Source organism: Streptomyces sp. NPDC102279 (assembly GCF_044766365.1).
Taxonomy (GTDB): domain Bacteria; phylum Actinomycetota; class Actinomycetes; order Streptomycetales; family Streptomycetaceae; genus Streptomyces.
In genome coordinates, this window is the sequence record NZ_JBIWLU010000001.1 from 1 (window position 1) to 115,343 (window position 115,343).

General features: G+C 67.4%; 82 protein-coding genes and 17 pseudogenes (1 of these 99 running past the window's edge). 44 read left to right on the top strand and 55 right to left on the bottom strand.

What is annotated here, in order from left to right; genetic code table 11:
- Window positions 1-664: 664 nt before the first annotated feature.
- The 4 genes from ACIRQH_RS00005 to ACIRQH_RS00020 all read right to left on the bottom strand — a co-directional run bounded on the left by ACIRQH_RS00005 (window position 665) and on the right by ACIRQH_RS00020 (window position 6,776).
- Window positions 665-862, bottom strand: coding sequence for a DUF389 domain-containing protein (locus ACIRQH_RS00005; RefSeq protein WP_404223183.1), 198 nt, complete (start codon window positions 860-862; stop codon window positions 665-667).
- A gap of 304 nt (window positions 863-1,166) precedes the next feature.
- Window positions 1,167-2,171: a TrmB family transcriptional regulator gene (locus ACIRQH_RS00010; protein ID WP_404223185.1), complete on the bottom strand. Its 1,005-nt coding sequence runs from the start codon at window positions 2,169-2,171 to the stop codon at window positions 1,167-1,169.
- Between the two features lie 137 nt (window positions 2,172-2,308).
- Window positions 2,309-6,043, bottom strand: coding sequence for a S8 family peptidase (locus tag ACIRQH_RS00015; protein ID WP_404223187.1), 3,735 nt, complete (start codon window positions 6,041-6,043; stop codon window positions 2,309-2,311).
- 280 nt (window positions 6,044-6,323) lie between these two features.
- Window positions 6,324-6,776, bottom strand: a complete 453-nt coding sequence (locus tag ACIRQH_RS00020; RefSeq protein ID WP_404223190.1) for a transposase — start codon at window positions 6,774-6,776, stop codon at window positions 6,324-6,326.
- A 295-nt stretch (window positions 6,777-7,071) separates the two neighbouring features.
- Here ACIRQH_RS00020 and ACIRQH_RS00025 point away from each other — a divergent pair.
- Window positions 7,072-7,458 (top strand): annotated as a pseudogene (locus tag ACIRQH_RS00025) (nuclear transport factor 2 family protein); the annotation flags it as partial.
- A 34-nt stretch (window positions 7,459-7,492) separates the two neighbouring features.
- Here ACIRQH_RS00025 and ACIRQH_RS00030 read toward each other — a convergent pair.
- The 8 genes and pseudogenes from ACIRQH_RS00030 to ACIRQH_RS00065 all read right to left on the bottom strand — a co-directional run bounded on the left by ACIRQH_RS00030 (window position 7,493) and on the right by ACIRQH_RS00065 (window position 15,669).
- Entirely contained in the window at window positions 7,493-8,260 is a 768-nt protein-coding gene (locus ACIRQH_RS00030) for a 2OG-Fe dioxygenase family protein (protein ID WP_404223192.1), read from the bottom strand.
- 107 nt (window positions 8,261-8,367) lie between these two features.
- Window positions 8,368-9,155 (bottom strand): annotated as a pseudogene (locus tag ACIRQH_RS00035) (helix-turn-helix domain-containing protein); the annotation flags it as partial.
- Window positions 9,152-9,678, bottom strand: a pseudogene (locus ACIRQH_RS00040) (DUF6879 family protein). The pseudogenes ACIRQH_RS00035 and ACIRQH_RS00040, both read right to left, overlap by 4 nt.
- A 14-nt stretch (window positions 9,679-9,692) precedes the next feature.
- A complete protein-coding gene (locus ACIRQH_RS00045; protein ID WP_404223194.1) occupies window positions 9,693-9,896 on the bottom strand; it encodes a hypothetical protein in 204 nt (67 codons plus the stop codon).
- Between the two features lie 598 nt (window positions 9,897-10,494).
- Window positions 10,495-10,947, bottom strand: coding sequence for a tautomerase family protein (locus ACIRQH_RS00050; RefSeq protein WP_404223196.1), 453 nt, complete (start codon window positions 10,945-10,947; stop codon window positions 10,495-10,497).
- 804 nt (window positions 10,948-11,751) lie between these two features.
- A complete protein-coding gene (locus ACIRQH_RS00055; RefSeq protein ID WP_404223198.1) occupies window positions 11,752-13,185 on the bottom strand; it encodes an FG-GAP-like repeat-containing protein in 1,434 nt (477 codons plus the stop codon).
- A 311-nt stretch (window positions 13,186-13,496) separates the two neighbouring features.
- Window positions 13,497-14,777, bottom strand: a complete 1,281-nt coding sequence (locus ACIRQH_RS00060) for an MFS transporter (RefSeq protein WP_404223941.1) — start codon at window positions 14,775-14,777, stop codon at window positions 13,497-13,499.
- A 733-nt stretch (window positions 14,778-15,510) separates the two neighbouring features.
- Window positions 15,511-15,669 (bottom strand): DUF6000 family protein, encoded by a 159-nt coding sequence (locus tag ACIRQH_RS00065; RefSeq protein ID WP_404223200.1) that lies wholly within the window; start codon window positions 15,667-15,669, stop codon window positions 15,511-15,513.
- A gap of 110 nt (window positions 15,670-15,779) precedes the next feature.
- Between ACIRQH_RS00065 and ACIRQH_RS00070 the strand changes: the two genes are divergently transcribed.
- Window positions 15,780-16,277: a hypothetical protein gene (locus tag ACIRQH_RS00070; RefSeq protein WP_404223202.1), complete on the top strand. Its 498-nt coding sequence runs from the start codon at window positions 15,780-15,782 to the stop codon at window positions 16,275-16,277.
- On the opposite strand, the gene ACIRQH_RS00075 is transcribed toward ACIRQH_RS00070, so the two are convergent.
- Window positions 16,168-16,851 (bottom strand): hypothetical protein, encoded by a 684-nt coding sequence (locus tag ACIRQH_RS00075; RefSeq protein WP_404223205.1) that lies wholly within the window; start codon window positions 16,849-16,851, stop codon window positions 16,168-16,170. The two genes, ACIRQH_RS00070 and ACIRQH_RS00075, sit on opposite strands and share 110 nt — an antisense overlap.
- Between ACIRQH_RS00075 and ACIRQH_RS00080 the strand changes: the two genes are divergently transcribed.
- Together ACIRQH_RS00080 and ACIRQH_RS00085 are read left to right on the top strand one after the other, a co-directional pair.
- A complete protein-coding gene (locus ACIRQH_RS00080; protein WP_404223207.1) occupies window positions 16,834-17,079 on the top strand; it encodes a helix-turn-helix domain-containing protein in 246 nt (81 codons plus the stop codon). The genes ACIRQH_RS00075 and ACIRQH_RS00080 overlap by 18 nt on opposite strands.
- Window positions 17,080-17,171: 92 nt before the next feature.
- Window positions 17,172-18,089 (top strand): GNAT family N-acetyltransferase, encoded by a 918-nt coding sequence (locus tag ACIRQH_RS00085; RefSeq protein WP_404223209.1) that lies wholly within the window; start codon window positions 17,172-17,174, stop codon window positions 18,087-18,089.
- Window positions 18,090-18,234: 145 nt separating this feature from the next.
- Here ACIRQH_RS00085 and ACIRQH_RS00090 read toward each other — a convergent pair whose 3' ends face one another.
- The gene (locus tag ACIRQH_RS00090) at window positions 18,235-18,888 is read right to left on the bottom strand and encodes an SDR family NAD(P)-dependent oxidoreductase (protein ID WP_404223211.1); all 654 of its coding nucleotides are present in this window, start codon (window positions 18,886-18,888) and stop codon (window positions 18,235-18,237) included.
- Between the two features lie 363 nt (window positions 18,889-19,251).
- Here ACIRQH_RS00090 and ACIRQH_RS00095 point away from each other — a divergent pair, with 363 nt between their 5' ends.
- The 3 genes and pseudogenes from ACIRQH_RS00095 to ACIRQH_RS00105 form a co-directional block, all read left to right on the top strand.
- Window positions 19,252-19,584: a hypothetical protein gene (locus ACIRQH_RS00095; protein WP_404223213.1), complete on the top strand. Its 333-nt coding sequence runs from the start codon at window positions 19,252-19,254 to the stop codon at window positions 19,582-19,584.
- Between the two features lie 421 nt (window positions 19,585-20,005).
- Window positions 20,006-20,623, top strand: coding sequence for a hypothetical protein (locus tag ACIRQH_RS00100; protein WP_404223215.1), 618 nt, complete (start codon window positions 20,006-20,008; stop codon window positions 20,621-20,623).
- Window positions 20,624-20,709: 86 nt separating this feature from the next.
- Window positions 20,710-21,285 (top strand): annotated as a pseudogene (locus ACIRQH_RS00105) (transposase); the annotation flags it as partial.
- Window positions 21,286-21,324: 39 nt separating this feature from the next.
- On the opposite strand, the gene ACIRQH_RS00110 reads toward ACIRQH_RS00105, so the two are convergent.
- Window positions 21,325-21,876 (bottom strand): hypothetical protein, encoded by a 552-nt coding sequence (locus tag ACIRQH_RS00110; RefSeq protein ID WP_404223217.1) that lies wholly within the window; start codon window positions 21,874-21,876, stop codon window positions 21,325-21,327.
- 149 nt (window positions 21,877-22,025) lie between these two features.
- Here ACIRQH_RS00110 and ACIRQH_RS00115 point away from each other — a divergent pair, with 149 nt between their 5' ends.
- Window positions 22,026-22,211, top strand: a complete 186-nt coding sequence (locus tag ACIRQH_RS00115) for a hypothetical protein (protein ID WP_404223219.1) — start codon at window positions 22,026-22,028, stop codon at window positions 22,209-22,211.
- A gap of 455 nt (window positions 22,212-22,666) precedes the next feature.
- Window positions 22,667-22,837: a hypothetical protein gene (locus tag ACIRQH_RS00120; RefSeq protein ID WP_404223221.1), complete on the top strand. Its 171-nt coding sequence runs from the start codon at window positions 22,667-22,669 to the stop codon at window positions 22,835-22,837.
- Between the two features lie 1,582 nt (window positions 22,838-24,419).
- Here the strand turns inward: ACIRQH_RS00120 and ACIRQH_RS00125 are convergent.
- On the bottom strand, window positions 24,420-25,298 hold the full coding sequence (locus ACIRQH_RS00125; protein WP_404223224.1) for an ANTAR domain-containing protein: 879 nt from the start codon (window positions 25,296-25,298) through the stop codon (window positions 24,420-24,422).
- A 263-nt stretch (window positions 25,299-25,561) separates the two neighbouring features.
- On the opposite strand from ACIRQH_RS00125, the gene ACIRQH_RS00130 reads away from it, so the two are divergent.
- From ACIRQH_RS00130 to ACIRQH_RS00140, 3 genes and pseudogenes are all read left to right on the top strand, one after another.
- Window positions 25,562-25,909, top strand: coding sequence for an ANTAR domain-containing protein (locus ACIRQH_RS00130; RefSeq protein WP_404223226.1), 348 nt, complete (start codon window positions 25,562-25,564; stop codon window positions 25,907-25,909).
- A 134-nt stretch (window positions 25,910-26,043) separates the two neighbouring features.
- Window positions 26,044-26,274: pseudogene (locus ACIRQH_RS00135) on the top strand (barstar family protein); the annotation flags it as partial.
- Between the two features lie 302 nt (window positions 26,275-26,576).
- Entirely contained in the window at window positions 26,577-27,386 is an 810-nt protein-coding gene (locus ACIRQH_RS00140) for a hypothetical protein (protein WP_404223228.1), read from the top strand.
- An 863-nt stretch (window positions 27,387-28,249) separates the two neighbouring features.
- On the opposite strand, the gene ACIRQH_RS00145 is transcribed toward ACIRQH_RS00140, so the two are convergent.
- On the bottom strand, window positions 28,250-28,390 hold the full coding sequence (locus ACIRQH_RS00145) for a hypothetical protein (protein WP_404223230.1): 141 nt from the start codon (window positions 28,388-28,390) through the stop codon (window positions 28,250-28,252).
- Between the two features lie 219 nt (window positions 28,391-28,609).
- On the opposite strand from ACIRQH_RS00145, the gene ACIRQH_RS00150 reads away from it, so the two are divergent.
- Complete coding sequence (locus ACIRQH_RS00150) at window positions 28,610-28,951, top strand: hypothetical protein (protein ID WP_404223232.1); 342 nt, start codon at window positions 28,610-28,612, stop codon at window positions 28,949-28,951.
- Window positions 28,952-29,807: 856 nt separating this feature from the next.
- Here ACIRQH_RS00150 and ACIRQH_RS00155 read toward each other — a convergent pair.
- The 3 genes from ACIRQH_RS00155 to ACIRQH_RS00165 all read right to left on the bottom strand — a co-directional run bounded on the left by ACIRQH_RS00155 (window position 29,808) and on the right by ACIRQH_RS00165 (window position 31,805).
- Window positions 29,808-30,155, bottom strand: coding sequence for a hypothetical protein (locus tag ACIRQH_RS00155; RefSeq protein ID WP_404223234.1), 348 nt, complete (start codon window positions 30,153-30,155; stop codon window positions 29,808-29,810).
- Window positions 30,156-30,325: 170 nt separating this feature from the next.
- The gene (locus ACIRQH_RS00160; protein ID WP_404223236.1) at window positions 30,326-31,105 is read right to left on the bottom strand and encodes a hypothetical protein; all 780 of its coding nucleotides are present in this window, start codon (window positions 31,103-31,105) and stop codon (window positions 30,326-30,328) included.
- Between the two features lie 10 nt (window positions 31,106-31,115).
- Window positions 31,116-31,805 (bottom strand): hypothetical protein, encoded by a 690-nt coding sequence (locus ACIRQH_RS00165; protein WP_404223238.1) that lies wholly within the window; start codon window positions 31,803-31,805, stop codon window positions 31,116-31,118.
- A 253-nt stretch (window positions 31,806-32,058) separates the two neighbouring features.
- Here ACIRQH_RS00165 and ACIRQH_RS00170 point away from each other — a divergent pair.
- The 3 genes and pseudogenes from ACIRQH_RS00170 to ACIRQH_RS00180 form a co-directional block, all read left to right on the top strand.
- Window positions 32,059-32,217: pseudogene (locus ACIRQH_RS00170) on the top strand (IS3 family transposase); the annotation flags it as partial.
- 373 nt (window positions 32,218-32,590) lie between these two features.
- On the top strand, window positions 32,591-33,016 hold the full coding sequence (locus ACIRQH_RS00175) for a hypothetical protein (protein WP_404223240.1): 426 nt from the start codon (window positions 32,591-32,593) through the stop codon (window positions 33,014-33,016).
- A gap of 118 nt (window positions 33,017-33,134) precedes the next feature.
- Window positions 33,135-33,812 carry a helix-turn-helix transcriptional regulator gene (locus ACIRQH_RS00180; RefSeq protein ID WP_404223242.1) on the top strand — a complete coding sequence of 226 codons (678 nt, stop codon included), beginning with the start codon at window positions 33,135-33,137 and terminating at the stop codon, window positions 33,810-33,812.
- A gap of 248 nt (window positions 33,813-34,060) precedes the next feature.
- Here ACIRQH_RS00180 and ACIRQH_RS00185 read toward each other — a convergent pair whose 3' ends face one another.
- Window positions 34,061-34,291 (bottom strand): hypothetical protein, encoded by a 231-nt coding sequence (locus tag ACIRQH_RS00185; protein WP_404223244.1) that lies wholly within the window; start codon window positions 34,289-34,291, stop codon window positions 34,061-34,063.
- A gap of 751 nt (window positions 34,292-35,042) precedes the next feature.
- Here ACIRQH_RS00185 and ACIRQH_RS00190 point away from each other — a divergent pair.
- On the top strand, window positions 35,043-35,390 hold the full coding sequence (locus tag ACIRQH_RS00190; RefSeq protein WP_404223246.1) for a hypothetical protein: 348 nt from the start codon (window positions 35,043-35,045) through the stop codon (window positions 35,388-35,390).
- Between the two features lie 206 nt (window positions 35,391-35,596).
- Here ACIRQH_RS00190 and ACIRQH_RS00195 read toward each other — a convergent pair.
- Window positions 35,597-36,781 (bottom strand): annotated as a pseudogene (locus ACIRQH_RS00195) (IS701 family transposase).
- A 62-nt stretch (window positions 36,782-36,843) separates the two neighbouring features.
- On the opposite strand from ACIRQH_RS00195, the gene ACIRQH_RS00200 reads away from it, so the two are divergent.
- Entirely contained in the window at window positions 36,844-37,866 is a 1,023-nt protein-coding gene (locus ACIRQH_RS00200; protein WP_404223248.1) for an IS630 family transposase, read from the top strand.
- Between the two features lie 543 nt (window positions 37,867-38,409).
- Here ACIRQH_RS00200 and ACIRQH_RS00205 read toward each other — a convergent pair.
- Entirely contained in the window at window positions 38,410-38,748 is a 339-nt protein-coding gene (locus ACIRQH_RS00205) for a hypothetical protein (RefSeq protein ID WP_404223250.1), read from the bottom strand.
- 23 nt (window positions 38,749-38,771) lie between these two features.
- Entirely contained in the window at window positions 38,772-45,404 is a 6,633-nt protein-coding gene (locus ACIRQH_RS00210) for an RHS repeat domain-containing protein (protein WP_404223943.1), read from the bottom strand.
- Window positions 45,405-45,891: 487 nt separating this feature from the next.
- Between ACIRQH_RS00210 and ACIRQH_RS00215 the strand changes: the two genes are divergently transcribed.
- From ACIRQH_RS00215 to ACIRQH_RS00240, 6 genes and pseudogenes are all read left to right on the top strand, one after another.
- Complete coding sequence (locus tag ACIRQH_RS00215) at window positions 45,892-52,017, top strand: LamG-like jellyroll fold domain-containing protein (protein ID WP_404223252.1); 6,126 nt, start codon at window positions 45,892-45,894, stop codon at window positions 52,015-52,017.
- Between the two features lie 903 nt (window positions 52,018-52,920).
- Window positions 52,921-53,127: pseudogene (locus tag ACIRQH_RS00220) on the top strand (transposase); the annotation flags it as partial.
- A gap of 1,113 nt (window positions 53,128-54,240) precedes the next feature.
- On the top strand, window positions 54,241-55,164 hold the full coding sequence (locus ACIRQH_RS00225) for an ABC transporter ATP-binding protein (protein ID WP_404223945.1): 924 nt from the start codon (window positions 54,241-54,243) through the stop codon (window positions 55,162-55,164).
- Window positions 55,161-55,880 (top strand): ABC transporter permease, encoded by a 720-nt coding sequence (locus tag ACIRQH_RS00230; RefSeq protein ID WP_404223254.1) that lies wholly within the window; start codon window positions 55,161-55,163, stop codon window positions 55,878-55,880. Before ACIRQH_RS00225 ends, ACIRQH_RS00230 begins: the two co-directional genes overlap by 4 nt.
- Window positions 55,877-57,001 (top strand): sensor histidine kinase, encoded by a 1,125-nt coding sequence (locus ACIRQH_RS00235; protein WP_404223256.1) that lies wholly within the window; start codon window positions 55,877-55,879, stop codon window positions 56,999-57,001. Before ACIRQH_RS00230 ends, ACIRQH_RS00235 begins: the two co-directional genes overlap by 4 nt.
- Window positions 56,998-57,663: a response regulator gene (locus ACIRQH_RS00240; RefSeq protein ID WP_404223258.1), complete on the top strand. Its 666-nt coding sequence runs from the start codon at window positions 56,998-57,000 to the stop codon at window positions 57,661-57,663. Before ACIRQH_RS00235 ends, ACIRQH_RS00240 begins: the two co-directional genes overlap by 4 nt.
- 367 nt (window positions 57,664-58,030) lie before the next feature.
- Here the strand turns inward: ACIRQH_RS00240 and ACIRQH_RS00245 are convergent.
- Window positions 58,031-58,586, bottom strand: a pseudogene (locus ACIRQH_RS00245) (isocitrate lyase/phosphoenolpyruvate mutase family protein); the annotation flags it as partial.
- A 674-nt stretch (window positions 58,587-59,260) separates the two neighbouring features.
- Between ACIRQH_RS00245 and ACIRQH_RS00250 the strand changes: the two are divergent.
- From ACIRQH_RS00250 to ACIRQH_RS00265, 4 genes and pseudogenes are all read left to right on the top strand, one after another.
- Window positions 59,261-60,271 carry an aldo/keto reductase gene (locus tag ACIRQH_RS00250; protein ID WP_404223260.1) on the top strand — a complete coding sequence of 337 codons (1,011 nt, stop codon included), beginning with the start codon at window positions 59,261-59,263 and terminating at the stop codon, window positions 60,269-60,271.
- Window positions 60,272-60,585: 314 nt separating this feature from the next.
- A pseudogene (locus ACIRQH_RS00255) lies at window positions 60,586-60,976 on the top strand (IS5/IS1182 family transposase); the annotation flags it as partial.
- Window positions 60,977-61,383: 407 nt separating this feature from the next.
- Entirely contained in the window at window positions 61,384-62,214 is an 831-nt protein-coding gene (locus ACIRQH_RS00260) for a hypothetical protein (protein ID WP_404223262.1), read from the top strand.
- Between the two features lie 144 nt (window positions 62,215-62,358).
- Window positions 62,359-62,676: an ankyrin repeat domain-containing protein gene (locus ACIRQH_RS00265; protein WP_404223264.1), complete on the top strand. Its 318-nt coding sequence runs from the start codon at window positions 62,359-62,361 to the stop codon at window positions 62,674-62,676.
- 135 nt (window positions 62,677-62,811) lie between these two features.
- On the opposite strand, the pseudogene ACIRQH_RS00270 reads toward ACIRQH_RS00265, so the two are convergent.
- A pseudogene (locus ACIRQH_RS00270) lies at window positions 62,812-63,223 on the bottom strand (lamin tail domain-containing protein).
- 1,131 nt (window positions 63,224-64,354) lie between these two features.
- Here ACIRQH_RS00270 and ACIRQH_RS00275 point away from each other — a divergent pair.
- The 6 genes and pseudogenes from ACIRQH_RS00275 to ACIRQH_RS00300 all read left to right on the top strand — a co-directional run bounded on the left by ACIRQH_RS00275 (window position 64,355) and on the right by ACIRQH_RS00300 (window position 68,170).
- Window positions 64,355-64,726 (top strand): hypothetical protein, encoded by a 372-nt coding sequence (locus ACIRQH_RS00275; protein WP_404223266.1) that lies wholly within the window; start codon window positions 64,355-64,357, stop codon window positions 64,724-64,726.
- Between the two features lie 140 nt (window positions 64,727-64,866).
- Window positions 64,867-65,508: pseudogene (gene istB / locus ACIRQH_RS00280) on the top strand (IS21-like element helper ATPase IstB); the annotation flags it as partial.
- 170 nt (window positions 65,509-65,678) lie between these two features.
- Complete coding sequence (locus ACIRQH_RS00285; protein WP_404223268.1) at window positions 65,679-66,128, top strand: nuclear transport factor 2 family protein; 450 nt, start codon at window positions 65,679-65,681, stop codon at window positions 66,126-66,128.
- A 223-nt stretch (window positions 66,129-66,351) separates the two neighbouring features.
- A pseudogene (locus ACIRQH_RS00290) lies at window positions 66,352-66,588 on the top strand (transposase family protein); the annotation flags it as partial.
- A gap of 383 nt (window positions 66,589-66,971) precedes the next feature.
- On the top strand, window positions 66,972-67,940 hold the full coding sequence (locus ACIRQH_RS00295; RefSeq protein ID WP_404223270.1) for a transposase: 969 nt from the start codon (window positions 66,972-66,974) through the stop codon (window positions 67,938-67,940).
- Window positions 67,941-67,981: 41 nt separating this feature from the next.
- The gene (locus ACIRQH_RS00300) at window positions 67,982-68,170 is read left to right on the top strand and encodes a hypothetical protein (RefSeq protein WP_404223947.1); all 189 of its coding nucleotides are present in this window, start codon (window positions 67,982-67,984) and stop codon (window positions 68,168-68,170) included.
- 924 nt (window positions 68,171-69,094) lie between these two features.
- Here ACIRQH_RS00300 and ACIRQH_RS00305 read toward each other — a convergent pair.
- The 7 genes and pseudogenes from ACIRQH_RS00305 to ACIRQH_RS00335 form a co-directional block, all read right to left on the bottom strand.
- Entirely contained in the window at window positions 69,095-72,310 is a 3,216-nt protein-coding gene (locus tag ACIRQH_RS00305; protein ID WP_404223949.1) for an RHS repeat domain-containing protein, read from the bottom strand.
- 378 nt (window positions 72,311-72,688) lie between these two features.
- Window positions 72,689-73,351 (bottom strand): hypothetical protein, encoded by a 663-nt coding sequence (locus ACIRQH_RS00310; protein ID WP_404223272.1) that lies wholly within the window; start codon window positions 73,349-73,351, stop codon window positions 72,689-72,691.
- A gap of 315 nt (window positions 73,352-73,666) precedes the next feature.
- Window positions 73,667-73,870 (bottom strand): hypothetical protein, encoded by a 204-nt coding sequence (locus tag ACIRQH_RS00315; protein ID WP_404223274.1) that lies wholly within the window; start codon window positions 73,868-73,870, stop codon window positions 73,667-73,669.
- Window positions 73,871-74,121: 251 nt separating this feature from the next.
- Window positions 74,122-74,724 (bottom strand): GNAT family N-acetyltransferase, encoded by a 603-nt coding sequence (locus ACIRQH_RS00320; RefSeq protein WP_404223276.1) that lies wholly within the window; start codon window positions 74,722-74,724, stop codon window positions 74,122-74,124.
- A gap of 64 nt (window positions 74,725-74,788) precedes the next feature.
- The gene (locus tag ACIRQH_RS00325) at window positions 74,789-74,947 is read right to left on the bottom strand and encodes a hypothetical protein (RefSeq protein WP_404223278.1); all 159 of its coding nucleotides are present in this window, start codon (window positions 74,945-74,947) and stop codon (window positions 74,789-74,791) included.
- Window positions 74,948-75,546: 599 nt separating this feature from the next.
- A pseudogene (locus tag ACIRQH_RS00330) lies at window positions 75,547-76,483 on the bottom strand (IS630 family transposase); the annotation flags it as partial.
- A 126-nt stretch (window positions 76,484-76,609) separates the two neighbouring features.
- Window positions 76,610-76,999, bottom strand: coding sequence for a hypothetical protein (locus tag ACIRQH_RS00335; protein ID WP_404223281.1), 390 nt, complete (start codon window positions 76,997-76,999; stop codon window positions 76,610-76,612).
- Window positions 77,000-78,257: 1,258 nt separating this feature from the next.
- On the opposite strand from ACIRQH_RS00335, the gene ACIRQH_RS00340 reads away from it, so the two are divergent.
- Together ACIRQH_RS00340 and ACIRQH_RS00345 are read left to right on the top strand one after the other, a co-directional pair.
- A complete protein-coding gene (locus ACIRQH_RS00340; protein WP_404223951.1) occupies window positions 78,258-79,211 on the top strand; it encodes an IS4 family transposase in 954 nt (317 codons plus the stop codon).
- Between the two features lie 587 nt (window positions 79,212-79,798).
- Complete coding sequence (locus tag ACIRQH_RS00345) at window positions 79,799-80,917, top strand: inositol polyphosphate kinase family protein (protein WP_404223283.1); 1,119 nt, start codon at window positions 79,799-79,801, stop codon at window positions 80,915-80,917.
- Window positions 80,918-81,037: 120 nt separating this feature from the next.
- Here ACIRQH_RS00345 and ACIRQH_RS00350 read toward each other — a convergent pair whose 3' ends face one another.
- Both ACIRQH_RS00350 and ACIRQH_RS00355 read right to left on the bottom strand, forming a co-directional pair.
- The gene (locus ACIRQH_RS00350; protein ID WP_404223285.1) at window positions 81,038-81,166 is read right to left on the bottom strand and encodes a hypothetical protein; all 129 of its coding nucleotides are present in this window, start codon (window positions 81,164-81,166) and stop codon (window positions 81,038-81,040) included.
- An 823-nt stretch (window positions 81,167-81,989) separates the two neighbouring features.
- On the bottom strand, window positions 81,990-85,721 hold the full coding sequence (locus ACIRQH_RS00355) for a S8 family serine peptidase (protein WP_404223287.1): 3,732 nt from the start codon (window positions 85,719-85,721) through the stop codon (window positions 81,990-81,992).
- Between ACIRQH_RS00355 and ACIRQH_RS00360 the strand changes: the two genes are divergently transcribed.
- Window positions 85,684-86,196, top strand: a complete 513-nt coding sequence (locus ACIRQH_RS00360; protein WP_404223290.1) for a transposase — start codon at window positions 85,684-85,686, stop codon at window positions 86,194-86,196. The two genes, ACIRQH_RS00355 and ACIRQH_RS00360, sit on opposite strands and share 38 nt — an antisense overlap.
- A 60-nt stretch (window positions 86,197-86,256) precedes the next feature.
- Window positions 86,257-86,466, top strand: a pseudogene (locus ACIRQH_RS00365) (glutamine synthetase); the annotation flags it as partial.
- A 123-nt stretch (window positions 86,467-86,589) separates the two neighbouring features.
- Here ACIRQH_RS00365 and ACIRQH_RS00370 read toward each other — a convergent pair.
- On the bottom strand, window positions 86,590-87,309 hold the full coding sequence (locus tag ACIRQH_RS00370; protein ID WP_404223292.1) for a hypothetical protein: 720 nt from the start codon (window positions 87,307-87,309) through the stop codon (window positions 86,590-86,592).
- A gap of 936 nt (window positions 87,310-88,245) precedes the next feature.
- Complete coding sequence (locus ACIRQH_RS00375) at window positions 88,246-89,157, bottom strand: helix-turn-helix domain-containing protein (protein WP_404223295.1); 912 nt, start codon at window positions 89,155-89,157, stop codon at window positions 88,246-88,248.
- Between the two features lie 76 nt (window positions 89,158-89,233).
- Between ACIRQH_RS00375 and ACIRQH_RS00380 the strand changes: the two genes are divergently transcribed.
- Both ACIRQH_RS00380 and ACIRQH_RS00385 read left to right on the top strand, forming a co-directional pair.
- A complete protein-coding gene (locus ACIRQH_RS00380; protein ID WP_404223297.1) occupies window positions 89,234-90,091 on the top strand; it encodes an alpha/beta fold hydrolase in 858 nt (285 codons plus the stop codon).
- An 18-nt stretch (window positions 90,092-90,109) separates the two neighbouring features.
- Entirely contained in the window at window positions 90,110-91,375 is a 1,266-nt protein-coding gene (locus tag ACIRQH_RS00385) for an FAD-dependent monooxygenase (RefSeq protein ID WP_404223299.1), read from the top strand.
- A gap of 1,014 nt (window positions 91,376-92,389) precedes the next feature.
- Here ACIRQH_RS00385 and ACIRQH_RS00390 read toward each other — a convergent pair.
- The 6 genes and pseudogenes from ACIRQH_RS00390 to ACIRQH_RS00415 form a co-directional block, all read right to left on the bottom strand.
- Window positions 92,390-92,947: pseudogene (locus ACIRQH_RS00390) on the bottom strand (transposase); the annotation flags it as partial.
- A gap of 22 nt (window positions 92,948-92,969) precedes the next feature.
- Window positions 92,970-95,669, bottom strand: a complete 2,700-nt coding sequence (locus ACIRQH_RS00395) for an alpha-L-rhamnosidase C-terminal domain-containing protein (RefSeq protein ID WP_404223302.1) — start codon at window positions 95,667-95,669, stop codon at window positions 92,970-92,972.
- 898 nt (window positions 95,670-96,567) lie between these two features.
- Complete coding sequence (locus tag ACIRQH_RS00400) at window positions 96,568-97,026, bottom strand: PPOX class F420-dependent oxidoreductase (RefSeq protein WP_404223953.1); 459 nt, start codon at window positions 97,024-97,026, stop codon at window positions 96,568-96,570.
- Window positions 97,027-97,530: 504 nt separating this feature from the next.
- Window positions 97,531-98,262, bottom strand: coding sequence for a Sua5/YciO/YrdC/YwlC family protein (locus tag ACIRQH_RS00405; RefSeq protein WP_404223305.1), 732 nt, complete (start codon window positions 98,260-98,262; stop codon window positions 97,531-97,533).
- The gene (locus tag ACIRQH_RS00410; protein WP_404223307.1) at window positions 98,259-99,494 is read right to left on the bottom strand and encodes a 2-isopropylmalate synthase; all 1,236 of its coding nucleotides are present in this window, start codon (window positions 99,492-99,494) and stop codon (window positions 98,259-98,261) included. Before ACIRQH_RS00410 ends, ACIRQH_RS00405 begins: the two co-directional genes overlap by 4 nt.
- 697 nt (window positions 99,495-100,191) lie before the next feature.
- Window positions 100,192-100,833 carry a hypothetical protein gene (locus ACIRQH_RS00415; protein WP_404223309.1) on the bottom strand — a complete coding sequence of 214 codons (642 nt, stop codon included), beginning with the start codon at window positions 100,831-100,833 and terminating at the stop codon, window positions 100,192-100,194.
- A gap of 686 nt (window positions 100,834-101,519) precedes the next feature.
- Here ACIRQH_RS00415 and ACIRQH_RS00420 point away from each other — a divergent pair.
- Window positions 101,520-102,002, top strand: coding sequence for a hypothetical protein (locus tag ACIRQH_RS00420; protein ID WP_404223311.1), 483 nt, complete (start codon window positions 101,520-101,522; stop codon window positions 102,000-102,002).
- Between the two features lie 28 nt (window positions 102,003-102,030).
- Here the strand turns inward: ACIRQH_RS00420 and ACIRQH_RS00425 are convergent, their stop codons facing one another.
- The 6 genes from ACIRQH_RS00425 to ACIRQH_RS00450 all read right to left on the bottom strand — a co-directional run bounded on the left by ACIRQH_RS00425 (window position 102,031) and on the right by ACIRQH_RS00450 (window position 108,295).
- Entirely contained in the window at window positions 102,031-102,549 is a 519-nt protein-coding gene (locus tag ACIRQH_RS00425; RefSeq protein WP_404223955.1) for a DUF6529 family protein, read from the bottom strand.
- Between the two features lie 452 nt (window positions 102,550-103,001).
- Window positions 103,002-104,246, bottom strand: a complete 1,245-nt coding sequence (locus tag ACIRQH_RS00430; RefSeq protein WP_404223313.1) for a PP2C family protein-serine/threonine phosphatase — start codon at window positions 104,244-104,246, stop codon at window positions 103,002-103,004.
- A 416-nt stretch (window positions 104,247-104,662) separates the two neighbouring features.
- The gene (locus ACIRQH_RS00435) at window positions 104,663-105,679 is read right to left on the bottom strand and encodes an amidohydrolase family protein (protein ID WP_404223315.1); all 1,017 of its coding nucleotides are present in this window, start codon (window positions 105,677-105,679) and stop codon (window positions 104,663-104,665) included.
- A gap of 277 nt (window positions 105,680-105,956) precedes the next feature.
- Window positions 105,957-106,295, bottom strand: a complete 339-nt coding sequence (locus ACIRQH_RS00440; protein ID WP_404223317.1) for a MerR family transcriptional regulator — start codon at window positions 106,293-106,295, stop codon at window positions 105,957-105,959.
- Between the two features lie 1,301 nt (window positions 106,296-107,596).
- Window positions 107,597-107,800 carry a cold-shock protein gene (locus ACIRQH_RS00445; protein WP_358822629.1) on the bottom strand — a complete coding sequence of 68 codons (204 nt, stop codon included), beginning with the start codon at window positions 107,798-107,800 and terminating at the stop codon, window positions 107,597-107,599.
- A gap of 177 nt (window positions 107,801-107,977) precedes the next feature.
- Window positions 107,978-108,295: a helix-turn-helix domain-containing protein gene (locus ACIRQH_RS00450; protein ID WP_358822628.1), complete on the bottom strand. Its 318-nt coding sequence runs from the start codon at window positions 108,293-108,295 to the stop codon at window positions 107,978-107,980.
- Window positions 108,296-108,425: 130 nt separating this feature from the next.
- Here ACIRQH_RS00450 and ACIRQH_RS00455 point away from each other — a divergent pair, with 130 nt between their 5' ends.
- Entirely contained in the window at window positions 108,426-108,956 is a 531-nt protein-coding gene (locus ACIRQH_RS00455; protein ID WP_404223957.1) for an STAS domain-containing protein, read from the top strand.
- Here ACIRQH_RS00455 and ACIRQH_RS00460 read toward each other — a convergent pair.
- From ACIRQH_RS00460 to ACIRQH_RS00485, 6 genes and pseudogenes are all read right to left on the bottom strand, one after another.
- Window positions 108,933-109,046 (bottom strand): annotated as a pseudogene (locus ACIRQH_RS00460) (MerR family transcriptional regulator); the annotation flags it as partial. The gene ACIRQH_RS00455 and the pseudogene ACIRQH_RS00460 overlap by 24 nt on opposite strands.
- Window positions 109,047-109,716: 670 nt before the next feature.
- Window positions 109,717-110,058 carry a hypothetical protein gene (locus tag ACIRQH_RS00465; RefSeq protein WP_404223321.1) on the bottom strand — a complete coding sequence of 114 codons (342 nt, stop codon included), beginning with the start codon at window positions 110,056-110,058 and terminating at the stop codon, window positions 109,717-109,719.
- Between the two features lie 38 nt (window positions 110,059-110,096).
- Window positions 110,097-110,492, bottom strand: a complete 396-nt coding sequence (locus ACIRQH_RS00470; protein ID WP_404223323.1) for an ANTAR domain-containing protein — start codon at window positions 110,490-110,492, stop codon at window positions 110,097-110,099.
- Between the two features lie 34 nt (window positions 110,493-110,526).
- Window positions 110,527-111,345: a SigB/SigF/SigG family RNA polymerase sigma factor gene (locus ACIRQH_RS00475; protein ID WP_404223325.1), complete on the bottom strand. Its 819-nt coding sequence runs from the start codon at window positions 111,343-111,345 to the stop codon at window positions 110,527-110,529.
- 866 nt (window positions 111,346-112,211) lie between these two features.
- Window positions 112,212-112,844 (bottom strand): hypothetical protein, encoded by a 633-nt coding sequence (locus ACIRQH_RS00480; protein WP_404223327.1) that lies wholly within the window; start codon window positions 112,842-112,844, stop codon window positions 112,212-112,214.
- Window positions 112,845-113,108: 264 nt separating this feature from the next.
- Window positions 113,109-113,951, bottom strand: coding sequence for a helix-turn-helix domain-containing protein (locus ACIRQH_RS00485; RefSeq protein ID WP_404223329.1), 843 nt, complete (start codon window positions 113,949-113,951; stop codon window positions 113,109-113,111).
- Window positions 113,952-114,064: 113 nt separating this feature from the next.
- Here ACIRQH_RS00485 and ACIRQH_RS00490 point away from each other — a divergent pair, with 113 nt between their 5' ends.
- Together ACIRQH_RS00490 and ACIRQH_RS00495 are read left to right on the top strand one after the other, a co-directional pair.
- On the top strand, window positions 114,065-114,658 hold the full coding sequence (locus ACIRQH_RS00490) for an NADPH-dependent FMN reductase (RefSeq protein WP_404223331.1): 594 nt from the start codon (window positions 114,065-114,067) through the stop codon (window positions 114,656-114,658).
- Window positions 114,659-114,805: 147 nt separating this feature from the next.
- On the top strand, window positions 114,806-115,343 hold the 5' portion of the coding sequence (locus tag ACIRQH_RS00495; protein WP_404223959.1) for a class I SAM-dependent methyltransferase. The gene runs 293 nt beyond the window's last position; 538 of the gene's 831 nt are visible here — the first part of the coding sequence; its start codon is at window positions 114,806-114,808; the stop codon falls past the right edge of the window.

The following is a 115,343-nucleotide window of genomic DNA, read 5'->3' on the forward strand; positions in this document are numbered from 1 at the left end:
CAACATCATCCACCCACCCATCCTCACCACCCTCAACCTCACCCCCCAACGCGGCAAAACCACCTACACCGAAATCGAACAACTCCACAACAACACCACCACCCAAAACAGCACCACACCCGCCTAACCCATCCGACACTCGCAGCCACCACACGACAACCACCGATCGGCCAGGCATGCCACAAGCTCCCGGCGCCGAAGAAGGCTCAGGCGCTTCAGCGGTGCCGACCGCGATGCCGAGTTGATATAGGTGAGTTGCCGCGCGCCGGACTCTGCGCTGCACGACGACACAGACACACAACGACGCACGCCGCCACCGAAGCCGGAACAAGCCGACTGACCAGCCAGACGAAGCGTCGCACGACATAAGCCCAGGCCGTCGCCGCATACCAACCATGGGGAAGCCTCATCAGGAGAGCTGACGCGGCCAGACACAGGACCGACGCAGCCAGCATTCCGCAGCCCAGACAGACAGCAAGTTCGATCCACCATTTCCTACTGATGCGCTGTCTCACCCAGACTCCCTGCCGCCGCCCGCGTGATACTCCCGCCCGAGGACTCAGAACCCCGCTCGCCAGGCACCGTACCCACACACAACCACCGGATGCAGGAAACAGAACCAGACGCATACCCCGGCGAAAATGCCAGGGCACGGCCGTGGAACTCACCCACGGGGTATCCCGATGCCTGCGCTGCGGCACGGATGCCGTAACAGGAGGAAGACAACAGTCCCCGTGGCCACGATGGCCGCCACATTGGTCGCGAACAAAAGCGCCGCCTCAGTAGCGTCGTGATACCGGCCCACCGTGATGAGCAGTCCGCTGACAGCGAGCGGCGGCACGAGTGAGATGGCGATCGCCACGCCAGGCAGAGTGTCGGAGATATCCGCGCGCTGTGGTTGATCCGGCCACCGGCCACCTCACCCGTGCTGGAGCGCAACGTGGCGCACACTCGAAGGGCTGAGCCTTTTCGGGACGCTCAGAACCCTTCGCCGGATGACGCCGGTCCAGGCCGCGTAACGGCACAGCGCACTCACTCCGCGATGCCCTGCGCCACCGGCGCGCGCCCGAGCGACACCGTCGGCCTGCGTCAGAAGAGCGCGCCAGGCCGAAGCGGACACAGCCAGTTCCCGCGCCGGCCCGACACGGTCGGCCGCGACCAGGCCATCACATCTGCCCCGGCTTGATCGGCTCCGTCCAGCCGTGTCGAACGGCGTGTCCTCCTAGTTGCATCCGGGTCCGAACTCCGGCCAGGTCCATCAGCCGACGCAGGCGTCGGTGCAGCGTGCGTGGTGAGAGACCGAGCTGGGTCGCGACCGTCGGGTCGGTCGCGCCGGCCAGGAGGAGAGCAAGAATTCTCTGGTCGAGGGCCGTGGGTCCTTCTGTTACCTGTTCGACGGTGACTTCGGCTTCTTCGTCGGAAGACAATGCCAAGGGCTTTGCGGTGGCCCACACGTTCTCGAACAGGGTGTCCATCGCGTCCAGTAGGCCGCTGCGGTGCAGGAGCACTGCTCCGGGTCCCCCGCTTGGCGTGGTCGCGAGCGGGACGAGGCCGAGTTCGGCGTCGGCCAGCATAAGTTTCATGGGGAGTTGGTCGGCCACCCGCAACTGCACACCGTTGCGTAGGGAATCGATCGCGTCGTGGACGATGCCGGGTTCCGACAGGACGGCTCGGTCCAGTACCGCCCGGAACTGAACGCCCCGACGGAGTGCCACGGGCTCCGCGGTGTTCTCCTCGGGCGGCAGGGCGACGAAGGGCGCGGTGATGAAGGTGCGGACCTGTGTGCGGGCCGCCTGCTGTACCTGGAGGTAGCGATGGCGGATCGCGTCGGCGCCCGTGACGACCTCGATCAGGTCGTCGATACTGCCGGCGGTCGTGGCTGCCCGGTGTTCCTCCGCGAAGGTCACCAGCGCGTGCTCGGCCGCGCGCAGCCCGTCCCGGCGTTGGCTGATGAGGGCGCCGAGCGCCATGGCGGGCGGCGCGGCGGTGAACCGCTCGTCCACCGATCTGATGACCAGTCCCCATTCGACCAGACGGGACAGGGAATTGGCGGCCTGAGCCGGGGTCAGGGTGAGCGCGTCCGACAACAGCGCCGCGGTGGAGTCGGGCCGCCCGAGGAGGGCGCGGTAGACGCGCTCGTCATCTGGTTCGAGGCCCAGGACATCCAGCATCGGCGACCGACTCTCTTCCGCTTGTCGCAGCGGGGAGAGTATGCGCCATGGCGGTAGACCTTGAATAGCCCCTGGTGGGAGCAGGTGTGACGGTTGGTGCCCCGGGGAGTTACCTCCCCGGGGCGGGGTGGTGCGGTTCATCGCAGGCCGTACGCCCGGACGATCTCGTTCTTGACACCGAATCCGCTGCTCGTACTGGTGCTCGCGCGGACCGAGAGGAAGCCACCCGGCTTCTTGGCGGTCCTGAACGATCCCTTCCAGTAGCCGCCCGCGCCCTTTGCCAGGCTCACCTTCTGCCAGGTGGCGCCGTCGTCGTAGGAAACGTCGAGCTTCACCGTGGTGACCTTGCCGGGCACTGTGCCGCCGTCCATCGACACCGGCTTGAGGGCTATCTCCTGGGCCGTGTTGGCCTTGACGTCGCCGTGCAGGTCCGAGTCCAGCTTGTAGTTCAGGTTCAGTACTGAGAAGGGTTCGAAGAAGTCCGAGTTGACGGTGTCGGACAGGAACGTCCACTCCGTGTGGGTGCGTGTCGACAGCCGGAAGACGTCGCCGGGCCGCTCCGCGTCGAGGACGGCGCGGTAGGGCAGGTTGCCCGCCGGGACCTCCTGCCACTGCATGTCGCCGCTGTTGGGGTTGTTGTAGATCCGTGTGTCGCCCTGGAAGATCTGCAGGTGTGACGGTGTCTCACCCCACGGGAGATAGCCGCCCAGCCGCATGGTGTCACTGGCGGACGCCCATGCCTGCACGTTCCAGGTCATGTAGTTCTGCCAACGGGAGTTGTACACGCCGAAGGACTCGCTCTGCCCAGGCCGCGTCGCCGGAGCGAACCAGTTCAGACGCGTGGTGGTGCCCTTGGAGTAGGTGTTGTCTCCGGACACCATCGACCACGGCAGGGATCCGTCGACGCCCTGGGTGTGGAACTCCCTCCAGAGCTGTCCCGGAGTCACCCACTCGGTGCGGGTGCCCGGGTGCCACTCGCTCTCGGGAAGGTTGAACGAGGGGCTGAGGGTGAAGTCGGACCGGTAGCCCTCCGCCGACTTGCCGTCCGTGGCCGAGTAGTAGCGGGCGTCGATCCGGGCCAGATCGCCCTTGGTGGGCTTGTAGACCAGGGCGCGGTTGGGCACCTGCCCCGGGTAGTCGCGGGTCAGGTCGTAGACGAACGGCGTGTACTGGGTCTGCTTCACCGTCAGCTTCAAGGCGCCGGACCTGGCCATCGCGATCAGCGTCCTGCCGGCATCGCGGTGCATCGTGGCGACCGGGATGGCCGCCTCACCGACGTACTCCAAGAGAGCGCCGGCACCGTCGTTGACCACGATCAGCGCCTTCGCGCCAGCCGCGACCGCGGCCTCGGCGCGCTCCTGCGGCGACACCTCGTCGCTGCGCTTGACGACTGCAACCTTGCCCTTTGCCTTGATCTTCTCGTAGGCCGCCGCCGCTCCGTTGCCCGCGTAGACCACGTCCCGCCTGTCGGTGGCGGTGCCCAGTGTGCTGCCCGGTTGCACCAGTGCGTCGAACCGGAGGCGATCCCCGAGGGCGCTCAGAGCCAGTGGCGGCTCACCCTTGCGCCAACGGGTGGTCAGCACGAACTCGCCGTGCTTCATGTGCACTGTCGGCGCGACGTAGACGTCGTCGTATGACGGCGGCAGCACGTACGCGCTGCGGTAGTCCGTGAACGGGTCCTGGCCCTCGTAGTGGACGTTGAAGTCGACCTTGCGCTGGCGGTCCTCGGTGCGCTGGGGGGCCTGGGTGTCCAGCAGACGGGCCTTGCCCGCGTCCAGTACGACATCCGCGGGGCCGTCCTTGAGCGCGGTCTCGGGGTCGACCAGCACGGCCAGCCCGGAGCGGTCGGCTTCCTCACCGGCGACATCGAGGTATCCAGCGACCGTGTAGAGGCCGGGAGCCATGCGCATGGTGGTCTTGCCGTCGACGTAGACCGACCACGGCAGGGTGTCGCCGGCCAGGTTGATGTTGAGCCAGCCGGAGGTGGGTTTCCCGTCCCGGCCGACCAGGCTGATGTTCAGGTCGTAGCGCTCCTCCTCCTTGAGCAGCGCCACCGACGTGCGGGTCACCGGCTTTTTGGTGGCGGCGTCGGTCGCTGTCACGTAGCCGACGTGCCGTCCTACAGAGGCGGCTTGGGGATCCCCGGTCACCGGGACGGCGGCAGTGCCGCCCGCCGGCACGGTCACCTTGGTCGCGCCCAGGGTGAACGTGCCGTCCTCGTTGGCCAGGTCCACGTTCAGCGTGACGTCGGAAGATCCGGTGTTGGTAAAGGTCAGGTCTTTGGTGACGGCCTTGTCGCTCGCCTGGTGCGGCCACGTGTAGTTGCCGAAGAACAGGGAGCCGGTGGCGCTGACTTCGGTGCGCACGGCGGCAGCCACGTCGACGCGGCCCGTGCCCACCTCGTACGGCGAGTACCCCGCGTCCAGGCCCTTCGCCGTGCTCATCAGGTGTTCCTTGAGCTGCGAGCCAGTCCAGTCCGGGTGCCGCTGGGCCAGGATCGCCGCCGCACCGACCACGTGAGGGGTGGCCATCGACGTGCCGCTGAGCGTGCGGTACATGCCCTCGCCGCCGTCGGTCATCTCCTGCGAGCGGGCCGCAGTGATGTCCACGCCGGGGGCTGAGATGTCAGGCTTCATGGCGCCCGAGGTGGCCAGCGGACCGGTGCTGGAGAAGGACGCGAACTGGTCCTGCTTGTCCGTGGCGGCCACGGTCAGCGCCGACGCGGCCGCGCCGGGGGCGGAGATGCTCTCCGGGCCCGCGTTGCCGGCTGCAATGACGAACAGCGTGCCGTACTTCGCGGACAGCGCGTCGACCGCCTGCGACATCGGGTCGCTGCCGTCCGTCGGGTAGGAGTCGCCAAGGCTCATGTTGACGACGTCGGCGCCTGACTCGGCGGCCCACTGCATGCCGGCCATGACCCAGGAGTCCTGGCCGTATCCCTCGGCGCCGCTGAGCACCTTGCCCACGTACAGGTCAGCGCCAGGAGCCACGCCCTTGTAGACGCCTCCGGACGCGGCACCGGAGCCCACGATCGTGCTGGCCACGTGGGTGCCATGCCCATTGAGGTCGGTGATGGCCTCACCCGGCACGAAACTCTCCGTGCCATCGATCACGCCGGCGAAGTCGGGATGGTTGACGTCGATGCCGGTGTCGAGCACCGCAACCTTGACGCCTTTGCCTGTGTAGCCGGCAGCCCAGGCCTCGGGCGCGCCGATGAGCGGCACACTCTCCTTCAGGTTGACCTTCACACGGCCGTCGAGCCACAGCTTCGCCACACCGGCGCCCATCGCCTTGCTGTCCCGCGGCGCGACGCTGTTCCAAAAGGTACGGGCCTGACGCTTGCGGGTGCTGAGCACGGCCCCGCGGATGCTTCCGAGCCTGCCAGTCAGCTTGCTGCCCCGAGGGGCAGTCGGCTCGACGGACGCACCGGACGTGGACCTGCCGTACGTCGCGATGAGCGGCACGGCGGTCGTCTTCGCATCGTCGTAACCCATCTCGATCAGACCGGTGACATTGAACAGCCGCCGGTCCAGCCTGCCCGTGCCCAACAGGGGGACAGCCTCGTCGGGAGTGACAAACAGATCGCCGTTGACCGTCTGCATCTTCACACCACCCACGGCGCTGTCAGGCCGGTCGACATCGGCGATCTGCTTGCCGTCGGCCATCGTCGTGACCGTGACGACGTCACCCGTGACCAGGGTGACCTTGTGGCTGGACGTGGGCTTTGCGGGAACGGCGGGCTTGCGCGGAGCAGCCTGCGCGGGCTCCTGCAGAACCACAAGCCCCGACGCCAGCAACGGCGCCACAGCGGCAGCCGAGATGAGCTGCCAGCGTCTGCGCCGGAAGACGGAAGACTGGGAGGGAGAGAACATCCCCCGGGTCTACCGGCCCGTTCCTGCCCGCGTGAAGGTACAACAGCGACAAGTCTTCGCCATGGCAAGGACTTGCCAGCCACAAAGCATCCGCAATGGGGCGTGATCGCACTTTCGTGTATCGCAGGTCTCCCCCGCTATGTTTTCCGTGGTACTGCAAGAGAGCCGCCGACCTCCGGGCCCGGCATGGCAGGTCCCCCCGTCGAATTGATGACCTGGGGGGGTGGTGCCACCGGGCCCGAGAGGCTCCGTGGGAGACACTGATGAGTGCCTCTGTGTGTCAAGCGGCAGCAGGGAGAGTCCTGTGGCGGTCACGTTTGGGGGTGCGGTAGACGACGTTCGACAGGCGTCGTTTGAGGGCCCTACGGGCCTCCGCAGGCGTCTTACCTTCTGCGATTTTCCGCAGGTAGTAGTCCTGGCCTCGGCCGCCGTCGCGGATCTGGCAGACCGCAATGATGTGCAGCACGCAGTTCAGCGCGCGGTTGCCTCCGGTGTTGAGGCGGTGGCGGTTGTTCTTGCCGCTGGAGGCGTCCAGGGGTGCGGATGCCATCACGGGTAGCCCCGCGTGGACGGCGGCCAGAAGCGGACCGCGGCCGTGCCGGGCCTGGGTGATCGGCACCACCATCACCAGACTGACCGGCAGTTGGACCGCCACCAGGTGGTGCTGGCCGCCGCCCGCGGCCTCATGAGCCAAGGCAATCAGTTCCTCTACGGTGAACGCTTCCTCATCCACCGGCGGCATCGCCGAAAAGATCCAGTGCCCCACCCTCGTCTGCGACACCGAGGAGGACATCTTCTTCAAGGGCCAGCCTGAGCAGCTCTACGAACACCTGACCTGCCCCAAGACCCTCATGGAGCTCACCACGGAGGAAGGCGCCGGCGCCCACTGCCACCCCGGCGCGATGCGCCTGTCCATCGCCCGCATCTACAACTGGCTCGACGACACCCTCGCCGCCACCCGCCCTGACGCCCACCCCGCCAAGCACCGCCAACGATCCCGCTGTCCGAACCAGCCCGAAGGACCCCACATGACCCGCACCGGCATCAAGGCCGCCCTCACCGACCTGCTCCTCAACGAGGACATCACCCTGACCGAGGCGAACGGCACTTCACCCCCGACTACCGCCAGCGCACCGACGGCGAATGGGCCGACCGCTCCCAATTCCTCGACCACATCGCCCACCTGCGCACGCTCGTCGCCGCAGGAGAGATCGAGGTCCATGAAGAGCTCTACGACGGAGACAAGTACGCCGACCGGCATACCTGCCACCTCACCAAGAAGGACGGCACGACCGTGAGCATCGAGGTCTACGTGTTCTCGCCGCCAAAGCCCCCGACGGCCGCTTCCAGCGCATCGAGGAGCCACCTTGATACTCAAAGGAACCGACGCCGACCGCAACCTCGGCAGCGCCCGCGGACCACCCCCACCGGGCTCGGGCGGTGCCGGCGTCAGAGTTGGGGGACGTACGGGGCGAGGCCCAGAATGAGGATGGACCGTTCGCCCGGTCCGGGCCCGGAGCCCGCCCGGACCGGGCCGACGTAATGGCTGACCCTGTGGTCGTGGACGGCGTAGCCGTCCAATGGGTCGGTGAGGGTGAACTCGGCGTGGATGTCCGCCCACGGGTCGTCGGGCTGCAGGCCTGCGCTGCCGGGGGTGGCGATGACGTTCTGCCCACCGGTGACGTTGGTACGGCTGATCAGGTGGGCGAAGGTGAACGTGCCGGCCGAACCCCCGTCCTGGTGCAAGCAGTCGGGGGTGGACACGGCGTTCTGGCCGGGACCGTCGACGCCGAGCCTGATCAGGTGGACACCGGCCCACAGCGGGCGGCTCGCCAGATTCCTCAGCGACAGGACCTGCTCGATGTCCCAGCGCAGGAGCCGCAGAAGCAGGGCGTTGCCACGCAGCTCCTCGGGGATGTCGGGGAGCACCCGCCGGGTCCGCGGGTGCGCAGGGTCCTCCTCGCCCTGGAAGAAGTCGGTGACCGTGCCGTGAACGGGGTCGGGGGTTCCGGGAATCCAGGACAGTTCGTCCTTCCACGGCAGGTACACGGCATGGGAGTAGCGGCGGAACCGATGCGTTCCCGGGGCGTACGGGTCGGGCGGCAGACCCGCGAAGACCTTCCGGATCCGGGCCAGGTCATCCTCGGCGGAGCCGGCCGGGATTCCGAGGCGTTCGGCACCGTAGCGGACGAACCCGCGCTCCCGCAGACCGTCCATATTCCCAGTCGCAACCATCCGTACCCTCTCGACAGCTGGTGACCCAGCTCAGCATCTGACCTGCTGTACCTGTCCTCATTCGCCGACCGGTGGGTCGAGAGAGGGCGCCCGTGACCGGAGTCGGCGAGCCAGCCCCAGGCCCGCTCATACAGGGCGAGGTTCTCCTCGTCGTCCAGCCACATCTCCATGGACAGCGTCGCGACGATGACCAGGCGCCGGTCGTACATCCAGAATCCGTGACCGGGGCTGCGACGCAGTTGGGCGGAGAAGGGGATGATGCCGAGTCTACGGTGTCGATGCCGATCACTGAGACGAGCCAGTCGAGTTGGGCGGCCATCACCTCCCGCGGGCAGGTGAGCGCGTAGAGGGCGCCCTCCCAGATCAGTATCCGGAACGAGCGGCCCGGCTCGCACAGGGCTGCCTGACGGCGCAGCCGTGCCCGCACGGAGTCCTCGCTGCCCGCAGTCGGGATCTGCCAGAACGCGGGGTTCGCGCTAAACACGTGCCGGGCGTAGTCGGCGGTCTGCAACAGGCCGGGAATCCGCACGACCTCCACCGCACGCAGCAACGTGGTGCGATCGGTCTCGGCGACGCCGACCTCCTGGCGGCCGAGGTGCCCGCCGGCGAGCTGCCGGCGCATTGACCGGTACCGCGTCTCCAGCCCGGTCAGGCGTCCGGCGAGTTCGCCCGCGACGTCCGGCCGATCCATGGCATCCGCCCACTGCCGCAGGTCCTCACTGGTAGGGGTCTGCTTGCCGGTCTCGAGGCGGCTGACTTTCGAGCGCTGCCAGCTCAGACGCTCCGCGATACCTTTGCCGTCCAAGCCGGCCTCGGCTCGCAGCATGCGCAGCCGTAAGCCGAGGGCGACCCGGGCGGACTGGTAGTCGGTGCTCACATATCCGGCCGTATCCGGCGCGCGAAGTCCGCGGTGCGGGATGCGCAATGCCAGGCGGCGTCCGGGGCCTGGCAGGCGGCGAGGACCTCGGCCGGCTCGTGGGAGACGGTCACGCCAAGCGTGGTGTCCGCGTCGTCGAAGACGAGGGTCAGCAGGGTGCGAGAGTCGATGAGCCAGAAGTCGGCGTTGGGCAGGCCGAGCCGGTCCGCGTCCGTACGGGGGAGGTAGCGGACCTCGTCGCCGGCGGCCACGTTGCTGGGCGCCCGGGCCAGGAGGAAGGCCTGTCCTTCGGTGAGCGGCTCGTCGACGACCCGCACCCGCCGAACCGCTTGCCCCGTGCGGTCTGTTCGGTGACGTTGCGCCGCCAGGCATTGGGCGGATCGTGGGCGACGTCCTGGCCGGCCTTCCACCGGGCCCACGGTTCGCTGTTGCGGTCGGTGGCGTAGCCGCGGCGGGTCTCCAGGCGCCACGCGGTGTGTTCGAAGTCCTCGAAGACGTGCGCGATCTCCTTGAAGGGGATCACCTCGCCGGCACCGGCTACTCCGTGGGCGCGAAGCGGGTGAGCAGCTCGCGCGGGATACGGACGAACGTCTCCGAGGGCTTTACGTCGCGGAGCTGGGCGAGGTGTTCGGGGTCGGTGAGTTTGTCGCCCTGGACGACGATGTCACCCGTCGCCGTGTCCTCATACAGGGTGGGGCAGTCGCCGCCGTCGCTGGTCGTGCCGAGGAACCTGAGTGCCATCGCATCCTCCGTCGAGCCGGGGCTGGGAGATCCCAGGATGCGGGGAAACCGCAGACCGCACAGGCAGATTGATCAGGATTGCTGACCTGGATCAGGAGTCGTCGATTGCGCGCAATCATCCCCCTGGGACACGGCGCCCGCGGATGAGGCGGACTGCTTTTGATGTGCGCACGTATGAAGGTCGGCAGGTGGGGTCAGCCGTTCAATTCCACAACCAGCCTCCTCCCGAGTCGGAGCGCAGTCAGTTTGGTCGTCGGCCAATCCGATCCGTCATTCATGCGGCTCATTCTGTTCCTGCACGTGAAGCGCTGAGGAGCTGGGGCTTGGCGGGACCCTGTGAGCCACTCGACCCCGTGCTGGCTGGCATCGGCAGCGCAATCCACCGCCAACGCAGTAGTGGCTCGGCTGAGATCTCTCAGCCGAGCCACTGGTTACACTGCTCGCCAGACAAGCCAGCGATCACGGCCCCGGAGTCCTAGCTCAGACACCAGCCGCAAGGTAGCGGTCAGGATTTCTGTGGCCGAGGAAAGCGACCCCACCGTCCGCGGCCGCGCCTGGCACGGGGCTGGGGTTTGCCCGCCGGCATGCAGACGGGGTGTCAGGCGCGGATGGAGTCGGGCCACTTGAAGTCGGCGGGCACACTGTTGGGGTCCAGGCGGTCGGCGGGGACGCCCTTGCCGTAGGTGACCTCGCCGTTGCCCATCGACCAGTCGGCGGGCTGCACCGTCTGGAGGTTGAAGAAGACGTCCTCCGTGCGCAGCTGCAGCCGCTTGTTCAGCTCGCCGACCACGCCCTTGTAGAAGTTGCCCTTCTGCTCGGGGGTGGCGACGTCGAGGAAGACCAGCTGGATGAACACGACGTTCTCCGAGCGGTGGATTCCCAGGTAGTCGGGGTCGGCGATGAGGTTGCCGGGCTTGTGCTCGGAGATGACCTGGAAACGGTCCTCCGGAACTCCGAGATGAATGATCATCTGGTCGTAGACGACGTCGGCGATGGTGCGCTTGTACTCATCCGACTTGCCTTCGAGGAGATCAATTCGTGCGAGCGGCATGCGAGGCTTCCTTCTTTCGCTTCGGCGACCGGGGTGTCGCCTTCCGTATGAGTCGGCAAGATTTCCTGCCGTGCCACCAACCAAGGCACTCCTAGACCGGTCGTCTAGTGGTGGGGGATGGAGCGCATCCCAGACGCTCACCGCCGTCGCGCACAGGTCATCTGCAGTACACCCGATGTGGTCATGAAGAAGAACGAGACACACGTCCCGCCACAGCAAACCCAAGCCATCGGACGAGGCGTGTCACCGCCCGCGAGATCAGGACGCAGACGCCGGCCCGCGGCGCTGGCCGGCGAGGCCCTGGGGGTCCGGCCGGGCCAACCAGCAACGGAGCCCCGTCATGCCCACAAGCCGAGCTCCAGCGCGAGCTGATCGTGGCGATCCCCAACCACGGGCTCGCCTCCGCACCGGCCGCGGCCGGGTCGACGGACGCCGGCCCAAGCTCACTGAGGATCAGGCCGCGCTCGCCCAACGGCTCTACGACGAGCGGGAGAAGACAACAGATCGCCGACATGTTCGGCGTTCCCTGGTCGACGGTGTAAGGACACCTCAACAAGACCGTCCGCCGTCAGCCGTCAGCCGAAGGAGATCAGGCCACGAAATCCTGACCACTACCTTGCGGCTGGTGTCTGAGCGAGGACTCCGGGGCCATCACCTGTTGCGACGATCCTTAGAATGCGCCGCCGACGAGCCCCACCTGAGTTCACGGTCCCACGCTGCCGCGGAAACGCGCGTCATCCTGCTCCCGCGCGTCGGCCGGGGAATCGGCCCCGACACAGGATCGAGGCCTCTGTCTGTTCGCTCTCAGTCCCCGAGGGCGTCGCCGAGGCGGGAGCCCGTGCTCACGCCGTAGTCCGCGGGGTTGAAGACGTCAGTGCCCGTGGTGGTGAGGCCGCCTGCGGCACCGTGCAGTTGCCAGAGGGCGCCGCTGCCCACGTTGTTGACGACGTTCTCGCCGGGTGCGGAGACGGCCAGATCGGCCTTGCCGTTGCGGTTGAAGTCTGCGAGGAGGATCCGGTAGCCGAAGGTGTCGTTGTTCTCGGCGGTGCCAGGGATATTGGAGGAATTCTGCGAGAAGCGGGTGGCACCGGTCGTGACGGTGCCGCTGGCGGAGCCGCGCAGCAGGAGTACGTCTCCGCCGCAATGGGCGCTGTCGAGCGATTCGCAGGGGATGCCGATGGCGAGTTCGGCGGGCCCGTCTCCGTTGATGTCGGCGATCGAGAGGGCTGCGCCGAATTCGTCGCCGCTCTCGTTGGTTCCCGGGATGCCTGAGGTGTTCTGGTGGTAGGTGTGCCGGGTCGTCTTCAGGCCGCCGGAGGCGGTCCCTCCGCCGTAGTAGGTCATGACGTAGCCGGCGTTGCCGCTCGGGTCGGTGAGGTGGTTGTCGTCGAGGTAGGGGTCGGGCAGGCCGACGGCCAGGTCGTCGCGTCCGTCACCGTTCAAGTCGCCGGTGGTCAGGGTGGTTCCGCCCCCAAGGGCCTGCTGGTCGTGAAAGCCCTCAGCGTCCTCGGAGAAGATCACGGTCGCGCCCCGCGCCGCCACCGCGAGTTCATCCTTGCCGTCCCCGGTGAAGTTACCCGCGGCAAGCTGCCCGAAGCCGTAGTCGTTGCCGGGCCGCCGGTCGACTGCGGTCGGTGCCGGAATAGAAGTGCGGCTGAGGCCGCCCTCGAACAGCCACAGGTTGGCAGAGTCGGCGACGACCACGTCGGGTGAGGCGTCACCGACGAAGTCTCCGACTGCCGTGTCCGTACCGAACCACTGTTCCTTGTAGGAGAGCGCGGTCGGCAGCATCGTGCCCGACCGGAAGCCCGTGCTCCCTCCCCACAGGACCGTGACCGACCCCCGCTCGGAAAGGTCGCCGACCTTCTCCCTCTCACTGGTGACCAGCAGGTCCGCATACCCGTCCCCGTCCAGGTCGCCGTTGGACAGATCGGTACCGAACAGGTCCTCGGTTTCAGCGGCTCCCGGCACCCCCGTACTGTCCTGCGTCACGACCACGTGCTTGCTCGTCAGGCCCGTCGACGATCCGAAGGTGACGACCACAGCGCCCGCGCGCTTGTGCCCGTTGACCGTCTTCTCCGGCATTCCGACGGCCAGGTCGCGGTATCCATCGCCGTTGAAGTCATCAGCGAGAGACGCCGGCGCCGCCCCGGCCGGTCCCTCCGCCGCGCTGAGGAAGCCCCCGGTGAGCGTCACGACCACAGCCGTCGCCAGAGAGACACGCAGAGATGGACGCATAGAACAACTCCTGTTGCTGGCACGGGAACTTGTGTGAAGACCCGTTGGATCACCGGTAGGCGCGAGGGTACGCAGGCGACATAGGACGCTGAAGATCAAGTAGCACCTGATGATCACAGGACTCACCAGGAGCCACAAGGGTTGCCCTCCAGATGGCGACTGGTGGTGATCGCGTCAGATTGCGCCCCAGGGCACGAAGCCCGCGGCTGACTTCACGGTGCGGCGCTGCGCGTTCTCGTTGATCTCGGCCTCCAGACGCTGTTGTGCCAACGGACTGTTTGGGGGCCTGCAAGCTGCCATCCAGCGAGAAGCTATGCGGAGGAACCTTCCGTGGTCGGGGACGCGGTCGCTTCCGTAGCAGGCGCTGGGACAAGCCCGGCAGAGTCGCGGGCTTTTCGCCATGGCAGGAGCAGCGCGCTTGCCATGCACAACAGTCCAGCGATGAGGAGAGCGCCACGCACTCCTGTTGCGGCAGCGATCAGACCGCCGACGATCATGAAGATGGCCTGGCAGGTCTTGGAGCCGACGGACCAGGAGGTGGCGACGCGGGACATGAACGCGTCCGGAGTAGCTGCCATGCGGTACGTGGTGAACGACGGCCCGAAGACGCCGGCTGAGAAGAGCAGGCCGAAGTCGGCAGCCACGATGACGAACACACCAAGGGCCCCGGAGGGCGTCAGTGGCAGAAGGATCGTCCAGACTGTCCGTGCGACACCGGACAGCAGCAGGATGCGGCGCTGGCCGAATCGCCGGGTGAGCAGCGGGGTCAGGCGCGAGCCCAGGACTCCGCCCAGGCACGGCAGGCCCAGGGCAAGTCCGTACTGCCATGGTGCCAGTCCGAGATCATCCAGCATGAGGACGGCCATCAGCGGTGAGGTCATCATGATGGATCCGCCGAAAAGAAGCGCGTTGAAGAACAGCGGCCGCAGTCCTGGGTGCCGCAGGAGGTACTGCCAGCCGGCAGCGATGTCACGGCCCAGGTGAGAGGTTGCGGCGCGTGTGGGTGGCGCGGGTTCAGGCTGGTGGATGCGACGGATTCCCAGGGCTGACCCGAGGAAGGACAGTGCGTCGACCACCACCGTGGCGGCCGCCCCCAAGGTGCCGATCAGAAGCCCGCCGACGGGCGGGCCGGCGCTGACGGTGATCCAGTTGGTCGTCTCGAAAAGGCTGTTGGCTTGCAGGCGGTGCTCGGGCAGGACAAGCGTTTTCATGTGTGCCCCGCTCGCCGTGTCGAACGCCACGGACGCGGCCGTCTGGAGAACGCCGACCGCACACAGTTGGATGAAGGTGAGGCGATCGAAAGCCATGGCAACCGGAATGCTTGCCAGGACCACGCAGCGGACCAGGTCAGCGGTGATCATGACCGGGCGCTTGTACTGGTGCTCGATACGCACACCGAGCGGCAACGCGATCACCCCACTGGCCACCGCGGACAACGCAGCGAGCGACGAGACCTGGAACGCCGAGGAATCCAGCACCAGGAGGGCAATCAGTGGCAATGCCCCCATGCCGACGGCACTGCCCGCTGCGCTGACCGCATAGGCGGCCCACAACCGCCGGAAGTCCTGACCGAGCGCAGTCCGCCGTACCAACCGAACCTCCCGAAGAGCGAAGGCGCCAGCGTAGTCACTCGGACCACCCACCAGTCCACAATCCGGCCATCACCGGACTCACATCAGAGCTGAGATCCAAAAACAGGCCCTGACCTACCTGCGGGCCGGTTCAAAGCCGGCATCGCGTGAGAAGGCAGAGTTCGCGGCAAGTCCCGTCCCGGAGCGTGGCGAACAGGACGCTGATTTCCCACGCCCGCGCACATGATTGCCCGCGCAGCATGATCGAAGGTCAGGGCATGGCCGGAGGCGCCTCGGCTCTCCACCGGCACAGCCAGCCCCTGAAACCAGGCAAGGCCCGCCACCGGGCCACTCCGGCGCCGGCATCGCGTCCTTCACTGACTGGGCGTCCTGCGAAGGTGCGTTTGCCGTCGCCTTCAGCTGCATTGATCCACGCGGAGGGGACCTTCCCTGCAGACTCAGCCTTAGCACCTCCGAGGTTCCCTTGTTCCGGCCTACTGAACTCTCGTGCTGCTTGTTCAGATCCCCTCCTGCCGCGCCGAGTTGATACCTCCGTTGGCTTCGCCGTCGGCAGCGAAGCCGCAGAGATCATCCATGAACCGGCTCGGCGACGACAGCCTCGGCTGCGCCTCGCTTCATTGGTCCCAAGGGCACCGGATGCCAGGAACTGGGTGACGCGCTCGCTTCCCGCGAGGCTGTCGATGTGGAGAAGCGCACTGACGGCCCAGTGTTGGTCGTACTGGCAAACGGGCCGTTACAGGTGGCAGTCCAGGTAGACCTCAAGGTGCTGGGCGTCCTCGTCGGTGTCGAGGCATGCGAGGGCAAAGCAGTAGCCCTGGCCGGCGAAACAGAGCTGACTGGCACTGCCGCCTGCTTCAGTCCTGCTCTCAGCGGCGAGACAGTTCGGATTCAAGGCTGGCTATCGAGGAGTACGTCGAGACCAACGCTCCGCAGCTCGCTCTGTGATTGCTACGTGCGGATAAGCAGTGGAGACCCGGTGGTGGTGATGACAAGGTGAGGCTCATGCCGTCGCCCACATTTGAACAGCTCCTCCGTGAGCTGCACGCCTCGCTCACACTGCGCAAGCGTCCGGAAGATGTGGCCCGGCTCATCCAGGAGCTGTACACCGCCCGCGGCACTGACCTCGATACAGCGACGGAGGCGGCGCTCGCCAAGGCTGCTGAGCACTCGCTGCGCAACCTCTGGCACGGCTATACCTCCATGCGGGAGGAGTTTGCCCGTCCAGTTGGCGCACAGCGCCAGCTTGCCCGAGCGGCAGACCTGTTCACGAACGTGCCGGGCCTCCCGAACGACGCCGGGGATGATCCGGCCCGGATCGAGGTGGTGATCCGGCGAGCAGGTGCGGAGATCGGCCGATCGTACGGGGAGAACGACTTCGGCATGGACCGACTCAACCGAAGCGAGCGCACGGCGGCGGGGCTCGGGAAGATTCCCAAACGCCAGTACAACAAGCGTTTTCGGTCTCGAAGACCTGCCCGGCCAGCGCGTTGTCGTCGGTGACACTGACGCTGCCGTCCTGGCTGGTGAGGTCGGGCACGCTGCGTGTCCCCGACGGCATGGTGTCGCCGTTCATGCCCAGGAAGTAGTAGGTCTTGGTGAGGGTCTTCTGGTCGTAGACCTTGGCCCCGTCGGTGTAGTGGAAGACGTTCGGGTCACCGGTGGTGACGTCCACTTCCGGAAATCCGCGGAACTGGCCCCAGGTGCGGTTCTTGCTCTTGACCGTCTCGTTGTCGTCGTAGTGCCAGCCGGGGTTCCTCTTATAGGAGTACTCCGTCAGCAACTCCGGCTCGGTGCCGTCCTGGTAGCTGTTGTGCGGGTCGATGGTGGACACCGATCGGACCGGGTGCAGGGAGAACCAGTCCAGCATCGGCGCGGGCTGTCCCTCCGGTGTCCAGTAAACCGGGAAGCACCGCAGTTTGTTCGTCGAGGCGAACCCCTTCGCCGCCGCGTCCGCCGGGTCGGACGGATCACTTGCCGGGGCGCTGGAGCAGTCCGGGGTGTCGTAGGCCACCGTGGTCTGCGCACCGGTCTCGGTGGTGACCGTCTGGATCCGGTCGTGGTACATCAACGGCATCTGTGGGATCGTCCCGACTCCGCCCACGCCCGCGCCGTCGCCGAAGCAGCAGGCCGCCGCATCGGCCGACCCGTCGCCCACCCCGCCGACAAGATCGAGTACGCGCGGCTGCTGAAGCAGCAAGGCAGCAGCCTCGGCGAGATCGCGGCCAAGACGGGCATCCCCAAGACCTCCCTGCACCGCTACCTGGCGGAAGTGAACCCCGCCGCCTCGACCGAGGGATCGTGATGACCGTGTCGAACCTCCTTCTTTATGCTGGTCACTGGGCTAGGAGGCGGGATCGATCTCCGGTACTGCCGCCCGGGGAGGAGTGTCCACAATTGTCAGATCTCATGCTGGGGTTGCCGCCGGGATACCGAGCGCGCCCGGCCACTGCCGACGACCTCGGCGATATCCATCGCTTGGTCACGGCCTGCGAGCGGGAGCTCTACGGGCAGGTGCATACCGATCTCGGCCGCATCTCCGCCGACCTGGCCAGACCGGGTCTGGCCCGAGAACTGGATACCCGACTGATCCACGACCGGGCAGGGCAGCTGGCCGCTCGGGCCTGGGTGAACCGGCGCTCGGAGGTGGACGTCCACCCCGAGCACCGCGGCCGCGGCCTGGGTAGTGCCCTCCTCGAGTGGGCCGAGGCCCGCGGCCGGCAGACGGGTAGCACGCGAATCGTCCAGACGGTCCCGGACAACGACAGAAATGCTGTCGCACTGCTGCGCTCGCGCGGATACGAGCCGATGGTGACCGAATGGCTGCTGGAGTTCCTCATGCCGGAGGAACCGACCGTGCCCGAGCCTCCCGCAGGCATCACGGTCCGGCCGTTCGGCCCTGGCGACGAGCTCGACGCACACCAAGTTATCGAGGATGCCTTCGACGAATGGCAGCAGCGGCGCAAGACCTACCAGGAGTGGGCCCAGCACACCGTCGAACGCTCCACCTTCGCCCCTGCGATGTCAGCGCTGGCATTCGCCGATGGCCAACTGGTCGGCGTTGCGCTCTCGCTGGATCTCCCAGACACCAGCGAGGGCTACATCGAGCAAGTCGCGGTCCGCCGCGATCACCGCAACCGGGGCATCGCCCGTCTCCTGCTCCGCACCGCGTTCCGGAGCTTCCATCAGCGGGGACGGCAGGTCTGCACCCTCGGGACGCACGCGGAAACCCGCGCACTCAACTTGTACCTGAGCGTGGGTATGGGAGTCCGGCACAGCTCCACGGTTCTCCAAAAGAATCTACTGGCGGAGTAATGATCAGCCACAAGACCGCAGTGCATGGGACTGCGGACATCCGCGCAACCGACTTCGAATACTGACAACAGCGGAATGGGGAGCGAGTTACGACGGAGAAGGGAACAGTATGGGTGTCTCAGTGCGGACTGCCGACAGTCAAGGCTCAGTCAAGCAGGGCCACGGATTCTGCAAGGTACAGGTGCGCGTAGCCCAGGTCGAAACCCTTTGATGGGTGGATGGGGTCCCCCCGGTAGCCAAACATTGCGCCGTTGTGGCCGTCGAGGCCGGATGCGAACAGCACGGGGAGCAGGCGGTGTGCGTACGCTGCCGGAGTCTGTGCGAGAAGTCCGATAGCGGTCTCGGTCATGCGGTGAACGGCACTGCCCTCACCGAGCAGTTCGGCACGGATCCCAGTGCGGATGACGCCGGGAGCCAAACCGAAGTAGGTGGGGCCGGGAAAGCGCTCGTGGCCTGCGATGACGAGCGCCTCGTTGCCCGCGAGGGTGTTGCCGTGCGCCGACATGGCCGTGTAGCGATGCTCGGAGTTCAGGTCGGCAACGCGCCCCATCTCCCCCCAGCCGGGCGAGCCCATGATGAACACGCGTGGCGGGCTGGGCTGTTCGATGCGGTCGGTGCCGAGGCGGGTAGCGGTCTTGCGGAGGATGGCCAGCCGGCTGAGGTAACTGACAGCCATATCCCGCTCGACGCCCTCGGGGGTCTCCGTGCGGACCTTTGAGGCGAAGACACCTGTTGTGAGCAGCAGGACATCGTTGTCTTCCACCTCAAGCTCCCGCCCGACACGGACCGCCTCGCGCATGGAGGAAAGGTCCGCCGGGACGAAAGTGAGGCGCGCGGATGCGGTGTCACGCAGAGTGCGGCCGACGACCGTGACGTGAGCGCCGCGCCGGAGTGCCTCGTTGGCAAGCGCCCGGCCGAGAGGAGGCCGCGGCGAGTGACTATCGCCTGGTCACCACCCTGTTGGATCCCTGCCGCTATCCAAGGTCGAGGTCTTCAGATGGTGTTGCGCCGCCTCTGACCAAAAACAGTGACCGCGGTGGCCTCACGCCGCACGGGAGGGCGGACTTCGGCGCTTCGCTCATAGACCGGCCCGCCTCGTGATCAGAGGGCAAGATCAGGGATGAGAGCGCCCGTCGCTTGCGGGCGCCGCCGGGGAGGGTGCGTGCCGAAGCCGACAAGGCAGCGCGGAGTGCGGATCCCGTGGGTCACCGATGCTCGTGGCGAACGCTTCGACCGTTCCGAGATCGACCGTCAGCCGGAGCCGCGATACGTGGCACCGTTGAAGTGCGGCGGGTGCGGGCCCCGGGTCAGTGCCCGGCACGGCAGCGCGGACGACCCCGACAGCCGCACCTCGCACTACTTCCGGATCGCCCCTCACACCGCGGCCTGCCGGTACGACCTCGACCAGCGCGGCAAGCAGCTCGTCGACCAGGCGCCCGCCACGGTGGTGCCCAAGGCCGAGCAGTGGCGGCTGATCTGCCCTCCGCTGCACTGACCATGTCCGGGGTGACGAGAGGCCCGTCGCACACTGCCGGACGACGGGCCTTCCGGCTCAGTATGGGCGCGGAGTCCCGGCACGCCGACCAGTTGGCACCAGCCTATGCCGCTGGCGCCCCCCAATGTCGGGAGCCTGGCGAGCCTCGCTAGCGTCTACGTCCCTGAAGCCAGATCTGGGGGGGCAGATGACAGACGAACTTGAGAGGCGCGTCCGGCTACGCCTGGCGAGGCGGCGTACAGCACCAGCACGCGTACGGGCCCGGGTCCGGGAGGAACCGCCCGAGCCGGCGCCCACACCGGCGCCCGAGCCCGATCCGGCCCCTGAGCCAGACCCCGAGGCGGAACCGGCCCCCGGCGTCTCTCGGCTACGGCGATCTTGGGGGCGTATCCGACGTGCGAAGTGGTCGAACATCATCACCGTGGCCGCGACAGTCCTAGCGGCTGTGGCAGCAATCGGCGGCCTTTGGGCCTCGGCAGTGGCCACGTACTGGAGCCAGCAGACCGCGAGAGATCAGCTCCAGCAGTCGCGAGACGACGCGGAGAAGGACGAACGGGCTCAGGCCGTAGCTGTTTCGGCTTGGCTGGATGGGACCAAGTCGGCATGGGCAGTGCACATCTTGAACCGCTCGCCCGATCCCGTGCCCCAGATGACGGTGGCATTCTTCAGCTATGTCGCATTCAAGAAGGTCAATGAACGAGACTTCCCGCTTGGCTACGACCGCCTGAAGCTCAGCATTCAGACAGCCCGCCTAGGTCCCTGCACGGAGCTCATCTACTCCCCAGAGCAGGTCAATCCGACCTGGGACCGGGGAATGACCTCGAAGAAGATTACGCCGGTGTCGTTGTTCGCGAGCAGAATCGAAATTGCGGCATTCACAGACCGTGACGGCAGGGGCTGGTGGCGGACTCCCGACAAAGGCCTTGAACGCGACCACCCGCTAGGCGAGCTACCTGCCCTGCCGAAGCCCCGGTGGACGAACCAACTTGTAGACGATCCCGTGGTCAAGAAGGCCGCGTCATGCGGCGGGGGCGAATGACCCTCTAGTGGACGCCGGCGGCTCCGGGGCGCTCAACCCCCGGGCCGTCCGGACGCTGATTGCGGCATAGCCGCCGGCGTCCTCTCCTCTTCCGTGCCGACTGGGCCCATCAGCCAGTGCTGGTGGAGGACGCTCTCGGCAAACAAATGCTCGCACTCCTGGTCCAGCTGGAGGCCGCCTGCACCGCCGCCGACGATCTGGCCAAGGCGGTGGAGCAAGCTTTCCCCCAGCACCCGGACGCTGAGATCATCCTCAGCTTCCCCGGCCTCGGCACCCAGCTCGGTGCCCGGGTGCTCGCCGAGATCGGAGACGACCGCACCAGGTTCGCCGACGCCCGCGGCCTGAAGGCATACGCCGGTGCCTCGCCCATCACCAGAGCCTCCGGCAAGAAGTCGAGCATCACCCGGCGGTGGGTGAAGAACGATCGCCTCAACCCCGCCGGCTACCTCTGGGCCTTCTCCGCCATCACCGCTTCACCTGGCGCCAAGGCCCACTACCGCAGGCGCCGCGACGACCACGGAGACTGGCATGCAGCCGCCCAGCGGAATCTCTTCAACCGCATGCTCGGACAGCTCTACCACTGCCTCCAACACAGTAATCGATATGACGAGGCACTGGCCTTCCCGGCTCCGCCCGCCGAGGTGAGCGCAGCGGCCGCATGACCAGAGGCTGCATCTCACAGGCAGCGATCAGGAGCATGCCTAGCGAGGCAGGCGGCCGAGTACGGCCCGGAACCTCTCTCGGCCTGCCATGACACTCGCGTCCCACAGACCTGCGGCGTCATTGCTCAGCGAGAGGGACTGGAGCCGTTGTTCGTCGGCAAGAAAGCTGGCCCCCGCAACGTTCTGGTCCAGCATCCCCATCGCGGTAAGCGCCGTGTGGCCGCAAGACACAGCTTCATCAGCGTTTCCGGAGCCGTGGGCTAGCAGGCCATACCGCAGACTGAGGACAGCGAAGAAGGCGTAGGTATCGGCGACATCGGTGATCCCCTCCTCGTCTGGCTGAAGCTCCGGGAATCGCTCCAACAGGCGTACGCGCTCGGCGGCGTCGGAGAGCGGCCGGTCGGCATACCAGAGGTCGCGTACAGCCTCCGCGAAGAAGTCCAAGTCGGATTCCCGCCCCGGCACGTTCGCTCGCAAGCCAATGAACAACGGCGCCATGCGCTCCGTGCAGGCGGCGACGTACAGGCAGATCGCCTCGCCGGCCCCGTCACGAAGCACCTCCGCGACGGCTCCCTCTACCAGCTTCTCCACGTCCCGACCTCCCGTTCGAACAGATCGCCAGGCTACATAGCGGCCTGAGCACCAAAGCTTGACGAGTTAAAGCCCTGAGGTGTCTGCGCGGCCCACACCGCCGTCACCTGCGTTCGGTGAGTGTCAGACCCGACGGCAATACTCACCTCGTGGCGATCACGATGACGAGCTACGGAATCCGCTGGACCGACCCCGAAGGCGTGCCGCGCGCAGCCGGCGTCTCCTACGACAAGGCCAGCGCCGAGGACCCGAAGACGCGACTGACCGCGGAGAAGTGCCGCGACATCGAGATCGTGCCGGTCAAGCCCGGGGAGCGGCTTCAGCCTGCGGGCTGACAGCTGCCCAGCCTCCCGTGGGGAGCCGGGAGGAGCGGCGGGCCCCTTACATGACGACGCAGCGGGGCCCGAGCGGGCTTCCGTCCCGGGGACGTCAGGAAGACCGCACCACCACCATGCACCTCTTCCAGCCAACGCGATAGATCACGGCCGGAAATAGGTACACGTCGAACGCTGCGCCGCGCTCCTCAGGCAGGGAGCGGGGGTGCTTGCCTGCGCTGAGGTCCTTCACCGATCTGTTTGAAGCCCTGGGCACGGAGCACTATGGGGCTGAGAAGTAGCCTGTTCTTCGACTTGAGATGCCGCCCGTTCGGGTGCGCAGCTTCGGCGGGGTGGGGCCTGAGTTCGTGGATCTGCCCGGGCGGCGTGTGCCTTCCGGGCATCGTGGAGTGCTGGAGTCATGCATGCGTGATGCGCAGTTTCGTCGCCCTGTCGTAAGCGTCGGCCGACGGGCCGTGACGGGGCCCAAGCCGCAGTGGCAGGACCTCTTCCTGGCCCCCGCCTACAGCGCCGGGGTCACCTTCGCGGACGAGCCCATCGAGGAGCCCGCGGTGGACTGGTCGAAGGTGTCCTCGCTTCCTCAGCGCCGCCCTGCGGGCCGCCGCGCCACCGGACGCGCAGCCTGATCCGAGCGCCGCCTCCAGGTGGCGGCCATCGCCTTGTCCTGACACGCAGGTGGTCGACGCGTGTCGCCGCAGACCAAGGGTCCCGCCGGGCGACAATGAGGTATCGCTCGCCCGTCTTTCGGTGGACGCAAACAGGGCAGCGAGGTTCTGTTGCCGTGGTCAGCGCCGACAGGACAGAGGGGCGATCGCTTTCGCGCCGCAGCGATCGCCCCCTCACCAAGCTCCCCAGTCAGCCCGCCGCGGGGCTTCCCCCCGGCGGGCTGCCATCCGGACCGATCGCCGACAGACTGCGACGTCCCTGGCCACAGCTACGGGGCCTCGGTTCCCGAGCCAGCCAGGCCGCCTCTCCACGGCACGACGACCATTCAGCGCAACCACACGCGTCAGGGTGGCTGCGAGCCACGGGGTGGTGGCGCGCCACTGCCATTGTCGGGCGGCGTGGAGCAACGCATGACCGGTCGGCGGGGCCGCGACGTCGCCGAACCCGCATCGGCGAGCCTGCCGCAGGGACGTCTATCAGGACCCGACCTATGCGGCAGTCGTTGTCGGACGGCGCGCGCGCAGTGAGTAGCCCGGCCTTCGGGTGTGCACGCAAGGGAGGCCGGGCTTCGCTGAGCCCCCTGACCAGGCAGTGGAAATCGGGTGCTCAGCTCTCGCATCGAGGTTCACGGCCGGGGACGCGAGCGACATCCTGTTCAACGACGCCCGACGCGCCGGGACACGACGTCCGGGCGGCCCACCACTGCTCGGCACGCCACCGGCTCAACATGCCCAGTCCAGGGGCTGCGGGAGGTGTGACGAGATGCTTTTGAGGGCGTTCGGGTGGTTCGACGCTGCTGGTGCAACCGTCAGTGGCGCAGCCCGCCTCCTGGACATCAAAAGAGCGTCGGAGGCTGGAGGATGCATGCAGGAGTGGCAGTACTCACCGACCGACTCGACGTTGCCCGAGGTGGTGCTGGATCCCTACCGCTGCGGATTCGACGCGCGTACGACCGTGAGCGGCGTGGAGGCTGGAGAACCGTGGGGGGACGAGGACTGGCCGTCCAGCGGTGGATCGCGCCGTACTGAGCCTGGGTTCCCTCCAGTGTTGGTGCCCTCGGTGGCCTCACGCAGTCCGGCGGCGTCGCGCGCGGCGAGTTCGGGGTCGGCGGGGACGCGGTCGGCCGTCGACCCGAAAACCCTTCCGGGCATGGAGACGTACTCACAAGCGGTGACCAGTGAGCGGGTGCCTCCGGACTACCGGAGCGACTCGGCCCAGCGGCGGGCGCATTGGCGCTACATGTTCTGGCAGGCCCTGGTCCGGAACTCCGCTACGGATCGGTCGCGTTCTTGCACTCTCGTCGCCAACCGTCGCCGCTCCCCCATCCGCATAGGCGAGGGGTGGGGATGCGTAGGCGGGTCCGGGCGCGGAGCACAGCCGAGCAGACGCATAGCCGCCCCCACTTCGGTAGCGGCTCTCGCCTGTCTGCCTAAGCGAGCCCCGTTTGCGAGAGGCCGCCTCCGTACCAACCTGAACCGGCACCCGCTCTGTACACACTTCCATCACATCTGCTGTACGGCTAGAGCGCGCGAGCCGTGAGGTTCACTGCGTCCTGTCCGGGCCTTCGCCGTTCGTGCCGGTTGCTTGGGCGTGGAGGTGTTCCAGGGCGTCCAGGACAACGGTCTGGCGATGCCAGTGCAGCCACCGCCCGACCACCGTGCCGGTCGCAGCCAAATCCGTGAGCTGGGTCTGGCTGAAGCCCCGCAGCGTTCTCTCGTGGTGGGAGGAGATGATGCCGAGCACCTGGCCGGCCCGGCCGATCAAGGGGAGGCTGTGTGCGGCGCGGCTGCCCGCCTGCAGGATCGCGTGGCGGGAGTCCTCGTCGAAGACGTCGGCCGACTCCACGTCCTTCACGGTGACCTGCTGCCGCTGCCGTACGGCCTGAGCGCAGGCGGTGCCAGCGTCGCGGACGAAGGCGAAGAAGTCGGTGAACTCCCGGTTCAAGCCGGTGTGCTTCTCCAGTCGCAGCATGCCGTTCCCGACGAGCTGCACGTTGCCCATCCCGGTATCGGCGACGTGCAGGACACGCTGGAGACCGGCCCTGAGCACCGCGCCGTGACTTCGCTGCCCATCCCGCGCGACACCCAGCCCCGGCAACGCCGGAGCGGCCGTGCGGGGGCGGCGCGGGAACCACAGGCCGGCATCGACATCCGGGCCGGCGATTCGCGCCACCAGGTCGGCGACCGTGTGCAGTTTGACGTTGAAACGCTGCGAGGCGCTGCGCAACAGAACGAAGGCGTCCTCCGGCGAGGGCAGACGGTAGCGGTCCATGAGAATCAGCTGCGCCGACTCGACACTCGCACGGGCCAGCTGCCGGTTGCGCAGCTCGAGCGGCCCCGGTGCGGCCGCGTCCGGAGGTGCTTGTCGCTGCCCTGATAAGACCGTCGGTGGGTGGATGCGTGCACGCGTTTCATCACTCACGGAAGGGCACCTCCGGGCACCACAGGACACAGGGCACCGCACCGGGCGGCGAACCCGCGTGCGACGTGCCTGCGTCCTAAGCACCCCCGCCAGCCTAAACGCAGCCCCGCAGCCTGCGAAGAGAGCCCTCCACGGGCGAGAGAACTGGGCCTGGCAGAGCCGGCGTTCAGACCGGACCCATACCGTCACGGAACTCGGGCAGGCGAAACGGAAGAGGCCGTCCCGGCCGGGACGGCGTGAACGGTGTATCAGCGGAAGCAGCCGTGTCCGTCGACACCACCGGATCAAAACCGACAGCACCCGCCGCGGGGGAGGCGGTGGAGCAGCACATGGCGGAGCTGCGGGAGGAGAACGCTCAGCTGCAGCAGGCGGTCCATTCCCACGCCGTCGTCGACCAGGCCATCGGCGTCATCCTTGCCGTAGGGAAACTGGCCCCCGACCAGGGGTGGAATGTCCTGAGGGCGCTCCGCCAGAACACGAACACCAAGCTTCGGCACGGCGCGGAACTGCTCATCGAATGGGCCCGCACCGGCAGCCTTGGCCAGGACATCCGCACCGAGTTGGAACGCCAACTCGCCTCGTGTGCCCGCACCGCGCCGCCCGACAGCTAAGAATCCGGCCACACCACAGCACACTGGACGGGCGCCTCGCTGAGCGGTTCGTGGCCGGGCGGCCGCCTCGGCAGTGGGACGACCGCCCGGCTTCCTGCCGGAGCTGACCACAACGGCAGAGAACCGACGAGCGCGCACTGCACCTGCTCCTGAAGCGAGAGCTGAGCTTCCCGGACTTCTACGGCATGAACTGGGATGCCTTCTGGGACGCCATCACCGGCCTGGTGAGCATTCCGGATGGTGTGAGCTTCCTTGGCTGGGAGCGGCTCGCGGCCGGCGTCCCCCGCGGAGCTGCCAGGCTTGGGCGGGCACTCGACGACTACCAAGCCAGGTACCGCGCGGAGTTCGTCGCTGAGTATGCCTAGCGATGAGCAATCTCCGGGCTTTGGCATAACCCAATCAGCGTCGCAGATCGTTTGGCACCCCCCAGGTCAGATGGCCGAGGGACCTGTCACCCTCCGGTGTCCCCTGTCACCGTTGGTCAACCTTTCACGGCCCAGAGACGGCCTGGTAGCCCATGCCTGGCTTTCAGAGACGGGCAGCCGACCTGGCCCTTGAGGATCTTGACCTCGCCTGCGTCGGGAAACGGGTACCGGCCGGGCGGGAACCCGTGTAGCGTCACGCTCTTCGCTCGGCCCACGGTGCGGAGTCCCGGTAGGTAGCCGCCATGCTCGATCAGCCTGTCCCCGACCCGTACACGATGTGGCGGCTCGCCCTCGCCGAGGTGGACCGGATCTTCGCCTCCCCTCCGGAACTCGACCGGCCGGTGGAGGGGTGCACTCATTGCTTCACGGAAGCGGAACTGCGCATCCTCGGCGGTGATCCGCGAGATGTGCCGGACGACGTCCTCGAAGGCTTCATGGGCAAGGTCGTCGATCACTGGGACGCGGACCAGTACCTGGTCCTGTGGCGCCGCCTCATACCGCGTGCCCTGCGTCACTGGGGCCCGGAAGGTCCTGGCACCGACCCGTCCCATGAACTGCGCGGTCTCGGCCGACACGGGGCCGAACTGATCAGCTGGCCGGTCGCCGAGCGCACCGCGGTCGAGCAGGCGTTCCGGGCACTGCTCACCCTCGCCCTCACCGGCGGCCGGCCCCAGACGGACATCCGCGACCTCGTGGAAGGCGTCGCCCACGCCACGGGCGGCCTAGAGCCATGGCTGGACCACATCGCTGGCCTCGCCGGCCCCGCCGCGGATGCCGGCCTCGTCCGACTGACATTGGGCTGGGGGACGGATTTCCTGTGGGAGGAGTTCGATTTCACGTGGTGGTACGACGGCGACCCGCGAATCGTCGCCGCCTGGCTGCTCACGCAGCGACCCCGCATCGCGTCCTTCACGGCACGCCACTCACGCTGCAAGAACGCCGCCGACGCACTCATCGCGATCTCCCACCTTCAAGAAGGTAACTGGAGCCCATGGCTCTACCCCTACGGCCCGCGCCCGCGTCCCCTCCTCCACCTGGCAACCAGCGGGTGAAGTCCTCGCTTTCGACTGGTGCGACGGACGGACAGAGATGCTGGTGTAGGAGTCCGTCCGGCGGCGTAGATGTCAGAAGCCTTCTGATCCGTAGCTGTAGCGGGATCGGTCAGTGAGGGTCATACCGGCCGTCCCTAGGCTTCGGAGAGGCGCTACTGGAAGGGGGTTGCGGTATCTGGCTGCTGTACCGCAGGATCCCTGCGGGGGTGACCATGGAACGGCATTCGATGGAGCGCCTGGTCTACGGCGAGGACATCACGTTGGAGGACGTGAAAGGAGTCGAGTCCTTCGTGTCCGCTCGGCTCGTCCGGATCCGTCACGCTGACCGGGGAAGTGACGAGCGGCAGGCAGCTCGCGCGATCCACACGGCTCTGCTGTACCTGGTCGGCACGCTTGACCACGCACTACCTCTCGCAGGGGCAGCATCCGCGGAACCCGAGACACGAGCCCTGGTACGCCGGGAAGTCCGGACGTGCTGGAACGCACTGTGGTCCTTGGCCTCTCCCTGGCAAATGCACGCCGGGTACGACCTCGATCGGTTTCGCCACGTCAAGTATTGGGATGCAGAGCACGCGGAAGAGATCCGCGCCCTTTGGACGCGATCAACTGGATCGGCAGGTCTCTGATTCGGGTGTTGGGGAGGAGCCAGCCGGCGGGGCACTTCCACCGATTAGGGGCAACGGCCTGCGCGGCTTGGAGGATTTGGACCTGTGGCCTCATCCTTATCAGGTCGATCACAGGACGCTGTCGACGCTGCTCGACCGGTCCGGCGCTTCGGTCGAGGGATCGCCGAGATCTGGTGCTGACCGGCGTTGTTCGCGCTTGTTGGTGTCAGCCGCTGATGTCAGTCCGTCCTAGGCCTTTCAGGCCAGTACGTAGAACAGCACGGCCGCAGCCCACATGAGGACCGGCGGCAGGACAAGCACCGCCACAATGATCTTAAGGAAGATCAGCAGGCGGTCCGCTGCCGTGAACGGCTCCCGCATCAGGCCGTCATCACTCATGAGTCTCCCCTTTCACCGCACTGTTCAGCGGTGGTGGGCGGAGTCTAGTAACCGAGTCACTCCGACCGGCCGGTGCCCCTCGATGCGAACTATGGGCGGGATGGTTGCTGAGGTCTGCCGGGCTGGTCAGTCGGGGTCTTGCGGCTGCTGTCGGCCACCTAGGGTCGAGAGGGTTGCTGTACTTCACTGCTGTACAGCAGGATCCCGGCGGAGGTGACCATGGAACGGCATCTGTTGATGCGGCTGCTGACCGGCGACGACGAGGCATCCGTGGCTGTCCTGGCTGCCCTCCACGGCGGCGCTACTCACGTTGTATGGGATGGAACTCCCCCCGCCGAGTCGCTTGCCCGGATCTATGCGCGCCGGCTTCGGCACACGCGGCGGAAGGGCATCGAGACTCTGGGGCTGGATCGAGCGGTGCAGCTCCTCGGCCGACACGACCAACCGGTGCGGCTTGGGCAGGTCACATCTGCCGATAGGGCATGGATCTTCATGCTCTTCCTCACCGAAGACGGCGACACACTGGTGGCCTGCACCGGCGTACGTCGGACAGGCGAGTAAGTACCGCTTTAGGAGCGAGGTTGGTCGATCGCAGGCGTGATCTGCGGATTCCCGGCCTCATTCGACCGCCGGAGTGGCACCCCTCTGAACCCCAGTTGCCCGTGAGTTCCCGTCCGTTCTGGCACGAGAGTGGCACGGCCCGCGGATCGTGCTCCGACTCCGTGATGCGAATTGTGGGCTGCACGGCCCTCCGGCCACGTCCGGACTCAGGTATGCCTCCCTTGATACCTGCGGCTTCGCGGCAAGGCTTCGGGCGCCTGCGGTGCGGTTTCGGGCGCCTGGGGTGCGAGCTGTCCTGTCTCGCCTCTGGCGACGCACACCATCACGTGTCCAGTCCGCAACAGACCAAGGACGCAGCGGATGCTGAACCACCAATACAGGGCTGAGAATGCATGCACAGAGGTTGCAAAATATATGGAAACTGCAGCAAAGAGGGCGAAGTTAAGGAAGTTGAGCGTTAGCAGCGGCCACCCTGAGTCCGTTTTCGCTCGATTTAGTCTTTTCCAGGTCGTTCTTGGTATTTGAGTAGGATGCGGGCTGAAGCGGCGCTTGATCTCGCCCATGAAAGATCGCTGGGTCATGGGGTAGATGGAACAGCGGGAGATGACTCCTGTACAAGCCCAAGAAGCATGAGTGAGGCCACCAGACTGGTCGTCTCGGCCGGCTACTGCGCTCGTGATGACGCCCTTGATTCCCGCAGCCCACCACTCGCCGCAGCTCCCATCCCGTCTGCCGTCGGCCCACACACCGTGGAGCGGGCGTGGTTCAGAGTGGCACGCTCCCGCCGCGGATCCGGGGCCTGGCCGCGCAGCGAGAGGCGCAGGGGCATGCTCTTGCCGGAGACTTTGATGCATGTTCACGCGCTTTGGACCGTGCGCGGACACTGCTTGCTCGCCATGACGGTGATGGCGACGCTCCAGTCATCGGCACCATGCATCTGCCCGACTCGGTCGGGATGATCACGGGCGGCTATGCCGTTCAGGCTCACGGTCTGGTCGACCGCCTTAGCCAAGATCTCGACGTAGCCACAAGAAATCCCGCCTCGATCGCCGAGATCGTGGCTGTGGCCAGCGACGGCCTCGTTACCCGCGGCTGGAGTGTCCGCCAGGTCGAGACGGGCGCCCTCTCCGGTCGTCTCATAGGCCAAGCATGTGGGGCCGGGAGTAACCGCGTAGCCATTTGGCACCAACTCGAAACTCCGCACGACAAGCACGCTGTCTGCTTTGAATCGAAGCAGGGAGCGTAGAATGCGGGGTTTCCTGGCAGTTGTGCGCAAGGCCGGCGCAGGTTGACGTGCAGCCTGCGCCGGTGGTTGGACGACTCGCGTCACACTGACTGGTCGGGGCGCACGATGGATGCCCTGAAGGGTGTGTGTCAGGAGCAGGGGGTGGCATCGCTGGATGCAGCGAGGGGCGCGACGCCAGGCGCGGGTGTCGCTTCAGCGAGAGCACCTGCGAGATCGGTCGCCGATTGACCGGTCATGTCGTTCTCGACGGTGGACGCGGGATCGGAGGCTGCAGCCTTCTCAGCTTCTGCTGCATCTTGCACGGAGCCCTCTACTTCGCCGACCCCGATTGTCGAGTCGTCGTAGGGGATGGTTGATTCGGAGCCGAGGCCGAGCCACTGGCCAGGGGTGTAGTCACCCTCCGAGCACTGCTCTGCCTGCCATTCAAGGGCAATGATGTAGGTGTGACCTACCTCGATGCGTGGCCGGTGCTCCATCGCGAACTCGCTGCGATTGGTCGTGTCCCCATTGGTGAACTGCCAGCCGGGAGATGTGCGCTGCCATGTCGCAGGCGCTGCCTTAGGGGCATCGGGGCGGGACCAGAGAACTCGATCGATCCGCATGCTCACGGATCGTCCTATGAGGCCCTCCCCGCGGTCGATTTCCGTCTGAGCGGGAGGAATCTCCGCTTCATCGGTGGCCGTCGCGACGACCACGTGGTCGGCGTACGTTACCCAATCAGAGGCGGTCTCGTTGGGGAGGCGGTCAGCGCCCGCCGCGAGGATAATCGGCTGTTCTGCGGTGTCGTTCCCCAGCCGTTCGGAAGCTGAGGTTGCAGACCTACATTGTGATGCGCCGAATGCAATGGCTGCGATAACGATCACCGGCACCAGAACCGCGATGATCTTGTTGAACGAGATGTGGCGCACTTCCGGCCTCTCAGTAGACGCTGTTGATGTTCTGAACCTGGTTGTCGCCCAGGTCGTACGTCAGAGATGAGGTGGTCATGCAGCCGAGGCGCATGTCATTGTTGGCGATGTACGGGCTGGCGAAGTCGCCGTGGGTGAGCCCCATGGCGTGACCGGTCTCATGGCAGGCGAGGTTGATGGTGTACGCACCACCGCCGCGAATCCGGACATACGACTGGTCACACCGGTAGGTCGCGCTATCAACGGCATCGTTGCACCAGGTGGCGCCGTCGAAGTCGCTGTCGACGAGGCCTTCTTGGTAAATGAGGTCAGTTTCGCCGGCGCCGCTGAACACGGGGTCGGAGTCGTAGTGGAAGGCGAGATGCGTGGGCCTAAACTCATAGTCCAGATTATTGTCGACGATCCCCCTATCGTCTGCTTCCAGTTCGAACTCGCCGCTGCTGTCCATGTAGTAGTAGACCTCGGCATTGTCTGTGAGGCAGATAGTGGCATTGACAGAGGGGCCACTTCCGCGGCAGGCGGGGCTGTAGCTGGTGGTTGGCACGAGATTGTCTGTCACGTAGGCGGCGCTGGCGGGCGACGTCCACACCGTGAAGAAGCCGAAAGAGGCGGAAAGTGTGAGCAGGACACGCCGCAGTAGCCTCAATCTTCGGATGGTGGTTGATGATCTTGAGGAACGTGCGGTGGTGCGGTAGTTCATTTAACCCCCCGGGATCTTCACTTCACCTTCACGATGTGATCATGAGCACGCTACCTATCTTGATCTTGGCAGGCAACTCGCTTTCCAGGAAGAAGCTGTAGTCTTGGTAGGCCTGCGTGTCAGCCTTGCTCTGCAGGCCGCCGCTCCGCGAGGACGGGACTGCTGCGGAGTTGGGTGACAGCGTGACCTGTCCCAGGTCCTACGCTCCAGTTCTGACGGCTAACTGACAGTCCTTCACGAGAGGCGGGCAGTCATGCCTCGCCCCCATCCTCCGGAGTTCCGGGTACGTGCCATCGCGTTGGTCCGCGCCGGCAAGCAGGCCAAGCAGACCGCGGTCGAACTCGGCATCCGTCCCGTCACGTTGCCGAAAGGGTTGCGGCAAGCCGACATCGGCAACGGGCGGGGGCCGGGAGGGCCCGTCTCGCGATGTCTCTATGGCCAGCCGTCTGTTGCTTACCCACCACAAGGGGCCGTTGGAGACGAGCAGGGTGAGGCACACCCACGAATCTGGGCAATGTTGTGCTGAGATCCTGCCGCACCCGAAGGCCACGGCTGGCTCGGCATGCAAGTGCGGCTGGTACCGGAAGCGCCACCGTCAGGTCGGAGGCGAGGCGCTCGCAGGCTTGCAAGCACCGTCAACTTGACTTGTTTACGGGCCCTTTCGTGGGCTTGGCCGGCGGCTGCGACTGAGGGTGGTGTCTCTCGCAATCGGCCCATGATCCTCAGGACCATTGCTCGGACAGTCGCTCTGACGCCTCGCCCACGGCCGCTACCGCACCCGCGTCGTGCTGACCGGGTCCGACGTCGCCGCCGTGCGCGCCGAGTGGGCCGGCGCACTGGCCGCCACCCGTGACCAGTTCCTCGCCGAGGACCGGTTCCGCCGCGCCGTCAACGGCCGCGGCACCGTAGTCGCCGAATCTGCCACCGCGGCGGACACACGACTGCGCCGACTGCTGTACGAGGGCAACGCTCTCTACCACCAGGGGCTTGAAGAGACGCGCACCGAGCTCGCGGATCGCTCCCGCGCCCTGTCGACCAGCCAGCTGTGCCTGGACAGCGAGGTGGCAGGCTTCCCCAGCGCCAACCGGGAAGAAGCGATGAGTTTCCTGGCTCTTGCCTCGTGGCAGCACACGCCGGGCGCGATGGCGTTCGACGAACTGGCGGCACATGCTGCACGCCGAGGCGTCTGCCTCCTCGCTGAGAGGTACTGACGGTCCGCGATCGGCGGGCAGGGTTGCGCCGGCGGCTGGACACCCCCCCGAATTTGCTGCCATTATGAGCTTTAGGTCGGAAGGGCCGGCCCGTCTCGCATGAACGGATGCGACCACCATGGCCGGCAAGCCGAAGAAGCAGGACCCCGTCGACTCCAAGGAGCTCGCCGCGGAACTGGGACTTAGCGTCGCACGCGTCAACTCGCTGTATGCCGAGCGCGAGAAGAACGACTTCCCCGTACATGTCGACCAGCGCGGCCGCGCACGACTGTGGGACTTGGCTGAAGTCCGCAGGTGGCACGAGGGCAGACAGCCCTCACGCCTGCAGGAACTTTCGCTGGCCGGCGGCGATCCGAACGAGCTCCTGAACGCCGCTCAGGTCGCGAAGGTGTTGGGCTACAAGAGCCGCAGCCAGATCACCACGTACCTGGCCGAGCACCCGGGCTACTTCCCTGAACCCGACGAAGTTGAGCAGCTCGGCACCTACAAGCGGCAGAAGTGGCGCTTGCAGACCATCGCCGACTGGCGTGCCACCCGGCCGGGCAAGGGCAAGCGGGCCGGAGCAACACGTCAGGCGCCTGCGTTGCCCGACGTGCCGGCCGACGGTGATCCGGACGAGCTGCTGTCAGGGACCCAGGCCGCGGCACTGCTCGGTTTCAAGAGTCTCAACTCCTATGTCAGTTCTCTGTCCCAGGGCAACCTGCCGCTGCTGGAGGAGACCGACGGACTCACGCCCCTCGGCAGGCGTGCATGGACGCGCCGTCGCATCCTCGAACAGAAGGCACAACGCGGCTGACGAGGCAGGTATGTACACCGCCTCCACAATTGCGGTCTTCGGGTGTTGGGGATCGTTGTCCCCCGCTTGGGCCCGGAGACTGTGCGATGGCCGGTATGACGTGGCTCGCTACCACGTTCCGTGCCGGGCTTCAACCCGGCACGAGCCGGCCATCGCTCACGGAGCCCCGCCCTGGCAGTCAGGGCGGGGCTCCACCTGTTGAAGCAGGCAGTCATCGTGCTGGAAACCGCAGCGTCGAAAGTCGGACCCTAGCCCGCGGGGGCGGCAACGCCGGCGTGACGGGCCTCCATCGCGGCGATGACTCGCTGCCGCGCCACGGTCCGGGCCAACTTGAGCCTTCCTTCGGCCAACAGAAGGGGCACGTACCAGATCCAGCCCCACACGCTGTAGGAGATCGTCCCGCTCAGAACCAGCGCCTTGTTGGTGATGAGGAGGAGCACGAAAGTGGCGACGTACGCGGCCACCCGGTGACGGATCATAAGCCTCAACGGGGCGCGCCACGGACCCACCAGTAGCTCCAGCGCAGCGGTCACTTCAGCGGCCCGCAAGTCCTCTGGATGCGAGGGCGCCGGGCCGCCCCGCTCGAGCGCTTCTGCAACGTCGGCACTGTGGGACGTCAGAGCCGCCCGCTCAGCCCGCACGGTGGCCGTCCGCTCCCGTATGTCCTGCCAGTAACCACGCCCCGCCCAGCCGAGCGCATCCTCAACGCGCGCCGCCTCAGGCGAGTCCGCAGGAGCCAGCACAGCGATCCTCTTGAGGACGACTGCGCGGCCGCTGCGCCCGGGGTACGCGGGAACATCCCGCTGCTCGTGCTCCCTGTGTGTGTTCGCCTCACGCCGTGACCTGCTGCTCTCCACGGGGCGGCGGCCGCGCCTTGCGGACCTGTGCGCCGAGGTCGAGGAGGTGCGGGGAGACAGCTTCCGAGCCGACTGGCGCATCTCGGACCTCATTCGACACGCGAGGACCTGCGGGGCACCCGACCCGGGCGTCGTCTATGCCGACGAAGGACCCGACTTCGACGCTCTCGAGGCGCAGGTTCGCGGAGCACTGAAACTGAAGCCCCGCAGGGAGCCCGATCTGGCCCGTGAGCGCGGACGAGCCCTCTGCAGCGACTGCGCGGTTCCGCAGTAGCGGGCCCGCCCATCCGAATCAGCTCTGCGCCCCGGGCGCAGGGCAGTTGGCTCCGTCCGCGGGCCGTTCCCTCCGCTCCCTTTCGAAAGGCACACTGTCATGGTGACTACAGCCACCCAGCGCCTCCTTGACCTGGCCGCCATCGCTGCGGCCAGTCGCGATGAGGACCTGATGCTCCGGCTCTTGGAAGAGGCGAACGCGCTCTACCAGCAGGGATTTGAAACTCTTCGCGGTGTCGTGGCGAGACGTGTCGACGGAACATCGCCCGAGGTCCTGGTGGCGGTCGTGAAGGCAGCAGGGTTGCCGTGCGACGCGTCGCAGGACCGGGACGAGCTGGTCCTGCTGCTCGCCCTCACTGAGTGGGAAATGACTCCCGCAGCCCTCGCCTACTCGGAGATGGCCGAGGACGCCGCCCGCCGCGGCGTGTGCCTGGTCCCCGAAGAATGACGGCACGCGCAATCCCTGAAAGCTTTGGGGTGCGCACTAGTACTGCAACGGTCTTTGGTCTGATGGTTGGGCAGTTTCTGGTGGTGTGTGGCCGCGGCGTTTGTAGTGGCTGACGCGGGCTTGCTGTTGTCTTCGACGCCGCCAGTAGGACCAGTGCAGGACGTGCTCGATGGATGGTGGGCGGCGGCGGTGGGTGAGGCGAGTGATCAGGCGTCGGAGTTCGGGGACGGTGAGGGGTATGAGCTGGGAGGATCCGTTTCTGCTTTGTCCGTGTCGAGCTCTCGGGCTCGCAGTACGGTGAGGCAGGCGTGGGCGGCCATGGCGAGGGTCATGTGGCGGTGCCAGCCGGGGTAGCGGCGGACCTGGTAGTCGTCCAGGACGCATTACTGATTCGCCGTCTGGAAACACTCCTCAATCGCCCAGCGGCTTCCGGCGACGCGGATAAGTTCGTCGAGGGTGGTCTCGGCGCGGCAGTAGGCAATGTAGTAGGAGATCTGGTCGGGCCGGCCCACGCTTCGGCGGGCGAGAACCCAGTGCCGGCGGTCTTCGCGGTGCCAGGGCCGGACTTCCACTCTCGCCCAGTCGTAGACCCGCGGGCCGTGGGCACCGTTCCCGCAGGAACGACGCTTCCACTTCTGCCGCGGCAGCCCATTGAACAGGTCGTGGACGGGGTGGTCCATGGCCCAGCGGGAGACGACGGTGTCGTGGCGGGTAGTGGCCATGACGTGAAAGACATCCGCCCGCTCGAGCTCGGTCCGCCATCCTTTGGAGAAGCCGTAGGCGGCGTCCGCGGTCACCCACCTAAACGGGATCTTCTCCGTGATCGCCCGGCGGACCATCGCCTTCGCGATCACTACCTTCGTCTCGAAGGGGACCGTGTCCTCAACGCCTGCAGTCCGGCACCGGTCCCGGTCATCGGTCCATGACGTGGGCAGATACAAGCGGCGGTCGATCAGCGTGCGGCCGCAGGCACCGGCATAGGCCAGGAAGACACCGACCTGACAGTTCTCCGTCCGGCCCGCCGTTCCCGAGTACTGACGCTGGACGCCGGCCGAGCGGACACCCTTTTTCAGGAAGCCGGTGTCGTCGACGATCAGCACGGCGTCGGGGTCACCGAGATGTTCCACCACGTAGTCGCGGACGTCGTCCAGGACTTCATCCGCGTTCCAGTCGATCCGGTTCAGCAACCGGTGGATGCGGTCCGGAACGCCGTGACCCGCCTGTTCTGCCAGAGTCCAGCCGTTCTTCCGCTCCAGCGGAGCGATCAACCCCTGCATATACGCAAGCGTCGACTCCCGCGGCTCACTCCGGCTGAACCGGTGCACGAACCTTTCCTGCAACCGCTCCAACTCACCAGCCCACAAACTGATATCAGCAAGGTCCCCACCCATAACCCCACCAACGAACGACCTGACCAACAGTCACGGCATAGACCGTTGCAGTATTAGAGGAGTTGGTCCGCAGGCGGTCGACGCCTCAGGCGTTGGCTCTGCGCTGCCGGATCGTCCTTGCGTGTGCATCCGGTGCTGCCAACCGGGAGGTTGCCCGCCAGGTCGGAGCCGAGGAACACACGGTCGGCAAATGGCGTGCGCGTTTCGTCCGCGACCGTTTACAGGGCCTCGGTGACATGCCACGCCCGGGCGGCCCACGTTCGGTGTCCGACGAGCAGGTCGCCGCGGTCGTTAAGAGAACGCTGGAAAGCACGCCGAAGAACGCCACGCACTGGTCGACGCGGGCGATGGCCACGCAGACGGGCCTGTCGCAGTCGACCGTCTCCCGGATCTGGCGGGCCTTCGGGCTGCAGCCCCACCGCAGCGAGACGTTCAAACTTTCGACGGACGCGTACTTCGTGGACAAGGTCCACGATGTCGTCGGGCTCTACCTGGATCCACCCGAGCGCGCTCTGGTGTTCTGTGTTGACGAGAAGTCACAGATACAGGCCCTCGACCGCTCACAGCCAGTCCTTCCGATGATGCCCGGCATCCCGCAGCGGACCACACACGACTACGTTCGCGCCGGCACCACAACGCTCTTCGCCGCGCTCGATGTGACCACCGGCGCCGTGATCGGCTCTCTCCACCGCCGACACCGGGCCGAAGAGTTCAAGAAGTTCCTGGCCAAACTGAACCGCGAGATCCCGCCGGGCCTCGATGTCCACCTGGTCCTCGACAACTACGCCACCCACAAGACTCAGGCGATCAAGACCTGGCTGATCGCTCACCCGCGCTTCCACCTGCACTTCACACCCACCGGATCGTCCTGGCTCAACCTGGTGGAACGCTGGTTCGCAGAACTCACGAACAAGCAGATACGGCGAGGCGTCCACAAGAGCGTTCAGGCCCTGGAGAAGGACATCCGGACCTGGATCGCCGACTGGAACACCAATCCCAAGCCCTACGTCTGGACGAAGACCGCCGACGAGATCCTCGAACGCCTCGCCAGCTATCTGAAACGAATTCCTGACTCAGAACACTAGGTCGCCGAGCCTGGTGGACGGGCCGACGTCGATACCCATCCTGGAGAGCATGCTGCGCGCCTGCTCAACCGGAATCGTCACCCGGGCCGCTTGGCGAGACCGACAGCGGACCCCTCGACATGCACCTCGCTCTCAAGCTTGATGGACTGGTAGTAGCCGTCCACAATTTCCAGATCGCCGAGGTCTTGCCTATTCAGGATGTGGAGCACACCCCCTGCTCGTGGAAGTCGTTCGGATCTGTGAGCGCATCCCAAAGCCGAGAGCAATCACAGCCACCCCGCCGAGCAGTTCGCCTCAGATGAACGCAGCACCGACCTCGTCAGGTTGATCGGTCCACCGCAGCGTCGAGCATCCTGCCAGTTCAGGACGGGTGCCAGCTCGACAGGGCCGCTGTCAGCAGGGTCCACGACCCGACACGACCTTGCTGAGCCGCGCTCGTAGGAATTTTCTAGGACATTGCGCCCAAGTTCCCGAGGTTGAGGACCCCAGAAGAGATCCTCAACGCCTCGGGCCTGTCATCTGGGTGGCGGCAGAAGCTGGTACTCAGCGCTCCTGTCCCTGTTCCGTGCCGGTTACTGGCGGGACCACTCGGAGGTTCGCCTCGGGCTGTACCCAGGACAGGTCCGTGCCTTCGAGTTCGACGACGGCGTGCCAGCCGGGGGACAGTTCGGAGAACTCTCCGAACGGCGGCCGGTGCATCCGGACCACGCGGGCCGGGGGCGCCCCGGCGTCCACTGGGCTGTCCACCGGAAGCACCGAATCGCCGGGGAAGACGCTCCGCCCCACACTGATGCAGCGAGCGTGACAGACCACCCTGTTCGCCGAGGGCCGCTCGTACAGGATCTCGACTTGCAGCAGGCCGACGGGCTCGGTACCGCTCATTGCGAGGATGCCTCCATCCTGAGTTAGAACCAATTCATGAATTTGTCGGCCACATCGGACGCCACGCCGCTGCCGATGATGCCTCCGACGACACCGCCGACCACACCGCCGACGACGGTACCTGCCCCAGGTATGGCCGAGCCGATGGCCGCACCCACCTCCGCGCCGTAGGCGGCGCCTGCGAGGCCGCCCGCGAGGCCCGCGGCGTCCCGTGTGGCGGTGTGGAGCCGCTGGGCCGGTGGCGCCTTGGCGACGTCGTAGGCTGAGAGCGCCACCGCGCCGACGAAGAGGCTGCCCTTCAGCGCGCCTCCGACCGTGATGAAGCCCGCGTCGCCGCCCGCCGAGTCCGCCAGCTTGCTCGCGGTCGAGGCGGCACCGCTACCCGAACCGCTGTCGGCTCCGGCGCTCTTGGCGAACTCCCCGATCTGCTCGGGGGTCAGCTTGGGGGTCGCCTCGATGTTGAATTTGAGATCACCGAGCCTGGTGGACGGATCGACGTCCACCCCCATCTTGGAGAGGATGTCCCGCGCCTGCTCGACCGGGATAGTCACCCGGGCCCGGTTCGCAATGTCCTTGGCGGACGCCCCGACCAGCACCTCGCTCTCGTACCGAAGCGACATTTCGTAATTGTCGATCACCTCCACGTCGGTGAGGTCCTGCCGGTTCAGGATGTGGAGTACGCCCTGCGTGTGATAGTCGTTCGCGGATTGCACGGCGAAGTGGACGGAGACACCAGGGTCCGAAGAGGTCGGTGTGAACCCGCTGGACTGGATGTGCACCGAGCCACCGAAGTCCACGGTGGAGCCGCGGAAGAGCCAGTCCGTCGCGTCCGTCGGCGGGCGGTAGCTCGGGCCGGGGCCCATGTCTGCCGGGTACATCTGGCCGCTCGGGTCGGCGTTGGTGACGGGGTTGTCACCGCCGTAGGCGTAGCCGCCGAGCTCCTGCGGGTCGGTGGCCTCGAACTTGGGGTCGACGCTGATGAAGCGCCCCAGCGTCGGGTCGTACTTGCGGACACCGACGTCGGTATAACCGGTTGCGGCCTCCTGGGACTTGCCGAGGAACGAGTGGGTGGGGTCCGCCCACGGGGTGTCGTTGGCGTTGGCCCGCTGCTGCCCGTACGGCTTGTACTGCTGACGGGACACCTTCTGCGTGGTGGTGTCCATGGCCATGGTGCCAGTGCCGTGCGGGTCGTCAAAGAGGTAATCGGCACCTCCGCTGGGCAGGCTGGAGCGGACCGCCACCGGGGTGCCGGCACCACCGTGCGTGTAGCTACGTACGGCGCCGAGCAGGACGTTCGGGGTGACGCCGGTGTTGACGACGATCTCGGTGTCGCCCGCGAACAGCGTGGTCTTCCCGGGGTCGCGGCGGATCAGCTGGTTGCCGTCGGCGTCGTAGACGTACTTCGTGGTGGTGGGGCTGCTTCCGGTGGTGTCGACCTGCGCCAGGTGGCCTTCGTCGTCCCATGTCAGGCTCTGGCCCGCGCCGCTGCCGGTGGGAGTGCGGGTGAGCAGGTTGCCCGCAGCGTCGTAGACGAAGTCGGCCGGGTTGCTTCCTCCGGTGGTCCTGGTGAGGGTGTGCGGCTGGTCGCCGGTGGTGTTGCAGCCGGTGGTGCAGCCCTCGACGTAGCCGGTGGAGATGTCGGCCCCACCGGTGGTGGAGTGGTCGACCACCTGGGTGCGGTCACCGATGGCGTTGTAGCTGTAGGACTGCCAGTACGACCCGGTGGTGCCGGCGACAGTCGCGGCGGTTGGGTCGGTGCCCTGCGCCGGGCAGGCGGCCTTCGCGGTCCACGCCTCGGACAGCCGGGCCAACGCGTCGTACTGGTAGCACTGGGTGTCCTTGACCGTGTTGCCGGTCTCGGACTGCTGGTCGGCGGTGGTCAGCGGGTTGCCGGCGGCGTCGTAGGAGTACGTGGTGTCGTCCACCTGCGGCCCCGGGGCCTGCGTGCGCGAGATGAGCCGCTCGATGGGCTTGCGGGTCTGGTCGTCGTAGGAGTAGGTGACCCAGGCGGGGTTGGTGGACGCCCCCAGAGTGAGCTGCGAGGGCTGGCCGTAGTTGGTGTAGACGGTGCCGCCGACGTAGGTCTGGATGCTGCTCGCGGTCGTGGTGGGGTTGCCGAGCACGTCGTGCCCATAGGTGATGGTCTCGTTGTTCAGGCCCTGGGTGCGCGGGTCGGCCTGCGTGGCCAGCAGCTGCGTTTTGGGAGTGTAGGTGTAGCTGGTCTGGTAGCTGGCCGGCAGCGGTGCCTCGCTCGTGGGCAGCGTGATCTTCGTACCGGTCGACTTGCCCAGTGTGGTGTAGCCGGTCGTCGCGACCGTGTATCCGCCGGTCACGCCCTGCACATAGCTGGTGGACGAGGTCAGCTGGCCGATCCGCAAGGTGTCGTACAGCCAGGAGGCGACCTTGAAGTTCTTCGCCTTGTCCGTCTCGGTCAGCTTGCGGCCGAGCAGGTCGTAGGTGAAGTCCAGCTCGTTGGTGCGTGAGTCGGTGGTGGAGATGAGGTTCCCGGCGTCGTCGAAGCCGTAGTGGCTGGCGCCGGCGTCCGGGTCCGCCTGCGAGGTCTTGCGGCCCAGCAGGTCGTAGCCGAAGTCCCAGGCCGCGTTGTCGGGACCGGTCACCTTGTTCTGCTGGCCGGCCGCGTCGTAACCGTAGTAAGTGGCGTGGGACGTCCCGCCGGTGGCGGTGTAGCCGCCGTTGGCGTTACCGCTCACGGTCGGTGCCACGGTGAACTGGTCGAGCTCGGTGTTCTGACCGCGAGCGTCGGCCACCGTGGTGGTGGCCACCGCTCCGGTGGGCGGGATGACGGTGGTCTTGTCACCCGTGTAGGCGGTGCGGGTGTTCCAGGTCTGGACCCCGTCGTGCTCCTCGGTGCTCCGGGTGGTGCGTCCCATCGCGTCGTGGTCGGTGACGGTGGTGGCGGGGATGCTCACCTGGGAGACCGACACCAGACTGGAGCGCGGGTCGCCGTCGATCGCGTAGCTGTTGTGGGTGACCACGGTCCAGCCGTGCGAGTCGTACTCGGTGTCCGAGACCGTGGTGCTGCCGTTCTCTGCCGTCACCTGGGTCTGCAGGGTGCGCAGCATGGCGTCGTACAGCGTCTCGTTGACGCTGTAGCTGCCGCTGTCCAGCAGGGTGCCCGTGGACACCACCGAAGGAGCGGTAGCCGACAGCGCGTAGCTGTAGGTCATGCTGGCGGGGGCGCCGGCTCCCTTGTTCTCGTTGGGCAGCCAGACACCGGTCATCCGGCCGAGCGCGTCGTAGGACAGCGACGTGACCAGACCGGCCACATCCGTCTTGGTGAGGGGCACGCCACGGGCGGCGTCCAGCCCGGAGGACGCCACCTGGCAGTCCTTGGACGAGGTGGTGGCCGGTGTGCAGGCCGTGCCCGGAGTGATCTGGGTGGCGGTGGTGGTGCTGGTGGGCAGCGCGCCGGTGGCCGGCGTGTAGGAGGTCGCCACGGTCTGGGCCAGGCTGCTGCCGTCCGGGGCGGTGGAGTGGGGTGTCCGGGTGGCCAGTACGACTCGGCCGTAGGAGTCGTACGTGCTCTGGGTCTGGTCGACGAACCTGGTGGCGCTCGCCCCGCTGGACGCCGACGCCTTCTGGACGAGGGTGGCATCGCCCGTGCTCGGCTGGTCCGGGTTGGACTGCCCGTCGCCGTTGTAGGCGAAGGCGTGCCCGTCGAACGACGTGCGGGTGTCGGAGACCAGTTTTCCGGAAGGGATGGCCCCGGAGCTGTTGCAGTCCTGGTCGGTGACGATGGTCTCGGCGGTGACCACCACGGTCGCGCGGGCGCCGTCGAGATGGCGGGTGAAGGTGCACTTGGCGGTGTTGCCGGTGGCACCCGTCTCACCGCGGTCGTCGCTCTGGACGGCCATGCCGGTGGTGGTCTGCCCCAGGGTCGTGTTGTAGAAGGTGTCGGTCTCGGTCTTGCGCCAGCCGTAGGAGACGGCCTGACGGGTCAGCGTCCTGGCGGGGCGGACCATGTTCGCCGTCAGGTCCGCGACTCCGGTCCGGGCCCGTGTGGCGGTCGGGCCGATGATTTTCGGAACGTTGACGACGGCCTTGTCGATGCCGCCGTTCGCACCGGTGTAGGTGTCGGTCTCGAAGACCTGCCCGGCCAGCGCGTTGTCGTCGGTGACACTGACGCTGCCGTCCTGGCTGGTGAGGTCGGGCACGCTGCGTGTCCCCGACGGCATGGTGTCGCCGTTCATGCCCAGGAAGTAGTAGGTCTTGGTGAGGGTCTTCTGGTCGTAGACCTTGGCCCCGTCGGTGTAGTGGAAGACGTTCGGGTCACCGGTGGTGACGTCCACTTCCGGAAATCCGCGGAACTGGCCCCAGGTGCGGTTCTTGCTCTTGACCGTCTCGTTGTCGTCGTAGTGCCAGCCGGGGTTCCCCTTATAGGAGTACTCCGTCAGCAACTCCGGCTCGGTGCCGTCCTGGTAGCTGTTGTGCGGGTCGATGGTGGACACCGATCGGACCGGGTGCAGGGAGAACCAGTCCAGCATCGGCGCGGGCTGTCCCTCCGGTGTCCAGTAAACCGGGAAGCACCGCAGTTTGTTCGTCGAGGCGAACCCCTTCGCCGCCGCGTCCGCCGGGTCGGACGGATCACTTGCCGGGGCGCTGGAGCAGTCCGGGGTGTCGTAGGCCACCGTGGTCTGCGCACCGGTCTCGGTGGTGACCGTCTGGATCCGGTCGTGATACATCAACGGCATCTGTGGGATCGTCCCGACTCGGTTCGCCAGCTGCAGCGGCGGGTCGAAGCTCACCGACGGGGTGGAGGTGCTCGCGGAGGCACCGCCGAGCAGGTCCAGGCCGGTGTGCTTGATGCTGTCCAGCCACAGGGTCGGGGCGTGGTCACCGCCGTCAGGGAAGGACTGGGTGAAGTCGTAGCGGTCCACCTGCTTGGTCGCCCCGCCGACCTGTACCTGCGTGGTGATCGAGGTCAGACGCTTGCGGGACCAGAAACTGGGGCCGTGGTTGGTGCAGTCGGTCGCGTCCTTGGCGCAGTTCAGGTCGATCGGCACATCCGGCCAGTACTCCGGGTTGGACTTGGTGAACTGGGAGTCCGAGCACGTGTTGCCCGCGGGCGTGCCCGGGATGCAGCGCTCCGCCGTCGCGTCGAACAGGATCTGCTCCGGCGCGGTGGCCGAGTAGACCGTGGACGAGGTCATCCCGTAGTCGATGCGCTTCAACGTCCCGCCGCGGGTGTAGGCCACCGCGGTGTTCTTCATGTTCGGGCCGTAGTAACCCGTCTCCGGCGCGTAGTAGTACGCCATCGCGTTGCTGTGGCGGTCCACGACGTAGTCCAAGTTGAACCGGTAGCCCAGGATGCAGGAGCTGGACGCGAAGTCGGTGCCCGCAGGACAGTCCGACACCGCGCTGTGCGCTTTGTAGACCGGCATCGTCCAGGCCGACTTGGTCTCCTCCTTGCCCGAGCTCCACCCCGGCAGGCGGTTCCAGCCGAAGTAGTACTGCGTGCCGTTCTCGGTGACCTTGAAGTACTCGCCGTTGTCGGTTCCGTTGGTCGCGCCGGTCAGGTCTTCGATCTTCGTGGTGGAATCGTCCTGCGCGGCGCGGAACGTCTTGGTGCTGTCGTCGTAGACGATCTGTGTGGACTTCCCGTCCAGCGACAGGGTCAGGACCTGGCCCGCCCAGCACTCGTCGCCGTCGTTCTTGGGCGCGTCCGACGAGGAGTCGTCCTTGCAGGACTTGTAGGTCCGCTCGATGTAGTTGTCCGATGTCGACCAGCCGTCGCCCAGCCACGAGGACTGGTTGTTGGTCCCCTCAGTACGCGAGTCCTGGGTCGCCGAGTTGTAGTTCAGGGTCAGCGTGGGAGCCGAACCACCGATGGCTCCGGGCACGGAGATGGGGTAGTTGTAGGTGAAGGCCCCGGTGTTGCCCGACGTGGACCAGGTGCCACCGGACGACAGGCTGGTCGCCGTGTAGTCGCCGGACGAGCCGCTGGTGCCCGCGGTCGCGGCCAGCGCCACCATGCCGCCGGAGGCCCCGGCAGTGTGTGCGGACAGGGACTTGGCCGTCGTCGCCGGCAGCGACACCTGGGCCGACAGCGGTGCGCCGGCCCTGGTGCGCAGCGGCGTCTGCGCCTGGCAGCGCGGCAGTCGGGGGGTCGTCAATACGCAGGCCGGCAGCCGCACCAAGTGCAGCCGTGAGGCGTAGTCGCCGCCGAAGGCGTTGCGGAAGGCAGAGTCGTCCACATCGACCCCGACGCTGCCCGAGCCGCCCGCGCTCCGCAGGGTGAACAACACGCCGTGTACACCGGCTGCCCGTGCGGTCTTCTGGTCGACCGTCTTCACCTGGACCCGGCGCGCCGAGTTACCCGAATGCACCGCCGACAGCAACACCGGCGACGACCCCGCCCGCACCCGCGACACCGCCCGGCGGGAGGCCGTCGAGTCCGCCGCGGCGTGCGCCGCACGGCCACCGGTGGTCGGAACGGACAGCGACACCGTCGAGCTGCCGCCACCGGGCAGCGAGGCGTGCCCCTCGGGATCGAACCGGGTGAACCTCTTCGACGCCGCGGCCGCCTTCGGCTTCGCACGGGTGAAGGGGATCTGCTTGTCCCTGGCCACCGCGGGGGCCGCAACGTGCCGATGCGTGTTCGGCGAGGCCATCGCGTCCGCGGCGGGGATGAGCATGCTCACCAGGAGGACACCTGTAGTCGGAAGGCTGAGACCACGGAGCCGTCTGGCGCTCCGTAGCATCCGTCTCCCCAACCCGGCTGTACGCGTCATCGTGAGCCTTTCCCCGTTCCCGGCCCAGGGCACGCGGAAACCGCCCCCAGGTATTGCTGTGGGCGCTCAAGCGGCCTTCGGCCCCAGCCAGTTGAGCGCACGCCAAAGGAGAGGCAAGTTGGCCAAGCCCCTCACAGAAGCTTCACGCTAGGTGCTGAGATCAACACCGCTCGCAAAGATCATGCACACGGAACGCAAAGGAATCCCCTGGCCCGCAACTCAATTTGACTGTCATACGTCAAAAACGGACCTCGCATGGTCACCAAGTGACCAATTGGCGATGGACCCTGCTCGCCTCAGCCGCACAGAATGCACTCCGGCGCGGGGCCCGCGGGGGGAACCGCCTGAAAAGCGGAGGACCCCAACCTTCATGTCCGTCCATAGCAGTTCCTTGCGCACGTCCAGACGCCTGCTGTCGAAACCGATCGTCGCCGCCCTCGTCACGGCCCTGACCGCGGCCTCGCTAGCCGCGGCGGCACCCGCGTACGCGGCGCCCGACGCCTCACACCGGGCCAAGCCGAAGAACGCCGGCTCCTCGTCGGCCACCCGGCGCCTCAACGCCACGGAGGCCGCGTCCGCGCGGGCCAAGACGACCGGCAAGCGCGTGCCGATCGACCAGCTCACCGGCACCGGGACGCTGGTGGTGGCCAACCCCAACGGCACCTTCACCCGCACCGACTCCTCGATGCCGCAGCGCACATTGCAGCACGGGAAGTGGGTGCCCATCGACACGAAGCTGGTGCGGCAGGCGAACGGAACCTGGGCGCCCAGGGCCGCCGTCACCGACGTGGCCTTCTCCGCCGGCGGTTCGGGCAAGCTGGTCACAATGCGCAGCGGCAGTGCCGAACTGGGCTTCTCCTGGCCGGGCAAGCTGCCCGAGCCGGTGATCTCCGGGAACACTGCCACCTACGCCGAAGTGCTGCCGCAGGTGGACCTGCAACTGACCGCGGACGCCTCCGGGTACTCCTCGGTCCTCGTGGTCAAGTCCCGCAAGGCGGCCGCCGATCCGCGCCTGCGCAGTCTCGCGCTGAACACCACCGCGTCCCACGTCGAGGTGACTCCCACGCGCGACGGCGGAGCCCGTGCCGTCGACAAGCGCACCGGCGAGACCGTGTTCCACAGTGACACCGCGCTGATGTGGGACAGCGCCGGCAAGAAGACCTCCGGCGTGTCCTCGGCCCGCACCACGACGGTCTCCCTGGCCCGTGCCGAACAGAAGGCGGCCGCCAAGGTCGGCAGACACCGCGCACAGGTCCGAGTGAGCCTGAAGCACGGCAGGCAACTGCTGAGCCCGGACCAGAAGCTGCTCACCGCCAAGAGCACCGCCTACCCGGTCTACATCGACCCCGAGTGGAGCGGACGGCCCTCCCAGCTGGACTGGGCACGGATCTCCGACAACGGGTGGAACGTCTACAACTCGACGTCCACCTCGGGAGCGACCAACGCCCGTGAGGGGTGGGACAACTCCACCCCCGGTAACGGCGAACGGGCCCGCACCTACTACCAGATGAACACGAGCGGCATCAAAGGCGCCGTGGTCACGCATGCATCGCTGTACGTGAAGCAGCTCTCCGCCGCCTCCTGCGCGGACACCCCGGCCGCCGTCTACGGCACCGACCGGCCCGCAGGCTGGAGTTCCTCGTCGCTGTACTGGGGCCATGAGCCCGGCGGGCGCACCGGCTCGCTGGGCACCAACCCCAAGAGCCACGAGGCCGGCACCTGCCCGGTCACCAACGGAGCCAACTCCTGGGTCAGCCCGCCGTCACTCGAGTTCGATGTGACCTCCCGGGCCCAGAGCGCGGCGGCCGGCGGCTGGAAGAGCATGACGCTGATGGTCCAGTCGCCCGACATGAACGACGCAACCCAGTGGAAGCAGCTCGCCTACGGCGGCGGCGCCACCATGTCGGTCACCTACAGCTACCGCCCCAAGCTCAAGAACGGCACCGGTACCCCGGCCATCAAGCCGTCCATCGTGAGCCTGGGCAAGACGATGACCACCACCCACACGCCGACGCTGTCCGCGCGCGCGGTCGACCCCGACCTGGCGGGCGGCAGCGAACTGGTGCGCATCGAGTACAACGTCTACAACTCCTCGGGCACCCTGATCCACCAGGGCTTCGGCCCCAGCACGGACTCGAAGAAGCGCGCCCGGTACAACACCAACGGCAGCGACTGGACCACGTCGAGCCTGCCGGACGGCACCTACACCTGGAAGGCCACCGCTCAGAACGCGGCCGGCTACTGGGTCGGCCCCGGCTCGGGCATCTGGACCAAGACGCAGACGTTCACCGTGGACACCAGCGCGCCACCCGCACCCACGGTGACCTCAAGTCAGTTCCCGGCCAAACAGATCGGTGCCGCCTTCGGCGACAAGGGCACCTTCACGCTCAGCAACAACCACACCAACAACATCACCGGCTACCTGTTCGCCCTGGACGCCACGCTCGGCAACACGGTCTACACCACCAGCGTCACCCACTGGACCACAAGCACGACGATCGTGCCGGGTCACGTCTACTACGCCACCTCGGACAACGGCCCCGGCACCGGCACCGTGGTCCTCAACGGCAGCGCTTCGCCGGCTTTCGCCCCCGCCAAGGCGGGACCGCACACGCTGTACGCAAAGGCCGTGGACCAGGCGGGCTCGACGTCCATCTCCCAGACGACCTACGCCTTCTACGCAGGCACCAGCACCCCGACGTACGCCTACGGCGACAAGATGATCGCCGGCTGGACGGCGGCCAACACCGACGGCACGACCACCATCGTGCCCAAGGCGACCACCGCGACCAAGGGCGGCCAGCTGATCAGCCAGGCGGCCGGCAGTGGGTACGAGTTCGCCGACGGCTTCCAGGCCATGCTGGCCAACAAGAGCACTACCTCGAAGGTGGTCAGCGGCGACAGTGCGACCTTCGGCTTCAACATCCCCAAGGACGGTCCCTGGAGCTTCGGGGTCAACCTGACCAAGGCCAAGGACTACGGCATCTACAACCTGGTCCTGGACGCGGGCAAGCCCACCCAGGCGACCCTGCTCAGCGGCTTGGACGCCTACAACTCGTACACCACCACCCGGTTCGTCAACCTCGGCATCCCCAAGGACTCAACCGGTCAGCTACTCACCCTCAAGCAGGGCGCGCACACCGTGGCCCTCACCCTGACCGGGAAAAACCCCAGCTCCACGGGGTACCAGGCCGGCCTCGACGTGCTGCGTCTCGCGCCCGCGCTGACCTGTGCGATGAACAGCACCGCCAGTTGCCTGAACAACGCCGGGACCAGCACCTTCACCACCACGACCAGCACGGCCGACGCCGACGGCTCCGGTAACAGCTTCAACTCTGCCGACCTGACCGGCACTTCGGGCTGGCAGAGCGGCAAGTCGGTGACCGTCGACGGTACGAACATCCCGCTGCCCAAGTTCGGCACCGGCACCTACGACAACATGCTGGCCGCCGGGCAGACCGTCACCGTACCGGGCAGCGGTGTGGTGAACACCGGTGACGCCGTGGTCTTCCTGGCCTTCGCCACCGGCGGCGCGGCCAAGGGCGCCACCGGCACCATCACCTACGCCAAGAACAACTGCTTGGACCCGAACGGCGCCCCCGCCGACCAGTCGTACACCCTGGACACGGTGCCCGACTGGCTGAGCGGCCCCGCCTCCGCGGCCACGCTCTCCCTCGTCCACCAGAACCACAGCAACAACACCCAGACCAGCCCCAGCCCCGGCCCGAAGCTCTACGCCGTCAGCGTCCCGCTGACCTGCCCCGGCTCGGTCATCAGCAGCCTCTCCCTCCCCCTGTTCACCAACGGCGTCCAGGCCGGCCAGCCGACCCTGCACATCCTGGGCATGGGCATCCGGCCGCTGACCGCCACGAGCAACGGCACCCAGCACTGGGTCGGAACCTGGACCGCCGTCCAGGACACCGCCAAGGTGACGCAGTCCGGCGGCACCACCGCCACCGTCAACGGGCAGACGCTGCGCATCCCGGCCCACGTCAGCGTCGGCACCGACGACGGCAACGGCGTCCGCGTCCACCTCTCCAACGCCATGGGCAGCGGCCCGGTGACCTTCGACGCGGCCTCCGTCGCCCTGCAGGACGGCACGGCGGGCGGTGCCACGGCGGGCGCGGCACCGGTACCGCTGGCCTTCGGCGGCGCCGCGACCGTCACGATCCCGGCGGGCGGCGACGTCACCAGCGACCCGGTGACCCTGCACGTCGACCAGCAGGCGACCATCCTGGTCAGCGTGCAGGTGCACGGCTCGGTCTCCGCGCTGCCGGGCCACGCGGCGGCCCAGACCCCGATCTGGGTCAGCGACGCGGCCAACCGCACCGGTGACACCGCGGCCACCAAGTTCACACAGACCACCTACACCGGTCTGCCGTACCTGGCCGGCATCGACGTCACCACCCCCACCTCCGCCCCCACCGGCTCCCTTGTCCTCTACGGCGACCAGAGCGTCAACGGCGACACCGCAAGCGGCGACGGCCGGCACCACCTGAGCGACGCCATCACCGGCGCCATCGTGGGCGACCCCAACGGGGACTCCACGGTGGACTACGGCGTGCTCAACGCCGGCACCAACAGCAACAGCCTGAGCAACAACCTGCTGCCCCAGAGCACCTACAGCGACAACCCGATCAACGCGCTCAACCCGCTGGACCGCAACGTGCTGGCGCAGGGCAACGTACGTACCGTGCTCGTCTCCACCGGTGCCACCGACCTGCTCAACTGCACCGGCACCGCCGACGCCTGCGCCACCGGTGTCGAGCAGGGACTAGCCGCGCTCAACAGCGAGCTGACCTCGTACTACACCGACGACGGACAGGCCTACATCAACGGGCAGCCCGTCACCCAGAACTCCAACATCACCGTCTACCTCACCACCATCACACCGTTCACCGCCGCCCACCCCGGCACGGCCGCCCAGGAGTCCGCACGTGAGCTGGTGAACCAGTACCTGCTCGACAACTTCCCCAGCCAGGTGCTCGACTTCGCCGCAGCGGTCTCCACAGACGGCACTGCCACCTCCTCGACCGTGAAGGCGGCGGACCTGTCCGGCGGCAACCCGTCGAACACCTACTACGACGACCTCGCCGCCCGCTACCTCAACGACACCAACACCCAGATCATCGGCATCGCGCCGAACCTGATCGTCCCGGAGGCCACCGGCAGCGACACCCCCGACAACGAGTGGGATCTAGCCGCCGACGGTACCGACGCACGCGGCGACAACCCGTTCACCGCCGTCGGCGGGGCGACCTTCGGCTCGACCGGACCGGACGCCGTCAACGCCCCGGCCACCGCCACCTCCTTCGACGGCAGCACCGGCTTCCTGGAGAGCGACCACACCGCCGTCGACACGTCCGCCGACTACACCGTCTCCGCCTGGGTCAAGCTCGACTCCACGGACAACCCGGCCACCGCCATCTGCGAGGGAACCAGCCAGCACCAGGCGTTCTACATCGGCTACGACCGAGGCAACAAGGGCTGGATGTTCCAGACCACCACCACCAACGACGACAACGCCGACTTCCCCACCGCGGAGGGTGACACCAACACCGGGGCCGTGGGCACCTGGACCCACCTCCTGGTCACCTACACCGCGCCCGTGGACGGCGACGGCAGCAGCGGCGTGATGTCCATCTACCAGAACGGCACCCTGATGGGGACCGCCACCAACCTCACCCCGCAGTACGACTCGTCGATGCCCCTGACCGTCGGCGGTTGCATCAACGACCCCGCCGCGACCTCGCCATACAACGCGTTCCCCGGCTCCGTCTCGGACGTGCAGGTCTACCCGTACGCGATGGGGGCCGGCGATGCCGACGCGGCCAGCGAGATCATGCCCGCCGGCTGGGACAGCGGCATGCCCGAGGACGAGTGGAAGCTCGGAACGACCGGCACCGACACCGCCTCCCTCAACCCGGTCACCGCCACCGGCAGCGCCACCTATGGCAGCGACGCGCCGAGCGGACTGCCCGGCAGCGTCGCCTTCGACGGCAGCACCGGCTTCCTCAAGAGCAAGCAGAGCGCGGTCAACACCCTCGGCGACTACACCGTCTCCGCCTGGGTGAAGATCAACTCGGCGCTCGGGACCGCCGCCGTCTGCCAAGGCACCACCCAGCACCAGTCCCTCTACCTCTCCTACGACAAATCCAGCGCGGCCTGGATGTTCCAGACCACAACCACCAACGACGACAACTCCGACTTCCCCACCGCGGAAGGAGACGACAACTCCGGTCCGGTCGGCACCTGGACCCACCTGGTCGCCACCTTCCGGGCACCGGTCCCGGGAGCGTCCACCACCAACAACATGGCCCTCTACCAAAACGGATCCCTGGTGGGGACCGCCACCAACCTCAGCCCCCAGTACGACTCCTCCCTGCCCCTGACCGTCGGCGGCTGCGTCAACAGCGCCTCCGCCACCACCCCGTACCTCGCCTTCCCCGGCTCCGTCTCCGACGTCCACGTCTACCCGCGGACCCTCTCAGCGACTGAGGTCGGCGCACTGCACTGACCGGACCGCCGAACGGGTCCAGCCACTCCCCCAGGAGTGGCTGGACCCGTTCTGTTCCATCTCCTGGCCGCGGGTGTCGCCGCGGGCCTGGCCGTCGGCTCCCAACTCTGCGACCCAGCAGTCGGGCGCAGGCTACTGACGACTGTGAACATCGCCGACCCCATAAGCCACGAGTGTCCCGCTCTGCCGTAACGTTGGGTCGCTCAGGAATCCGCACCACCGCGCCGCGCACGGTCGTGATGACTTCGAAGACGGGGTACTCCACGCCGATTCGGATCCCCGGGTGATCATGATCACCTCACCACTTGGCGGGCTGACGATCTGAACACAACGGACGATCATTCGGGCAGCCAACGCTCACTCAAGCCCCCCATTACCTTCTTGGTAGCCCCGCAATGGGGCGCCCGGCCTTCGGAGTTCAGGTCATGCAGCCGGATCGCGGTCCCGGCGGTCAGCGCGATCGTGACTGCTGCTGAAGACCGAAGCCTGCCCACGTTCCTGCGACCAGGGCGCAGCCGGCTACGAGCGCCATCGCCGCCCACAGCCGGGTAGTTCGGCTCAGTCTCATGCCTGGAACGTATGCCAACTGCACGGTCCTACGCGGCGAATCCGACGTTGGTCACGTACTCGTACTGGCCCGACTGCGAGCCGAGGTCGATGACCTGCCCCCACCCGCGTCGTCCAGCCTTGGGCGCGCGTGTGTTCGGCATCGTTATAGGACGGCCCGGACCCGGGCCCGTCCTCGTGCGCGGCGGCCCGAATGGCTTCGGCTTCCTCACGGGCCGCATCGCCGTCGCCCTGCTGCCTCAGTTCGGCAGCGAAAAACTCCTAAACGCCCGGCCACGTGCGCCGAGGCGTTGTCCAGCACCACCGTGCGCAGACGGGACCGCCGCCGCCGGGTCAGGCATCGACGTCGAAGTCGTCCAACGCGAGCCGGGCGCCAAAGGCTTCAAGGTGATCCCACGACGTCGGGTCGTCGAGCGGACCTTCGGCTGGCTCATGCACCACCGTCGCCTGGCCCGCGACTACGAAACCCGCACCCACCGCTCCGAAGCCATAATCCAGGTGGCGATGATCGACCTCATAAGCCGCAGACTCACCCGCGAATCCGACCGAGTGCTGTTTCAGGGTCTGGACGTGTTCGCTCTTCCGGCCCGTGAGGTTGTCCGGCGCATCGGTGAGTTCAACTCGCACCGCGACCTTCAGCAGGCAATCTACGACGCCGTCAACCAGAGGTTCCGCTTATGCCGAGATCTTCTAGGCGCTGCTGGAGCTGCCCGGTGCGTGCGCGGCGGCGTGCTGGGCCAGGACGCCGTCGGCGAGGAAGCGGTCTGGTGGGTGCGGCGATGGTCCGGGTGACCGGTCACCAGCGCACGAGGGTCGATGCCCAATCAGCGCTGCCAGCACCGTCGATAGCACCTCGGAACCGCGACCACGACTACGGCAAAACACTCTCTGACATCCGAGCCGCCCACCCTCGTACAGCAGCGGCAGTCGTGGGGCGCTGTAGAAGGGTCAGTTCGGTGAACTCTCCGTATGGCTGTCCGTGTATCCGGAGCACCCGGGCAGGGGAACTCTCTCGATCTTCTGCGTGGTTGTCCGCGCGGCAACGAAGCCGATGACGACCTGTGGTGTGGCCGAAAGGCTCAGTGCGCCGGCGGGGGTTCGGCCCTCGCACCGCCGTCGTCACCCTGACGTGCGCGCCTTTTCCACCCGGCTCACCCACCGCATGCTGGTGAAGAACATCCGGCGCACCATCACCGAAGCCGAACACCAGTCCTGCGTACGCCCGGCGAGGTTCAGCGCGACGAGACCATCGCCGAACTGAAGGGAAACCTCAGGTAAGCCAGCCTGAAGGTCACCGAGCTGCAGAGCAAGCTCGACGCCCTGGCCACGGTGACCGCCAACAGCTACCACGAGAACATCGAGCTGAAGAAGAAGCTGAGCAAGCAACAGCAGACCCGCCTCGCTGCTCTCAACGGCAGTGCGTAACCTCGCACGGCGGCCGCGCATTCGAAGGCGCCGCCGGTCGGCGACACTCGAGGGGTCGTTTCGTAGGTGAAAACGCCTATGCCGCGCGACAGGGATTTGGTTTGCCGCTCCCCCAATGCTGGAGCGGGCCGCTGGGAGACGGCGCCGAGCGGTGGTCTCCTCCCCTGGTCGGAGTTCGGGTTTCGACCGTGGGCGGATGACTGGGAGATCACCACGTCGGAAGCTTCGGACATGACTTCTTCACGAACGTTCGTTGGGGATCCGGCGGCCATCAGGGTCGAAGGGCTGACCAAGCGTTATGGCCGTAGAACGGCAGTCGACGACCTGTCGTTCACGGTCGGATCCGGAAGGGTGACGGGGTTCTTCGGCCCGAACGGGGCAGGGAAGACCACTGCGCTCAAAGCGGTCGTCGGACTTGCGCGGCCGACAGCGGGCCGGGCGTTCGTACGGGGCACGCCAGTCACGACGATCAGGCCCGACGCCCGCTTACTCGGCGTGCACATCGAGCCGTGCGGGGCCCATCCTGGCCGAACCGGTCGGGCGCATCTGCGGTCGCTGGCCGCGCTGGCCGGACTGCCCCGCCGCCGGGTCGGTGAGGTCCTTGAACTAGTCGGCTTGGAGGAGGCGGCCCAACTCAGGGTCGGGAAGTATTCGATGGGCATGCGGCAGCGGCTCGGACTCGCCGCGGCGCTGCTGGGCGATCCGGAGATCCTGGTACTGGACGAGCCGGTGAACGGCTTGGACCCGCAGGGCATCCGCTGGTTGCGCACGCTGCTACGGCATCGGGCCGCGAACGGCGGCACAGTCCTGCTGTCCAGCCACATGTTGGGTGAGGCGGCCCAGACGGTCGACGACGTGATCATGATCGACCGGGGCAGGCTGGTCCACGAAGGCGCGATCCGGGATCTCGAACAGTCCGGGGAGAGCGTGGTCGTAGTGCGCACCGCCGAGGCCGAGCGTCTGTCGAGGCTGGTGGCCGCGGCTGGTGGCCGCACAAAGCGCGATGACGGAGGGGGGCTGCTGGTCGAAGGGCTCCACGTCGCAGAGGTCGCACGGCTGGCCCACCGCGACGGCGTCCTGCTGGAGGAGATCATCCAGCGGACCGCGTCGCTGGAGGATGCGTTCTTCGGTCTCACGGGAGGGGCGGACCGTTGAGCCATCTGCTGCGAGGCGAGCTGATCAAAACCGTGACCACCCGGACGATGCTGGGCTTCGCGGTGGGCGGGGTCGCGTTCGCGGTCCTCAACGTTCTGGCGGTCGCGGTGTGGTCGGGCACGCTGGACGAGGTGCCCGAGAAGGAGGAGGCCCTGTCGGCGTTGCCGATCCTGCTTCTGCTCTGGGGGCTGGTCGGTACGGCCGGGGAGTACCGGCACCGGACGGCCGCACCGGCGGCTCTGGTGGGCCGCCATAACCGCGGGGTCGTGCTGTCGGCGAGAATTGTCGCTTACGCGCTGACCGGGCTCCTGCTCGGCACGCTGACGACCACGGTGTCGGTCGGGCTTGCGTTGCCGCTGCTGAGTGACCAGCCGGGTCCCGATCTCACCTCGGGAGACGTCGGTGCCGTCGTGGCGGGAAACCTCGTGGCGTTCGTCCTGTCCGCGATCCTGGGTGCCGCGCTCGGCGCCCTGATCCGTAGCCCGGTCCTGGGAGTGGTCGTCCTGCTGATCGTGAACTTCGCCGTGGTCCCGCTGCTGTCCGACGTCTGGGAATCGGGTGTCAACCTCACGCCGTTCGGCGCGGCCGGAATTCTGAGCCGGATGACGCACAACACGACCCTGTCGGTGGTCACGGCCGGATGGGTACTGGCCGCATGGACGGTCGCGGTCACGCTTGTCGCGGTCGTCGCCGAGCGCCGGCGCGATCTGGCGTGAACCGGCTCCCTCGGTGGGCCCGGGCGGCGTACGACCTGCTGGTCGCGCGCCGTTCGGCGCTGTTCGACCTCGCGCTGGCGCTGATCACGACCGGAGTGGAGCTGGGGCTGCTCTTCGACGACGAGACCCCGGTCCGGGTGGTCCCGGTCGTGGTGACGGTGCTTGCAGGCTCCGTCTTGCTCGTCCGCCGCCGCGCACCGCTGGCGGTGCTCATTGCGGCCTGTGCGGGTGCCGCGTTGCTCGTGCCGCTGGGCTACTCGCCGGGCGGGGCGCCCGTCGTGGTCGCCCTTGCCTCGCTCGCCGACCTGCGTGACCGAAGGATCTCGGCGGCGGCGCTCGTCCCGACAGCGCTGTTCCTGCTGTCGGCGAGCATCTCCTCGCTGCCCATCCCGATCGGCGCGTGGGCCCTCGGCTCGTACCTGCAGACCCGGCGGCGCTACACCTGGGCCCTGGAGGATCGCGCGGCCACCCTAGAACGCGAGCGCGAGCAGCTCGACCAGATCGCGGCACAGCGGGAACGCACATCCATCGCCCGCGAGCTCCACGACATCGTCGCCCATTCTGTCACCGTCATGCTGATCGGCGTGCGCGGCGCCCGGGACGTGCTGCCGACCGAGCCCAAGGTCGCGGCTGAGACACTGGAACAGGTCGAGGCCAGCGCGGAGCAGAGCCTGGCCGAGCTCCGCCGGATCCTCGGCCTGCTGCGCACGTCGGACAACGGCGCACAGTGGCGACCGCAGCCGTCGCTCGACCAGCTCGCCGAGCTGGTCTCCGGATACCGGACAGCCGGGATGCCGGTGCGGTTGGAACTCACCGGCGAGGCCCGGGCGCTGGCCGGCGGCGTCGAGCTGTCGGCCTACCGGATCGTCGAGGAGGCGCTGACCAACGTGCTCAAACACACCGACCCCAGCCAGGTCACGGTGACGGTCGACTACGGCCGGACACAGTTGGACGTCACGGTCGAAGATGACGGCGGCGGCGACCCGGGCTCGTCGGCCGGCGGGCACGGCATCCTCGGGATGCGGGAGCGTGCGGCGGCGGCAGGCGGAAGCCTAGACGCCCGCCATACTGCCGGCGGATTCCTGGTGACCGCCCGTCTCCCCGTAGAGGATGCGACATGACGATCCGTCTTCTGATCGTCGACGACCAGGAGTTGATTCGCACCGGCTTCCGGCTGTTCCTGCAGACCCAGAACGACCTCGAGGTCGTCGGCGAAGCCGCCGACGGACACGAGGCACTCACCCAGGCCGCTGCGCTGCGCCCCGACGTGGTCCTGATGGACATCCGAATGCCGCGCATGGACGGTGTCGAGGCCACCTCCCGGCTGACCGCCCCCGAACCCTCGCCCCGGGTGCTGGTCCTCACGACCTATGACCTGGACGAATACGTCTTCGGCGCACTGCGGGCGGGCGCGTCGGGTTTCCTGCTCAAGGACGCCTCACGCGACCGTCTGCTGGAGGCGATCCGCGTCGTGCACGCTGGTGAGGCCCTGCTATCGCCGTCGATCACCCGCAGGCTGATCGAGGACTACGCCACCCGCACCGAACCGCTCCGGCCCCCGGCCAAACAGCTGGCCAGTCTCACTCCCCGGGAACGGGAGATCCTCCTCCTGGTGGCCAGGGGCCTGTCGAACCCTGAGATCGCCGCGCACCTAGTCGTGACCGAGGCGACGGTGAAAAGCCACGTTGGCAGCATGTTCGCCAAGCTCCACCTGCGTGACCGCGCCCAAGCTGTGGTGTTCGCCTACGAAAACGGCTTCGTTCTCCCAGGCAGTTCAGGCTGAGCCCGCAACCGCTCCGGCAGACGCCTCAGCGGCGTCGTCCGGGCGTTACAGGCGGATGCTCCTACGCTGAGACACCTGACTTCCGATGGAATTCGGCCTCATCGAGATCATGCCCCACCCGGTGAGACAACCGTGACTGGGTGTCGAGCAGTCGGCCCAAGTGCGTGCCAGCCAGGTCCGGGTCGCCGAAGACCGTGGTTTCCCCGGTGATCAACCGGGTGGCCTCGGCCACCTTCGCGGTGATCTCCGCCCGGCTGCGGACGTCCAACCCGAGGGTGACCCGGTAAATCCGCCCGCGGAAGCGGCGCCGCGAGGGACAGGTCAACGGTCCCGGTGTCAGCGACCTTCAGTGCGGTCGCGCCGCCGGGACGCTGTCGGTGCCGGCCTGTTCCAGGGCCCGCAGCCGCTCGATCGCCTCGTCGAGTACGGCGGTGGCATCCTCAGCGTGCAGGAAGAGGTCGGTGCGCCCATTGACCCAAGACCGGGACCCCCGCGTCGTCAGCTGCCGCGCGCAGACCGGCGATGTAGCTCGCGTGCTCTGGCGTACTGCGCACGCGTCCGCCGTCCGAGTGGACGGTGTCCTCAATGTTGAGCCCGACGCCGCCAACTTCAGTGAGCCCGGCGACGAGCTCCTCGGGCTTCTGTCCGTACCCGGCCTCCAAGTCCACGGACACAGGGATGTCGACCGCAGCGATGATCGGCCTGACGACGGCAAGAACTTCCTCGAAGGTCCGCCCCTCGTGGTCATCGGCTCCGCGAGAGTCGGCGAGTGGATGGCTGCCGATCGTCAGCGCGGGGAATCTGGCATCAGCTGCCGTCCGCGCCGACCAGACATCCCAGACGGTTGGCAGCACGAGCGGCGTGTACTCGGCGTGCAGCTGCTTGAGGCGTTGAGCACGCTCAACGGTTGTGCGAAAGTCCATGCCGAGGACGCTATCCCGTATGCCCAAACCTGCGCGGTCGGTGCCAGTTTGGGTTGGAACGCTCCGCTAAATTCCCCGCCTACCGCACACGACTGTCGAACCGCCCCTCGATGATGAGGAGTTGCAGAAATCGCGCTCCCTCAGGGGAACTGACACTCGGCCACAATCGCGCACCGCTGGCCAAGCACAGCCTCAATGCCAACCCAAACTCTTGTCCCTGGAGAGCCGTAAGGAGCCGCATCTCAAGGGAACCTGACTGTAGCGTCGCCCGACGACTCGGTGCGCGGCGGACCGGAGCCTGACGGCCGGCGGGCCCAGCGCAAGAAGGCCGCGCACGCCCTGATCACGATCTGCTCGACTAAGAGATCCCGCGGGTAGGGGCACCGTCGCGAGCGCCGCGATACCGCCGCCCGGACCAGCGGAATCTCCTAGTGATCGAGCGATGATCGGTCGTGGCCACGGGCCCGCGAGGGCGGTTTGCCGTCCGGGGGGGCTGAGTAGCGCCCCACGCGCTCGGCCGAGAATTGACAGTTTGTTATTTGCTACCACTGGATTCTCTGGTACGTCTGGCCGAAACGGTCGAGACCTGACAGGGCAAACATGCCCCACGCCTTCGAATTCCGGACCGAGACGTATTTGCGTTAGAACGCACTCCAACTCCTAGGTTCGGAGGCATGCGATACATCAAACTCGGAACGACCGGACTGGAAGTCTCCGCCATCACTCTCGGTTGCATGAGCTTCGGCGAGCCGGACCGGGGTGGCGAGCCCTGGTCGCTGGGCGCGGACGCCAGCCGGGACATCATCAAGCAGGCCCTTGAGGGCGGCGTCAACTTCCTCGACACGGCCAATGGGTACAGCGCCGGAAGCAGCGAGGAGATCGTCGGCCAGGCGGTCAAGGACTTCACCCGGCGCGAGGAGGTCGTTCTCTCCACCAAGGTCTGGATGCGGATGCGCCCCGGTCCGAACGGCGCCGGGCTGTCCCGCAAGGCGATCTTCGCCGAGCTCGACGCTTCCCTGAAGCGGCTGGGGACCGACTACATCGACCTGTACCAGATCCACCGCTGGGACTACGACACTCCGATTGAGGAGACCCTCGAGGCGCTGCACGACGCGGTCAAGTCCGGGAAGGTCCGCTACATCGGAGCCTCTTCCATGTACGCCTGGCAGTTCGCCAAGGCCCTGTACCTGGCTGACTTGAACGGCTGGACCCGGTTCGTGTCGATGCAGGACCACTACAACCTCATCCACCGAGAAGCAGAGCGGGAGATGCTCCCGCTCTGCGCCGACCAGGGCATCGGCGTGATCCCGTGGAGCCCGCTGGCGCGGGGCAGGCTGACGCGGGTCCGGGACACCGCCACGGCGCGTGCTGAGACCGACGAGGGCGGCAAGATCCTCTACCGCGACGGGGACCAGGCAGTGGCCGAGCGCGTCCACGAGATCGCGGGTAAGCGGGGTCTGTCCCCGGCCCAGGTCGCCTTGGCCTGGGTCATGCGTAACCCGGCGGTGACCTCGCCCATCGTCGGGGTCACCAAGCCGGCCCAGCTGGCCGACGCGGTCGCCGCGGTGGACGTCGAACTCGACGAAGACGAGGCCGCCTATTTGGAGGAGCCCTACCAGCCGCACGAGGTCGCGTACCTGGAGGAGTCCTTCTACAAGTCGCGCCCTGTGGCGGGCTCCTGGTAGTCCGGGCTACCCCCGGGCCTTCGACAAGTCCTTGGCCTCGGTCTTCACAGCTCTGTGGTCGGCCCGGCGGTGCTTGCGGGCGGTCGCGCGCAAACTGCATGATCCGCGCGCTGCCCGCCAGCGCGGTGAGCAGAATGCCGCCACTGCGGCCATCAGCAGGGCCACGCGGAGCGGAACGTGCCCGTGGGACCGAAGTTAGCTGACGTCCACCGAAGGATTTTGTGGGTAGGGGGCGTCAGGCTGATGTGACGCGGGCACCGGGATCCGTTTTGACGTGGAACTCCTACATCTCTACATCTGAAAACGGAGCACCGGTGCCCGCCGTCGAAGCATGGGCGATCGAGCCCTTGTGGGTCCAGTTCGAGGCCCTCCTGCCACCGCATCTCGAGACACATCCGTGGGGCTGTCACAACCCACGGATCCCGGAACCGGATCGTGTTCGACAAGCTCGTCGCGAAACTCGTCTTCGGCGGCTCGTACGAGAAGCACGCCGATCAATCGTGCTCGGCAACCACGATGAGAACCCGACGCAACGAGTGGATCGAGGCCGGTGTCTTCGCAGGGCTGGAGCAGATCGTGTTGGAGACCTACGACCGTGTCGTGGGCCTGGACCTGGCCGACATCACCGTCGACGGGCAGATCACCAAAGCGCCCTGCGGTGGCGAGGTCGCCGGGAAATCACCGATTGACCGGGGGAAACTCGGGATCGCCGGACCGTCGCCGTGGTGTGCGGTAGTCACCAGCACTGAACCGACGACGGCGCTCGACAACGACGCTTCCGGCTCTCCTTTCTCTTCGCGGCGGCCTCGGTCGGCATCGCGCTGCTGCTCGCATGGTGGCCTCGGCGCTGCGCCTGCACCAGGCCGTCGCACCGGCGGAGGTGGTCGTCGTCAGCCGCGACATCGGAGTACGGACCCGCGCCCGCGCCTGGGGGCTGCCGGCACGACCCTGCCCGACAAATACCTCATCGAGGGCGGTGAGCTGCGCCGGGAGGAACTGGAGCAGGCGGCGGCCGAGCTCGTGCCCGGCGGGGGCGTACCGCAGCAGCCTGGGCCGAAGGAGCCCGGCGCGCTCTCCCCCGACTCGGCGGAACGTCAGGCAGGGAACGGCTCGTGAACGAGCAGGACGAGCCGGGTCGCCAGGAGCGTGCGGACGCGGTGGACCACGAGATGGTCACCCGCCTACTGCCCGACGCCGTGGTGCGGGCACTGGGCCGTTGGTGGGAGACGAATGCGTCGGGTTACCCGGATGGGACACCCGGCGCGCACAGCGTCCGCTATACGCCCACCCGGTGGGCACAGATCACTCCGTGGCCGGAGGCACTGGCGCCCACTTCCGCCAGTGGTGACGCTGCGATCAGCCGGGCGGGGGTGACCTCGGCCGTCGCCGACGCGCTGCAGCGGGACGCGTTCAGGGAGGCGCTGGTCGCGACATACGTGTGGGGCAAGGGCAAACGCGGCACTCCCGGCGGCAGCGGCCCGGCCACTCTCCGCAAGATCCTGGCCTTCGAGGGCCTCGACAGGGCGCTGGCCACCGCGGTCGCCGCACTGAGCGAGCACGGTGCACCACAGGCGTACGCCGCACTCCACCAGCAAGTTCCCGGGCTCGGGCCCGCCTTCTTCACCAAGTTCCTCTACTTCACCGGCATCACGCTCCCGCCCGCCCACGGCCCGCGTCCCCTCATCCTCGACCGCGTGCTCTCCAGACGGCTGAGGCGGATGGCAGCCGCGGTCGGCCGCGAGAGCCGCCACGATGTGGACGGCTCGATCGCCGCCTGGGTCTGGTCGGACAGCAACTGGTCCACCCACCGCTACCAGGTCTACCTCTCCTTCATGCACGCCGCCGCCAACCAACTGGCCCAGGGCGGCACCTGGCCGTCAGGTGCGACCCCCGACCTGCTCGAATGCGCTCTGTTCACCACCAGCTGGGAGACGTCCGGCTGATGGCGCGTCGCCGCCTCACCCGGACGTACGGACACGACGTGCAGCGCCTGAAGGACGGGCGCACCGTGGAGTTCAGGTGGCCAGGCCCGCATTCGTGTCCGCCCCGGATAGTCGCTGGCGCTCTGGTGACGGTTGAATGCCCGGGTGAGCGCCTACTGGACACCCGCGCACCACGCGGTCGAGAACGAGGATGCTGAGACCTTGGCCCGGTTGCTGGCCGACGGCAGCGATCCTGATGAGGTCTTCAGCACCATGACGCTGCTGACGCACGCGATCGACGCCGAGGGCGATGGGGCCCTGCAGAGCGGCCAACCGTTGACCGTGCACACCACTGCCGTGCTGCTGGCCTTCGGGGCTGACCCGCAGCTCGCCGATCCAGACGGCCGCACCCCCATGGACGTGGCCAAGCACTACAGCCACGACCTGGCTGTGCAACTGCTGCGGGACCGCATCAGCGACTGAGCCGCGGGAAAGGGCAGAACCGCGGCGGCGAAACATCCCGACGGGGCGGACCGGCACACAGCCGGTCCGCCCCCGCCTCTTCACGCTGCAGCCGGGCGCCTCCGGTATCCGTTGCGAAGACACCCGCCCGGCCGGTCAGCGGTGGTGGTGACCGTGGTGGCCCCAGGAGGCTTCGTCGACGAAGCGGCCGTGGTCGTTGCGCAGGGTCGTGGTGTCGGAGTCGTTGTCCCACACGTAGTTCCGGCGGGCGGGTGTCCAGGCCGATCCCGGTGTGGACGCGGACGGTGGCCCGGCCGTCCAGGCGGTAGTGGTCGAACGTGTAGGTGCGGCCGTCTTCGTCAGAGAGGGTCCAGCCGTCCAGGTTCACGCCGTGGCGGGAGTAGTTGGTGATCTCCACCCACTCGCTGTTCAGCGAGCGGTTGGAGCGGTTGTCCCAGCCCGGGGAGTCGTTCTGGACGCTGCTGATCTCCACCCGGTCGCGGTGCGGGCGGTATTCGGCGGCGGAGGCGGGCACGGCGATCGCCGCGGTGACGGCCGCTGTGGTCATGGCGGCGGCGGTCAGACGGCGAACGGTCGTGGATACGGTCACAGGTTCTCCCTGCATCGTGCGGCACAAGCCCAACGCCTTGTGGTGGCGGTCGGGTTGTGCGGTGTGCGGGTGGCGGCCGGTTGGCCGCACATTCACACCCTGCCCGGATTGATCGCCTGATGTGAACGACACTCGTCGGGCGTTGCCGAGCACCGACACTGCTGTGACAGTCGCCTGCAATGTCCATCTATGTCATGAAGGATCGAATGAACCTGCAGGCAGGGGCGCACCGCCCTTGGGAGGACTGGGCGCCGCCCGAATCCGGGCCACCCCGCGCCTCGGCAGGGCGTACTCCCGTCACCCGATGGTGAGTAACAGCGCCACGGCGAATCCAGCGGCGAAGACCTCACCACCGCCCGCACCTATATCGAAATGACCTCACGCCTCCCGGAGCCCGCACTCGTCGCCCTCGCCGTACTTGCCATCCGCGGCCGCCTCAAACGCTGACGGCCAGCGCCGATCGTCCCCCCATCGCCGACAGACGGCGACGTCCCTGGCCACAGCTACGGGACCTCGGTTCCCAAGCCAGCCAGGCCGCCTCTACACGTCACGACGCCCGCCAGCGCAACCACACGCGTCAGGGTGACTGCGAGCCACAGGACCGTGGCGCGCCACTGCCATGGTCGGGCGGCGTGGAGCGACGCATGACCGGTCGGTGGGGCGCGACGTCGCCGAACCCGCTTGGCGAGGACGGTCGGCACTGCCCGGTCCGCCGCAGGGACGCCTACCAGAACCCGACCTATGCGGCGGCAGTGAGTAGCCCGGCCTCCGGGTGTGCATGCAAGGGAGGCTGGGCTTTGCTGAGCCCCTGACCAGGCAGTGGAAATCGAGTGCTCAGCTCTCGCATCCAGGTTCACGGCCGGGGACGCGAGCGACATCCTGCTCAACGACGCCCGACGCGCCGGGACACGACGCCCAGGGCCACGGCTGCTCGGCAACGCACCGGCTCGACATGCCCTGTGCGGGGGCTGCGGGCGGTGTGACGAGATGCTTTTGAGGGTGTTCGGGTGGTTCGGCGCTGTGGGTGCAACCGTCACTGGCGCAGGCCGCCTCGTGGACATCAAGAGAGCGTCGGAGGCTGGAGGATGCATGCAGGAGTGGCAGTACTCACCGACCGACTCGACGTTGCCCGAGGTGGTGCTGGATCCCTACCGCTGCGGATTCGACGCGCACACGAGTGTGAGCGGCGTGGAGGCTGGAGAACCGTGGGGGGACGAGGACTGGCGGGTTCCAGCCCAAGCACGGCCGGCCGAACAGAAGGAGTCGTGGCCCGCACCGGACCCCACCCAACGGCTGCCCTTGGCGATGGCCGCGCACGACCGGCGCCGCCTGGAACTGCAGGCGACACTCATCCGGGCGGGAGTTGCGCCCGCGCCCGGAGACCTGCACACCGTGCAAGCATTGAGCGCCCTCGATGACATCGTCAATGACACCGTCCAGCGGTGGATCGCACCGCACTGAGCCCGGGTTCCCTCCAGAGTTGGTGCCCTCGGTGGCCTCACGCAGTCCGGCGGCGTCGCGCGCGGCGAGCTCGGGGTCGGCGGGGACGCGGTCGGCCTTCGATCTGAAGACCTTCCGGGCATGGCCACGCACTCACAAGCGGCTTCCTCGCGGAGTTGCTGATGGCCGAGTGCGACGACCGGGCCCGGCGCCGGTCCGAACGCCGGATCCGGGTCGCGGCGTTCCCCAGGGACAAGTCGCTGCGGGCCTTCGACTTCGACGCCAACTCCAGCATCGACCCGGCCACCATCAACACCCTCGCCACCTGCGAATGGGTCAAGAAGGGTGAGCCGCTCTGCCTGATCGGCGACTCTGGCACCGGCAAGTCCCACTTGCTGATCGCGCTGGGCACCGAGGCCGCGATGCAGGGCTTCCGCGTCCGCTACGTGCTTGCGACCAAGCTCGTCAACGAGCTCGTCGAGGCCGCCGACGACAAGGGGTTGTCCAAGACCATCGCCCGCTACGGCCGCGTCGACCTGCTCTGCATCGACGAACTGGGCTACATGGAACTCGACCGCAGCGGCGCCGAGCTCCTGTTCCAGGTTCTGACGGAACGGGAGGAAAAGAACAGTGTGGCCATCGCGAGCAACGAATCCTTCAGCGGCTGGACCAAGACCTTCACCGACCCCCGCCTTTGCGCGGCCATCGTCGACCGCCTCACCTTCAACAGCGCAATCATCCAGACGGGCACCGAGTCCTACCGACTCGCCCACACCCGAGCCCAAGCCGAACGCGCCAGCTGACTCTCCGCGCTGATGCCCGTCGCGTGACCCAAGATCATCCTGTTCTCCCCGGACGGCGCTGGTCGCGCCGCCCGCTTCCAGTGGCAATGATCGATCCGGTGAGGCTGGTGACAGCTAGGCTCCGCGCTATGGGGAACCCATTGGGTCTTGAGGCAAGCACTAACCTGGACATGCTGGTCAAGCGCCTGGAGCGGGTTGAAACAGAACTCGCTTTGCGTCGGCTTGTGCACGACTACTGCATCGGAGCGGACCACCAGGACGCCGAGCGCTGGAGCAACGTGTGGACTGAAGACGCGGCCTGGGAGACCGGCTCAGACCCGGAGCGAATCTACCGCGGTCGAGCCGAGATCCGAGAAGCCGTGGAATTGCAGTGGGCCACGTTTCCCGTAATGCAGCACTCCACGAGCAATCACACCCTTGAAAACTTGGGCGAGAACGCCGCCACGGGGCGCTGCGATGCCGTCGTCCTGGTTCAACTGCCAGATGAGCGGTGGGTCGTTGGCGGCGGAACGTATGAGGACGAGTACCGGTACGAGGACGGAAGGTGGCGTATCGCCCGTCGTCGCGTAGTACGCCCGTTTGATCTCGGCCCGCTCTTTCAGCTCAGCCATCAAGACTAGGGAGCCTGGCCTCGCTAGGACTCTGTCCTGCGAGTGACATCACTTCTCGGTTCTGGCACAGATCTTGGGGAGCCGTCGCGGACCGTCACCTCGATGTTCGATTGTGAGGGGGCGGTTCGCGTGAGACCGCGTACGCCTTGTCGTCAGGCGATCAGAATTGACGCTCCATCAGGGGTCTGCCGGCCGCTATTGCGGTCACTCGTCAACGCTGATGGTGCTGGTCATGCAGACCGATGCACCGTTCTGGGACTCGCTCGTGTTCGCCGGGATCGATGATGTGGATGTCGAGGCGGTTACGGCCGGGTTCGGCACGGTCGAGGTGGTGGCGAGAGGCCGCGAGGCCGCGGCATCATGCCCAGACTGCGGTCGCGTCTCGGGCAGGATCCACGACCGCTACCAGCGCCGACTGAAAGACCTGCCGCTCGCTGAGCAGGGGTTCACGATCCGGCTGACGGTCCGGCGCTTCATCTGCGGGTCGACGGACTGCCCGCGCCGGACGTTCGCCGAGCCGTTCTCCCGGCTGGCCACCCCGCACGCAAGGTTCACCACTCGACTCAACCACGCCTTGGAGCGAGTGGGTCTCGCGCTGGCCGGGCGGGCCGGAGCTCGGCTGGCTGCCCAGTTGGGCTTCGGAGCCGGCCGGATGACGTTGTTGCGCAGGGTCATGGCACTGCCTGATCCGCAGTTCAGAACTCCGCGTGTGCTCGGCGTGGACGACTTCGCGATCCGCCACGGCCATACCTACTCCACTGTCTTGACCAGCGTCGAAGACCATCGCGTGGTCGATGTGCTCCCCACCCGTGAAGCCGGACCGCTGGCCACCTGGCTGGTCCGTACCCCGGCGTGGAGATCATCTGCCGGGACCGGGCGGGCGCCTACGCCGAAGGAGCTCGCCGCGGCGCCCCCGACGCCGTGCAGGTCGCCGACCGGTTCCATCTGTGGCAGGGCCTCGGCCGGGCAGTGGAGACCTGCGTCGCCGCCCACCGCGACTGCCTGCGCAATCCTTCGCCCAGCGGCATGCTGCCGAGGGCCATCCCGGGTTCCGGCCGGCCACAGGACGACTCGGAGCCCGTCGGCCGGCGAGCCGAGCGGAAGAAGGCAGCGCACGCCTTGGTCCACGACCTCCTTGCCCAAGGCCACTCACGTCGGGCGATCGCCCGGCACCTGGGCTGGGGCCTCAACACCGTCCTCCGTTACGCGAACGCCCCAAGTTGGCAGGACACCTTCCGCGAGAACCGGCCCCGTCCCAGCAGACTGGACCCCTACAAGCCCTACCTGGAGCGACGCTTCGCCGCGGGATGCACCAGCGTCACCCACCTCCACAATGAACTCGTCGCCGACAATGCGCCCGTCACCTACCAGATGGTCCGCGCCCACATCGCCACCCTCCGCGGGACGCCCGCCGGCACGCCGACGAGGCCTCCGCCGGTGCGGCAGGTGACCGGCTGGCTCACCCGACACCCCACCACCCTGAGCGAGGACGAACAGGCCGCTCTGAAGGACGTCCTGGCACGCTGCCCCGAACTGGACACGGCTGCCGGACATATCCGCGACTTCGGCGAAATACTCACCGACCGGCTCGGGGCCACACTCCCCACCTGGATCGGCGCAGTCGACGCCAGTCAACTACCCGGCCTCACCAACTTCGCACTCCACCTGCTCCGAGACCTCGACGCCGTGACCGCCGGACTCACCCTCCACTGGAGCTCCGGCAGCATCGAAGGCGCCGTCAACCGTATCAAAAAGATCAAGAGGCAGCTCTACGGACGAGCCGGCTTCCACCTGCTCCGGAAGATGATCCTGCTCCAGTAGCAGCTTGTAGTGTGGGGAAACTGTCATGAGGGGTGATCGATATAAGCAGGCGACGGTACGTAGCCAGGGGGGTACCCGGCGGTTATCGCATTTGGGACAATAAGGGGCGGCGGTGGTGGGGTGACCACTACGAGCTCTGCCCCGACGCTCTCCTGACAGAGTTGAACGGCGCTGCCGAACCCGCGAAGCTCACCGCTCTCCTCAAGCGGTACCGAGCACAGAAACGCTGACGGAGCGAGCGACCGGATTGGAGCGTGGCCCGGTGGGCGGGGCTGAACTGGCCTCGGCCGACTTGTTTGACTGCTCGATGAGTGGCGGCAGCGTCCAGCTCAGCACTTCGCCCCTTGGACGGCCGACCCGCTCACCTGATGTCCAGGAATCACCTCCTCGAACATCGAGGTGACGGTCCGCGACGGCTCCCCAAGATCTGTGCCAGAACCCAAAACTCATGACGATCCGCCGAGTCCTTGGCCGGACGACGACGTCAGAAGTCGTCAACAAACGCTGTCGCAAGAAGTGAACGAGGCCACTCTGCCCAGGGGCAACGCGTACGCCGAGGAGGCCGTGCACGGAAGTGGGTTCGGCATCGGGAACGCGAGCGCCGACAGCAGGGGGTCTGCCGCCCCTTGACTATGTGAAGGGGGAGTCACCCAAATTTGGATGACTCCCTTCCGTGCTGCCGGGCGCCCTCGTGATGCGGCATCAGTCCCTGCGTAGCCTTCGGCGGTGCCTACTGGTCCAGGGGAGCCAGACACCCTGCTTCGACACGTCAGTTGGTCGGCATCATCAGCGGTTCACCAGCTGTTGCTGCTCAGGCGGCCATCCGCCTGTCTTCATCTTGCCGATGAGTTCCGAGGGCCACGGATCATAAGGAAGGCGAGAGTGAGGCCGCATACGATCGCAACGATTCCGAGGACAATTGGGATTGCCGGCACATGTCCACCGCTTCCGGATAGGCCTAGGAAGATGGCTACAGCTCCGACAAGGAGCATCACTGCAGTTGCAATTTTCAGCCTCAGCATTGATTAACACCCTTTCCTCTTGCTCCCATGGCCATGGCCTTTATTGTCTCGCATCCATCTTTCTGCGAGTTCACCGCAGGAACCCGGCGCGCCAGATCGGCTCTGGCACGCCGGAATTTATCGCTCTGTCGACTAGTCGTAGGTGATTATGTCCGCCCCGTAGTATCCGGCGACTCCCCCGACTGCGCAGCTCCCGACAACGGCCGCTGCCGTGCCTCCTGGGCCGAATACGCTCGCAAACTCAGTCACTCCGGACGAAGAAGCGGCAGCAATTCCCGACAGGCAACCTCCGACGACGCCGAATATGTCGCTGCCGATGTCGAGCGCGTCAGACCAACTGAACAGTCCAGTGGGATCGATACGGTTGACGGGGTCGCCTTCGGCGTAGAGGTAAGGGTTCTTCTCTTTACCGGAGGGGTCGGTTTGAGTGAAGCGGCCTGTGCGGGTGTCGTAGTAGCGGGCGCCCATGTGGTAGAGGTCGGTCGGGTCTTGGTAGGTGCCGGCGAAGCGGTAGGGCTGACTCGTTCCGGCGTTCTCGGTGGGGGTGGTGACGCCGCGGGGGCTGTACCGGTAGGTGGCGACCTTGGTGCCCGAGCCGTCGGCTGTGGCGACGGTGGAACCGAGGGCGTCGGTGAGGTAGTAGTAGCTCTTCCCGCTGCGGGTCATGGAGTTCAATGTGCCCTGAGGGCTTCGGATAAATCCCGTGTCCAGACCGGCAGTTGTGGTCGCTGAGAGACCGACGGGCCCGTTATGGAAAGTGGTTTCGCCGAGCTTGGTGCGCTCGCTGCTGTCGGTGGAGGCGTACTGGCCGGCTCGTGCGGTGCCGCCCGTGGTGATGGCGGACATCTGGGAGAAGTCGGTCCAGGTCTCCGCCGTGCGGGCCGTTTCGCTGGCGCCGGCGGTCTCGTTGCCGGCCTTGTCGTAGGACCAGCCCGTTGACGAGCCGTTCTTCGTGATGAGTTGGCTGGAGTCGTTGTAGGTGTAGGTGGTACCGCGCGGGCAGCCTTCGGTGGTGCCTTGGGAGGTGAGGTTGCCGGCGGCGTCGTAGCAGTATTGCCAGGACTCGACGGTGGTGGAGCCTTTGGTTTCGGTGGCGTAGGAGAAGCGGCCGGCGCTGTCGTACTTGAAGGTGCGCTTGGTGCCGGCGACTGCGTCGGTGGTGCTGCGGATCTTGGTGCCGTCGGTGCTCGGGCTGCCGTAGGTGTAGGTGTAGGACAGGTCGACCAGGGTGCCCTTGGGGGAGGTGGTCTTGATCTGCTTGGGGCGGTCGGAGTTGTCCAGGGTGACGGTCTGGGTGGTGCCGCCGGGGTAGGTGGTCGTCTTGAGGACGTCATTGTTCGTGTAGTCGTAGGAGGTGGCCTTGCCGTCCGGCGGGGTGAGCGTCTTCAGGCGGTTGGCGTCGTCGTAGTCGTACTTGGTGGTGCCCTGCGGGTCGGTGTAGGTCTCGACGTTGCCGTCCGCGTAGTACGTCAGGACGGTCTGCGAGCCGTCCTGCAGGGTGCGGATCGTCTCCCGGGAGAGCGGGTCGAACTGGTACGTCGTGGTGCCGGTGACATCGTCCCGCTGGACGAGGTTGCCGTCGCCGTCGCAGGTGTAGGTGACGGTGGTGGTGGGGCTGATGACCTGGTGGACGCGGTCGCGGTCGTCGTAGACGTAGGTCAGTTTGATGCCGCGGCCGTCGGTGACGGTGTCCGGGCGGCCCTTGGAGTCGTAGGTGTAGTTGGTGGCGCCCTGCGGCGAGGGCGGGGTGACCTTCGTGAGGTTGCCCTTGGCGTCGTAGGTGAAGCTGTTCTTCTTGTCGCGCTCGTCCTCGACTGAGCACGTCTGGCCCTCGAAGCCGCCGCACGAGGGGCTGGAGGTGTTGTAGTCGTAGTCGCGGGTGCCGCCTTCGGTGCCGGATACGGCGACGGACTTGGTGTTGCCGACCGTGTCGTACTTGTAGGAAGTCTTGGTTCCGTCCGGGGTGGTCAGCGTTCCGGGCAGGTCGGAGCCGGCGATGGTCTGGTAGCCGTCCATCGTGCCGGTCGCGCCGGTGGGCAGTTTCGCGCTGGTGGCGTTGTTGCGGCTGTCCCATCCGTAGGTGGTGACGTTGCCGCCGCTGCCGCCCGAGCCGGTGCCCATGGCGTCGGTGGCGGTGGCCAGGTTGTGGTTGGCGTCGTAGGTGTCGGAGCGGCTGTGGCCGAGGGGGTCGGTCACCTTCGAGACTTCGGCGTCACTGTCGTGCTCGTACTTCGTCGCGTCCCCGAGCGGGTCGGTCACCGTGGTGGTGCCGGCGCCGTTGGCGTCGGTGTTGGAGTAGTCGTAGGTGTAGGTGGGGCCTGTGGTGGAGTCCGCGCTGGTGGCGCGGAGCATGCTCCTTATCCGGTGGGCGGTGTCATAGGTGAAAGTGGTGACGCGGTTCTCCGGGGTGATGATCTTCGTGACGCGGTTGGAGCCGTCGTAGAAGAACTGGGTCTTCTTGCCCGTGGTGTCAGTGATGGCGCGCAGGTTGTCGTAGCCGTCGAGCTCGTAGCGCACGGTGCGGCCGCTGTTGTCGGTGGCGTCCCAGCGCAGCTTGTCGACGGTCTTGGTCATCTCGATCCAGCGCCCGGACCGGGTGTCGGTGACCTTGAAGCCGCCGGAGGCGTTCTGGTCGACGGTGACGACGCCGTGGTTCTTGTCGGTGACCTTGGTCAGCGTGCCGTTGCTGTTGTAGGTGTCCTTGGAGCCGGACTTGCGGTCGGTCAGGGTCCAGGTGCCGTCACTGTTCTTCGTGAGGTCCTTGGAGTAGCCGGCCGGTGTGGTCCAGGAGCTGCCGGACTGGGTGAAGGTCACGCTGGCGCCGCTGTGGTCGTAAACGGTTGCCTTGTCGCCCGAGTCGACGAGCCAGCGTTCGTAGTTGAGCCACCACCTGCGGGCCATGCGGCCGTAGGAGGAGTCCATCGAGTTGTAGGTCTGTGTCAGCTGCAGCTGGTTGCCGACGCCGGCGATGTCGAAGCTGGTGGAGGCCAGCATCAGGTTGCCGGTGGAGTAGTTCACTCGCGCGACCAGGGCGTCCGTGATCCGGAAGTCGGCGATCTTGTGCCAGGGAATGTCACCCTGGCCCTGCGGGATTGTCGTGGTCGTCGTCGCGGCCGCGACCTGGTCGGCGGCGGCCGCGCTGGCAGGTGACTTGGCCTTGGCCTTGAACGCGGCCAGCAGCCTCGCCTCCGCACCGCCGGGCGCCTCGGGTTCCTGGTTCTCCACCGGTTTCGTGGTGCCGACCTTCACCGGCGGTATCGCGTAGTGCGTCTCCTTGCCCCACGCTGACACCGGACCGTCATCGGCGGCTGCCGCGCCGGCGGTCGCCGGGAGCAGTGAGAGAGTCATGGCGCCGGACGCGAGGACTGCGACCGTGGCCACTCTCAGCTTCTTCTGGGCACGCGAAAGCCGTGCACTCCTGGTGCGTTGAATCAAGACTTCCCCCCACAGGAAGAGACGCCCCGCAGACCCCAGCGGTCACGGGGAGCACACAACCTGCCACGGAAACCACACATCCGAGCGAGACGTTCCCTCGAACAGGCGTTCCATGCAGGCAGGAATAGGCCCCTCCACTACCGGGTGCCCAAGACCCCCACAATCGGCAAATGCGGACGAGGCTGCGAGCTTTTTGCACTTTCTACGCGTGTTGCCGCCAGAAGACTGGCGCGAAAGTGACGGCCCGCACCGAAGCCCTGTCACGCCGCCGCTCCCGTCCTCGCCCGGGGATCACCCACGCTGACCCGCACCCCGCCACCTTCGGCAACGATGGCGAACAGCGCGATCAGCCACGGGTTGCGACGCAGGCCGCGCCGCACCCTCGCTGATCGCCCGGTCGCGGGCCTCACGCAACGCGATCCTGAATTTTTCCAGCAGCCCCTCGGTCGATCCGGACGTCCACGACTCGTGGATCTCCGGCGGGTCGCACAGCCGGTACTTCGGGCCGGCCACCCGCTGCAGGAGCCGCAAGGTCGGTTCGGTCACCCACAGCGGGCCGGGTTCGTCGCGCTGGCCGACGGGATTGGGCAGCACCGCGTCGTGCTCCCACACTGGCGGGGTGATCAGGTGGAGGCCCGAGCGGCGCTTGTCGTGCACGTTGCCGGTGGAGTGTTCGAGCTGTCCCAGCGGCAGGTGGGTCTTGAGGGCGGACAGGTAGGCGCCGTTGATGTCCAGCGCCGTCACCTCGTGGCGGCCGACGGGGAGTTCGGGCCGGGTCCACTTCGGACGGGCCTCCCAGATCTGGTCAGCGCCGCGCGAGGATCCCTTGCGCAAGATGTCCGGCAGCCACGGGTGCGCGACGACGTCGTACCGGCCGCCCTTACGCGTGTGGTCCAGCAGCGTCATCGCGTCCGGGATCGCCCGCTTCACGAGCGCGGCCGTCGCCGCCTCCACATCGCCACCATGCTCCGCAAAGGCGCCGTCGACCGCGGAGCGGATCGGGCATGTCGGCCGCCGTCTGCACCCGGCGGCCGACCGGAGCGACCTTCACCCCGCAGCCGCCACCCCGACCTTCCTGCCAGCTGCCCCGGCCGGGACGTGCCGACTGTGCCGGACGCTGCGGCGGGACCGCCCGCGCCGGGCGAGCAACCGCTCGGGCGCAGCAGGCGCGGCGGCCGATGCGGGCCGGGCGAGGCCTGCGTCGACCGCAGACGCGGGAGCCGGTGCTGGTGCGGCGGCCGCGCAGTCGGCAGGGTCCATGTGCTGGGGCTAACCCTCCACCTGCTGGCGGGCGGGCTGTCCACACAGGACGCATGGCTGTGGTGCGGGCAGCTCGTCGACGTCGTCCAGGACGTCGGCCTGGTCCTCGCCGTCGGACTCGTCGACGGGCACCGCATCGGCGGGTGCCGGAGCGGCCGTCGGCTTGGAGGCTGCCAGTTTGAGGACAGCGCCCTCAAGGAAGACCGGAGTCACGGCGGTCGGCCTGCGCTTACTGTACGGGGGCAGCCGCGATCGCTCCGGCCGTGAATTCGACCCCCCGACGTCCCGCACCAGGTCTGGCTGCTGAACTGGTTTGTGCGCACGGAGCGTTGGTGCGCAGCTGGAGGCGCAGGGCGCAGGCGCGAAGCGCGGATCCCCTCCTCCTAGGCGACTCGGTCTGTTGTCGACCGCCGGCCTATCAAGGGCGGCCGGCCAGGACGCGCCCCGATATGCTCCGCGTCTGGTCAGGCATCCCAGGCGCGCGGGCGGCCCAGCTCGTCCCATTCGGGGCGCAGCAGTGAGTGCACGGCGAGGTCGTGGCGGCGTCCGCGGTGGAGGCAGGCGGCGCGGCTGGTGCCTTCGTGTATGAAGCCGGCTTTGGTGAGGACTGTGAGGGCGGGCGCGTTGTCGGTGTGTGTCTCTGCCGTGAGGCGGTACAGCGGGAGTTCGCCGAACGCGAGGTCCACCAGGGCGTCGAGGGCGTTGGTGCCGTGGCCGTGTCCGCGATGCTCCCTAGCCAGCATCAGTTCGACCTGTGCTGTGCCGTTGACGATGTTCTGGCAGGTGAGCGCGATGTGACCGATGGGGGTGCTGTCTGGGAGCAGGACGAGGAAGTCGTCGCGGTCGTCGTCGTCGCTGTCGTGCTCGATGCGCTCACGCGTCGCGGTGAGGGAACCCGGCCAGATACCGAAGTGATAGGCGGACGCCGGATCGGATCGCCAGCCGTGCAAGAGCTCGGCGTCGTCTACATCGACGGCTACGAGACTGACAGACTTGGCACGCCAGGAAGGTTCTCTCCCGGCCCCTGTGTGGTGCTCGTCGCCCGCAGTCTCGCTGTCATCGATCATGGCCGGATGCTACGGGCGCTCGCACGGTGCGACCACCGGTTTTCCCCTCCGGTTGATGACCTGTCTAGATGGGCAACCGGCGGGCTGTTCGCTCCCTGCGGGACCGGAACCACGAGCCCAGGAACCAGATGGCCACGATCGACGCGGACGTCATCGCAGTGTTCAGCCAACCCTGGTAAATGCCTGCCAGCCCGGTGACGAAGCGCATGACGATGGTGAACACGACCCAAATCATCAGCCATCGAGCTGTCTTGGCTATTCGCCTCTGTTCTGGCATAGCGCGAGCCTATCGGCGGGCCTGAAAGAGAGCAGGCCGATCCGCCGTGTTCCACACGAGCCGCAGACGGGCTCACTGCCGGACACTGCCGACGACATCCTGGACGATGAAACTCCGGCGGCCCTGAAGGGCAGCCGCGTCGGCAGGGGCTCCACTCTGCCGCCCTGACCGGCTGGCGCGCCCACTACCTCGACCAACGGGCGGTAGAGGCCTATGGGGCGGCCTGGCCGCAGGAGGTAGGCACCGGCCGGCTCGGAACGGCAGGGCGTCCTCCCCGGGATGGACGGGGGACGCGGGGCGGTGGCCCCGGCCGCGAGCGGCGGGCGCTGGCCGTGGGGGTAGCGCTGGTGCTGCACCGGGAAGGCAGACCGCGGCGCGGGCTGGCTGCCGAAGTGGCGCGTGAGCACGGAGGCGTGGAGCGCAGCTGGCGACGTGCTGTCCCTGAGGCTGTGGCGGTGTTCGAGAGCGAGCAGCAGGGACATGGTCGGGGGCAGGGCGATGACGGGGCTTCCTGAGGCTTCCTGCCTCACCGCCCCACTTCGGGGGCGCCGGCCTTGTCCGGAGTGCGCCTCGATCGGGTTCGCCCACGAGGCGTAGGTCGGGGTGAAACACAGCTCGACCTTGTACTTCGTCGCCCAGCGCCGGATGCCGGCGCCCTTGTGGGCGGACAGGTTGTCCATGATCACGTAGATGGGTGCGCCGTCGGGCCGGGCGGCGCGGATCGACTTCAGCGCGGCCAGCGTGTTCGCGGCACCCTTCCTGCGACGGTTGATGCCCCACAGACAGTCGTCGCCGACCGAGTAGCAACCATGGAAGTACCGGACTCCGTGGGTGCGATGGTAGGTGGCTGGCACCCGGTCGGGGTGTTTCCGGCGGGCCCAGCCCGAGCCTACGGTGGGCCGAATCCCGAGCGGGCCGAACTCGTCGAAGGCGAAGACCCGGTCCGGGAAACGGTCCAGCACCTCCTCGATCCGGTTGTACCAGCTTCGTCTCGCGTTCCGGGTCCGGGGACTCCTTCCACGTCTTGGTGCGCTGGAAGGTGACGCCGCGCCGAGCGAGCAGGCAACGTAATGCTTCGCGGCCGATACGGATGATGCGCCCGTGGACTTTCCGCAGGTAGGCGACGAGTTTGCGCAGTGACCAGCGAGTGAAGGGCTGGCCCAGCTTGACCGGTCGGGTGGTGGCCGTCGCCACGACGAAGTCTTCGTCGTCAGGCTTGAGTAGGCGGGGACGGCCTCCCGCCCACCGAGGGTCCAGGCAGGCCAGGCCGATCTTGTTGAACCGGTGGATCACGTCCCGGACGGTGTCCTCGTCGGCCTGCACCAGTTGCGCGATCACCGGCACCCGGTTCCCGCCGGCCGACGCCAGCAGCATCATCGCGCGCCGGTAACGCACCGAACTCGTACGGCCCTGGCGCACAATCTGCTGCAGCCTCTGCCCCTCCTGGTCGGTCAGTCTGCGCACACGAACAGGCTCGGCCACTGCGCCTCCAGCGGTCGGGTCGGACGTCACCGAACATCCAACCCCCACGAGGACCAACCCGGCGAACCTACGCGGTCACAGCACTAGCGGCGGCCAGTGGGACAGGACACCTGGCTGCGCTCAGGGCTACTCGTGGTGCATCACGATGACGACGATCGCCACGACGAGGCGACTGACCGTGCTGATCAATAATCTCGACCAGAACGTCGGGCCCTTACGCGTCCCGCCATCTTGGGCAGCACTCTCGTCCGACCTCTGACCGGCGGTCATGTCCATCCGCCATGGGTGTTCGCCGCTCTTGTCATGGTTTCTCTCCTCGGCTGACAAGCTCACGCCGCCTGCACCCGCCTGTACCGTGATGGTCTGCCCCGTACCAACGAGCCAGTACAAGGCGATGTCGCGATACCACGGGCCTGGTACTGCGTACCGTGCATCCGTCATCGTCATGGCGCCGCGCACGGTGTTGCCGCCACGCTGCTTGCCATGAGCGGAACTCAGAGGAATACGGCGTCCCACATCAACGAACCCTGGTGCGTGGCCCTGCGTCAGGCCACCAGCTCCATCAGTCGAAAAGACCTCGCGCTGCGGGTCGGGATGAGCAAGTCGAAGCTTCAGGAGTTCCTCGGCGGGAACCGGAAGCCCGGGATGGACGACACCGTGCTCTTGGCGGAGGCTCTCAACTATCCCAAGCTGCGTCTGCTCCCGCTGTGCGGCTACCTGGACGGCCTGTCCAATCTCCTGTCCTACCTCGATCAGATTGTGGAACAGGCCGAACGCATGGACTTCGCGGCCAAACGCCTGCCTGGAGACCCGCCGTCAGGAGCGACACGCCTCGCGAACTCCGCCCTGCTGGAGGGCGACTTCGAGGTGGTGATCCGCCTGGTCTCCCAAGGGACGGGGCGCTGGCGGCGGCACTACGCCGACCAAGTCGTGCTCCGTCCCGTCGGAACCATCAGCAAGGCCACCTGCGAGCGCGTCGAAGAGGCTCTCTATGACGAACTCGCCAGGTGCGGGGCGGGGTTCACCGAGGGGTGGATCGAAGGCATGGAGGCCCTGACCATCAACGTCCCGCGATTTGTGGCGCCGCGCCGCGGGACGGGATCGCCTACGCCCGGTGCTCCCCGCAGCATCGCGGTCTTGGGTGGTCACTGGGCCGGCTCCGCTGACGTCGCCAGCTTCCTCGGCTACGCCTTCGACTACGACTACAGCCACGTTGCCTTCGTCGCCTCACGCGCCTTCTCCCAGTTGAACCACCCCTACGACGACAGCTTCCGTGACCGGGACCGACTCGAAGTCACCCGCACCTACATCGAAGGCGGCGACCTGGGACGCCGGCGCATCTGGGCAGCCGACACCGGGGACTCAGACGCAGCGGTGAAGGTTCTCGCCTCCCACGCCCGACGAAACCCCCTGGTGGTCTACCTCCGGCCCACCGATGAGTTGCTTGCATGGACCCGCCCACGTCCGCAGCAACAGCGCCCACACCGCGCTTTCGGCGACGGACAGTCTCAACAAAAGCCGAGCGGTACGGGGCAAGGTCGACGAGGCTCTTCATCCGAAAGATCTCCCCGCCCCATGTCCCACGGAACAAGTTCTCAGCAGGAGCGTCACACGACCCATCGGACAGCCTCTAGACCCAATGCCGTTGCTTTTGCTGTCGGCGTAGGTTGGTCGGGAGTGGGTCCCGGGGGTGGTCGGGGTGGCTTCGAGAGCGTCGGACTTATCGGGTCCTGGTCTGCTGACGTGGGTGTATCCGCCGGGGTTGGTGGACCGGATGGTGGCCGCGTGTGGTCGTGCGGAGCAATGCAGACGGCTGCTTCCTGCGCGGTTGGTGGTGTATTTCGTTCTGGGGCTGGCGCTGTTTTCGCCGGCTCCGTATATCGAGGTCATGCGGCATCTGGTCGCGGGTCTGCGGGGGCTGGGATTGCTGGGTGAGTGGCATGTGTCGGCGAAGTTTTCGCTGTTCAGGGCCCGGCAGCGGCTCGGTTTTGAACCGCTTCAGGTGTTGTTCGCCGCGACTGCGAAGCCGATGGCCGGCGAGTCGACGCCGGGTGCGTTCTGGCGGGGTCTGCGGGTGCTGGCGGTCGACGGGACCTACTGGGACGTCGCCGACACGGAAGCCAACCAGGCCGCTTTCGGGCGTCCCGGCAGCGGCCACGGGGCGAAGCGCGGTGCGTTTGTCCAGGTGCGGATGGCGGCGCTGGTGGAAGTGGGCAGTCATGCCGTGCTGGATGCGGAACTCGCCGGCTGCCGGGCCGGTGAAGTCACCCTTGTCGGCCGTCTGCCCCGGTCCTGCACTGCGGGCCAGCTGGTGCTGGCCGACCGCGAGTTCCTGGGCGTCCCGCTGTGGCGGGCGTTCACCGACAGCGGGGCCGACCTTCTGTGGCGGGTGTCGGCCAACCGCGTCCTGCCCGTGAACAAGCTGCTGCGTGACGGATCATGGCTCTCCACCATCCACGCTGCCACCGATCCGGCGAAGCGAGACCCGGTGCAGGTCCGCGTCGTGGCCCACCACCTCAAAGGCACCGGCAAGGAGGCCGCGGCGAGTGACTATCGCCTGGTCACCACCCTGTTGGATCCCTGCCGCTATCCGGCTCGGCAGCTGGCCGCTCTCTATCGTGAGCGTTGGGAGATCGAGTCCTTCTTCGCCGAGATCAAGACCTTCCAACGCTGCGCGAAGGTGGTCCTGAGTAGCACGACACCCGACGGTGTCCTGCAACAGATCTGAGCTCATCTCCTGGTCCACCACGCGCTGCGGGAACTGATGCTGAGAACCGCAGCCACCCGCCAACTCGACCCGGACCGGGTCTCTTTCACCGAAACGCTGCGTTCCGTCCGGCGCAGTGTGACCGTCACCCCGGGCGGTTTTTCCCCCTGAGCTCCTGGTCCGAGCACTGTACGTACTCCAAGAGGACCTGCTGGAAAGACTTCTGCCCGCCAGACGGCTCCGCAGCCAGCCCCGGGTCGTCAAGCGCAAAATGTCCAACTACTGGCTCAAGCGGACTGAACATCAAACCTGCCCGCAACCCACCCACGCCGGCGCCCAAGCCATCCGCATCAAACACCCCCGGCCGCCGGGCCCAGACCCGTAAAGCAACGGCATTGGGTCCAATCGCGCTGCCAGGCGAGCTCACAGATCCAGGGCAACCAGAATCGCCGCACCTGCAGAACGGTCCTCCCGGTTCGGCCCACCCCGATTCGGCGCATCCTGGCCCACCCCCGAATCGCCGAGCATTGAACCCTGTTCCTCCCCATGACCGTTGTCCCTCTTCGAAGGCGCTCGGCAGGCGCACTCGATGAGAGCAGGAGACACGCATGGCAACACCCGCTGACACCACGAACGAGATCTCGTACGCCTCCGACGACGAGGCGGAGCGCAGCGCCCTTCGAGAAGGCAGGAGGTCCACGTCACCGTCGCCGGAGCGGAACGTCAACCAAGGCGGGCACGGCGGCATCACACCGCTCGGACCGAACGGCGAGATTCTGCAGAAGGGAGCCCCGCAGGACTCCGTGGAGAACGAGTTCTACGAACGGGTACGCGCCGCCGCCTACCCGCACTTCACGCCGGTCGTCCCGGCGTCGTACACGGCGGACGAGGTCCGCACCAGGCTGGGTGACACTCTGTCCTCGGCGCAGCTCGACGGCCTCGACGACCGCCACAACATCTACATCGAGAACATCACCTCGGGCCTGGTCGACCCGAAGACCCTCGACACCAAGATCGGGAAGTCGACTACGAGCTACCGCGAGAACCTCGAACAGCACGACAAAGGCAGGTGGGCGGCCGGGACCAAGGCCCTGAAGTTCGCCATCGGCGTAGACCCGGCCACCGGCTCGACGTTCCGCGGCTGGCGTGCGGTCGGCGGCACCGACGCGGGCGAGAGCCGACTGATTACCGGCATGCAGTCACAGAAGATCCTGAGCAAGTTCTCGGAGGAACCAGCGGTCTGGGACCAGCTGATCACCAAGATGCAGGACATCAGGACCGCGGCCCGCAACTCCGACATCGGCTTCATCGCCTCCAGCGTGTTCTCGGTCACCGGCACGAGGGAGGGCGAGCAGGTGGTGGACGCCAAGCTCATCGACTTCGCCCATGTCATCGACGCGGCGCAGCCGTTCAAGCAGTCCCCCAGCGTCGGCCCCGACGGTAGCCCGCGGCTCAGCCCCGCAGAGCTCGAACCGGACGCCCGGCTGGCCAACCGCACCGATCTGACCGATCTCAAGAACAAGTACCGGCGACAGTTCATCGAGGGTATGGATGCCCTGATTGGGGACGCCACACGGGTCCGCGGGGAGAAGGCCCGGTCCCAAGTGGCGCACTACGCGGCGATGAACCGCACACCGGGTGTTGCCGAGCAGTCGACGAGCACGGCGCCCCAGGGCAAGCCGTACGTCCCGCCGAAGAACACCCAGGGCCCGGTCCACGGCCGCTGACGGCCTGGGACCCAGGATGTCGCGGAGCCACCACCTTCCGTCGGCGTCGCGGCAGATGACGGCTGCGTGCCGGGACCAGGCGTCGGGCTTCGGAGTGGCGCTCCTTGTCCTGGACACGCCTCAGGATGACGGCGCCGACCCACAGAGCGCCGGCGCTAGAACGAACCCCGCGAGCACGTCGGTCTCGACCTGCTCCAGTTCCTCCGCCGAGACCGGATCGCGGAACTCGCGCAGGTCGCGTACGGTCACCAGCCCCAGCCTCCTCGCCTTCACTCCTGAAGTTACGTCACCAGCTCGAAGAACACCCCAAGGAGACAGAACACCCTGGCCACGTGGACAAGGACTCAGCAGGGCTCAGGGAAGGGAACTGGTCGAGGCTCTGGCAGTCGCCGCGGCTGAGACCACTGCCGCGACCGGGGCGGAGAAGGAAGCGGTGCCCTTAGTCGCGCCGGTGCCGGGTTCGACGGTGCCGCCCTGGCGGGACGGGCTGCCGGTGACGGTTCTGGCGCCGGACTATCAGCGGATTCTCGGCGTGCTGGAACAACGTCGGTCAGCAGGTCACGGACCGCTTCCGCCAAACAGATCGCGGTGGAGCTGGGCCTTGGGCCGATGCCGGCGAAGGTCGAGGGAGTGCGGCCGAAGGCCAGACGCCTGGCAGAGCGCGTGTGGCTCCTCCTTCAGACATCGGGTTGCAGGTCACGCCCTCCGGTGCGGGCTGGAGCCCGGGCGCTTCCGCGTCTACGACGTCGGGCGTTGCCGGGGGGGCCGGGTGAGCGGTGGGAACAAGGGGCGGCCCTGCCGGTCCAGGCCTGGCTCGCGATGTGGTTCGGCGAACACTCTCCGAGCCCTACACGAGAACGTCGGGTCCCGGCGGAGCCTGTCCGCCTTCCCTCAGCGGCCACGCGATCGGGAAGGTGCGCGGCCGCACGCGCGGTGGGACGGGGCGGGGACCGGTCGCGGAGCGACTCCCACCGCGCCGGTCCTGACTCGCTCCCCGACAAGGCGAAGGGGGCGGGACCGCTGGATGCGGTCCCGCCCCGGGTCGGTCAGCCAGGGCTGATCCGGTGGGTCCTTACTTCAGGCCGAAGGCCCGGCTGATCTTCTGCGTGATGGTGTCGCCCTCGTTGTCGGCGGCGCTGGTGCGCAAGGTCACGAACTTGGCCTTGGCGGGAGCGTTCAGGTGAGTGCTCCAGCCCGCTGCGGAGCGGGTCAGGGCTGCGTGCTGCCAGGTGGCGCCGTCGTCGTAGGAGATGTCGAGGCCGACCGTTCCGATGGTGTCGGAGCTGGGACCGCCCGCGAGGTGCGAGGGAATGACGGTGATGGCGGCGCGGCGGCCCGTCTTGCCGGCGGCGTTCATGCCCTCGACCGTGTAGTCGAGCTGGATCAGCGGCAGAACGGCGTAGGTGCCGGGTGCGGGCTGCCCGGAGGTGAAGCCCCACTCGGTCCTGGTCGTGACCGAGTAGTCGTTCTCCCAGAAGTCCCGGGCGTTCTCCGAGACCAGGCGGTACGGCTGTTTCTCGGCGCTGTCCAGCGTGAGGGGGTACCGAGGGCTGCCGATGGTGTCGGTGGTGGAGTCCCTGAGCAGGAGCGGATCACCGTCGGGGAGCACCTGGTACATCTTCACACTGTTGTGGACACCGGTGTTGTTCAGGGTCCTGCCGACGTGCCCGGGCTCGGAGTCGCCCCAGCCCGGGATGACCGCCAGCACCTGGTCGCCCACCCGTACCGGCACGAAGTTGCCGTTCGACCGGGGACGCTGGATCGGCCCGAAGTACTCCAGGTGCGAGGTCGTGCCGCTCGGGTACCGCTTCACGGAGTCGCTGCTGATCTGCAGTTGCTGGTTCACCATGGCCTCTTCCACCCAGTCCGTGTCGCGCGACACCCAGTCGGTGCGCTCGGCTTGGGCGGGGGTGGGCAATGGGTTGGATCCGTAGAAGCCTTGCCACACCGCGGAACGGTACTCCAGGGCCCGTGCGGGGCGGTTGTTGCGGAAGGAGACGTCCACCCGGTTGAGGTCGCTGCTCCGCGGCTGGTAGGTGGGGTCCGCCGGGATCGCGGCCCAGTGCTGGCCGATGTCGTAGAGGTAGTCCGTGGTCGGGTGGGAGGTCACCTGGAGCGCCGTGCTCCGGCCCGGCTTGATCTGGGCGATCAGCTCGTTGCCCTCGTCCGCGGTGAGCGAGGCCACAGTCAGGGGAGGCGGGTTCCCGGTCTCGGCGTACGGGTTGTCGAGGTCGGAGTCCCACGGGTCCAGGCGGCCGTCGCCGTCGTTGACGACCAGCAGCAGCTTCGCACCGGCCTTGGCGGCCTGCTCGGCCTGCTCGGCCGGCCCGACGGCATCGCTGCGCCGGACCACGACGGCCTTGCCCGCGGCATCGAGCCCGGCGTACGCGGCGGCGGCGCCCTCACCGGCGTAGACGGCCTTGTACTGGCGGCTGCCCTCCTTGAGGGGGGTCGCTCCGCGCGCGACGATCAGGTCGTCGAAGGCGTGCGTGCCGGACGCGACCGTCAGGGCCGGTTCCGTCAGACGCCAGTTGCCGCCGAACCCGAAGGTGCCCGCGGTGACGGGCTTGGTGGGCAGGGCCCAGACGCTGTCGTACCCCTTGGCGGGCCACCGCTGCATGAACAGCCAGTTCCCACTGTCGAACGTGCGGTAGAGGTCGATGCGGGTGTCAGCGGGGGTGCTCTCCTGCGGCGTCCGGACGGAGACCTGCTTCGCCTGGGAAGCGTCCAGGTCCACCGCGGTGTCCTTGTCGACGACGACCTCGGGGGCGGTCAGGATCGCCTTGCCCTTGGAATGCGCCCCGTGAACGCCCTGGACATCGCCCTCCAGGGTCACGAGGTACTTGCCCGCAGGCACGTCGACCGTGCCGGTGCCCGAGTCGTCCAGAAGCAGCGGGCCCATGGAGACCTTGTCACTGATCAGGTACACATCACCGCTCAGCGGGTGGCCGCTGCGGTCCTTGCCATTGATCGTGAGGGTGAAGCGCGGGGCCTGCACGTAGGCGCCGATCAGGGTGTGGGCCAGCAGCGCGCCGGACGGACCGGTGGCGAGGATCTGCCCCGAGGTCGTGGTGTCGCCCTTCAACAGGTCGAAGTTGGTGGTGAGGGTGACCTTGCTGCTGCCGTGAGCGGGGACAGTAACCTTCTGAGGGGACAGCGAGAACGCGCCCGCGGGGCCGGCGGGTACCTGGACCGCCAGGTCGAGGGTGACCGGGGTGCCCGCGGTGTTGGTGTACGTCACCGCCTTCTCGGACTTGTCACCGGACGGCGCCGAGGGGTCGCGGTAGCCGCCGAACACACTGCCGGTGGCGAACACCGTGCCCTTGACGGCGGCGGAGACGTCGAGGCGGCCGCTGCCCCCCTCGTACGCGGTGTACTGGGGCGTAGCCTTGGTGCTGCTGACCAGGCCGTCCTTGAGCTGCTGGCCGGTCCAGTCCGGGTGGGCCCGGGCAAGCAGCGCGGCAGCGCCCGCGACGTGCGGGGTGGCCATCGAGGTCCCGCTCAGCGTCTGGTAATAGCCTGAGCCGCCTTCGGCGTACTGCGACCGGGCCGCCAGCACATTGACGCCGGGTGCGGTCAACTCCGGCTTCAGGCCGGCATCGCCCTGGCGGGGGCCGGTGCTGGAGAACTCGGCGAGAGTGTCCGAGGTGTCCACCGCGCCGACAGACAGCGCGGCGTCGGCGACACTGGGCGTCGATACGGAGTGCGGGCCGTCATTGCCGGCCGCGATGGTGAACAGCGCACCGGTCTCGGCGCTGAGCTGGTTCACGGCCTCGCTCAACGGGTCGTGGCCATCGGTGGGCCCGGCGCCGAGGCTCATGCTGATGACCTTGGCGTGCTGGTCGCGGGCGGCCCACTCCATACCGGCCAGAACCCAGGAGTCCTGCCCGCTGCCTTCATTGTCCAGCACCTTGCCGATGTGCAGGCGCGCGCCGGGCGCGACACCCTTCTCCTTGCCGTCGGAGGCGGCACCGGTGCCGGCGATGGTCGAGGCGACGTGGGTGCCGTGGCCGTTGTGGTCTTCGACGTCCTGGTCGGGCACGAAGCTCGTGCTCGCAGCCACCTGGCCGACCAGGTCGGGGTGCTGCGTGTCCACACCGGTGTCCAGCACGGCAACGTCCACACCCTGGCCGGTGTCACCGCCCGCCCACACCTGCGGTGCGCCGATCTGCGCGGTGGTGTCGGCCAGAGCGGCCTTGACCTTCCCGTCCAGCCAGACCTTCGCGATCCCGCTGTGCAGTTGGATCTTGGCGTCGGCGCTGCGACCGCTCGCCGCCGCGGTTCCGCCGGTGAGTGAGTCCCAGAATTCGGCGGCCTTCGACCGCGACTCCGAGAGCGCCGCGCCCTGAATGCTGCTCAGAGTGAGGGCCTTGGTGGCGCCGGGCGGCACGGCCCGGGTCCGCGCGCGGACGGCGGCGTCGGTATACCTGATGATCAGGGGCAGGCTGTTGCTCTCCTCGTCCGCGTAACCGTCCGCCAGCAGCTTGGTGACGTTGAAGAGTTCGCGGTCCAGCTTCCCTGCGGCGATGTACCGAACGGCGGCGTCGGGGTACATGTAAATGTCCTTGCCGACCTTGTAGGTCGTGACGCCGGTGAGTCGGCCGTTCACGCCCTGCACGGAGCGGGTGACCCTGCCGTCGGCACCGGTGGTGACGGTCACCTTGTCACCGGTGATCAGGGTGACGGTACGCGAGGTCGGCTGATGCACCGCGCGGGCGGGCAGCCGCGGAGCGGCCTGGTCGGCGGGCGTCACGGCGGTGGCCGGCATGACCCCCATCGTCAGAGCGGCGATCGTGGCAAGCACGACCGAACCTGGTCTGGATATAGGAACGCTGGGCAAAGTTGCTCCTCAGGGAACCGAAGAACGGGCACCTGATCATGGGCCAGAGTGGGTTTCAGATGACGGTCCAGGTGTGACGTTTTATGGCCATGTCGCAACTGCGCCATCACCAGTAATTCGCTTAGAACGTGGCCTATATGGTGAGGCGGAGGAGCCTCTCCCGAGGTGCGGCCCCGGGCCGCTGGCCGCATGGCTGGCCACCCATCCCGGTGTGGAGATCATCTGCCGGGACCTGGCGGATGCCTATGTCGAAGGCGCGCGACTCGGCGCTCCCGCCGCGATCCAGGTCGCCGACCGGTTCCACCTGTGGCAGGGCGTCGGCCGAGCCGTGGAAACCTGCGTCGCGGCCCACCGCGAAGGCCTGAACGCACCAACAGCGCCAATGCGAAGGGACTGCGGCGTCGCCCGACCACTCGGTGCGCGGCGGACCGGACCTTGACGGCCGGCGGGCCCAGCGCAAGAAGGCCGCGCACGCCCTGATCACGATCTGCTCGACTACTTCTCCACGAAGGCGATGCGCGAGGGCTACGACGCGATCATCACCGCGTGCGAGTCGCTGGGCGAGGGCTCGAAGCCCATGGACCACGTCAAGCACTACGGCGCCGTCATCGAGGACCGCCGTCCCAACGCGAACGTCGACCCGTACGTCGTGACGCGCCTGATCGTCGACACCTGCTGCACCGCCCTGGAGAAGGCCGGCCAGGTCTGATCCACCGTCGTAAGGTGGTCTTCGACGAGGCTCTCCATACGAGGATCCGCGGCGATGCGGTGGCCGTGCCGCGCCGAAAGGCTTTCCGGCGCGACATGACGGGGCCGGTCCGCCCCGCCGGGCTCAGTGCTCGCGGGCCGCCTGGCGACGACGAGCTGCCACGAACACACCACCGCCAGCGGCCAGCAGCACTGCCGCGCCGACCACCAGAGGTCCGGTGTTGCTGCTTCCGCTGTGGGCGAGCGAGCCGTCCACGCTCGCCGACGATGTCGCCGCACCCGGCACCGTGGCGGCGGGCGTCGTCGCCTCAGCTGTGGAGCTTGACGGAGTGGAGGTCGGGGTGGAGACCGGCGGCACAGACGCCAAGGGGGTGGGCGCCGACGACGAGGCCGAAGGCGTGGACGCCGGCGGACTGGAGGCTGGAGGTGTTGAGGCCGGAGGCGTTGACGGTGTGGCCTCGCAGGTCTGGGTACCCCCGTGCCAGGCCGCGATCAGGCCGTTGCCGAAGGCCGGGTGGTCAGGACCCTCAGGAAGGTCCCCGCTCACCCCGTCATGCTTGGTGTCACCGACGTAGAGGTCGATCTGTGCGAAGCACCCGGGCCGGGGAACGGTGATGTCCAGAGTGTCGCTGTCCTGACCGGCGACGGTGACGAAGTCCTGGAAGACCTGCTTTCCGGACGTCTGCCAGGTCGGACCCTGGCCGCCGTAGGACGCGAGGGAGACGGTGCAGGCGTGGTGCCGAGCATCGCGCACCGCGATGCGGACCTTCCCATCGCCGGTGGGCACCAGCGCGCCGGTGCGGAACTGGTCCGCCGACCCCCAGGTGTGACCGTCCAGGGACAAACGGCAGCTCCCGCGTCGTTCTTGGCGGCGGTCGGGGTGGCCTGGTAGCCGGTGACCGCCGCGTGTGCGGCGGTCGCGCCCATCGCCGTCACGGCCAGTGCAGCAGCACCGGCACCCACGGCGGTGCGCAGGGCAGCACGCCTCATTGCTGACATAGGAGAGTCCATTTCGTGTGTCGGCGTCCTCGGTGTGCCCGAAACATTCGGTCGTACGGGCAGAAGGACGCCGAGGGTCCAGCTGGGTCTGAGTTCTGCGGAGGTATCGCGCCGCGTCGCGTTTCGCCACGACTGCCGGACATGCCTGAACGGCGCCCTCCGCCTCAGCCGCGAACTCAACGCGAGTGACGAGCAACGCCTCCACACGCAGTCAACGAGAGTTCACCCTGCGAAAGTTCACGGCGCGCCATGCCGCGTTGGCCCCGGAGGGGGCTGGGTGGGTCCTGCTTTCGCGTCCGCGGTTTTGCCGGGGACCGCCGGCGGCTGGAACGAGCCGGCGTCCTGACCGTCCAGTTCGGCTCTCCAGCCAGCAGCTCACCTTCGATCGGGAGACGGAAGGCGCCCGTCGACTTGAACCGGTCCTCGATCGAATCGCCGCAAGATGGCCTGGCTCGGCGGGGCTGGCGACCCTCGGCCAATCGTGACAGCGCCACAGTTGCCTCGGGGCAGCAACTGACGCGCTGAAGCGGCCTCGGGAATCGGCGTGAACTGGCCTCTGGTATGCCGCTGTTGGTGCGACCGGGCCTCGGCATGATGGATGACCTATGCCGTGAATCGGCGCTGCCCATCGCCTCTCGCGGGGGAACGAGGCCGCATCGCGGGCTCCGTTCGCCGAATCCTGGCTCGGCCAGGTGGTCAGTACCTCGTGGTCTGACCAGGTCGGCGCCCTTGACCGCTGAGCGCCGCCGGACCCGTCCAGGGCCGGTGACCGCGGCGCCGTTCACAGCGGTAGCCGTCTCACCTCCGGCAGACGACCGAGCCGGAGATCCCTGGAGACGTGAGGCTTGGCGAGTGTTCCGCGGCTGGGCCATGCGATGTCGTCAACGGCGAGAAAGGGTTCGCCGGCTACGGCCCTGGGGGTTGCCCCGGTGAACGCCATGACGTCCCGATGCAGGTGGGACTGGTCGGCGTAGCCGGTGTCGGCCGCGACTTGGGCGGCGCCTTCACCCGCGACCAGGCGGTGGGCGGCATGGTCGAAGCGGACCAGCTTCACAGCGCGCTTGGGCGGCAGGCCGAGCTGCGACCGGAAACGGGACCACAGGCGCTTACGGCTCCACCCGACTTCGGCCGCGAGTCCGTCGACCCGGGCCAGGCCACCGCTGCCGATGATCCGGTGCCAGGCCCAGGACACCTCCGGGTCTACCAGCGGCCCTGCCTCATATCGGCGGGCGAGCAACGCGTCCGTCAACGCGAAGCGATCCTGCCACGACGAGACACCGCTCAGTTGCTCTCGGATCCGGGACGCCTCCCGACCCCACAGGTCGCCCAGAGCCACGACGGCGCCGTCGAAGTCGGCGGGGGAAGCGCCCAGAACCGCGCGTGCGATCACCGGGGACAGGCGTACCTGAACGCACTCGACGTTTTCGCCCCGCGCCCGGACCGCGCCTCCGGATCCGAGCCCGGGCCCGGGCCCGGCGACGAGGCTTCCCCGCTGCTGCCCCCCGGCGGCACAGTCAAGGACGGGCGAGCCGGCGCCGAACTCCAGGAGCAGTGTCACGGCCGGGTGCGGGACCATCCGGAGCGCGTCGAGGTCGCGGACACGGAATCCGGCCATGGTGAGACCGGCCACCCTGCTGGGACGCTGCGGGCATGCGACGTCCCACACAGCCGCACCGTGCATGAAAGTCCCCACGGTCCCATGCTAAGCGAGCCGACCGAGGGAACAATTGTCCAATCCCTCGACGGGGACCGGCGGCGACAGTGGGCTCATGACTGTTTCTAACGGCGGTTGGTATGTGAACGGCCGCGCCGAGGCCACTGAGAGTTCGACCCTGTCGCTGGACGACGGCGACATCCACGTATGCCAGGACGGACCTCGCGATGCCCCCGCACTCCTGCTCATCCACGGGTCCGCGTCCTCGGTCCGCTCGTGGGACGCGCTGGTTCCGCTGCTGACCAGAGCTCACCGCGTCATCCGGATCGACCTGCTCGGGCACGGCCGGTCGGCCAAACCGGCCGACCGCAGCTACGCGCTCGCGGACCAGGCACGCCGGGCCGGCGTGGCGCTGGACCGACTCGGCGTCGAGCACGTCGTGGTCGTCGGTCATTCCAGCGGCGGCGTGGTCGCCACCGCCCTCGCCGAACAGCGACCCGACCTGGTCACCGCGCTCGCGCTCATCAACACCGGACCCAGCCTGGACGCCTTCATCGCACCGCAGTCCACCGCAATCGGACTCTCACAGTGGCCGCCGAGCGACGAGCAGATCCGCCGGTTCGCGAGCACGGGTTTCAGCCGCGCGGGCTACCAGATCCCACCGGAGCTCCTGGACGACGTGCGCTGCATGACCCTCCACACGCTCACCACAACGATGCAGGCCACCCGCGACTACCTGGAGCAGCAGTCGCTCCCGGACCGGCTGACGGCCCTCGGCAAGCCGCTACTGGTGATCTTCGGCGCGGACGACCGCAGGTGGCGATCCTCATCCGCCGCCGACTACCGCGCCGTTCCGGGAACGAAAGTCGAGTTGCTGCCCGGTCTCGGACACTCACCCATAGTCGAGGATCCCCCGCGGACCGTCACCCCCCTGCTGGCCTTCACCACGATCCACGCCGTACGGGTGGACTGAATGACAAGGAAGGGTGCCATGCGGATTCTCGTCTCCGGCGCCAGCGTCGCCGGTCCGGTGCTGGCCTACTGGCTCAGCAGGCACGGCTTCATTGTCACCGTCGTTGAACGCGCGCCGACTCCCCGCAAGACCGGCGGCCACGCGGTCGACCTGTTCCGGCCCGCGATGAACATTTCGGAGAAGATGGGCGTGCTCCCGCGCGTCGAGGAGCGGGCCACCGGCACCAACCGGATGACCGTCCACCAGGAGGGCGCACGGCGTCCCGTCGGGGTGGACCTCTCCAAGATCTTCAGTGCCACCTCCGACCGGCACGTCGAGATCATGCGCGACGACCTGAGCGAGATCTACTACGACGCCGCGCGCGACGACGTCAAGTACATCTTCGGCGACTCGATCACCGCGATCTCGCCCGACGGCGAGGTGCGATTTGAGAACGCCGCGCCGCGCCGCTTCGACCTCGTCGTCGGCGCAGACGGGCTGCACTCCAACGTGCGCCGGCTCGCCTTCGGCGACGAGTCCCGCTTCAGCGCCTTCATCGGTGCCTACCTCGGCGTCCTGACCCTGCCCAACGCCTCCGGGCTCGACGGCGAACTCCTCATCCACGTCGGCGTCGGCCGCACCGCCGGCTTCTACGGCGCGCGACACCTCGGCGACGCGCGAGCGTTGTTCCTGCTCCGGAGCAAGCGCGAGCTCGACTACCGCCACCACGACGTGCCCCGGCAGAAGGAGTTGCTGCACGGTGCCTTCGACGGGATGCACTCCGACGTGGACCGCTGGCTGGACGAGCTCGACCGCACCCCGGCGTTCTACTTCGACTCGATCACCCAGCTCCGCATGGACACCTGGTCGCGTGGGAGGGTGACGCTCGTTGGCGACGCGGGCTACTGCCCCGGCCCGGCCGTCGGCGGCAGCACCAGCCTCGCCGTCGTCGGCGCGTACGTCCTCGCCGGGGAACTGGCGAAGGCGGGCGGCGACCACGAGCGCGCCTTCCCCGCCTACGAGCGCGCGATGGCGGAGCACGCGCGCGGCAGCCGCGCGGCCGCGCTCAGCGCGGCGAAGACCCTGATACCCACCTCACGCCTTGGCGTGCGGGGACTGGCCCAGGGCGCCCGCCTGATCTCCGCCCTGCCCGCACGGCCCAGTCGCGCCCTCCTCCGCCTCACCACCAAGAGCGCACGCCTCCACAACGCCATGACCGTCGACGACTACCCGCCGCCGCCCACCGCATCACGAGGCCCGGTCGGCCTCGCAGGCGACCCGGGAGGCGGGCTCGGGGCGGAGTAAGGAGTGCTCGCCACTCTGCTGCAGGCTCAGCTCGCGGAACTCGGCGGCTGCTGCGCAGGCCCGCGTCCCAAAGATCGCTGTGCAGAGCCGAGGGTCGGTGAAAGCGCCGCTCCAGCCTCCATCGGGCACGCGGAGGTTCGCGGCAAAACTGCGGGCCACTGCACTCGGCTGCGCGACGCCGATACCAAACCTTCTTCGGCCACAGCGCCCGAGGAGTTCGAGACGGCCTCGCTGACGTGAAGGCGCAGAACGTGGCCCTGAAACGCTGCCTCCTGGTGACAAATGTCGCGAGCAACTACGAGTTTCCCGAGTTGGAGCGCCAAGTCCCTGACGGGGTCGACGCTCGAGGATCTGGAGACACACGGAGAAGATCGATCAGCCCCTCCTCGCTCCGAAGACCCAGAGTCCTTCAGCGGCCTCGACCCGTCCGACGAGGACGACGGAGCCGGCCTGGCACCGGGCGGCCACCAGGCCAAAAGAACACGGGAGCCGTCGCGGAGTAGCACCGGGGTGATGTAAACCAAGTCGGCGCCGCACGCGCACCTGTACTGCTCGGCGTCGTGCGCCCAGGACGGCGCGCCGCCGACCTTGAACGTCTGAGCTCCGAGCCCGCGTTGGTTGGGCGTGTCCACGAAGGGCCGCAGAGCCAACGGTCGGGGGCGTGTCCTGCTCCAGCGCTACGCAGCACAGCCCTAGCGGAAGCCGAACCGTCCCTGTGCCAGGTCCCGGAAGGCATGGAATTCGCCGTGCACCCAGGCGAACTGGCCTTCAGTACTTCGCAGGAGTCCACCTGCCGGTCGTCCACTGTCGTGCGCACAACGACGCATCCGAACACTGGTCACCAGCTTCCCGAACAGACGAGGGCTCTGCCCGGTCCCCACCGCGTCAGTTCCCTGGCCAGCAACAAGCCACCGATCGCACCTTGCCATTTAGTAGTGCTTCGTTAGGTTCGTGGTCTGGTTCTGCTGGCGGTGAGTGGGCGGCCGCAGGTGGTGCAGGTGCCGGTCCAGCACCTCAGCAGGTCTTGGAGTGCGTCGAGGGTCTGGTAAAGACTCGGGCTCGTGGCTGGACTTTTGGGTCAAGCCTGCGCAGGGTGAGGAAGGCCTGGGCGGCGGTGACGAGGGTGACGTGGTGGTGCCAGCCGCGCCAGGTGCGGCCCTCGAAGTGGTCGAGTCCCAGGCCGTGCTTGAGCTCGCGGTAGTCGTGTTCGATCCGCCAGCGCATCTTCGCCCACCGCACCAGGTCAGCGGCCGGTGTGGTGGCCGGCAGGTTCGATATCCAGTAGTCCGTCGGGGCGTCCTGGCCGTCCGGCCATTCGACCAGGAGTGTCTGGACGGGCAGGACGCCGTCCCATTGGTTGCGGCCGCCGCCTGCTTCCTGAGCTGCGGCCAGGGACTGCTTGCCCGCCGGCCGCACTCTCAGCACCGCGAACCGCGACGTCATCGGGCCTTTGCTGCCCTGCCGCCGGGTCACCTCGATGAACCGCTCCGCACCCGCCTCGGCCGCGAGAGTGGAGATGGCCCGGGGCGGCGTGCGGTAGCGGGGAAGGGTGGGCGGCCCGAGCCCGCCATAATGAAGACCTAACGAAGCACTACTAGTTTGAGGTGACCGTGTAGCTGCCTTGCTGCTTCACTTTCAGGTAGATGTACCCGGATTCAAAGTGGCCGCCAGCAACTCCGGCCGCGGCAGCGAAGGTTCCGTGGCGCCATACCACCTTGCCGTTGACGGCGACGGTGCTGGCCTTGTCGGAGACCGGGATCGCGATGGTGCCAGAGGTGTTGCTGGGCGCTTTGACGGTCAGACTGAACCGATCAGTGCCAGTCCTGGCACTCCAGCGGACGTCGATGTCGCCGTGCGGGGTAGGAACACGTCCTCGCGTCCAGGTGAGGTCTCCCGGGTGGGGCTGGACCGTCCAACTGGTGTATCCGGGTGTGTCCGGACGAACGCCCAGGACGTAGCTCGACAATGCGGATGTGGGGGCCGTGGACCACCCGTGAGACAGGCTCGTCCCAGATTTCAGACCAGGTCTCCCGTCGCTGCCGGAAATGTTCTCCCACATGGTCCCGGTGTGGTTCGGGCCTGGAGCGATCATGTGGCCCCACACATTGTGCAAGAGTTCTTGCGCGTTCGCTGTGTCGCCGTCAGCCAGGCGTGCCTGGAGTTCGAATCCGCTGATGAAGGGGCTGACCAGTTCTTTGTTGCCAGCGTCGGAGGAGAAGGGGAGCGGTCCGTAAGGGGTGTTCCACAGGACGGACTTGAGCTTGGCCAGGATCTCCTCGTGCTTCGAGGGTGGCGCAACTCCGTACAGGACGGCCAGGGCATTGGCGTCTTGCGCGACGCCTGACTGGGTGTCGCTGATTTTGTAAAGGCCGCTCTTCGAGTCGTAGAGACGCTCATTGATCCGAGTCTTCAGCGTCTCGGCGTCCGCCCTGTAGGCGGCGGCTTGTGAGGCCTCTCCTGCGGCGGTCGCCAGTGCCGCGCCGTCGAGCAGTGTCTTGTAGTAAAGGATGTTGTAAGCGGAGACCTCGCCGCCTTTGTCGCTGTCGTAGAAGTTCCAGTCTGCGCCGTCGACTCCGGCTCTGGTTGAGAACAAGCCGTTGGCGTCGAGCCGCGTCGCGTTCCAGGCGATCTCACGCTTGACCGCGGGCCACTGCTTGGTGACGAAATCCTTGTCGCCAGTGTGGAGGTAATAACTTGCCAGGCCCGAGACGAAATACATGGAGTACGTGGCCGAGTAGGTGGTCGTGTCGCCCGGGGTGAGTGGTCCCAGGTGCGGCACGGTCGCCGGGTGAAGGGCGCCGGGGACGAACCCGCTGGAGAGCTGCCGGCTGCCCAACAGGTTCAGGGACTGCTTGATGTACTCCGGGTTGTTTACGGAGTAGTAGTCGGTGAGCCCCTCAACCAGGATGTCACCGCTCCAGATGGCCCGGTCGCGCCTGGCTCCGTCAAGCACCGACGCCGCGGCGTTGGACCCCGGCGGAATGAAGTCAGCGAGCGTGGCGGGAGTGGTCAGAGAGGTGCTGTAGAGCTTCGTGCCCGTACTGCTGACGACAGTGAGGTCCTTGAAGGCGGCCTTCTCGTCGCCGAACTCGCGAAACCCAATGGTCCCAGCGGGACTGGCGGCGGCGCCGGAGGACGAAGCCGACGTGTCGAAGCGGTCGATCTGCCTGCCGTCCAGCGAGATCGTGATACTGGTCCCGGACACCGTGGTTGCGACGCTGTGCCAGGTCCCCTCGTCCACGGGGGACTGCAGAGCTACGGAGCCGAGGCTGGTGTAGGCCCCGTCATGGACGCCGAACTTCTGCAGTGTGTTCGGGGTCCCGCCGGTGTCGGTGCTGTCATCGAGGATGAACAGGTAGCCGTTCTGGGAGTTCTGCGCGCGGATCATCCACCCGGCTTGGTTGTGGAGAATCTTGGTCTGGAAGGTCGTTGTGTAGTCGATCCAGGAGGCGCCTCGATTCAGGATCCCGGCACCGTCATTGATTTTCGAACCGCCGGCATTCAAGGCGCCGTTCTGCACGGACCAGGACCCGGGAAGGGAGTTGGCGGGAACGAGATTGGTCTGCAGGGTGTACGCGCCGGCGTACCAGATCTTGTTCAACTCATCGGAACTCGAGAGGAAGTGACCTCCGTACCCGTCTGCCTGGGTGCGGTCGGCGATGTAGTTGATGCCAACCTTGCTCAGCATCAGGCGGCCTGGTGTGGAGAGGGTGATCTGCTGGTACCGCTCACCTCCCTGTACGGAGGGGTTTGTGATCGTGCCCGGTCCAGAGATCGGGTAGGCGTTGGATCGAGAGCTGTCGCCGTCGGCCCAGGGCGGCGACCCGTCACCGGACGGGCTCATGTACTGCAGACCCTCGCTGTAGGCGGCCTTCAGGGTCGGGGTCCCGGACGCGGCCGAGACGTTGAAGTAGGGCAGGCCACCCACTTCTTGGCCGTAGTCGAGAAGGATGGTCGGTGCTTGCCCGCCGTCGCCGTACGTCAGTGTTGCTCCGCCTGACCCTCCGCACAGAAGATTCCGGGCGCCTTCGACGGTGCCTGACGTGCTGACCACGGAAACGGGGCAGAGATCGGATCGCTTCGGGGTCTGGACGTACTCCCGCCAGTCACTGGGGACCCGGGGCGCCTTGGAGAGGGCGGCATGCCCTGTGGAGGCGGGAGCCGGCGCCGCTGTTGTGGCAGACGCTGCCGTCGGCAGGGCGAGTGTGGCGAGGATGAGGGTGAGGCCCAGCGAGAGGGCTGCGCCAGCCCAGCCGCGTCTGCGGGATAGTTGCCTTCTGCCGTAAATGATCATGCGAACTCCGAGGTTGCGGGGTGATTCCTTGATGACCCGGGCGCGGCGATGCTCCGCCAAGGAAGTGGCAAGCCAAGGCGGATGGGCGAGAGCTGGAGTCTGTTGAAACGATTCAATTCGGTGCTGCAAGACGCAAGTTATGCAGGGACTGTCTGTACGTCAACCCATAGCGCAGGCCTTGTCATGTCAGCCGGTCTGCCGATGCGTAGCAGCCCCACGGCCCAACGGCCAGGTGCTCTGGATAGTCTCCATAGAGCCTATCCACGGCACGAGTTGAGTCACGGCGCCGTGAACAGTCGGTCGCACTTCTCCGCTTCCTTGGGAGGTGCCGGCCGTTCGTCGATGCGGTGCCCCGAACGTGGGGGTTCGTGACAAGGCAGGGGCACAGCCCGGGCCCTGCACGACTTTGGGCGGTCTGCGGGTGGAGCGTTTCGGTTCGCGTCACGTCCCACCCCCAAGAGGGGGCTTATGTGACGTTCAACTGGCGCTCCGTCGTACCGCCCGGGGAGGGTTCAGCGCGCCGGCCACCACGGTGACCAGCAGCGCACCCAACATTCGACGCCGTAGGTTATGCCGCCAGAATTCCAGAGTCACCGCTCCGGGGCGAATCTTTCCTCACGCAGCCGTGGTCGCCGCGAACGCTGTCGCCATCCTCAAGTTTCCTTACAACTGGCTCGCATGACCGGGGCCCTACGCATCTCAGTGCGTACGGCCCCTTTTCTCGCGGGCGGCGGGTCGCGCTGACAACGGGCCCGGATCCCGGCCGCGGCCGGGTTCACGGGGTGGATTCGAGGGATAGCAGGTAGTTGGCGAACACCGCGTCGTCGACGGAGGCGTGGCCGGTGCGGTGGGCGTGGTTCTTGACGCGGCACATCAACTACCCGGACCAGCTCTCCACTTAACCCTTGATGTCCAAGGCGGTCCCATACAGTCGCTCCACCCGCAACCGAATGACGATTCTGTGCTCGTCGACCAACTGCTTGAAGAACGCGTCTTCGTCGTCCGGCTTCGCAGCCGGCGGAATCATCGCGAGCAGTTCTCGCCCGACTGCATCGCCAGGAACCACCGTGATCTCGGAAGCCTCTGCCACGCCCTCGGCTACGGCGAACGACCAAACGTCGCTACCTTGCACATGCAGCGCCGCGCGCGGGTTGCGTTGCAGATGCTTGACCTTGACTCGGTCGGAGGTTGTGGACAACCGCACGATGCGAGCCTCGGCGTCCCATGTATAGAGCATGGTAGTCAAGTGCGGATGGCCACTCTGCTTGACCGTGGCAAGGGTCCCGAACTGCTGCCCGGCGAGTACGGCGGAGAGGGCTTCGTCGGACAGGGAGCGAGGCGCTGGTCCTTGAGTCATGCCGCGATCAACCTCCGTGATCTCCCCCATATTCCAGGCATCTTGTGCCTTGCTATCCCCCCGGAGCCGAAGGAGGCCGTCAAAACTCTCACAAGGGAGTAACCGACCTACCGGGGCTACCAGTTCGGCCGTTGCCAGCATGGAATAGTGCTCATCTACTGGCGGCTGACACTACGCCACCGCCAAGATCACCTGGACGGTCATCGGGCTGCGCCGAATTGGCCGCACCAGCCCGACAACCGGCCGATAGTGCGGGGCCGCCCTCCGGTTCAGGGCGCCCGCGCCGAACGCCGCGGCCGACTTACAAGTTGGTCCATGATTCAGGGTGCAGCGTGCTTTGTCTGACCTGATCGGGCAGCGTTTGCCAGACCGCGACTCCCCCGGCCGCCTTCTCGAGAGTCCCCACCTCCCGCGGAACCTCACGCAGTCGGTTGCAGGACCGTACCGCTTCCGTGTGGTCGAAAGTCCACCAAGGGACGGGCGACGTGGGCGACGAGCAGCACATCAGGGCTGGTGGGTCTCCCCGCCTGAGGTGTCGGTGGCGCCGGCCGGAGTGTGCGCGTACTGCGCCCCGAGTTGGTGGAGGTAGTCGTCCGAGTGGTCGTATGACCGGTCTTGGGCGCCGTGGCGGTGCAGCGTCAGGCGGCCGTCGGGATGCAGGGCCACGGTGGTCGTCGCTTGCCGTGCCGCCGTGGCGGTTCCGGTCTCAGGGCGGTGGGGCAGTTGGAGGACCGGGACTGTCGCGGGGAACATGGCGAGCGCGTCCGCCGTCGTGGCGGCAGGCTGCCGGCCGGTGCGGTTGGCGCTGCTGACATAGAGCACGGGATGCTCGTCAAGGAGCGGTCTCAGCGGCTGCCAGCGGGCGCCGAAGAGCAGCGCCCAGCCGGCCTTGCACGCGGGTACGAGCCAGGAAAGCTGAGGGCTGGGGCGCAGCGGCACGAGGAGAGTGAGGTACTCCTCGGCCAGCAGTCGTGCGGCCAGGGCAGTGCCGGCTGCGTCGAGTTCTGTGACTGCCGCTACGGCGTGCAGGGTGTCGGGATGATGGGCCCATAGAGCCACCGGCTGGTCGGAGGGCCTGCCCTTGGCCTCGTTCACGGCCTGCGGGGTGGTGGCGGTCACGACGTGGGTGAGGGGCGCGGGGTTCGGCAGTACCACGGCCGCACCCTCGCGCAGTGCCCGTATCGCTTGGCTGAGGTCTGCCGCCGTCCGGGGTGCGGGGGACGCTTCGGCGCTCATCGTGTACTCCCGCTCGGGCTCGCGTGATGGGTAAGGCCGTCAAGGTAGTCGGCAAACACCGCGTCGTCGACGACGGCGCCTCCGGTGCGGTAGGCGCGGTTCTTGACCCAATTCATCGCCGCCCGCGTCTGATCGGGGTCGAGGGTGTGACCGAGGCGGGTGGCGACCGCCGTGATGACCCGGGCGCTGGCCAGTTGGGTCAGGACCACGTTGGGGGTGATGCCTAGCACCTCTTGGGGATCGAAGGGCTGGAAGAGCTGCGGGTGGACGAAGGGCGTGCCGGTGGAGATGGTGGCCACGCCGGTTCCGACGATGGGTGTGGTGACGCCCAGCCGGACACCGGTCTCACCGGCGACCATCTGCGCGATCCCTGGGAGCAGAGTCAGGTCCGGTGCGGTCCACCACGGTACGGCGTCCGCTCCGAGTAGTTCATCGGCGTGGCGGGCGAGGAGGAACAGCAGTTGCTCGGTGGCGACCATGCCTGACCGCTCGGCGATGCCCAACCAGGACGCGGAGACCACCCGGACACCTGAGGCCAGTGCCTGAAGGGTGTTGGCCAGGCCCAGGCCTAGATCGTTGTGCAGGTGGGAAGCGAGCAGCACCTCGCCGCCGGCCTTCGCACGCACCCGGGTGTACATCTCCCCACATGCGGGCGGCAGTTGGGCACCGACGGTGTCGGCCAGCACGACCAGCCCCGCCCCGGCTCCCGTCATGGCCTGCGCGGAATGCGCCATCAGGGCATGATCGGCGCGGGAGGCGTCAGCCAGACACACGTCCACCGCCACCGCGTCGTCCAGGTCGCGGGCCTCTTTGACGAGATCGACTCCGGCCTGGAGTGCCTCGGTAGCCGTGCGGTGGACCATCACCTGCGCCATTGTCTCCGAGGCGGGCACGACGATCATCACCCGGGCATGCCGGCTGCCACGCACGGACGCGACGGCCTGCTCCACGTCCCGGCGCGCACCGCGGCACACCGCGGCGACGCTCACCGCGCCCTCGGCCTCCATAGCGACCCGGTGCACGGCTTCGAACTCCTGCCCGCACACCGCCGGGAATCCGGCGGCGAACACGACGTGCCGTGGACCGTCCGAGCCGAAGATCCCTCCCGTCGCACGAGCCAGCCGCACCCGGAACTCCGGTGACATCAACGTCTTGGCCTGCGCACCGTCCCGGGCCGACTCCTCGAACAGGACCACCCGGCCCGCCGACGCCGACTCTCGTACCACGTCCATGAGCACCCTCCCAGAATCTCGGGCGCCGACCGTGAGCCGACAAGCTACGCCACGATCCGGACGCCCCGGCCCAGCTCAACGATCCACCGTCACAAAGCGCACCCTCGAACTAAAGGTCGCGCCCCAGGACATCCAAGATTGCCGCGTGATCGGCGAGTTCGTCGGTGGCCTGCCCGCCGAAGGACAGCCAGCTCACGGTCGGAGACATTCTCCTTGCGGATCGAAGCAGACAAGTCCGTGCTGGCGGGCCAGCTCGGCGGCGCCTTCGGACGCCTCCTCGGCCGTAACGAACTCTCGTTCGCTGCCGGACAGTTCATGGCGACGTATCACGCAACCATGATCCCCCATCCAAGATCGTTCGGCCTGGAACGGACGGACCGCCTCCGACCTCCTTCGCTCGCCTTCCGGGGTGGAGGTGAAGGACTGACGGAACGGTCCTTCACCGAATCGCACAGCAAGGAGCAGAGGCTGCTCGAGTTCGGGCGGCCAGGGAGCGCTTCCTGGAGCGCTCCCGTTCCACAAGTGGAAGACCACCATCGGCTGCCCCATGTCCTCGCTGAGACAGCCAAGCGTTTTCCCGTACAGGGGGCCGGCGTCGCGAGCGCGCTCGTATCCGCATCGAGGAGGGCGTCCCGATGGGGCGGACGTTAATCGCCGATATCGCTTGACCGGCCCGGAGACGTTGCCCGGCCGGGCCCTAACAGTAGCCGTCCACCCTGGCGCCGGCTGGAGCGAGGGTGGGCCAGGAATGCCCTGCTCTGTCGGAGGCAGCGGACCGTAGAAGGTCAAGAAGAGTGCACCCCGGGTAGCCCCGAAGAGTTGTGTAGGCGCCACGGTAGTAGCAGCTCCAGTAGCTCACGACCCGCCGTTGAATGCGCGCGAAGAAGGCAGGGTTGTCCACGATGAACTGCCCGTAAGCGAGGTGGCCGCAGGTGCCGGGCGTGGCGAGCTCACGGAGCTCATCGCAGATGGCGACCAGGATCTCCAAGACGTACTCGCCAACCAGCTGTACGACGAACGGGACGACCCATGGGTCCGTGGAACCAACGACCTTCTCCAGGTGACGCTGTCTGACCACCCCGTCGCAGTGCCGTGAGTACAGGCAGTGGAGAAGCTGGCGCTGGCGCGACGAAAGTGACGCTACCTCGTCAGTTGGCGGCTCGTCGTTGTAGAGGCGCCCCGGGATCAAAACCTGCTGGCCCTCTACAACGACCGAGAACGAGGCTTGCGGCTGGAACCGAGAATCAGGCATCACCGCCAGGACCGCTTCGGCATCGCTTGCAAGCTCCGCTGGGAACGCCGTGATCAACGGATTGCTGCTGTCGGAAAGCGGCTGCACGAGAGGAGCATAGGCGCAGGCCTCGCCCAGGTAACTGGCATTAACGGACCTTCGTCTGCGCCATGCACAGAGGATGCGCGGGGAAGCCCCATGCAGTCCGCGCGCGTGATGGGCATCGCTCTGCCGGGTGATGACGCAGTCGGCGGTCGCGCCCCTCATGGGTGGCCTGCCCCCGCACCGCGCCCTTGGCCGCTGCTCAGCCGATAGGCGCCACGGCAGGCCCGGTCCAGCGCTATCCGCTGTGAGCACCTGCAGGAATCCCGGATACAGGAATTTGCATACGTGGGCTGTACCTCGGGCGGGGCGGCGGCCTATACCTTTCCTCCTCTGCGTCTGCCGTCGCACGGGAGCCGTCCTTACATCTGAGCCGCCTGGACCGCATCGGCATGAGGAAAGCCCGACCGCGACCCGTCCGCCCTCGCGATGACCACCTTCCGCATCAGCCCCATCCTCCCGCGGCGTCTTCCCCGGTGCCCTCGTCGCTGTCGTCGACGGCACCGCGCGGCGCGGGCGCCGATCATCAAAGCCTCAGGTGAAGGGCCGGCGATGTGGCCAGGCTGTCGGCTTCGGTGTGTACTGGGAGGTATGCGGCGCGCGCCCAAAGAGCGGAGGCCGCACCATTCCCCGAGGCGATTCTCGTGAATAACCACGCCAGAGCATTCATCGCTGCCAGTGGATCGGCACTCTTGCTGTCCGCGACCACCGTGGCGTACGCCGCCGGCAGCAGTCACAGTTCGGCGACCGGGACACACGCAGCGTCATCAGCGGTCAGCGCGTCGTCCTCCGTGACGGTGTCCACCAAGTCCACGCCGCTCGGCAAGATCCTGGTCAACAGCAAGGGGCACACTCTTTACCTTTTCCAGTCCGACAAGAAGAACAAGTCCACATGTAATGGCGACTGCGCCAAGGCGTGGCCGCCGCTGAAGGCGAACGGGAAGACGGTCGCCAAGGGCGGCGTCAACAGCAAGCTGCTGGCGACCACCACGCGCAGCGACGGCTCCAAGCAGGTGACGTACAAGGGCCACCCGCTCTACACGTTCGCGGACGACACCAAGGCCGGGCAAACCAACGGGCAGGGCATCGATGCCTTCGGCGCCAAGTGGTACGTGCTGGGCACCGATGGCAAGCAGATCACGAAGCAGTCGTCGTCACAGAACGGCGGCTACTGAGCAGCCCCGTCGCACCCGTCCGCTCCGGTCACAGGCCCGGCGTCTGGAACCCATTCAGTTGCCACAATGCGGCGGTGTACCACAGCAGTGCGATCGAGCAAAAGAGAAGGCCGCCGACGACGGGCAGCATCCACCCGGGGAACTTGTGGCTGCGCACCACGACGACCTTGGCAGCGAACGCGCCATACAGCACACAACCCGTGATCGAATGGATCGCCACACGTGGTGTCGTCAGCTCAATGCCATACGCCGTGACGCAGTGGTAGGCGATAGGCACCGAGAGCAGGAAAGCCACCAGCCCGGTCAACCGGTGCGTTGTGGACGCAATCCGTGAAGAAGGCTTCGACCCGGGCAGTCGGCCGTACATGCGGGCAGCGAGCAGGAGCTGGATCAGCGCAAGCACCAACAGGGCACTGCCGAGGCGGGCTTTGAGGGTCATGGCGTCGTCGTAGTGGGCCCCGAACAAGCTACTGTTCGGATCCGGCGTCAGGCCGCGGCCCACGAAGTAGATCCCGAGGCCCACCGCGACGGGGATGAGAAGCAGCACCAATGCGCCGACACTTGGGCGTCTATGACGCCCGGTTGCAACAGCGCCAACTGGTTCCTCGGAGTCTCGGGACTCATCACCTCGCCGATCCTCGGTCACGCGACACCTCCGGCGGGGCACACCGACTCCGGCGCAGGGAACAGCAGTCCGAGTGACCGCCGAGGCAACTGCTGTTTCAAAGGAACTCCGTGGAAGTGCGATGGCCAGAGACCCCACCATGGCGCCGGTCATGCTCGCCACCCCGTTCGCCTCCCCGCAACCCGCCCGGGTTCACCCGTTGGACGGCTCCGGACCAACACCCCGAGACAGGCACCAACCCGTGGCTTGCCGCTCCCGGCATACCGGTGCACGACATGAAGGACTCGCGGCGGCGGGCTGTACAGAAGCACCGCGAGCACCCGACGGCCAGTGACCGGGATGGCCATATGCCGCCGTCCAGGAGAGGGCCTGGGTCACGGCTGTTGCCCCGTCGCGACCGGTGATGCTTGACGGGTGTCCGCTCCCGAGCTGACGCGCCGCTGGGTCTCCTGCGGGCCGTGCCAGTCCAGGCACATCACGGTGGCGTCGTCTGCGAGGCGGCCGCCGGCGGCGTCCCGGACCGCGGACGTCAGCGTCAGCGCGACCTCCCGCGGGTGCAGGCCCACGGTGCCCTCCATCAGGGCGGGCAGGTCGACCTTCTCCCCATGACGTTCGAGCATGCCGTCGGTGAGCATGAGCAGACGGTCACCGGGGCGCAGATCGATGTCCTGAACGCGGTAGGGATAGGACGTGGTCGACACGGACAGCCCGAAGGGATGGTCCACCTCGCAGACGATCTGCTCCGCAGCCCCCTCCCGCAGGCGCAGCGGCCAGGGGTGTCCGGCGTTGACGAGCTGGGCCCGTCCGCTGTGGAGGTTGATGCGGAGCAGCTGGCCGGTGGCGTGACCGCTACCGTGGTCAGCCAGTGCCTGATCAGCCCGGTGGGCCTGATCGGCCAGGCCGGCTCCCGCTCGACGGGCGCCTCGCAGGGCGCCCACCAGGACCGTAGCGGCCAGGGCGGCCTCGATGTCGTGGCCCATGGGGTCGGTCACCGACAGATGCAGGGTGTCGCGGTCCAGCGTGTAGTCGAAGGTGTCGCCACTGAGGTTTTCGGAGGGCTCCAGGCTCCCGCAGAGTGTGAACTGTGCGGCCTCGCACGACAGTGATGGGGGCAGCAGCTGGTACTGGATCTCTGCGGCCAAGCTAGGAGGGATGGAGCGCTTGCCCCAGGTGTAGAGGTCTGTGAAGCGCCCGTTGGCGATCACGATGTAGGCCAGGACATGAGCGGCTTCCCCGACCGCATGAAGAACGTCCTCACCGGGGGCGGCCGGCAGCAGCAGTTCCAGCAGCCCAATCGCATCCCCCCGATTGGTGACCGGCACGATCACTCTCTGTCCCCGGTCGGCCGCTTCCTGATACAGCCGCTGGGTCCGGATCACCTCCTCGTACACGCTGCCGAGCATGGGGATCCGCTCCACCCTCCTCCCATCCTCCGCGGCACCGGCGGTGTACAGCCGCGCCACCGCCTTCCCCGTCAGGTCCACGATGAGGAAGGAGACCTCCCTGGCCCCGAAACGCCGCCGCAGGTCCTCCGCGATCACCTCGACGGCCTCAACCGGCGCCGCCGTCTCCGCTGCGGTCAACAACCGGGGAAGTTCACTCTGCCTACCGCTCACCATCCCGGCTCCTTCCACCGGCCCCTCCCACCAGCATGGGAACCTCCACAGGTGACGTCAATTTGCGTCACGATAGGTGACGGCGGAAGGGTTATGCGTTCGCAGAATGAGGCAGTCACGGCACCCACCTGCAGGCGTGGTCGGCACAGCTACTCCCCCGCGAAACCGGTCGAAGATCTGTCTGGCCGTATCCGTCCCGCCATCGGCCAGCCAGCCCGAGCTGAGATACCCAGGGACCCAGTCATTTCGACGGGCCCGTGTCTCATGAGACACGGCACAGTCTGGATAAGGGCGGGCTACCGGGCGATGCTCTCCATCAACACGGGCCGCATGGAGTTGGTCTCCCGGCACGGCACGGACATACGCGCGACGTTCTCGAAGGTCCTGACCGGGGGCGCGAACGGCGGGCGGGCCAGCCGTCACGGGTTCTGTCGGTACGCCGCGTGCCGCCATCGCGATGCGCGTGATGAGGTCCGTAAGCGACCGCTCAGGCCCAACAAGTGTGCCGCGTTGACGTCGAGAATCATCTCCGCCTCGCTCGGCGCGAGCCCCGAGCGGGTGATGTGGTCCACCGCCCGCAAGAATGTGTCCCCGTCCTCGTAGGGATAGTCCGTGCCCAGGACGAGGCGGTCCGCGCCGAACGTCGCGGCAGCGGCCACCAGTGCCGGCGGGTGCGCGTGACTGACCGTGTCGTACCAGAGGCGGCGGACTGCCACCGACGGCAGCTCAGGGGTACGGGGGGATTCAAACGCCAGGTGATCGTCGAGGCGGCGCGGCAACAGCGGCAGCATTCCGCCCAGGTGTGATGCCAGCACCCTCAGGCGGGGATAGCGCGCAGGGATCCCTGCCAGGATCAGGTGCATCATCGCGACCGTGTCCTCTACCGGAGCCCCGACCATCCACCTCATGCCGTGATCGGTGATCAAGGGGCTTGCGGCGCCTTCTCCCGCCGGATGCACGTACAGAACGGCGCCGCGCCGGTCGAGCTCCTCGTAGAGCGGCCAGAACAGCGGGTCGGCGAGGGTACGGCCGAGCACGGTCGTGGTCACACCGACGCCGACCGCGCCGAGTTCGTCCAGAGCCCGTGTCAACTCTCGCAAGGCCGCGTCGACATGGGGCAGTGGAACCGCCGCGAAGGCACGGAATCGCCCGGGGAAGCGGGCGACCAGTTCCGCATAGCTGTCGTTCGCCTCGCGGGCGAGCGCCACAGCGTCGGCCTCCCTCATCAGGTGGGGACACTGCGGGGCCAGCGAGAGCACCTGCAGATCGACACCGGCCCGATCCATCAGCGTGAAACGGTGCGCCAGGTCGGCATCAGTGGCGTCGGCACCAAGGCCGCGCTGGGTGCCTGTATCGGCTTTTCCCAGTCGTTCGAGGCGATCAAGGTACTGCACGGTCCACAAGTGGGCGTGCGTATCGACACGCAAAGAGACCACCCTTCAATTGAACTCCGCTCACGGGGGTGCAGCCACTCGGCGGCGCGAACCGGAGCCCGGGCCAGTACGGACGAGATCCGATCTGGTGGCGGCGTCCGACTTCAAGGCCGAACGTGGCAGGCAACGGCAAGAGACTCACCGAGCCGTACCGGCGGCGCCCGGGTTCACTGCCTGAGGTGACGTCTCTGTACTCGGCGGCGTCCCGCGACACGGCTGCGCTTCCCTTTCTCGGGGGCCTGAACATGCGCACCCGCCGACAGAGGCCGGCATGCGTATCTCAGGCTGCGTCCGTCGTCCCCGCGGATTCGGTGGCACGGCGGTATTCGGTGTTGATGCGCTGGGCTTCTTCGAGTTGGTCTTCGAGGATGATGATGCGGCAGGCGGCCTCGATGGGCATGCCACCGTCGACGAGTTCGCGGGCGCGGGCGGCGATGCGCAGCTGGTAGCGGGAGTAGCGGCGGTGTCCGCCCGTCGAGCGCAGCGGGGTGATCAGGCGGGCTTCGCCGATCGCGCGGAGGAAGCCCTGGGTGGTGCCGAGGAGTTCGGCGGCCCGGCCCATCGTGTACGCGGGATAGTCATCGTCGTCGAGCCGGCCGAACGAGTCGTCTGCTGTCACTTGCACCTCTCATGGAACGCGTGGAGGGGCCCTGGCGCCTTTGCGCCAGGGCCCCGAAGGAACAGCTACACCATCTGCCGGCCCCAGTCCTGCGCCGGCCTTCTGTGTCCGCGGCAGCTCACGAAGGGTGTGAGCCGGTGCGGGGATCGCGGTTGCTCGACCGGAGACCACCTCACTATCGATGTCCTGCGGTACCCGGGCTCAGCCATTCCGCCCGGGCGATCCTGATGGCGCCTCACTCCTCCGTTCAATCCCTCTGAAACCAACCAACTACCGGTACTGCGTACTACTGGTACTGCTTTCCTGCGTACCGCTTCGCAGCCTGTGACAGCGCCACTCTCCGGCAGCCAGCCCCGTCGCCCGTCCTGCAACCGCTCTGGCTTAGAACCCCACTACCGGACCTCCCGGTGCGCGCGCCCGCAGCCGACGCCTTCACCGAGGAACCACTCACAGACTTCACTGCTGGGCCCTGCGAACTGCACTTACCCGTACTGCACCTTCAACTACTGTCCTGCTCACGGTGGCCCCTGACCACTGCGGGCCACCCGGTACGGCCGCCAGTCCCGTCGCCGACCTGCAAACGCTCTGGCTTCGAAACTCCACCACCGCACCGCCCTGCCAACTGCTGCACTGCGGCCAGGCAGTTCATCCCTGCCCGGCCCTTGTCGATCTCCGTTACGAGAGAAACCATAACCACGCCCACCACCCAATGTCTACTCCAGCCGACACAGATTTTCGCGTGTCCGGCAGTGAAGCAGTGAGCCTCGAACAGAACAGGGACGCAGTGGCGGGGTGCCGCGCCAGCAGGGGTGGAGCCGGGCCCCGGGTGACCCGATGGATCTGAAGGCCGCGCCGCCTGCCCCGGTGTAGTGGTGAGGTGTCAGGTAGCCGGACGAGCGCCAACGGCGCTTGGGCTGGGAGGCGGACTGGACGGACACGGCTGGGCAAGAAGAGGGTCGGCACCCGTCGCGGAGGGCACGATCTCGGTCTACGCCGCGATCGACAGTAGTGAAGAGGTAGCCGCCGCCCGGGCCCTGGGCCATGAAAATCTGACGTCGTACCAGGCTGTGAGCAGCCCTGACCGGCACCCGGACGGCGACCCGGCGGGCCGCCCGGGTGTCGTGACTACGGGCTCACACGCCAGGCACGTACCGAGCTGTCTACGCCGCCGGGCCGGGGAACGCCTGGCGGGTGCAACAGCGCCGTGCGGCGCGGATCGATCGGCCCGCATCCGTGTCGAGTGGGTATGCAACGGGGCCCGGCGATACGCCGGGCCCCGTCCTGTGCTGAGCTGCTTTTGGTCAGTGGCGGGCGATGTTCTCCGCCTGGGGGCCCTTCTGGCCCTGGGTGATGTCGAAGTTGACCTTCTCGCCCTCCGCCAGCTCCTTGAACCCGTTGCCGGTGATGTTGGAGTAGTGGGCGAAGACGTCGGGACCGCCGCCGTCCTGCTCGATGAAACCGAAGCCCTTTTCGGCGTTGAACCACTTCACGGTGCCGCTAGCCATGCTGCTGTCCTTCGATCTTGCCAGGAAAGTCCCGGCTGGTACTTGAACGAGCGTCACCCGAGGCCGGGCAACACACAGCGACTGTTCTACCCCACTCATCGCCCTCTATGGCCTCATTTTGCGATGGCGTCGTGAAGGAATGCGGGCCACGGCACGGGGTACAGCCGTCCGAGGCTCTTACAACTGCTCCAGCGCATCGTCGTGCTGAGCAAGAACGCGGAGCAGGTCCGCCACGGTCGACCCGTTGTCGGCAGGATGCCGCAGGGCCGTGTCCGGCACGATGCGATACACGTTCGAGCGCCCCTGCCGGGTGTGCGTGAGGTATCCGTCCTTCTCCAGATCCGCGATCATCTTCTGTACGGCCCGCTCGGTGAGCCGGCAACGCGCGGCGATGTCCCGGACCCGCGCACTGTGGTCGTCGGCGATCGCGACCAGTACGCGGGCGTGGTTCGTGAGAAATGTCCAGCCAGTGTGTGCCTCAGGTACGTCACCCATCCGCTCAGCATAGAGCGTCTGATTCACGTATCCAAAAGGCTGAAAGATTTTTCAGGTATGACTTGACGTATGCGGAGCGGGAGAGTGAATCTGGTGACGGAAGACGGTGGAACCCCTGGAAGAGGCCGCCATGCCAGACCACAAGCCTTCTCCTCAGCGGACGAGCGCGGGAGCCCTCGTAGTGCGCCCGTGGTTGGAGAGCACGACGTCTACCGTCGGCGACCGTACGGTGGTCGCCTTGCGCGGCGAGATCGACATGGACACAGAACAGTCGTTGCACCTGGCGTTGCATGACGCTCTGGACCGCTCCACCACCGGGGCGGATCTCGACCTGAGTGCGGTGGGCTTCTGCGACTGCTCCGGTCTCAATGTGCTGTTGGGCGCACGACGGTACGCCGTGACGCACCGCAAGACCCTCATCCTCCAGACCGCCGGCCGGGCGACAGAGACCCTGCTCGCCCTGACGGGTACACGGCATCTGTTCAACCCCGTCCGCGCTCCAGGCCCTTCGGACGACGTCGTCCCTGCGGGCAACAGCGAACCCGAGATGACGGCACAAGATCTGCACGCCGAAGCCGAAGAGCTCCAACGGGCCGTGGCCACCCAGCCGACCACCGATCTGAAACCAGCCGCCTCGAGCAGCGGCCGTTGGATTCGCTGATTCGGCGGCGCGGCGGTATTCGCCGATGATGCGCTGTGCTTCATCGGGCTGGTCGTCGAGGATGACGATGCGGCAGGCCGCTTCGATCGGTGCCCTGGTCGAAGAGTTGCCCATCGATCCGTTGTGCGGGCCCGTGGATCCAGCGTGCGGTGGTGGGCAGCCACGTGTGGCCCAGTCGCGCTCCGACGGCTTCCAGGTCTGCCTTTTCCAGCAGCTCTCGTCCCAGCACCGCCGCGCTGCCGCCGCATTCCCTCGCCGCGGTCTTCTCGTGTCAGCCACCCCGAGGGAACAACGCGACCCACACAGCGCCGTCCTCCCGTCTCCAATTCCGACCCGCTGATACAGCCGTTCGCCCCTCGGAACGCATGCCTTCGGCCAGCGCCTCCGCCGCGTGCCCGAACGCTGTTCCCTCCACCCACGAGGCGCCGTACAGAGCAGCCCGCTGGACGGAGGCGCAAAGCACCTCTGCGGCCTCGTCGACATCCTGGAACTCGGACGCGGCCTGGGCGATGCCCTCTGCTCCCCACGACATGACGAACACCCATCCAGCCTGCTCCCCCGCACCCCGGACCGCCATTCGCGGCGAGTGAGACCGTCTCGCACCCCAAGCGTCGGGGGGCGTCTACGGCCAGGAGCCGTACCGGACGACGATCGCGCGATGCTGGTCGATGGAGGCTCTGGGCCGAGCTCCGGGAACGCGGCCCAGGCCGATCGGCTCCCAGCGCCTGCCTGCCAGATGGGCCGCGTCGCGGGCGCGTCGCTATGCAGCGGCGCCGGCTGTCTCGATGGCGGTACCTACCCGCGCGTGAACGACAAGACCCCCGCCGTGTGCGGCAGCCTTCGCTGCCAGCGCCCGCCGGGCGGGAGCGCTGGGTGTGACCACCGATATCAAGGCGTCCGCGTGCTTGCACCTTCGGTGTGCCTCCACGACGGCCTCCAGCACGGGGTCGGCCGCTTCGGCGCCGAGAGTGATGACCACAGGCACGGGGGTGTGGACGTGAATGAGATCGCTGATCAGGACAGCCAGGTTCTGCGTTTGGGCGCCTGGAGCGTCGTCCACCCTCAGGATCAGTACGCCGTTCTTGAGCGCGTGGGACACCATGGCCGTCGCTCCCCTTCTGCTGTCTGGTGGTGACGTCATCAGTGCGCTCCCGCCCGGCCGTGCGCCGTCACCGGCCGGCCCGTGGACTGGTCAACTGTGCGAACGCGGTGCTGGTCCCGGATGGCCTCTTCCAGAGCGATACGAAGCCCCAGATTGAGTTCTCCGGTCGGAGCCCAGACCGTGAGCAGTTCGGCAATGCGGGGCAGAGGGATACCCGTGCGCTGAACAACCTCGCGCAGGACCGCTCCGGCCCGGCCCCCGTCCAGCCGTCCCAGGGCCATCACCACGCCTGTCGCCCGGTCGACCGCCTGGTCGGCCGTCTCCTGCCGCGCACCCTCGCGTGGCGACCGAACCGAGGGCGAGATCCGCTCCTCGTCGATGCCCGCGTCGACTGCGGCGTGCTCGTCGTGACCGGAGGTCAGTAGCTGACTCATCGGTGGTCTGCGTCCTCTGCTTCGCCTCGCCGGTTCACTGCGCCAGAGCCCCTTTGCGCACGCGGGCGCAGCTGCGGGAGATGAGACGGGAGACGTGCATCTGCGAGAGCCCGAGCTTTTCGGCTATGCGGCTCTGTGTCATGTCCTCGAAGAAGCGCAGGTACAGGACGACCCGTTCACGCTCGGGGAGTTTGCGCAGTTCCTTCTTGGCTGCCTCTCGGTCGACGATATTGTCGAAGGAGGAGTCGGTGGCGCCCAGGGTGTCGCCGAGGCTGTATCCGTCGTCACCGCCGCCCATTTCAGCATCCAGCGAGAGGGCACTGAAGCTCTCCATGGCTTCGAGCCCGGCGCTGACCTCTTCTTCGGTGAGACGGGTGTGGGTCGCGATCTCAGCAGGAGTCGGTTCGGCCGCGCCGGGCCTTTCGCTGAGTTCCCGGCGCGCGACCCGGACCCGATTGCGCAGGTCCTGTACCCGGCGCGGGACGCGTACGGCCCACATCCGGTCCCGGAAGTGCCGCTTCACCTCACCGGTGATGGTCGGGATCGCGTAGCTCTCGAAGGCTCCGCGGGCCGGATCGAACCCGTCGATGGCCTTCACCAGACCGAGGGCGGCGACCTGGCGCAGGTCCTCGATTGCTTCACCGCGGTCGCGGAAACGGCCGGCGAGCCGGTGCGCCATGGGCAGCCAGACACTGACCAGCTCATCGCGTATCGCGTCCCGCTCCGGGCCCTCATTCAATTCCACCAGCCGGACGAACAAGGCGCCGGTCTCGGGAGCGTCGTCATAGCCCCGGGTGGAACGGGCCGGCTGGGCGTCGGTGTGCGGATGGTCTGCGGCGATGTCGGTAGGCACGCGGGATCCCTCCTGGACGGCGCGTCCGGGCGATCCGCGGAGACAGACAGAAGCGGGCCCGAACGACAGTGATGGGACAGGCCGCACAGAGAGGCGCTACACAGACCGCTGAAGGTGACCGCGGCCGCGCAGGTCATCTCCGCTTGGCTCGCGCCTCCGGTCCGAAGCACACACCCCCGCCTGCCCCGCGCCCTCACCCGTAAACAGTTCCGCCGAACGCGTGTCGCCCGTCGTCGTGTGTGCGGTCGCCGCAGCGGCTCCCACCCGGCTGGGCTGCCCGCCCTGCGGCAGCCCCCTGGCCGGACATGTCGAAGGCCGCGGCACGGTGCCGACTCCACCCCGCAAGGGCCGGGCCGCTCCACCGGGCAGACACCCACAGGCTCGGGCGCAGGCGCGGGGCCGCCGTCAGGCCGTTCCGAAGCCCGCCCACCTGGGCGTACCGGTGCCGGGCTACGGCCGATGATCGTTGAGCGGGCAGCTGAAGCCGGCCCCTCACCCGCGTTCTCCGTGGAGAAGACGCGATCTCCCACTCGACTACGCCAACCCGGCGATGGGTGCGACGGTGCCCCGTGCTCGCCGACGGCCTCGTTCCACGCCGGCCTCGTTCCACGCCAGTCTCGAACAGCGGTGGTCGGTGCCTCTGGGAGCGTGGGGTAGCAAAGGATGACCGTCTGGAGGCCCACGATCTCGACGAGGCGCTGAACTGTTGTGGGTTTGCCTCCGCTCACGGGAGCTGCGCGTTCCTGACATGCCTCCTGCCTGGCTCGAAGCTCAGCCGGCCCTCGCCGTGCTTCTCCATCACCCGCTACCGACCGGCTGGTGAGGCAAGGCGCCTCAGATCCTCACCCGTTCGGCGGGGGCCGCGTTCAGCGTCGTTGGCGACGGGACGGTTTGACGTCCGTGGCCTTGGGGCCGCTGCTCGTAGTCCCCCAGGCGAGCAGCGCGAAGCCCGCGGCGAAGCCGAGCATCGTCCATACACCGCGCGGCCAGAAGATGTGGCTGTCGACGAAGGACCAGCCGGCGCCGAGGAGCACCAACGTGCCGGGCAGGATCCGGACGCCGTGCTTCGGGAACAGCGCGACCGCCGTGGCGGCGATGGCCCCGATCAGGGCGTAGACCCCGACCTGCCCGAGCGCCTCCCCAGTGTCGTACAGCGGGTGTTTGACCGGACCGAGGCCGGCTGTTGCGCCGACGTGCTCGACCGCCGTCCCCGCGGCTATGCCTGCGACCGCGTCGAGGCCGGTGTAAAAGGCCGCGTAGCCGAAGGCACCCGCCCAGGCGACCACCGTGGCAACGCCCGCGAGGCCGGGTCGCGGCCGATGCCACAGAGGCACCAGGAGACCGAGCGTGAGCAGCGGAAAGACCGGCAGGAGCGCGATGTGCAAATGCGTCCAGTCGGCCGCCGTCGATCGAGACAGGCCGTGCGGATGAGCGAGGCCCGCTACTGCCAGAATCAATGGGGCGGTGGTGGCGAGAGCGATGTTCCGTATGGTCAACACGCCTGCGAGCGTAGGGGTGTCGTGCCGTCGAATACGGCTGCGTAAGGGTTCCGTAAGACTTCGGCCCGGGCCCCTCGACTCCACGGCAGTCCGCGCGGCGAACCGTCTGCTGCAGAGCGTCCTCGCCTGCCGGCCGGAGGTCGCCAGCACTCTCACTGGGAAGCACAACGATGAGGCGTGGGAGGCCCCGGCGGCCTGCGAGCCCATCCCCACCTGCTGATCGCGACCGGATCCCCGCCCGGGGCCGAGGCTGGACCGCTCGCTCTACGAGATGACCTGAAGGGGGCCGTGGTGCCGGTCTCGCTGCCGCAGTCGGTCGAGTGCTTCGGCCGTCGCCTCGTTCGCCGGAAGGAAGACGACCAGCTGCTGTGCATCCGAAGGAAGTTCCAGCGTCTCGCGGCTCAGGTGGAGTTCGCGCCCCGTTGGGTGGTTGAGGCGGAGAGTGCCGCGTCGTGGGACCACGTGACGGTTCAGGCGGCGGGTGAATTCGGGGCCTGCGACGGGGGCGAGTTCGGTCGAGAACCATTCGGAGTTCTCGACGGACGGTGCGAACCAGAGGTCGAAGGCCTGCTCGTCGGCGACGTCGTCCCAGTCGGCGAAGAAGGCCCGGGCCCGAGGGTCGGTGAACACGTATCGGGTCAGGTTCGGGGCGTCATCGTCCAGGAGCCCGGCCCCCCTCGTCACCGATGCGAAGCCACTGGTGTGGGCGAGGACGTCGCCCAGTCGGTTGGCCAGCATCGCGATCCCCGGTTCGAGGAGCCGAAGCGTCTGCAGCACCGGGCCACGCACCTCGCGGCGAGGCGGCACAGGCCGTGCGTGGGCGGAGCAGTCCCCTCCTGTGATCTTCGTGAGGTAGCGGAGGTGGTCGCGCTCCGTACGGTCGAGGCTGAGGGCGTCGGCGAGCGCGTTCACCACCGGAACCGAGGGATTGCGGTCACGTCCCTGTTCGATACGGGTCAGATACTCGACGCTGATTCCGGCCCGTGCGGCGAGGTCCGAACGGCGCAGCCCCGGCGAGCGACGGCGTCCACTGTCCGGCAGTCCCAGCGACGCGGGCTGGATGCTGTCGCGCTTGGCCCGGACGAAATCCCCCAGAGGCGAACCCATGTGGGTGAGCATACGACTCCGGTCGTCACGTGCGGAGGGTGCAGAGTGGCCCTGCGGGGGCCAGCCTCAGCACGGTCTGGCTGGAGCCGTGCCGCGGCCTGATCGTGGAGGCCATGGAGAACACGTACAAGCTGGTCATCATCGTCGGGAGCGTCAGGGAAGGACGGTTCGGCCCGGTCGTTGCGTCCTGGGTCGCCGAACAGGCCCATCTGCACGGTGGTTTCGACGTGCAGGTCGTCGATCTGGCCGATTTCGACGTCCCGTTGGAACTGCCCGCGGCGTCGCCGAAGTACGCGGGTGCCGACTATCCCCGCCCGACCGGGATGCGGGCACTGACGTCCGCACTGGAGAGCGCCGACGCGTTCGTCGTCGTCACCCCGGAGTACAACCACAGCTATCCCGCCTCGCTGAAGGCCGCCATCGACTGGCACTTCACCCAGTGGACGGCGAAACCCGTCGCCTTCGTCAGCTACGGCGGTGCGGCCGGCGGACGGCACGCGGCCCTGCATCTGGAGAACGTGCTCACCGAGTTGCATGCGGTGACGATCCGCGACGGTCTCGCTTTTCCCAATTACTTCACGACGTGGCAGGAGGGTCGACCGCTTGACCCCGCGTCCCCTGCGTACGCCAAGGCCCTTCTCGAACAGTTGGCATGGTGGGCCGCGGCGCTCCGATCGGCCCGCACCGCGACACCGTATCCAGTGTGACCAATCGATGCGCCTGGTGGTCCTCGTCAGCGTTAGCAGGCGGTCAGTGCGCGCATGACGGCTGGCCGCCAACGAACCTGGCTCCCCTCATCAGGCCCCTTGGCATCGACCATCTAGGCTGACGCGGTGACTGATGAGCAGGAGCGGATGCAGCCGTCGGGAGTATGGGCCACTGCGGTGAGCGTGGCCAGAGTGCGGGCGCTGGAGACCGAGCGGGAGAACGCGCTGTTCCGCGACCCACTGGCCAAGGCCTTCGCCACCGCCGGCGGCCTGTGGCCCTCCTCGGCGCCGCTGCCCGATGACGAGGCCGCGCGACGCCGCCGACTGGCCGTGTCCTACTCCATCGTCATCAGGACGAAGTTCCTCGACGACCTGCTGCAGCAGGCCTCCGCGGCCGGGGTCCGGCAGGTCGTGCTGCTCGGCGCCGGCATGGACAGCCGGGCCTTCCGGATCGACTGGCCCGAGGGCACGCGGCTCTTCGAGGTCGACACCGTCGCGCCACTGGACTTCAAGGCTTCGGTGCTGCGCCAGGAGCGGGCCGTCGCACGCTGCGAGCGGATCACCGTCGCGGTGGACCTGCGTGAGGACTGGCCAGGCGCCCTGGCCGCCGCGGGGCACGACCCGACCGTACCGACCGCGTGGATCGCCGAAGGACTGTTGATCTATCTGCCCGAGGACGCGGTGG

Coding starts and splice junctions, on each gene's coding strand:
- ACIRQH_RS00010 (WP_404223185.1), bottom strand. CDS start 2,171: ATGCTGGATGTCCTGGGCCTCGAACCAGATGACGAGCGCGTCTACCGC.
- ACIRQH_RS00015 (WP_404223187.1), bottom strand. CDS start 6,043: ATGTTCTCTCCCTCCCAGTCTTCCGTCTTCCGGCGCAGACGCTGGCAG.
- ACIRQH_RS00030 (WP_404223192.1), bottom strand. CDS start 8,260: ATGGACGGTCTGCGGGAGCGCGGGTTCGTCCGCTACGGTGCCGAACGC.
- ACIRQH_RS00045 (WP_404223194.1), bottom strand. CDS start 9,896: ATGGCACTCAGGTTCCTCGGCACGACCAGCGACGGCGGCGACTGCCCC.
- ACIRQH_RS00050 (WP_404223196.1), bottom strand. CDS start 10,947: ATGCCGCTCGCACGAATTGATCTCCTCGAAGGCAAGTCGGATGAGTAC.
- ACIRQH_RS00055 (WP_404223198.1), bottom strand. CDS start 13,185: ATGCGTCCATCTCTGCGTGTCTCTCTGGCGACGGCTGTGGTCGTGACG.
- ACIRQH_RS00070 (WP_404223202.1), top strand. CDS start 15,780: ATGCCGTCGCCCACATTTGAACAGCTCCTCCGTGAGCTGCACGCCTCG.
- ACIRQH_RS00075 (WP_404223205.1), bottom strand. CDS start 16,851: ATGCCGTTGATGTACCACGACCGGATCCAGACGGTCACCACCGAGACC.
- ACIRQH_RS00090 (WP_404223211.1), bottom strand. CDS start 18,888: ATGCGCGAGGCGGTCCGTGTCGGGCGGGAGCTTGAGGTGGAAGACAAC.
- ACIRQH_RS00140 (WP_404223228.1), top strand. CDS start 26,577: ATGCTCGATCAGCCTGTCCCCGACCCGTACACGATGTGGCGGCTCGCC.
- ACIRQH_RS00145 (WP_404223230.1), bottom strand. CDS start 28,390: ATGAGTGATGACGGCCTGATGCGGGAGCCGTTCACGGCAGCGGACCGC.
- ACIRQH_RS00150 (WP_404223232.1), top strand. CDS start 28,610: ATGGAACGGCATCTGTTGATGCGGCTGCTGACCGGCGACGACGAGGCA.
- ACIRQH_RS00165 (WP_404223238.1), bottom strand. CDS start 31,805: ATGAACTACCGCACCACCGCACGTTCCTCAAGATCATCAACCACCATC.
- ACIRQH_RS00180 (WP_404223242.1), top strand. CDS start 33,135: ATGGCCGGCAAGCCGAAGAAGCAGGACCCCGTCGACTCCAAGGAGCTC.
- ACIRQH_RS00185 (WP_404223244.1), bottom strand. CDS start 34,291: ATGATCCGTCACCGGGTGGCCGCGTACGTCGCCACTTTCGTGCTCCTC.
- ACIRQH_RS00190 (WP_404223246.1), top strand. CDS start 35,043: ATGGTGACTACAGCCACCCAGCGCCTCCTTGACCTGGCCGCCATCGCT.
- ACIRQH_RS00205 (WP_404223250.1), bottom strand. CDS start 38,748: ATGAGCGGTACCGAGCCCGTCGGCCTGCTGCAAGTCGAGATCCTGTAC.
- ACIRQH_RS00210 (WP_404223943.1), bottom strand. CDS start 45,404: ATGCTCATCCCCGCCGCGGACGCGATGGCCTCGCCGAACACGCATCGG.
- ACIRQH_RS00225 (WP_404223945.1), top strand. CDS start 54,241: ATGACTTCTTCACGAACGTTCGTTGGGGATCCGGCGGCCATCAGGGTC.
- ACIRQH_RS00240 (WP_404223258.1), top strand. CDS start 56,998: ATGACGATCCGTCTTCTGATCGTCGACGACCAGGAGTTGATTCGCACC.
- ACIRQH_RS00250 (WP_404223260.1), top strand. CDS start 59,261: ATGCGATACATCAAACTCGGAACGACCGGACTGGAAGTCTCCGCCATC.
- ACIRQH_RS00275 (WP_404223266.1), top strand. CDS start 64,355: ATGCAGGAGTGGCAGTACTCACCGACCGACTCGACGTTGCCCGAGGTG.
- ACIRQH_RS00285 (WP_404223268.1), top strand. CDS start 65,679: ATGCTGGTCAAGCGCCTGGAGCGGGTTGAAACAGAACTCGCTTTGCGT.
- ACIRQH_RS00305 (WP_404223949.1), bottom strand. CDS start 72,310: ATGACTCTCTCACTGCTCCCGGCGACCGCCGGCGCGGCAGCCGCCGAT.
- ACIRQH_RS00320 (WP_404223276.1), bottom strand. CDS start 74,724: ATGATCGATGACAGCGAGACTGCGGGCGACGAGCACCACACAGGGGCC.
- ACIRQH_RS00340 (WP_404223951.1), top strand. CDS start 78,258: ATGGTGGCCGCGTGTGGTCGTGCGGAGCAATGCAGACGGCTGCTTCCT.
- ACIRQH_RS00345 (WP_404223283.1), top strand. CDS start 79,799: ATGGCAACACCCGCTGACACCACGAACGAGATCTCGTACGCCTCCGAC.
- ACIRQH_RS00360 (WP_404223290.1), top strand. CDS start 85,684: ATGACCCCCATCGTCAGAGCGGCGATCGTGGCAAGCACGACCGAACCT.
- ACIRQH_RS00380 (WP_404223297.1), top strand. CDS start 89,234: ATGACTGTTTCTAACGGCGGTTGGTATGTGAACGGCCGCGCCGAGGCC.
- ACIRQH_RS00385 (WP_404223299.1), top strand. CDS start 90,110: ATGCGGATTCTCGTCTCCGGCGCCAGCGTCGCCGGTCCGGTGCTGGCC.
- ACIRQH_RS00395 (WP_404223302.1), bottom strand. CDS start 95,669: ATGATCATTTACGGCAGAAGGCAACTATCCCGCAGACGCGGCTGGGCT.
- ACIRQH_RS00400 (WP_404223953.1), bottom strand. CDS start 97,026: ATGACTCAAGGACCAGCGCCTCGCTCCCTGTCCGACGAAGCCCTCTCC.
- ACIRQH_RS00405 (WP_404223305.1), bottom strand. CDS start 98,262: ATGAGCGCCGAAGCGTCCCCCGCACCCCGGACGGCGGCAGACCTCAGC.
- ACIRQH_RS00410 (WP_404223307.1), bottom strand. CDS start 99,494: ATGGACGTGGTACGAGAGTCGGCGTCGGCGGGCCGGGTGGTCCTGTTC.
- ACIRQH_RS00430 (WP_404223313.1), bottom strand. CDS start 104,246: ATGGTGAGCGGTAGGCAGAGTGAACTTCCCCGGTTGTTGACCGCAGCG.
- ACIRQH_RS00445 (WP_358822629.1), bottom strand. CDS start 107,800: ATGGCTAGCGGCACCGTGAAGTGGTTCAACGCCGAAAAGGGCTTCGGT.
- ACIRQH_RS00450 (WP_358822628.1), bottom strand. CDS start 108,295: ATGGGTGACGTACCTGAGGCACACACTGGCTGGACATTTCTCACGAAC.
- ACIRQH_RS00455 (WP_404223957.1), top strand. CDS start 108,426: ATGCCAGACCACAAGCCTTCTCCTCAGCGGACGAGCGCGGGAGCCCTC.
- ACIRQH_RS00465 (WP_404223321.1), bottom strand. CDS start 110,058: ATGGTGTCCCACGCGCTCAAGAACGGCGTACTGATCCTGAGGGTGGAC.
- ACIRQH_RS00470 (WP_404223323.1), bottom strand. CDS start 110,492: ATGAGTCAGCTACTGACCTCCGGTCACGACGAGCACGCCGCAGTCGAC.
- ACIRQH_RS00485 (WP_404223329.1), bottom strand. CDS start 113,951: ATGGGTTCGCCTCTGGGGGATTTCGTCCGGGCCAAGCGCGACAGCATC.
- ACIRQH_RS00490 (WP_404223331.1), top strand. CDS start 114,065: ATGGAGAACACGTACAAGCTGGTCATCATCGTCGGGAGCGTCAGGGAA.